Consider the following 115,343-nt stretch of genomic DNA (forward strand, 5'->3'; position numbering starts at 1 on the left):
AGCGGTCGGTCAACTCACCGGCGGTATCGCCCATGACTTCAACAATATGCTCACCGGCATCATCGGCAGCCTCGACCTGATGCAGCGCTATATTGCCGCCGGGCGCAGCGACGATATTGGCCGTTTTGCCGATGCTGCCGTGTCCTCCGCCCACCGTGCGGCCGCCCTCACCCATCGGCTGCTGGCGTTCTCGCGGCGCCAGTCGCTGGACCGTCGCCCCACCGACCCCAACCAACTGGTGGCGTCCCTGGAAGACCTGTTCCGACGCACCAAGGGCGCGCATATCGAGCTCAAGGTCCAACTGGGCAAGGACATCTGGCCGGTGAACACCGACGCCAGCCAATTAGAAAACGCCCTGCTCAACCTGGTGATCAACGCCCGCGACGCCATGCCCGACGGCGGTGAGTTGCTGATCGAAACCGCCAACAGCTACCTGGACGGCACCGACATCACCACCCTGGAACCGGTCAAGGCCGGCGACTATGTGATGCTCGGCGTGAGCGACAACGGCAGCGGCATGGCGCCGAAAATCCTAGCCAAGGCGTTCGACCCGTTCTTCACCACCAAGCCCATCGGCCAAGGCACGGGCCTTGGGTTGTCGATGATCTACGGCTTTGCCCAGCAGTCCGGCGGCCACGTCACCATCCAGAGCGAACCCGGCCAGGGCACCTGCGTGCGCCTGTACCTGCCGCGTTTGTATGGCACGGCGCTGGAAAGCAGCCTGCCCACCAGCCTGACCGAAGCCCCCGTGGCCCTGGCCGGTGAAGCGGTGGTAGTGGTCGAGGACGACCCGGCGGTGCGCATGCTGGTGGTCAATGTACTCGATGAACTGGGCTACACCGCGCACCAGGCGGCGGATGCGCGTGCGGCGCTGCCGTTGCTGGAGTCGGATTTGCGTGTGGACCTGTTGGTGACCGACGTCGGCCTGCCCGGCATGAACGGCCGGCAACTGGCGGAAATCGCCCGCCAGCATCGCCCCGGCCTGCGCGTGCTGTTCATGACCGGTTATGCCGAGAAAGCCGCCGAGCGCCAGGGGTTCCTGGAAGACGGCATGGACATGGTCGCCAAGCCTTTTTCCATTGACCTGTTGGCCAACAAAATCCGTAGCATGATCGGCGTCGAGGCCTGAGTTCAGGCATAATCGCGCGCCGTCGCACAGCTGGTAGAGCCCCATGAAAGCCCAAGCCCGTCATATCCTGGTGAAAACCAGCGAAGAAGCCGAACAACTCAAGCAGCGCATTGCCAAGGGCGAAGCCTTTGATGTGCTGGCCAAGAAGTACTCCACCTGCCCCTCGGGCAAGCGCGGCGGTGACCTGGGCGAAGTGCGGCCCGGGCAGATGGTGGGGGCCATTGATGCGGTGATCTTCAAGAAACCGGTGAAGGTGGTGCACGGGCCGATCAAGAGCAAGTTTGGCTATCACCTGGTGCAGGTTTTTTACCGGGATTGATGGGGCTGCCTCCGATCGTTCCCACGCTCTGCGTGGGAATGCCTCACTGGACGCTCTGCGTCCACTTCTGGGACGCGGAGCGTCCCGGGCTGCCTTCCCACGCAGAGCGTGGGAACGATCAGTGACGGGGGATTAGAGCCCCCGGCACCTGAATCACCCGGCTCGCCAACCGATGCCCCGCCATAGCGGCTTCTTGCGGCGAGCCACCCTTGAGCCGGCAGGCCAAATACGCCGCGCTGAACGAATCCCCCGCCGCCGTGGTGTCCACCACCTTCTCCACCTTCAATGCCGGCACCGCAAAGCGCTCGCCCGCGCAACGAATCAGACAGGCATCTGCTCCGCGCTTGAGCACCACTTCTGCAATCGACGGGTACGCCGTAAACACCTGCTCGCTAGCCTCATAGCCAAACAACGCGCGTTCGTCATCCTCGGTGAGCAAGGCAATGTCCACCTCGGCCAACACCCTGCGATACGCCTCACGGGCCGTTTGCACATCGGCCCACAGCCGCGGCCGGTAATTGTTATCGAACACCACCTTGGCGCCGCGCTGGCGGGCGTCGATCAGTGCCTGCAGTAAGCGCTCACGTCCGATATCTCCCAGCACCGCCAGGGTAATACCGCTCAAATACACCACGTCATAGCTCGGCAAGGCCGCCAGGACCGGCTCGGCGGCCGGCGTGGTGAAACAGTCGCGCACGGCCGCTTCGTTGCGCCAGTAGAGGAATTTACGTTCGCCCTGGGCGTCAGTCTGGATGCAGTACAAGCCCGGCAGGCGCCCAGGCATGCGCTGGACCATCCCCAGGCCAAGGCCTTCGGCGTGCCAATGCTCACACATGGCATCGCTGAAGCTGTCATCGCCCAGGGCGGTGACGTAGTCAACGCTGCCGATTTCGCCCAACTCACGGCGCAGGTACACCGCGGTGTTCAGGGTGTCACCGCCGAAGCCCTGGTGCAGGCTGCCATCGGCGCGGTGTTGCAGTTCGATCATGCATTCGCCGATGAGGGCGATGCGGGGGTGGGTGTTCATGGCAAAGTTCTCAGGTGTGCTGGAGGGCCCCATCGCGGGCAAGCCCGACTCCCACATTCGACTGCATTCCTTCAGTTAAAACGCGGTCATTGTGGGAGCTGGCTTGCCTGCGATAGCCGCGACGCGGTCTAGAAGCAGGTACGCAGAGACTCAACCACCTGCAACTGCTCATCCACCAGGCAGCCCACCTGCCACTTGTCAAAGGTCAGGCAAGGGTGGGACGTACCAAACGAAATAATGTCGCCAATGCGCAATTGCACCCCCGGCGCCACGGTCATGAACGCATGCTGGTCCATCACCGCCGTGACCTTGCACCCGCTCACATCATCACCTTGCGCCGGCACGATCCCGGCCTTGTAGCGCTTGAGCGGCACCGGCAAACCGGCGTCGTAGGCCACGTCGCGCTTGCCCAGGGCGATCACCGCAAAACCCGGCTCCGGCAGCGACTGCACGTGTGCCCAGACTTCCATTGCCGGGCGCAGGCCCTCGTTGAGGTCGCTGCGGCGTTCGAGTACGCAGCACTGCGCTTCTTTGTAGATGCCATGGTCGTGGGCCACGTAACTGCCAGGGCGTAACACGCTGAGGAAGCGGCCGGCGGCGTTCTGCGTTTCGAACGACTCGGCGATCAGGTCGTACCAGGCCGAGCCCGATGCGGTGATGATCGGCTTGGGCAGGTCGAACAGGCCGCTGTCTTGCAGCTCGACCGCCAGGCTCACCAGGCTGGCGGCGAAGGCGCGAATGCCACTGATGGCGTGCTCGCCGTGGATCACGCCTTCGTAACCCTCGATACCGGTGAGGGCTAACGCCGGCTGGGCCTGGATCGCCTTGGCCAGCTCACGCACCTCTTGCTCGCTGCGGCAGCCGCACCGGCCACCGACCACGCCGTACTCGATCATCACGTTGAGGCGCTGGCCACGGGCGGCGAAGAACAGGCCCAGGTCGGCGACGTTGTCCGGGTGATCGACCATGCAATGGAAGTCAAAATCCTTATCGGCCAGCAGGTCGGCGATCAAGGCCATGTTCGGCGCGCCCACCAACTGGTTGGCCATCAGCACACGACGCAAGCCGCTGGCGTAGGCGGCGCGGGTCTGCACGGCGGTAGCCAGGGTGATGCCCCAGGCCCCGGCCGCGATCTGGCGCTGGAACAACGCGGGCATCATGCTGGTCTTGCCGTGGGGCGCCAGCTCGGCGCCGCTGCTGCGGACAAAGTCCTGCATCCAGCGGATGTTATGTTCCAGGGCGTCACGGTGCAGCACCAGGGCCGGCAGGCTGACATCGCGAACCACATGGGCACCGACGGCGGCGGCACCTTTTTCAACGGCATTGAGGGCAGACATGGAAAACTCCTATTCGTTGATTCGCCGGGCCAGGCTGTTGGCGCTGTCGATCAGTACCCGGCGATAGTCGTGGTAGTTTTTGCTGGCATCGGCCCGGGGGGCGACGATGCACAGGGTCGCGATGCTGATGCCCTGGGCATCGCGCACCGGGGCGGCAAAGCAGTGGGTGAAGGTGTCGGCCACACTGTCGAAGGAGAAGAACCCCTCCAGGCTGGCCTGGCGGATCTGCGCCAGGAAAGTGTCCAGCGGCAAGCGCAGGCCATCCGGCAGGATGAAATCGTCGGGGTCGATCAGGTCGACGATCTGCTGATCGCTCAAATGCCCCAGCAACAAGCGTCCCGAGGCAGTCCACGGAATGGGCGCGTTTTCACCGATGTCCGAAGAAATACGGAAATGCCGCTGGCCCTCGCGCATCAGCGCCACCGTGTATTTGCGCCCGTTGAGCAGGCACATCTGCGCGGTTTCGTGGGTCTGGCTGACAATCTCCTGCAAGGCGTGGTCGGCCTCGCGGGTCAGGTCGAAGTGGCGCAAGTGTGCCTGGCCGAGGAAATACAGCTGGCGGCCCAGGTACACGTGGCCGTCCTTGCCCACGGTCTCCAGGATGCGCCGCTCCAGCAACGACGCCACCAGTTCGTAGACCGTGGATTTGGGGCTGCCAATGCCGCTGGCAATATCATTCGGGCGCAGGGGCTGGCCGATTTCCTTGAGAAAATCGAGGATATCGAACGCACGGTCCAGGCCTTTGGCGCGGCGTTTGATGGTGTCTTCGGTCATGGCAGTACTCGGTCCCGTTCCAGATGATCGTTCCCACGCTCTGCGTGGGAATGCATGCGGTGACGCTCTGCGTCACCAGAGCGGACAGTATTCCCACGCAGAGCGTGGGAATGATCAGTTAGGCCTTTTTCTTGTAGGCCACGCAATCGATCTCGACCTTGCAATCGACCATCATGTTGGCCTGCACACAGGCGCGCGCCGGGGCGTGTTCCGGGGTGAAGTATTCGCCGAACACCTTGTTGAAACTCCAGAAGTCCCGTGGGTCTTCCAGCCATACGCCCACCCGCACCACGTCCTTGAGCTCGTAGCCGGCTTCTTCGAGGATCGCCACCACGTTGCGCATCGTCTGGCGGGTTTGCTCGATGATGCCACCATTGATGATTTCACCATCCACCGCAGGCACCTGGCCCGACACGTACAGCCAGCCATCGGCTTCCACGGCGCGGGCGAACGGACGTGGCTGGCCGCCACCTGCGGTGCTGCCGGTGCCGTAACGAGTAATGCTCATAAAAGTTGCTCCTTGTTAAAAACGAATGTTCTTGAGAAATTCCGCCAGGCGCGGCGACTGCGGCCGTTCGAAGATGTCCTTCGCGCTGCCCTGCTCTTCAATGCGGCCCTGATTCATGAAGACGATCTGGTCCGAGACTTCATAGGCAAAGCGCATCTCGTGAGTGACCAGCAACATGGTCATGCCCTCCTCCGCCAGCCCCTTGATCACGCTGAGCACTTCGCCCACCAACTCGGGGTCGAGGGCCGAGGTGACTTCGTCGAACAACATCAGGCTGGGGTTCATGGCAATGGCGCGGGCAATGGCCACGCGCTGTTGCTGGCCGCCGGACAGTTGGCCGGGAAAGTGATTGCGGCGCTCCAGCAGGCCGACACGGTCCAACCATTTTTCTGCCAGGGCTACCGCTTCATCCTTGCCCATTTTCTTGACCTTGAGCAAGCCGAGGGTAACGTTGTGCAGCGCGGTCAGGTGCGGGAACAGGTTGAATTGCTGGAACGCCATGCCGGTCATTGCGCGGTGCTGGGCGATCACCCGCTCCGGGTGGCGTACGCGCTTGCCGCCGACATCGCTGTAGCCGATGGACTCGCCGTCCAGGGTGATCTGCCCGCCCTGGAACTCCTCCAGCAGATTCACGCAGCGCAGCAAAGTGGTCTTGCCCGAACCGCTGGAGCCGATCAACGTCACCACATTGCCGCGCTGCATGGACAGGTCGACACCCTTGAGCACTTCCACCTGGCCGTATTGTTTACGCAGGCCGCGAATGTCCAGCAGCGCTGGGTTGGTTTGAGCTTGGTTCATGGCAAGGCCACCCGCTTTTCAATGTAGCGCCCGAATAATTCGATGGCGTAGTTGATGACAAAGAACAGAAACCCGGCGAACAGGTAGAACTCCAGGGTCATGAAGGTGCGCGCGATCACCTGCTGGGTACTGAGCAGCAATTCCGCCACGCCGATCACCGACAGTAACGTGGAAGCCTTGACGATTTCCGTGGAGGAATTGACCCAGGTCGGCAAGATCTGCCGCAGTGCCTGGGGCAACAGCACGTAGCCCAGGGACTGATAAAACGTCAGGCCAATGGCCTTACCCGCTTCCAGTTGCCCACGGGGAATGGCTTGCAGCGCGCCGCGCACGATTTCCGATACATGGGAGCCACAGAACAAGGTCAGCCCGACCGCACCGGCCTGGAACGCACTGATTTGCCAGCCCAGGGCCGGCAGCATGTAGAAACACGCCAACACCAGCACAAACACCGGCGTGCCACGGATCAAATCGACGTACAGACGGAACGGCGCGCGCATCCAGAATTTGCCGTAGGTCAGGATCAACCCGGCGACGATGCCGATCAGGGTGCCAAAGATAATCGCCAGCGCCGAGACCGCCACACTGGCCTGGAAGCCAGCCCAAAGGGTCTCGCGGGCGATCCACAATTCATGCAGCCAACTGGGGGATTCGTACATGGGGACCCTTCCTCAGCGACGGATAGCCAAACGCTGTTCCAGGTAACGGAGCAGCATGGCAATCAGGTAACAGGCAGCCACGTAGAGCGCGGTCGTGACCAGCCAGGTTTCAATCACCCGGTAGCTTTCGACGTTGATCTTGCGGGCGTAATAGGTCAGCTCCGGCACCGCGATCGCAGCGGCCAGGGAGGTGTCCTTGAACAGCGAGATAAAGTTGTTCGACAGCGCCGGCAGCACGTTGCGCAGCATCACCGGCACGGTGATGTAAGCGCGGATCCGCCACTCGCCCAGGCCGATGGCCAGGCCGGCTTCACGCAAGCCCTTGGGAATATTCACCAGGCCTGCGCGGAACACTTCGGTGAGGTAGGCACCGGCATACAGCGACAGGGTGATGATGAACGAGGGGATCTTGTCCAGGCGAATACCCAGGGAGGGCAAGGCGAAGTAGATCAACAGGATCAACACCAGGATCGGGGTGTTGCGCACCACCGTCACGTACACCGAGGCAAAAATACGCAACGCACGGTGCCGGGAGAGCATGGCAAACGCCATCAACAGGCCGATCACGCAGCCGATGGCGATCGACAGCAACGCCAACTGCAGGCCCAGGCCGAGCCCCGCCAGCAAGGTGTCGAAATCACGCCAGACGGCGGCAAAGTTCAACTGATAGTTCATGGTCGGCAGTACCTGAGTGGGGCGCGCTCAAGCACGCCCCGGCTGTTCCGGATCATTTGAATTCCACGGGAAAACCGATTGCCGGTTCTGGCAGATCAACGCCGAACCACTGCTTGAAAGACGCTTTGTAGGTGGGGAACTCCACGCCGGTCATGGCTTCGTGCAGCGCGGTGTTGACGAAGTTCAGCCAGTCCTGGTCGCCGCGCTTGACCGCGCAGGCGTAGGTTTGCGGGCTCCAGGCGTAGGTGGGGCTGCGGTAACGGCCAGGGTTCTGCACCATCAGGTATTTGACCGAGGACTGGTCGGTAGCCGCGGCATCGGCACGGCCTGAGTTCACGGCCTGGTACATCAGGTCAACGCTGTCGTACTGGTCGACCTTGGCCTTGGGCAGCGCCTGATGCACCAGCTCTTGGGCATACACGTTCTGCAGCACGGCCACGGTGACGTCATCGCCCGCCGCCTGCAGGTCTTCGATTTCCTTGTACTTGCTGTTGTTGGGCAACAGCAGGCCGACGCCTTCGCGGTAGTACGGCAGGGTAAAGGCCACCTGCTGCGCACGGCTGGCGGTAACGGTGATGAACTGGCAGCTCATGTCGACCTTGTCGGTGAGCAGGTTGGGAATACGTGCGTCGGACGACTGCACCACAAACTCCACCTTGCTCGGGTCATTGAACAAGCCTTTGGCCACGATGCGGCCGATGTCGATATCAAATCCCTGCAACTTGCCATCCGCTCCCTGGAAGTGCCACGGCGCATTGGTACTGCCTGTACCTACGATCAAGTGCCCGCGCTTGAGCACATCATCAAGCTTGCTGTCCGCCGCCTGCACCACGCTGGCGAGGGACGCCGATGTGGCGACAAGAAAAACACACGCTTTGAATACGGAAGGTCGGTGATGCATGACAAGCACTCCAGGGATTGTGTATTCCGCTATACCGGAACTTGGTATGTAACAACGGAATAGACAGCAGAAAGTGTGCCACAGGTCTTGAAGGAAAAATATGCAGGGATGAAAGTCGTTAGAGATCAGCAAGATAACGATTGGAATGATTCCAGGGCGTGGCAGCGTCTTTGCAAAGACTTGCTACTCAATGCCCCACAACGCTGTTACTGCGCACTCTCATGGGTCGCAGCGGTACGGCAGACCTGTGAAGGTTGACAGTAGACGGTACAGACCTGCGGGCTTAGCGTTGGGAAAAACGACTGCGGCTTGAAGGGGGATCATCATGGGAGTTGCAACGAGCAGAATTTCCAGCGCCAAGGCGTTCGAACGGTTACTGAACACACCACGCCCGGTATTCATTCTGTTTGTTTCCGAACACTGCCCTGCCTGCGTGCAGGCAGGGCCCTTGTTCGAACTGCACGCCTGGAAGCATCCCAGAGTCGTGAGCCTGGTAGTCGATTGCGCGCACACGCCGAGGCACCCAGACGTAACAGGCACCCCGACGCTGTTGATCTACCTGAATGGCGCCCTGGTAGAAAAATTCAAAGGCTTCGGCCCTCTGGAAGAGCAAGCGCCGTTTGTGCAGGGCATCTTCAGTCGTTATGACCCGCGCCAGGGCGCAAATGCACCTGCGTCACTCGACGCTCCTCCACTTCAGCCACCGTCAAACGCCAGCCTTCATGCTCCAGGCTATCGCCCACCACCGGCAGGCGGTCAAGCAGGCTCATCACCAAACCCGCCAAGGTTTGATAATCCTCGGTCGCCACCGCCTTGAAGCCCGTGCGCTGACGCACCAGGTTAAGGTTCAAGGCACCATTGGCACGGAAACCTTCGCCGTCCTCGACAATGTCCGGCCCTTCGATTTCGCTGGCATCGGGCAATTCACCGGCGATGGACTCCAGAATGTCCGTCATACTCAACACGCCCATGAAGTCGCCGAATTCGTTGATCACGAAGGCGATGTGGGTGGACTCCTGGCGCATCTGCTCCAGGGCATTGAGGATCGAAAAACTCTCCAGCAGGTTGATCGCCCGACGCGCCAGGTGTTCCAGGTTCGGCTCGTTGCCGGCCAAGTACTCCTTGAGCAACTCCTTCTTGTGCACAAAGCCCAGGGGCTCATCCACCGCACCGTTACGGATCAACGGCAGGCGCGAGTAGGACGAGTGCATCAGTTTCAGACGGATCGTGTCGGCGTCGTCCGCCAGGTCGATGCAGTCAACCTTGGCCCTTGGCGTCATCAGGGTGCGAATCGGCCGCTCGGCCAGTTGCAGCACACCACTGATCATCACCCGTTCACGTCGGTCAAACAGCGGGCCCTGCGCAGCATCCGGCTCACCCAGCAGGTCAGCGACCTCTTCACCCACCTCCTCCACCGCCAGGCTGCGACCGCCCAACAAGCGCATCACCGCATGAGCGGTACGCTCACGCACCGGCAACACACCTTGGGCCGATTTCTTGCGACGGGCGCGGGCGATCTGGTTGAACACCTCGATCAGAATCGAGAAACCAATGGCCGCGTACAGGTAGCCCTTGGGAATATGGAAGCCCAGGCCTTCGGCGGTCAGGGCGAAACCGATCATCATCAAAAAGCCCAGGCACAGCATGATCACGGTCGGGTGCGCATTGACGAAACGGGTCAGCGGCTTGCTCGCCACGATCATCAGGCCGATGGACACGATCACGGCGATCATCATCACCGCCAGTTCGTCGACCATGCCCACGGCAGTGATCACCGCGTCGAGGGAGAACACCGCATCCAGCACCACGATCTGCGCGACGATCGGCCAGAACATTGCGTAAGCCACATTACCCTTGTGCTGCGCCACATGGCCCTCAAGGCGCTCATGCAACTCCATGGTGGCCTTGAACAGCAGGAATATACCGCCGAACAGCATAATCAGGTCACGGCCCGAGAAGCTCTTGTCGAACACCTCGAACAGCGGCTGGGTCAGGGTCACCAACCAGGAAATACTCGCCAACAGGCCCAGGCGCATCAACAGTGCCAGGGACAAGCCGATCAACCGCGCACGGTCACGCTGCTCCGGCGGCAACTTGTCTGCCAGGATCGCGATAAACACCAGGTTGTCGATACCCAGCACCAGTTCCAGCACAATCAAGGTCGCCAGGCCGAGCCAGGCCGTGGGATCCGCTAACCATTCCATTTATAGAATCTCTGTCTTTAAAATTTTTAGAACGCCAGGCACGGCAAAGTGCGGTCATACGACCGGGACAAGGTTAGTTGACGGAATACGGGGTGTTTGAGCGGAAACAGCGACAGCGGTGGTCTTGGGGAAAGACGACTGGGAGGCTCCGAGAGGGTGTTCATGCAAGTCCTGAAATGACAAAAGGACTTGAATCCTACATTCGAAATACAAATTTCCCACAGCGCAAAACTATTACAAAACCTGTAAACCACTTTCAGAAGCACAGCAACTTTTGTGGGAGCTGGCTTGCCTGCGATGCGGGCACCTCGGTGCATCAGGTAGACCGGGTCGATGCAATCGCAGGCAAGCCAGCTCCCACAGAAAGCCTGCCCGCCTGCCAGATAGACGACTCATCAGGATTTACGGGTGGCATCGTCCAGCGCCAGGATGGTGTGGGCATTGGTGACGGTGGTCGCCAGCGTATTGATCACCCCCGAGCGCAGCGCCCCCAAAGTCGCCGCCGCCTTGGTGTTTTCACTGGCAATCGCCACCACATCGGGGATGCGAAACAGCTCCTGCACCGTCAACCCGATCACCCGCCCCTGGATGGCGTTGACCGCCGGCTGGCCGTGAATGTCGATAAAGTCATAGCCCATCATGTCGCCCACGGTGCCAGACAGGCGCGCCTGGGCGATTTCCTGGGGCGAGAACCAGCCCATGCGCACCATGTTGCTGTTCTCGCTCATGTCGCCGATGCCGATCAGGGCAATATCGGCACGCCGGGCGCGGTCAAGGGTCGAACGCACCGTGTCGTTGTTGATCAGCACCCCACGCAGTTCCGGGTTGGCCACCAGCGCCGGAGCGTAGAGGCTTTCACTTTCGCCACCAAAGCGCAGGGCCAGCCGTCGGCAGATGTGGTCAGGGTTCATGTACTCGCCGGCCTTGAGCGAACCGCCGATGGCGCACACGAAGGTGCAGTTGCGGGTCACCGGCAGAAACACGTTGTCGGCCACCGCGCCGACGTTACGGCCCATGCCCACGGCAACGATCATCCCATCGCCCAGGGTCTTGTTGAGGTAGTTGGCCACTAGGCTCGCGACCGCCGAGCGCTGGGTGTCGGGGTCGCTGTGGTCGACGGCGATCAAGGCACGGTCGAGCTTGAAGCGCTCTACCAACGCCCGCTCCAGCTCGTTGTTCATCGCCGGGTGCTGCAACACGCGCACCTCGACAATCCCTTCATCGCGCGCACGCTTGAGCAGGCGGCTGACTTTGGCCCGCGACAGGTCAAAGCGCTTGGCGATGGCCTCCTGAGTGACGTTCTCAAGGTAATAGAGCATCGCCACTTCGGTCATCTGATCGATATCACTGGCCATGCGCTGGGTACTGTCACTCATGGGGACGGGCTTCCGTTTCGGCGTCAAAGGCGCATTCTCCCGACTCTTGCCCTGCGCCGTCCACTACTGATGCCCATCACGCTCGATCGCATTGATGCGCTCGACCTTGGCCCCGGACCGCGCCGCTTCGAACTCCGAGGCCAAAAACGCGCTGACGATACTTTTGGCCAACTCCGCCCCGATGACCCGCGCCCCGATGGAGAGGATTTGCGCATCGTTGCTCTTGCGCGCCCGCTCCGCCGAATAGGTGTCATGGGCCTGGGCCGCACGAATGCCCAGCACCTTGTTGGCCGAGATGGCCATGCCAATCCCGGTGCCGCACACCAGCACACCGAGGCGCTGTTGCCCGGCATTGATGGCCGTGGCCACGGCCAGGGCGATGTCCGGGTACAGCACCGGCGCCATGGAATGCGTACCGAAGTCGGTCACCGGGTACCCCAACCCCTCGATATGGCGCTTCAACAGCTCTTTGAGCTCAAAACCCGCTTCATCACATCCGATAGCCACCGGGAAAGGTGTGTTCATGGTGCCTGGCTCCACTGATCAAATGATCACTTAGTGAAATATCTCTCACGCATTTCGCAAGTTTTCACCCCTTACTGTCAAGCAAGATTTAACTGACTCGCCAGTCAAGGCCCCATATAAAGGCAATAACCCCATCGCAGATGAGAATCACACCTTTCAAGTGAAAGAGATTGACTGATCAGAATTTCATTTGATACACATATGATCACAGCGAAACATGACTGTGCGACCTAATAAGAATTCACAGCACGAGGACACGCCGATGGCCACGCCATTACTGCTCCAGGCTGAACACGTCGCCAAGGCTTATGCCGGGGTGCCTGCCCTGCGCGACGGGCGCCTTGCTCTGCGCGCCGGCAGCGTCCACGCCCTGTGCGGCGGCAACGGCGCCGGCAAGTCGACCTTCCTGAGCATCCTGATGGGCATCACCCAGCGTGACGCTGGCAGCATCCTGCTCAACGGCGCACCAGTGCAGTTCAATCGCCCAAGTGAAGCCTTGGCCGCGGGGATCGCGATGATCACCCAGGAGCTGGAACCCATCCCCTACATGACCGTCGCCGAAAACATCTGGCTGGGCCGCGAACCGCGCCGCGCCGGTTGCATCGTCGACAGCAAGGCCCTCACCCGCCGCACCCGCGAACTGCTCGAAACGCTGGAGTTTGACGTCGACGCCACCAGCCCCATGCACCGCCTGAGCGTGGCGCAGATGCAACTGGTGGAAATCGCCAAGGCGTTCAGCCATGACTGCCAGGTGATGATCATGGACGAGCCCACCTCGGCCATCGGCGAGCGCGAGGCCGAAACCCTGTTCAAGGCCATTCGCCGCCTTACCGCACGCGGTGCCGGCATCGTGTACGTGTCCCATCGACTGAGCGAACTGGCGCAGATCGCCGATGACTACAGCATCTTCCGTGATGGCGCCTTTGTGGAAAGCGGGCGCATGGCCGATATCGACCGCGACCACCTGGTGCGCGGCATTGTCGGCCAGGAACTGACGCGCATCGACCACAAGGTGGGCCGCGAATGTGCGGCCAGCACCTGCCTGCAGGTCGACAACCTGAGCCGCAACGGTGAATTCCACGACATCAGCCTGCACCTGCGCCGTGGCGAGATCCTCGGCATTTATGGGCTGATGGGTTCCGGGCGCAGTGAGTTCCTCAATTGCATCTACGGCCTGACCGTGGCGGATTCCGGCAGCGTTACCTTGCAAGGCAAGCCCATGCCCATCGGGCAGCCCAAGGCAACCATCGACGCCGGCATGTCGCTGGTCACCGAAGACCGCAAGGACAGCGGCCTGGTGCTGACCGGCAGCATCCTGTCCAACATTGCACTGTCGGCCTATAAGCGCTTGTCGAGTTGGTCGCTGATCAACGCACGCAAGGAAGCGCAACTGGCCGAAGACATGGTCAAGCGCCTGCAGATCAAGACCAGCTCCCTGGAGCTGCCGGTGGCGTCCATGAGCGGCGGCAACCAGCAAAAGGTGGTGCTCGCCAAATGCCTGTCCACCGAGCCGGTGTGCCTGCTCTGCGATGAACCCACCCGCGGCATCGACGAAGGTGCCAAACAGGAGATCTACCACCTGCTCGACCAGTTCGTGCGCGCCGGCGGTGCAGCCATCGTGGTGTCGTCGGAAGCCCCGGAGCTGCTGCATTTGAGTGATCGCATCGCCGTCTTCAAAGGCGGCCGGCTGGTCACCATCAGCACCGACACCGCCCTTTCCCAGGAAGCCTTGTTGAGTCTTGCCTCATGAATGCCAAAACCATTGTCGCCCCCGTTACCGCCGCGCCGCGCAACCGCCTGCGCCTGTCCCTCGATCGCTTCGGCCTGCCGCTGGTGTTTATCCTGCTGTGCGTGGTGATGGCGTTTTCCAGCGAATATTTCATGACCTGGCGCAACTGGATGGACATTCTGCGCCAGACCTCCATCAACGGCATTCTCGCCGTGGGCATGACCTACGTGATCCTGACCAAGGGCATCGACCTGTCGGTGGGGTCAATCCTGGCGTTCGCCGGCTTGTGCAGCGCCATGGTCGCCACCCAGGGTTACGGCCTGTTGGCGGCGGTCAGCGCGGGGATGTTTGCCGGCGCGATGCTTGGGGTGGTCAATGGTTTCATGATCGCCAACCTGTCGATCCCGCCGTTTGTGGCCACCCTCGGCATGCTCAGCATCGCCCGGGGCATGACCTTTATTCTCAACGACGGTAGCCCGATCACCGACCTGCCCGACACCTACCTGGCCCTGGGCATCGGCAAGGTCGGCCCGGTGGGCGTGCCGATCATCATCTTCGCCGTGGTCGCGCTGATTTTCTGGATGGTGCTGCGCTACACCACCTATGGCCGGTATGTGTACGCGGTGGGCGGCAATGAAAAAAGCGCGCGCACCTCAGGCATTGGCGTACGCAAGGTGATGTTTTCGGTGTACGTGGTCTCGGGCCTGCTCGCCGGGTTGGCCGGCGTGGTGCTGTCGGCACGCACCACCTCAGCCCTGCCCCAGGCCGGGGTTTCCTATGAGCTGGACGCGATTGCCGCGGTGGTGATCGGCGGCACCAGCTTGTCGGGCGGTACCGGCAGCATTGTCGGCACTTTGTTCGGCGCACTGTTGATCGGCGTGATCAACAACGGCCTGAACCTGCTCGGCGTGTCCTCCTATTACCAGCAGGTCGCCAAGGGCCTGATCATCGTGTTCGCAGTCCTGATCGACGTGTGGCGCAAGAAGAAACGCTGAAGAACGACCCATAACAATAACCGGAGTTCTACTTATGAAACTGGGTACCACCCTGGCCGCTGCGGCGGCCCTCTCCCTGCTCGCCAGCAGCATTGCCCTGGCCGCCGACGGCAAGCCCTACAAGATCGGCGCAGCCGTCTATGGCCTCAAGGGCCAGTTCATGCAGAACTGGGTCCGTGAGCTCAAAGAACACCCGGCCGTCAAGGATGGCACCGTGCAGTTGACCGTATTCGACGGCAACTACGACGCCCTGACCCAGAACAACCAGATCGAAAACATGGTGACCCAACGCTACGACGCGATTCTGTTCGTGCCGATTGATACCAAGGCCGGCGTCGGCACCGTCAAGGCTGCCATGAGCAACGACGTGGTGGTCATCGCCTCCAATACGAAAGTAGCCGATGCCAGCGTGCCGTATGTGGGTAACGACGACGTGGAAGGCGGCCGCCTGCAGGCCCAGGCCATGGTCGACAAGCTCAATGGCAAGGGCAACGTGGTGATCATCCAGGGCCCGATTGGCCAGTCGGCCCAGATCGACCGGGAAAAAGGCGAGCTGGAAGTGCTGGGCAAACACCCGGACATCAAGATCATCGAAAAGAAAACCGCCAACTGGGACCGCGCCCAGGCCATGACCCTCACCGAAGACTGGCTCAACGCCCACCCCAAGGGCATCAACGGCGTGATCGCCCAGAACGACGACATGGCCCTGGGCGCCGTGCAGGCGCTGAAGTCCCATGGCCTCACCTCCAAGGACGTGCCTGTCACCTCTATCGACGGCATGCCGGATGCGATCCAGGCGGCGAAAAAGGACGAAGTCACCACCTTCCTGCAGGACGCCCAGGCCCAGTCTCAAGGCGCGCTGGACGTGGCATTGCGCGCCCTCGCCGGCAAAGACTACAAGCCGCAATCGGTGATTTGGGAACGCTATGCCAAGGATGTGAAATGGGCCGACGGCACGGCCAAGAACTACATCCTGCCCTGGGTGCCGGTGACCAACGCCAATGCGGATGCGCTGTACAAGCAAGTCAGCGGCGGTAAGTAGCCAGTGGCTTTGATCGTTCCCACGCTCCGCGTGGGAACGCATCCCGTGACGCTCTGCGTCACTTAACATCGGAACGCAGAGCGTTCCACGCGGCATTCCCACGCAGAGCGTGGGAACGAGGAGTCATTCATGTCTGGTTTCTGGAACCAAGCCTTCGACCTCAGCGGTCGTTGCGCAGTGATCACCGGTGGCGCCGCCGGCATCGGCCTGGCCTGCGCCACCTTGCTGGCGGAGCGCGGTGCCCGGGTGGCGCTGCTGGACCGCGACCCGGCCGTGGTCGAAGTGGCCGCCGGCCTGGGTGCCGGGCACCTGGGCATTGCCGTCGACCTCGGCCAGATCGGCCAGATACAACCCACCATCGACCGCGTATTCGCCCACTTCCAACGCCTGGATTACCTGATCAACAGTGCCGGTGTGGTGCTGTTGGACAAAGCCATTGAGGTGACTGAAAGCGCCTGGGACACCACCCTGGACATCAACCTCAAGGCCAGTTTCTTTGTGGCCCAGGCCTGCGCCAGACATATGCTTGCCCAAGGCAGCGGCCGCATCGTCAACCTGGCGTCCCAGGCCGCCGTGATTGGCCTGGACCGTCACGTCGCCTACTGCGCCAGCAAAGCCGCGATCGTCGGCATGACCAAGGTGTTGGCCATGGAGTGGGCACCGCAGGTAAACGTCAACGCCATCTCCCCCACCATCGTCGAAACCGCCCTAGGCAAGAAAGCCTGGGCCGGCGATGTGGGTGAACGGGCCAAATTGCAGATCCCGGCAGGCCGCTTCGCCCGGCCGGAAGAAATCGCCGGGCTGGCGCTGTACCTGCTCAGCGATGCCGCGCAGATGATCACCGGTGCGAACATGGTGATCGACGGCGGCTACAGCATTCAGTAATTCATCGTTATGTCGTGAGGTTTTGTCATGTCCACCGTCACCGAACGCACACCTGAACAACTCGCCCCAAGCATCCCGAAAACCATGCAGGCCGTGGTCTGCCACGGCCCGGAAGATTACCGCCTGGAAACCGTCGACGTGCCCACCCCCGGCCCCGACGAGATCCTCACCAAGGTCGAGCTGTGCGGCATTTGCATGGGCGATATCAAGACCTATCGCGGCGCGCCGTCGTTCTGGGGCGATGCCGAGCAACCGCGCTACGTGAAGCCGCCGATGATCCCCGGGCATGAGTTCGTGTGCCGCGTGGTCGCCCTTGGCCCAGGCGCCGAGAAGCGCGGCGTGGCCGTGGGTGACCGGGTGATCTCCGAGCAGATCGTGCCGTGCTGGGGCTGCCGCTTCTGCAACCACGGCCAGTACTGGATGTGCCAGAAACACGACCTGTATGGCTTCCAGAACAATGTGCAGGGCGCCATGGCCCAGTACATGATATTCACCAAGGAAGGCATCATCCACAAAGTGCCGGAATCCATCGCCCCCGATGAAGCGATCCTGATCGAACCCCTGGCCTGCTCGCTGCACGCGGCGGAACGTGCCAACGTCGACCATGACGACATCGTGGTGGTTGCCGGTGCCGGCACCCTGGGCCTGGGCATCATCGGCGCAGTGCGGTTGCGCAACCCGAAAAAGCTCATCGTGCTGGACATGAAACCCGAACGCGCCGCCCTCGCCCTGCGGATGGGCGCCGACGAAGTGTGGAACCCGGCCGAGGTGGATGTGCTGGCCAAGATCCGCGAGATCACCGATGGCTACGGTTGCGACATTTATATCGAGGCGACCGGGCACCACAAAGCGGTGAACCAAGGCCTGGCGATGCTGCGCAAGCTGGGACGCTTTGTGGAGTTCAGCGTGTTCAATGACGAGGCCACGGTGGATTGGTCGATCATCGGCGACCGCAAGGAACTGGATATTCTCGGCTCGCACCTGGGCCCGTATATGTACCCCAGGGCCATCGACTTTATCGGCAACCGCAAGATCGACATGCGCGACGTGGTGACCCACAAGTTTGCGCTGGCGGATTTCAAGGAAGCGTTTGCAGTGATGGAGCGCGGCGATAAATCGCTCAAAGTTGTGCTCGAACCCTGATCTCAGTAACAGCACACAACCCTGTGGGAGCTGGCTTGCCTGCGATGACGGTGCATCAGATAAAAATGCGCCAACTGACACACCGCCATCGCAGGCAAGCCAGCTCCCACAGTAGATGGGTGTCGTCCTTTAGAACAAGAACACAGGAACCCGCGTTATGAATCGAGTCATCAACGATCCCGACCAAGTGGTCGAAGACATGCTGCGCGGCATCCTGGTCGCGCACCCCCAATTGCGCCAGTACGAGAGCAACCCACGGGTCATCGTCAAGGCCAGGCCATCCGCCCAGGGCCGCGTCGGCATTGTCACCGGCGGCGGCTCCGGGCATGAGCCGGCGTTCCTCGGTTATGTTGGCCCAGGCCTGGTGGATGCGGTGGCCGTCGGCGAGATTTTTTCTTCGCCCACCGCCAAAAGCTTTTTCGACGCCTTCCGCGCTGCCGACCATGGCGCAGGCGTTGCCTGCCTGTATGGCAACTATGCCGGCGACAACATGAACGTGAAGTTGGCGATGAAGATGGCCGCCAGCAAAGACATGCGCATCCGCACGGTGGTCGCCAACGACGACGTGGCGTCCGCGCCCAAGGCCGACATCGCCAAGCGTCGCGGCGTGGCCGGGGAGATCTTCATGTGGAAGATCGGCGGTGCCGCCGCTGCCCAGCATTACGACCTGGACGGCGTGATCCGGGTGGCACAGAAAACCGTCGACCACTGCCGCTCGATTGGTATCGGCCTTACGCCCTGCACCATCGCGGCGGTGGGCAAGCCGAACTTCCAGATTCCCGACGGCCAGATGGAATTGGGTATCGGCCATCATGGCGAACCGGGTATCGAAGTCATCCCGATTGAACCGGCCGCCGCCATGGCCGAGCGCATGCTGGCGCCGATCCTCGCCGACCGCGATTTCAGCCAGGACGACAGCGTGGTGGTGTTGGTCTCTGGCCTTGGCGCCACGCCGGTGATGGAGCTGTATATTTTCTACGCCGAGGTAGAAAAACAGCTCAAGGCCAAAGGCTTGAAGATTCACCGCTGCTACGTGGGCAACTACTTCACGTCCCTGGAAATGATGGGCGTGACCTTGACCCTGCTCGGCCTCGACGCCGAGCTGAAAACCCTGATCGACCAACCCTGCCGCTCCATCGGCATGACCCAGACGGAGTGAACCATGAGCCAGCATTTTTCCACCCATGACGGCAGCGCCATCGTCGCCGACCTGGTCAGCGTCATCGTGGCCAACCGTGAGTACCTCAGCGAAGTCGACGGCGCCATAGGCGATGGCGACCATGGCATCAACATGGCCAAGGGTTTTGCCCATTGCGGCCGCACGATCGAAGGCCGCCAACTGACCCTGGCCGAAGCCCTGGACGAACTGACCCTGAGCCTGATGGAAGGCATCGGCGGCTCCATGGGGCCGTTGTATGGCAGCCTGTTTATCGGCATGGCCGACGAAGTACGCGGCCGTGAAGACATCGACGCCGCCACCTTCGCCCACCTGCTGCGCGGCGGCTTGACCTCGTTGCAGGACATCACCGAAGCGGGCGTGGGCGACAAGTGCCTGATGGATACGTTGATCCCGGCGGTGGAGGCTTTTGAACGGGCGCATGCGTCAGGGGCGTCGTTTAACGATGCACTCGAAGCGATGAAAAGCGCTGCTTCTCAAGGGCGAGATTCGACCAAGGACCTGGTGGCAAAGATTGGCCGGGCCAGTCGTTTGGGTGAGCGTTCGCTTGGGGTGTTGGATGCGGGGGCGGTGTCGTGCTGTCTGATCCTTACGCAGTTGGCGGACTCTATCCAACCTCGCCTGACTGCCTGAGTGATCGTTCCCACGCTCCGCGTGGGAATGCAGCCCTGGACGCTCCGCGTCCCGCCGCACGTGAGGGTGACGCAGAGCGTCACTGGAGGCGTTCCCACGCGGAGCGTGGGAACGATCGTGGGGTTACCAGAACCGCTGCTGGGTCAAGCGGCTCCACCAGGTCAATAGCACCCGGTCCACCGAACCGCTGGCCGCCAGGCCAACGCGCTCTTGCAGGCTCTTACGCTCGGCATAGTGCAGGTGGAAAACTTCGGCGGTCTTGGCCTTGGTGGCCAGGTATTCATCGCTGGTTTGCAGCTCATCGACCAGCTGTTTATCGAGCGCAGCAACGCCCAGCCACACTTCACCGGTAGCCACCTCGTCAATCGCCAACTGTGGGCGGTAACGCGAAACGAAGTTCTTGAACAACTGGTGGGTAATGTCCAGGTCTTCCTGGAACTTCTCCCGGCCCTTCTCGGTGTTTTCGCCAAACACTGTGAGCGTGCGCTTGTACTCACCGGCGGTCAGCACTTCAAAGTCGATGTCGTGCTTTTTCAGCAGGCGATTGACGTTGGGCAACTGCGCCACCACGCCAATGGAACCGAGAATGGCGAAGGGAGCGCTGATGATCTTCTCGCCGATGCACGCCATCATGTAGCCGCCGCTGGCCGCCACTTTGTCGATGCACACAGTCAATGGCACGCCGGCCTGGCGGATACGCGCCAGTTGCGAAGAGGCCAGGCCGTAGCTGTGCACCATGCCGCCGCCGCTTTCCAGGCGCAGCACCACTTCATCCTTGGGCGTGGCCAGGCTCAGCAGCGCGGTGATTTCATGGCGCAGGCTTTCGGTGGCCGAGGCCTTGATGTCACCGTCGAAATCCAGCACGAAAACCCGTGGCTTGGCCTCGGGCTTCTTCTTGTCTTTCTTCTTTTCGGCTTTGCTTTCGGACTTGCGCAGGGCCTTGAGCTGGTCTTTGTCGAGCAGGCTCGACTCCAGGCGCTCGCGCAAGCCCTTGTAAAAATCATTCAGCTTGCTGACCTGCAATTGGCCGGCGGATTTACGACGACCTTTGCTGCGCAGTGCTGCAAAGCTGATCAGTACCACCAGAATAGCGACCACCAGGGTGACGGTCTTCGCCAGAAAGCTCGCGTATTCGGCCAGAAAATCCATATGTCTCCTTAAAAAAAGCACTGCGCCAGGCGCGGATGGCCCCAGCATACCGACGCCACCGCGAAGGAGCCAGTGATCAAACCGCCAGCAGGCGGGCTCCAACACGCTTTTAAAACAAGCGTATGTTTTTTCATTGACAGCTCGCAGGCATCCTCATAACCTCGCCAGACTTTCAACGTACCGGGAAAACGGACGTGGGCAGCATTTATCTGATTCGACATGGCCAGGCCTCCTTCGGTGCAGACGACTACGACGTCCTCTCGCCCGTTGGCGTGGAACAAGCGCAAGTGCTCGGTCGCCACCTGGCAGACCTGGGCATTGCCTTTGACCGCTGCATCGCCGGCGACCTGCGTCGCCAGCAGCACACCGCCAGCGCCACGTTCGATCAGTACCGCGCCCTGGGCTTGCCGGTGCCAGCATTGGAAACAGACAGCGCGTTCAACGAGTTCGACGGCGAAGCGATTATTCGCGGCCTGTTGCCCGACCTGCTCAGCACTGAACCGGATGCCGTGCACATCCTGCGCAATGGCCCGCAGAACCGCAGCGAGTTCCAGCGCATTTTCGCCCTGATCATCGAACGCTGGCTGGCCGGCACCTATGATCCGCCGGGGCTGGAAAGCTGGCTGGGGTTTGTCGAGCGGGTCCAGGGGGGCTTGCAGCGCATCCTTGAAGCCGCGAACCACACCGACAAAATCGCCGTATTCACCTCCGGCGGCACCATCACCGCCCTGCTCCACCTGATTACCCGAATGCCTGCCGCCCAGGCCTTTGAAATGAACTGGCAAATTGTTAACACCTCGCTCAACCAACTCAAGTTCCGTGGTCGCGAGGTGGCACTGGCTTCCTTCAACAGTCATGCCCACTTGCAACTGTTGAAGGCGCCGCAGCTCATCACTTTCCGATGACCTGCGGCCAACCGTGACCCCAAGGTCACTGGACTCTACCCTTAAGGATCGAAACCATGACTAACGTAGCTAAAGCAGTAGAAGCAATGAAAGCCAAATTCAACCCAAGCGCTGCCGTGGGCTTGGACCTGGTATTCGGTTTCCGTATCGACGACAGCAAGAATTTCTCGCTGGTGGTCAAGGATGAGACCTGCGAACTTAAAGAAGGCGAAAACCCTGACGCTCAGGTCACCCTGGTGATGGACAGCGAAACCCTGGAAGGCATCGTCGACGGTTCCACCGACGGCATGCAGGCCTTCATGGGCGGCAAGCTGCGCACCGAAGGCGACATGATGCTGGCGATGAAGCTGAGCGAGCTGTTCCCTTCCTGATTCACGGGTAACCTTGAATGCTGATCCCGCCTCACCAGGCGGGATTTTTTTGCCTGCATTCTCGCAGTGAATAAAGCCCTCTGTGGGAGCTGGCTCGCCTGCGATGGCATCCACTCCCTTTTCCGGACACACCGCGGCGCCTGTATCGCAGGCAAGCCAGCTCCCACAGAAAAGCAAATCCGCAGGGGTGCTCAGGGTTTTGGTTGCAACAGTAACGCCACCAATGCACTCCAGCCGGTCTGGTGTGAAGCCCCCAACCCTCGCCCTGTCTCCCCATGAAAATACTCATGGAACAACACCAGGTCACGACTGGCCGGGTCCTCCTGCAACTGCGCATACCCCGCCATCGACGGCCGCACCCCGTTTTCATCCCTGAGAAACAACCGCGTCAGCCGCTCGCTGAGACTGTCAGCCACTTCCTCCAGAGACGCCAGATACCCACTGCCCGTCGGGTACTCCACGGAAAAATGCTCCGCGTAATAGCGATGAAACTCGCGCAACGATTCAATCAACATGTAGTTCACCGGCATCCACAGCGGCCCGCGCCAATTGGAGTTGCCGCCGTACAAGCGTGAGTCGGATTCACCGGGTTGGTAACTGGCACACAGGGTGTCGCCATTCATCTTCAACGCCAGGGGCTGCTCAGCGAAGGCCTTGGACAGGGCGCGTACGCCAAAGGCCGACAAGAACTCCTGATCATCCAACATGCGCCGCAGCAAATCCTTGGTGCGTTCACCGCGCAACAGCGCCAGCAACAGGCGGTTGCCCTGCCCCGGCTCGGTCCAGCGCGAAACCAGCTTGGCCAGGTCCGGCCGATGATGCATAAAACCCAGCAGGCGCTCGCGCAAGCCTTCCAGGCCCTCATGCTCGCGCTGTTCCAGCACCAGCACCGCGAACAGCGGCATTAACCCGACGATGGAGCGCAGGCGCACCGGTTCGCTCTGGCCATCAGGGCGATGCAGCACGTCGTAGAAAAACTGGTCCTGCTCATCCCACAAGCCTTCGGCGCTGTCGTCGACGCGGTTGATGGCGCCGGCGATGTAGAGGAAATGCTCGAAAAACTTCACAGCAATGTCCACGTACACCGCATTGCGCTTGGCCAGTTCCAGGCCGATGCGCATCAGGTCCAGGGCATAGGCCGCCACCCAGGCGGTGCCGTCGGCCTGGTCCAACTGGTAACCCGGCGGCAACGTGGCCGAACGGTCGAACAAGGCAATATTGTCCAGGCCCAGAAAACCACCCTGGAACAGGTTGCGGCCCTCGGCGTCCTTGCGGTTGACCCACCAGGAGAAATTCAGCAGCAGCTTGTGAAAGATCCGCTCCAGAAAATCCATGTCACCCACGCCGGTCAGCGCCTTGTCTTGCTGATACACACGCCAGCTGGCCCAGGCATGCACGGGCGGGTTGGCGTCATCAAAGCGCCATTCGTAGGCCGGCAATTGGCCGTTGGGGTGCATGAAGCGGTCCTTTACCAGCAACAACAGCTGTTGCTTGGCGTAACCAGGGTCGATCAGCGCGATGGCCACCGCCTGGAAGCCTTGGTCCCAGGAGGCATACCAGGGGTATTCCCAGGTGTCGGGCATGGAGAGGATGTCGAAGTTGGACAGGTGCCGCCAATGGGTATTGCGGATGTGCAAGCGCTCGGGCGGTGGCGCCGGCTGGGCTGGGTCACCGTCGAGCCACTGGTTCACGTCAAAATAGTACAGCTGCTTGGACCACAGCAGGCCGGCCAGGGCCTGGCGTTTCACATTGCGCGCATCTTCATCAGCGATGCCTTGCTGCAAGACCGCGTAGAAGTCATCGGCCTCCTGGCAGCGCTGTTCGAACAGCTTGCGCGCATTGACATCCGGCGCGTCCACAGGCGCAAAGCGCAGGTAAAGGGTTTTGCTTTCCTGGCCCGCCAGTTCAAGGGTGAAATGCGCGGCCACTTTGGTGCCGGCGTCCCGGCGAACGGCCGATTCAACCCCGCTCACCACATAATCGTTGATCCCATCCTTGAACGGCCCCGGCGCCGGTTGCCCGTCCAGTTTGGGACGGTTGGTTTCGTTTTCACAGAACAGCCAACACATCCCCTCCTGGCCCCAGGCGCTGAGGTGTCGATCATCGAGTTCATGATGACGGGCCAGTACGCGCTTACCGTCCAGCGTCAAGCTGGGCTTGGGTGCATCGAGGGTCCAGCTCCAGTCATTGCGCGCCCAGAGTTGAGGCAGCACCTGCAGGCGTGTGGGTTGGTCCGAACGGTTATGCACGGTGACGCGCATGAAGATATCGTCGGGCTGATGCTTGGCATATTCGACGCTGATGTCGCAGTAATGGTTGTCTGCAAACACGCCGGTATCGAGGATTTCATACTCGGTATCCGTCAGCCCACGACGGGCGTTTTCGGCGATCAGGTCGGCGTACGGAAAGGCCGCATGAGGGTATTTGTAGAGCATGCGCATGTAGGCATGGCTCGGTACGCCATCAACGAAAAAGTACAGTTCCTTGACGTCTTCACCGTGGTTGCCTTCGGCGTTGTTGAGGCCGAACAGGCGCTCCTTGAGGATTGCATCGCGCTCGTTCCACAGCGCCAGGCCCAGGCACCAGCGTTGGGCCTTGTCACTGAAACCGGCCAAGCCGTCCTCGCCCCACCGATAGGCGCGGCTGCGTGCGTGCTCATGGGGGAAGTAGGCCCAGGCATCGCCGTCGGCGCTGTAGTCTTCGCGCACCGTGCCCCATTGGCGTTCACTCAAGTAAGGGCCCCACTCGCGCCACCGCTCGGCGTGTTGCGTTGCCAGGCGCTGGCCTTCAATGGTGCCCAGCAGGTTGGTTGCGGGTTTGGCCGTCATCGGGTCCTCCTTCACCTACACAGTGAGGCGCAGTGTAGAGCGCAATGACGCCCGCTTGCACATGAAGACTTAGACGCAGGGTCAACTCATTCATTTGCAGAATGAAGTCCAGAGGAATCTTCGTTTGCAAGCCAGCCGGCGGCTCAACAAAATCAGGCAAAGGCCACGTTCATCGCTCCAGTCATCAGGAATTTTTCTATGCACGCCACCGCCCATGTCAGCCCCGATGAGATCCGCAAGGGTTTTTCCAAGGCCATGTCCGACATGTATCGAGATGAAGTGCCCTTGTATGGTGCGCTGCTGGAATTGGTGGCCGAGACCAATGCCCGCGTGCTCGACAGCGAACCGGCCCTGGCGCACCAACTGCAACGGACCGGCGAAATCCAGCGCCTGGACATGGAACGCCACGGCGCCATCCGCCTGGGCACCGCTGCGGAACTGGCAACCATCAGCCGTTTGTTCGCGGTGATGGGCATGCAACCGGTGGGCTACTACGACCTCACCCCCGCCGGCGTGCCGGTTCACTCCACCGCCTTTCGCGCCGTGCATGAACACGCGCTGCAAACCAGCCCGTTTCGCGTGTTCACCTCATTGCTGCGCCTGGAACTGATCGAAAACCCCGACCTGCGCGCCTTCGCCGAAAACGCCCTGGCCAAGCGCTCGATCTTCACCGCCGAAGCCTTGGCGTTGATCGAACAAGCCGAAACCCAAGGCGGCTTGACTGCCAGCGACGCCGAGGCCTTTATCCACCAGGCCCTGGAGACGTTCCGCTGGCACCACACTGCCACGGTCACCGGCGCCCAGTACCAGCAACTCAGCAACCAGCACCGCCTGATCGCCGACGTCGTCGCGTTCAAGGGCCCACACATCAACCACCTCACCCCACGCACCCTGGACATCGACCAAGTGCAGGCCGCCATGCCCGGCAAAGGCATCACCCCCAAAGCCGTGATCGAAGGCCCGCCCCGACGCCAGTGCCCGATCCTGCTGCGCCAGACCAGCTTCAAGGCCCTGGACGAACCCATCGCCTTCACCGACGCCCACGGCAGCCACAGCGCGCGCTTCGGCGAAATCGAACAACGCGGCGTCGCGCTCACGCCTAAAGGCCGAGCCCTGTACGACCAACTGCTGAACGCCGCCCGCGACGAGCTCGGCACCTTCCCCAATGAAACCAACGCCGAACGTTATGTGCAATTGATGGAGCAGCACTTTCAAGCCTTCCCCGATAACTACCCGCACATGCGCGAACAGGGCTTGGCGTATTTTCGCTACTTCGTCACCGACAAGGGCTTGGAGGCACGCGGCCAGACCGACCAGCCGCGCACATTGGCGGCGCTGGTCAACGCCGGTCACGTGGCGGTGGAACCGCTGGTGTACGAGGATTTTCTGCCGGTCAGTGCGGCGGGGATCTTCCAGTCAAACCTGGGGGATGGGGCGCAGAGTCACTACGCGGGCAACTCCAACCGAGCGGCTTTTGAGCAAGCGCTGGGGCGCAGGACGATTGATGAGTTGCAGTTGTATGAGCAGACGCAGCAGCGCTCTATGGATATATGTGTTGAAACGCTGTTGAGATGACTGGATGCCAGGCGCCACAGCCTTGATGGTAACCACGATGCGAAGCGAGTCGCTCTTGATCTGCTTTTGATCTTAGGCGCCCCGTTAAACCACGCTGGCCGAACGCAGGCTTGAATTCGTGGGTAACCCGGCAGGACGCCGGGTTAGCCGCCCCGCGCCATGGATGGCGCGTGGCGGCGGCCCACGGATTCAAGCCTGTGTTCGGGCACACCGAGCCTAAGCGAGGTGCCGAGTGGTGGGGCAAGAGCGTTTTGCTTACTTTTGCGCTTTTCAAAAGTGAGCCGCCGTCAGGGCGGAACCCTAGGTGGCCGTTACCGCAGCAATGGATATGTACACAATTCAACGGTGTTGACTGATAGGCCGCCTTCGCGAGCAAGCCCGCTCCCACAGTTTGATTGTGGGGTGCCCGGTGGATAGGCGTTGGCTGGAAGGCCGCCATCGCAGGCAAGCCAGCTCCCACATTTGGATTGTGGGGTGTCAGGTACATAGGCGTTGGCTGGGAGGCCGTCTTCGCAGGCAAGCCAGCTCCCACAGGCAGCATTTTCATGCCGACCGATTCGGCCCTGTATTGCAAAATTCTGAGGATGCCCACCCGGCTCAACAACGCAATCCTTGCGCCGCAACAAGCCCCAGAGCCGAGTGGACGGGGCGCATCATAGGGAGTGAAACGGCATTTGTCCTCCAGAGAATTCTGAACAAATATGCACATTCCAAATATGTTGCGAGGGATTGCTTAACCCAGCCGCCCCACAATTTCGTCTTTGACCAATAGCCGTTTCTTCTTCAGCTTTTCCACATCCTCATCGCTGGCACTGGCTTTTTCCGCTTTTAGCACCTCAGCGTCGGCGTCGTCGTATTGAGTGAGCAGCGCATCCAACCGTTTGTCCTGCGCCCTGCGTTCGTGAACAACTTCCTTGCTCAACCCCAAGTCCTGATACAGGTCGTGTTTCACTGGCATGGCGTACCTCCACAGATTGATCGATGGTCTACGCCCTTGAAGCTAGCCCATTCCCACCGGTCTTGTCATGTTCGGGGTCAATACATTCCCGTTCGTCGCAGCGCACACGATGGGATCAAACCTTTGCCCCACCCTGCCCTCAACTGTAGATCGCCACCCCAGGGAGAACGGTTTTATGAATCACGTTGCCACTGCTGCCGACACCCAATGCATCAACACCCTGCGCACCTTGGCCATGGATGCCGTGCAGAAGGCCAACTCGGGGCATCCGGGCACGCCCATGGGCCTGGCGCCGGTGGGTTATACGTTGTGGAGTCGCTTCCTGCGTTATCACCCCAAGCATCCCGACTGGCCCAACCGTGACCGTTTTGTGCTGTCGGTGGGGCATGCCTCGATGTTGCTGTATTCGCTGTTGCACCTGGCCGGTGTGGTGGAGATCGATGCCCATGGCCAGCGCTCCGGCCAACTGGCCGTCAGCCTGGACGATATCAAGCAGTTCCGGCAGATCGGCTCCAAGACCCCAGGCCATCCCGAGTACCGCATGACCACCGGCGTGGAAACCACCACTGGCCCGTTGGGCCAGGGCTGCGCCAACAGCGTGGGCATGGCCATGGCCGAGCGCTGGCTGGCTGAGCGCTTCAACCGCGACGGCCAGGTGCTGTTTGACTACGACGTCTACACCCTGTGCGGTGACGGCGACATGATGGAAGGCATCAGCAGCGAAGCCGCGTCCCTGGCCGGGCATTTGAAGCTCGATAACCTGTGCTGGATCTACGACAACAACACCATCAGCATCGAGGGCCACACCGAGCTGGCGTTCAGTGAAGACGTGATCCAACGCTTCCAGGCTTATGGCTGGCACACCGTACACGTCACCGATGCCAATGACTTGCAGGCCTTGAGCGTGGCGCTGGAAACCTTCAAGGCCAATACCGGCGCTCCCACCCTGATCGTGGTGGACAGCGTGATCGGCTACGGCTCCCCGCACAAACACAACACCGCGGCTGCCCATGGCGAGCCACTGGGCGAGGACGAGATTCGCCTGACCAAGGCCGCCTATGGCTGGCCGCAGGATTCAAGTTTTCTGGTGCCCGAGGAGGCCCGCACAGTGTTGCGCGATGCCCTTTACGAACGCGCCGAGCCGCTGTACGCCGAGTGGAACCAGAGCCTGGCGGCCCTCGACCCACAACGGGCCGATGAACTGCAACGCATGCGCGCCGGGGAAATGCCCGAGCAATGGCAAGCACACCTGCCCAGCTTTGCCGCCGATGCCAAAGGCGTTGCCAGCCGTGCTTCGGGCGGCGAGGTATTGAATGCCTTCGCCCAACAGATCCCCTGGCTGCTGGGCGGTTCGGCAGACCTGTCGCCCTCGACCAAGACCAACCTCACTTTCGACGGTGCCGGGCGTTTCAGCGCGGATGACTACAGCGGGCGCAACCTGCACTTCGGTATCCGCGAACACGCCATGGGCGCAATCGCCAACGGCATGGCGCTTTCCTACCTGCGGCCGTACACCTCGACCTTCCTGGTGTTCAGCGACTACATGAAACCGCCGATCCGCCTGGCGGCGATCATGGAGTTGCCGGTGATCTTCGTGTTTACCCATGACTCCATCGGCGTCGGCGAAGATGGGCCGACACACCAACCTATCGAACACCTCACCCAATTGCGCGCCACCCCGGGGCTGTTGACCCTGCGCCCAGGCGATGCCAATGAAACCCTGGAACTGTGGAAGGTGGCACTGGCACAAACCCATCGGCCCAGCTGTATGGTGTTATCGCGCCAGGCACTGCCGACCCTCGACCGCAGCCACTATGCCGCCGCCTCAGGTGCGGCCAAAGGTGCCTATGTGTTGGCCGGTGCAGATCAACCTAAGGTCATCCTGATTGCCACCGGCAGCGAAGTCAGCTTGGCGGTGGCCGCGTATGAGCAGCTCAAAGACCAAGGCATCGGCGCTCGCGTGGTGTCGATGCCCAGTTGGGAGCTATTTGAAGACCAGGATCAAGCCTACCGCGACAGCGTCCTGCCACCGGCGGTGAAGGCCCGTGTAGTGGTGGAGCAGGCAGGGCCCTTGGGATGGGACCGCTACGTCGGGCAGACCGGCGCCAAAGTGGTGATGAACAGCTTCGGCGCCTCGGCCCCGTTGGCCAAGTTGCAGGAGAAGTTCGGGTTTACCGTGGAGAATGTGGTGAAGCTGGCCAAAGAGCAGATCCAGCACAACAAACATATGTAAGGGGAACACCATAATCCCCCTGTAGGAGCGAGCTTGCTCGCGAAGAACTCAAAGGCGCCGCGTTCATTCAGGCAACGCGCGTTATCGTTGACGTTTTTCGCGAGCAAGCTCGCTCCTACAGGCTAGATAAGGTGCGGTACGGCTGTGTTTGCTCTTGGCAACCTGGTGGGGCGTGCCGCACGCCACCACCTTTCCGCCCAAGTCCCCTGCCCCCGGGCCGATATCAATCACCCAATCACTTTGGGCCACCACGCGCATTTCGTGCTCCACCACAACCACCGTATGCCCTGCCTCCACCAAGTGATTCAACTGGCTGAGCAAACGATCGACGTCCTTGGGGTGCAAGCCGGTGGTGGGTTCGTCCAAGACATACAAGGTGGCGCCCCGGGCGTTACGTTGCAGCTCGGTAGCAAGCTTGATGCGTTGGGCTTCACCGCCGGACAGCTCGGTAGCCGGCTGCCCCAGGCGCAGATAACCCAGGCCGATATCGCGCAGCACGACTAACGAACGCAGGATGCCCGGCTGCTCGGCAAACACCTGCACCGCCTGCTCCACCGTCAGCCCCAGCACCTGGGCGATGTTCAAGCCTTGCCATTTGATTGCCAGGGTTTCAGGGTTGTAGCGCGCGCCGTGGCAGGTGGGGCATGGCGCGTACACACTGGGCATGAACAGCAATTCAACGCTGACAAAACCTTCACCCTCACAGTTTGGGCAACGGCCCTTGGCGACGTTGAAGGAAAATTGCCCAGCGTCGTAGCCGCGCTTCTTGGCCGCTGGCGTGGCGGCGAACAGCTTGCGCACGTTGTCGAACAGCCCGGTGTAGGTCGCGAGGTTGGAACGCGGCGTGCGGCCGATGGGCTTCTGGTCCACCTGCACCAGGCGCTGGATGTGTTCCAGCCCGGCGCTGATGCGCCCGCCACTGGCTTGCGGTGCGGCATCCTCCAGGCTCGGTTCGTCGTCGCTTTCCAGCACGCGCCCCAGGCCCGTGCCCACCAGCTCCAGCAACGCCTGGCTGACCAGGCTGGATTTGCCCGAGCCGGAAACCCCCGTCACCGCGGTGAAACAGCCCAGCGGGAAATCCACGTCCAAATTGTTCAGGTTGTTTCGCGTCACGCCCTCCAGCTTCAGCCACCCGGCCGGCTCGCGGCTTGGCGCATTGGTCGGGCCAGGTTGGGCAAACAGGTATTCGCGGGTCTGCGAGGCCTCGACATCCGCCAACCCTGCGGGTGGCCCGCTGTACAGCACTTGCCCGCCATGCTCGCCGGCAGCCGGGCCCACGTCGATCAGCCAGTCGGCGCGGCGCATGGTTTCCAGGTCATGTTCCACCACAAACAGCGAATTGCCTGCGGCTTTCAAGCGATCAAGCGCAGTGAACAATGCTTCGCCATCCGCCGGGTGCAGACCCGCCGACGGCTCATCGAGCACATAAATAACGCCGAACAACTGCGAGCCCAATTGGGTGGCCAGGCGCAGACGCTGCAACTCCCCGGACGACAAGGTCGGCGTGCTGCGCTCCAGGGACAGATAACCCAGGCCCAGCTCGATCAAGGTGTTGACCCGTTCGAGCAGGTCCTGGGCGATGCGTTGGGCCGCCAGGCGTTTTTCCACCGACAACTTCATGGTGTCTTGCCCCGCTGCCACCGGCCGCAGCAACTCGGCCAATTGCGCCAGGGACAGTTGCGACAACTCGCCGATATCCACCCCGGCAAACTTCACCGACAGCGCCGCCTGGGTCAGGCGCTTGCCCTCGCACAACGGGCAGGCACTGCCTTGCATGAACTGCGACACGCGCTTTTTCATCAGCGCGCTTTGGGTGTGGGCGAAGGTATGCAGGATATAGCGCCGGGCGCTGCTGAAGGTGCCTTGGTAACTGGGCTCCAACTTGCGTTTCAATGCTTCGCGGGTCTGTTGCGGGGTGAAGCCGGCGTACACCGGCACGGTGGGGGTTTCTTCGGTGAACAGGATCCAGTCGCGCTGCTTTTTCGGCAAGTCGCGCCATGGGATGTCCACGTCATAGCCCAGGGTCACGAGGATGTCGCGCAGGTTCTGGCCCTGCCAAGCCAACGGCCAGGACGCCACTGCACGCTGGCGGATGGTCAACGACGGATCGGGCACCATCAGCGCCTCGGTCACTTCATACACACGGCCCAGGCCATGGCATTGCGGGCACGCACCTTGAGGAAGGTTCGGCGAGAAATCCTCGGCGTACAACATGGCCTGCCCTTTCGGATAACGGCCCGCGCGGGAATAGAGCATGCGGATCAGGCTCGACAAGGTGGTGACACTGCCCACCGACGAGCGCGCACTCGGTGTACCGCGTTGCTGTTGCAGGGCCACAGCAGGCGGCAAGCCTTCGATGCTGTCTACATCCGGCACGCCCACCTGGTCGATCAAGCGCCGCGCATAGGGCGCCACCGATTCGAAATAGCGGCGCTGGGCCTCGGCATACACGGTGGAAAACGCCAGGGACGATTTGCCGGAGCCAGACACGCCGGTAAACACCACCAGGGCGTCCCGGGGAATGTCGACATCGACGTTACGCAAGTTATGTTCACGGGCGCCACGCACCCTGACGAAGCCCGTTTGCTGGGCGGTGAGCGGTGGGATGTTGCGCTGTGATGTCATGGGCAACCTTGTCTTGCGCTTAGCACCCTGCGCACGCGTTGGGTCAGGGCATCGGGGCTGTAGGGTTTGCTCAGCAGGTGGATATCGGCGCTGAGCAGATGATTGGAAGACAGAATGTCGCGGGTGTGGCCGGAGGTAAACAGCACCGGCACCGGCGGGTTCTGCGCGCGGGCCCAGGTGGCCAGGTCGGTGCTCTTGACCCGGCCGGGCATCACCACGTCGGTAAAGATCAGGTCCGGCGACACGCCGCGCTGCAACACCTGCATCGCGCGGTCACCATCCTCGGCGGTCAGTACGGTATAGCCCGACTGCTGCAGCAACTCGACCACCGTCAGGCGCACGCCTTCATTATCCTCGACCACCAGAATGGTTTCCTGGCCGCTGGCTTGCAGGTCCACATCGCTGTAGTCCTCAAGGCATTCGGGCTCCAGGCAGTGGGGGAAATACATTTGCACCACCGAGCCTTTGCCCTCCTCGCTCCACATGTCCACATGCCCGCCGCTCTGGCGCACAAAACCGAACACCATGCTCAGCCCAAGGCCAGTGCCGTGGCCTTCGCGCTTGGTGGTGAAGAAGGGTTCGAATGCGCGCTTGAGGGTTGCCTCGGACATGCCCACGCCGGTGTCGGCCACTGCCAGGCGCACGTATTCGCCGGGCTTGATGCTTTTACCGACGCAATCGTCCGGGTTGAGGATGACGTTTTCCCCGGTGATACGGATCACGCCCTCGCCCTGCATGGCATCCCGGGCATTGATCGCCAGGTTGAGCAGCGCATTTTCCAGCTGGTTGCGGTCGACATTGATGCACCAGGAATCCTGGGGCAGTTGCACGTCGATATGAATGGTTTCCCCCAGCGCCCGTTGCAACAGCTCGCCCAGGCCGGCGTAGATGCGCTGCGGGTTGTACACCGCCGGCGACAAGGGCTGGCGACGGGCAAAGGCCAGCAGTTGCGAGGACAGCTTGGCCCCACGTTCCACGGCGGCGATGGCCGCGGTGACGCGACGTTGCACCTGGGGGTTGTCCGGTTCATGCCGGGCAAGCAAATGCAGGTTGCCAGCGATCACTTGCAGCAGGTTATTGAAGTCATGGGCCACGCCACCGGTCAGGCCGCCAATCGCTTCCAGTTTCTGTGACTGGCGCAACTGGTCTTCGGCGGCAGACCGCGCCTGCACTTCAGCGGCCACGCGCTGCTCCAGATTATGGGTGAGCTCCTGGCGCACCCGCTCGGATTTCACCAGCTCGGTGGTTTCCACCACAATCGCCAGCACCCCGGCCGGCTGTTGGTTGTCCCCGGCCACGGGGCTGTAATAGAGGTCCAGCCACGCGCTTTCCGGTTGGCCGTGACGCGATAACACCAGCTCCTTGTTATTGAACGACAAGGTGCCGCCCGCCAGGCACGTATCCACCACATGCCGATTGAACTCGGCCACTTCCGGCCAGCCCAGTTCCACCGGTGTGCCCAACAGGTAGGGATGGCGCCCGCCGGCAAATACCGAATAGCTGTCGTTGTAGATCATGTACCCCGCCCGCCCCCACAGCATCACCATCGGCACGGGTGAGGCCAGCATCATTTGCACGGTGCACGCCAGGCTCGTGGACCACTGATCCAAGGGGCCAAGGTCGGTGCTGGACCAGTCAAATGTGCGAATCCGCTGGGCCATTTCGCCGGCCCAGCCTTCACAGCCGTGGGGGTTGGATAAAAATTGCATGATTGGGCTCTGTGCGGGGACAAGACAGTCGCAAGTTTTGGAGCGCGCCGGCGATGGATGGTTTCATCTTGAATACACAGGAATGCAGAAACTACTGAACTCAATGAAAATCCCGGCTGCGCACCACAATCCCCTCCAGCAGCGGCGTCAAATCGGTGAGGCGCCCGGCGATCAAATGCCGCACCTCGCCCACCGCCTCCCAACGGCCGTCCACCTTGAGCAAACGCGAGCCCACCAGCGCCTGGCGCTGACGCTCGGCCAGGTCGCGCCAGACCACCACATTGAGGTTGCCGAACTCATCTTCCAGGGTGACAAAGGTCACGCCGCTCGCCGTGCCTGGGCGCTGGCGGCCGGTGACCAGCCCGGCGATGCTCACGTTGCGCCCATGTTCCACCATCAGCAACTCCTGGGAACTGCGGCAGCGGCGCCGGCGTAACTCGGCGCGCAACAACGCCAGGGGATGGGGCCCCAGGGTAGTACCGAGACTAGTGTAATCGGCGTGCAAATCTTCGCCTACCGTGGGCTCGGGCAATGCCACCGGCGTTTCATCGGGGCTCGGCAGGCCGGCAAACAAGCCCAGTTGCTGATGCACACCGGCCACGTCCCAGCGCGCCTGATGGCGGTTGCCGGCCAGGGCGCGCAAGGCCCCGGCATCCGCCAGCAGCGCCTGGGCACGCGTATCCAGCCCGGCGCGCGCGTCCAGGTCGGCGATGTCGCTGAACTGTCGACGCTGACGCACCGCTTCGATACGCCGCCCATCCTCCTCGCGAAACCCCGAGATCATGCGCAGGCCCAGGCGAATCGCCGGTTGCTGGCCGTCGATGGGTTCCAGGCTGCAGTCCCAGTCACTGGCCTGCACATCCACGGGGCGGATCTGCAAACGATGGCGCCGCGCGTCCTGCAGGATCTGGTCCGGGCTGTAGAAGCCCATGGGCCAACTATTGATCAGGGCGCAGGCGAAGGCCGCCGGTTCATGGCATTTGAGCCAGCAACTGGCATAGGTCAGCAAGGCGAAACTGGCGGCGTGGGACTCAGGGAAACCATAGCTGCCAAAGCCCTTGATCTGCTCGAAAATCTGCGCGGCAAAGGCTTCGGTGTAGCCGTTTTTGAGCATGCCGGTGCGCAGGCGTTGCTGATGGGGCTCCAGGCCGCCATGGCGTTTCCAGGCGGCCATGGAGCGACGCAACTGGTCGGCCTCGCCGGGGCTGTAGTCGGCGGCGACCATGGCGATTTGCATCACCTGTTCCTGGAACAGCGGGATGCCCAAGGTGCGTTCCAGCACAGCTTTCAATTGCGGCGACGGATAGGTCGTGGGCTCTTCATTGTTCCGCCGCCGCAAATACGGATGCACCATGCCGCCCTGGATCGGCCCGGGGCGCACAATGGCAACCTCGATCACCAGGTCATAAAACGTCTGCGGCTTGAGCCTGGGCAACATCGACATCTGCGCCCGCGACTCGATCTGGAACACACCGATGGTGTCGGCCTTGCTGATCATGGCGTAGGTGGCCGGGTCTTCCTTGGGGATCGTGGCCAGGCTCAAGTCCCGGTCGCGGTGCCGGCGCAGCAAATCGAAACAGCGGCGGATCGCACTGAGCATGCCCAGGGCGAGGATGTCCACCTTGAGCAAACCGACGGCGTCGAGGTCGTCCTTGTCCCACTGGATAATGGTGCGCTCGGCCATGGCCGCATTTTCCACCGGCACCAGGGTGTCCAGCGGGTATTCGCTGATCACAAAGCCGCCAGGGTGCTGGGACAGGTGCCGGGGAAAACCGATCAGTTGCTGGGTGAGCGTCAAGACCCGGCGCAGCAGTGGGCTGTCCGGGTCGAAGCCGCTTTCACGCAGGCGCTCCAACGGTGGCGCTTCATCGCTCCAGCGCCCGCAGCAATCGGCCAAGGCGTTGATCTGGTCTGCCGGCAGCCCGAGGGCCTTGGCCACATCGCGTACTGCGCCCGTGGCGTGGTAACTGCTGACCACCGCCGTCAAGGCTGCACGGGTGCGGCCATAGCGCTGGAACACGTATTGCAGCACCTCTTCGCGGCGTTCGTGCTCAAAATCCACGTCGATATCCGGCGGCTCGTTGCGCTCTTTGGACAGGAAACGCTCGAACAGCAGGTTGGTCAGGCTCGGGTTGATTTCGGTGATGCCCAGGGCAAAACACACCGCCGAGTTAGCCGCCGAGCCACGGCCCTGGCACAGGATCGAACGGCTGCGGGCGAAGCGCACAATGTCATGCACGGTAAGGAAATAGCTTTCGTAACCCAGCTCGCTGATCAGCTGCAGTTCACGCTGGATTTGCTGCAAGGTCTTGTCGTCGATGCCTTCGGGCCAGCGCTGGGCGATGCCCTCTTCGGTGAGGGTGCGCAGCCAGGATTGGGCGTCATGGCCTGCGGGTACGAGCTCGCGTGGATAGTGATAGCGCAACTGGCCGAGGTCGAAGGTACAGCGCCGCGCGATGGCGAGGGTTTCGTCCAGCAAGGCCTGGGGGTACAGCGCCGCCAGGGCATCCAGGCTGCGCAGGTGGCGTTCGCCATTGGGGTGCAGGCGTGTGCCGGCTTCGGCCACCGGCACATGGTGGCGGATGGCGGTCATGGTGTCTTGCAGGGCACGGCGGCCTCGCGCATGCATATGCACATCGCCGCAGGCCACGGCAGGGATTTGCAGGCTGTGAGCCAGTTGCAAGCGCTGTTGCAGATGGCGCGCATCGTCCTGGCCACAATGCAGATGCACCGCCAGCCACAGGCGTTGGTCGAAGGTGCGGCGCAGCCAGTCGAGGCTGGCCTGGGTGTCGCTGTCTTGTGCCACCCATAACGCCAGCAGGCCGGGCAGCGGTTGCTCGAAATCTTCCTGTAGCAGGCGATAGCTGCCCTTTTCAGCCCGCCGCCGGGCCAGGGTGATCAGCCGGCACAGGTGCTGGTAACCGCTCAGGTTCTCTACCAACAGCACCAGTTTCGGGCCGTTTTCGATGTGCATTTCGCTGCCGATAATCAGCGGCAAGTCCACGGCTTTGGCGGCTTGCCAAGCGCGCACAATGCCCGACAGCGTGCATTCATCGGTAATCGCCAGGGCGCTGTAGCCTTGGCCCTTGGCGCGCTCGAAGAGCTCCAGCGCACTGGAGGCGCCGCGCTGGAAGCTGAAATTGGACAGGCAGTGCAGCTCGGCATAATTCATACGCCACCCTCCCCTGTAGGAGCGAGCTTGCTCGCGAAAAACGTCAAGGCACCGCGTTCCTTCAGGAACCCAGCGTCATCGTTGACGACCTTCGCGAGCAAGCTCGCTCCTACAGTAGGTGGCGGACCGAGGGGGCTCATGCAAACCACCCTTGCAACCACAGCCCATCGCCTTGCCCCACCGTGCGATAGGCCCAACCCTGCTGGCCGGCGCGGGTCTGGATCAGGTAATAGTCGCGGCGCACATCGGCGCCATCCCACCAGCCGGATTCGATGCGCTCCGGGCCCATCAGGATCTGTACGCCGTGTTCGGCCAGCAAGGTCGGTTGCGGCAATAACCAGCCTGGGCGCCGGACCTTGTTCAAGCTCGGGCACGGATGGCTGTCGGTCGCGGCCTGCCAGGCGCATTCGGGACGGTGGTCGGCCTGAAATCGCAGGCCCTGCACCGCCTCATCCCCTAGGCGCGCGCGCAGGCGTTCGCGCAATTGCTCCCACGGCAGGGTTTGTTGCGGGCGGTCGTCGAACAGGTCCTGGCGTTGCGGCACAAACACCGGCAAGTCCTCGGCCACCAGGCGCACACCCCGCACCGGCGCGGTGACCTGTACCTGCTCCAGGCGCCCACGGGCCAGTTCGAACAACATCGAAGGCTCGCGCTCGGCGCTGAGCAGGCCCACCTTGATCACGCTGTCGTGTGCCTGGGCATGTTCCAGATGCAGGTCAAAGCGCTGCACGCCACTGTCGCGGCCGCACAGAAAGGCCGACAGGTCGCCGGTCAAGCGTCGCAAGGGGAACAGCAGCGCCTGGTGGGATTGCACATCGAAATTCAACTCGATGCGTGCATCGAACTGGTCCGGCGGCTGATAAAAATCCAGGGCCAATGGCCGCTGCCCGCTGAGGGCGTCGAGGTGCTTGAGCAGGCTGGCGTCAAAACGTCGCGCCAGGGTATGCCGGGGCAAGGCCTGCACTTGGGCCAGGCTGCGCAGGCCCATGCGCGACAAGGCGGTGGCGGCCTGGGGTTCAAGGCCTGCGCGGTCGATAGGCAGCGATGCCAGGGCCTGCATCAAGGCGCTGTCATCGGCCACGGCCAGGCCGTCGTAGCCGTTTGCCAATACCCGCGCCGCTGCCGGGTTGGGCGCAGCGACGATGCGATGACGAAAGCCAAGCTCGGTCAGCTCTTTGCGCAAACGCGCCTCGAGTTGCGGCCAGGGCCCGAACAGGCCCAGACTCGATTCAATCTCGAACAACAAGGCCCGTGGGTAATACAGGCTGACCTGGGAACTGAAACGATAGGCCCAGGCGGCCAGAAACTGCTGCAGGCGCTCGATCTCCAACGGGTCGTATTCGACACAGGCAAACTGCTTGGCCAGGGCATGGGCCGCCGTCAACGATTGCCCGGGGCGCAGGCCCAAGGCGCGGGCGGCGGCGTTGACGGTTTGCAACACGCGCCGCTGCGGCGTGCCGGCCAGCAGCGCCAGCGGCTGCTCGGGTTCGGGGTGCACACGCTGTGCCCCGTCCAGCGCCAATTGCGGGAAGACAATACACACCCAACGCATGGCAACCTCAATGCCCCGCCAGGGCAATCGGCGCCGGATGGGCCAGCCCGCCACGGCACTTGAGCACCCGCACTTGCGCGGGCCTGGCCTCGACCGCCAGGCGCAGGGCGGCGGGCGAGGCATTGATCGCCTCGCTCAAGGAGCGCCAGGCAAACGCCAGGGTCTGCCCGGTTTCCGCCGCCACCTGCAAACGCCGCAAGGCACGATCATCGGCCTTGCGCGGCCAGCACAACACCGCACCGCAACTGCCCGAACGCAGGCATTGCTCCACCGCCCACAGTGCGTCGCGCTCCTCGGCCTGGATAATGGACAACTGACGCACATCCACCCCAGCGTTCTGCCACGCATGGGGATAGGGGGTATAGGGCGGCGCCACCAGCACAATGCGCTCGCCCAGGGCCGACAAGCGCGCCAGTGTGGGCAGCACCAGTTGCAGCTCGCCCACCCCGTCCTGGGCCATCAGGATTTCACTCAAGGCCGATTCCGGCCAGCCGCCACTGGGCAGCACCGCATCCAGCGCCGCCAGCCCCGTGGGATGCACGCTGGCCGGTGGCGCGGCGGGCCGGCCCTTCCAGACTCGCCCGCCATTGAACAGCGAGTCCAGGGCAACCACGGCGCCCATCAGCCTTGCCTCACCAGGCCGCAGAACACGCCTTCGATGGCCAGGTCCTGCTCGGGCCCGACCACGATGGGTTGATACGCCGGGTTGCGCGGCAACAGGCGAACCCTGTCGCCGTGGCGCTCAAAACGCTTGATAGTGACGTCACCGTCCAGGCGCGCCACCACAATCTGCCCGTTCAAGGCTTCGGCACTGCGGCGCACACCCACCAGGTCGCCATCGAGAATGCCATCTTCAATCATCGAATCGCCCTGCACCCGCAGCAGGTAATCGGGGGTTTTGGCGAAGGTGGCGGGGTCCAGTTGCAAGCGGCTGTGCACCTCGGCATCGGCGCCAATCGGCCGACCGGCCGCCACACGGCCGAGCACCGGTACATCCAGCCACTCGGGACGCGCCGGTTGGTTGAGCAAGCGAATGCCACGGGCCTGGTTGGGGTTGACCTCGATAAAGCCGGCTTCGGTCAGCGCCACCACATGCTTGCGGGCGACGCTGCGCGAGGCGAAACCGAACGCCTCGGCGATCTCGGCGAGGCTGGGAGGCTGGCCTTGTTGCGCGATGCGCTCGCGGATGAAGGTCAGGATGGCGGTGCGGCGGGGAGTCAGGTTTGTCATGGAGTACATTTGTACTCCTGTGGGAAATTTCTGACAATAACCGTCAGTCTGCTCGTTGCCACATACCTGTGCGGGCTTGCTCGCGAAGGCGGTGTATCAGTCATTGCGTTTTCAACTGAACCACCGCTTTCGCAGGCAAGCCAGCTCCCACATTGGTCATGTATTGCCCGTAGAATCAGCGCCTGGCACCGATCCCCTGTGGGAGCGGGCTTGCCCGCGATAGCGGCGTGTCAGTCACTGGTTTTTTAATCTGAACCACCGCTATCGCAGGCAAGCCACACACTGGTTATGTGTATTGCCCACAGAATCATCGCCTGGCTCAGATCCCTGTGGGAGCGGGCTTGCTCGCGAAGGCGGCGTATCTGCTAGCACATGTGAAAACTGACCCACCGCTTTCGCGAGCAAGCCCGCTCCCACATGAAGGCATAGGTATCTACATAACTCTGTAAGCTCAACGGTAACCACGATGCGAAGCGAGCCGCTCTTGATCTGCTTTTGATCTTAGGCGCCCCGTTAAACCACGCTGGCCGGAATTCGACAGGGATTTGGGGGGTAAACCGGCAGGGATGCCGGTTTAGCCGCCCCGCGCCATGGATGGCGCGTGGCGGCGGCCCCCCAAATCACTGGCGGATTACGGGCACACCGAGCCTAGGCGAGGTGCCGAGTGGTGGGGCAAGAGCGCTTTGCTTACTTTCGCGCTTTTCGAAAGTGAGCCGCCGTCAGGGCGGAACCCTAAGCGGCCGTTACCTAAATAACGGATATGTACCCGGTCCAACTGTGTTGACTGCCAGGCCGCCATCGCAGGCAAGCCAGCTCCCACAGTTTGATTGCGGGGTGTCAGGTAGATCTGGGTCGGCTGCCAGGCCGTCGCGGGAGCAAGCTCCCTCGCCACAGATTTAGTTTAGCGTCGTAGATACCTATGCACATGAAGGCATACCTCACCACCCCTCTTTCAACATCCGCAACTCCAGATGCTGCAACAACATAATCGTCTTGCCATCCACAATCTCCCCACTCTGCACCATCGCCAGCGCCTGCTCAAAGCTCAGCTCCAGCACCTCGATATCCTCGCCCTCTTCTTCCAGGCCACCGCCTGCCCCCACTCGGTCACCTGGCTGATATTCGCCGATAAAAAAGTGAATCCGCTCGGTCACCGATCCCGGGCTCATGAACGCCGCGTAGATTTTTTCCACATGCCCCACGCGATAGCCGGTCTCTTCCTCGGCCTCCAGGCGGATGCGCTCTTCGGCGCTGGCGTTGTCGAGCAAACCGGCTGCCGCTTCAATCAGGTAGCCGGGGTAATCGTTGACGAACGTAGGCATGCGGAACTGGCGAATCAGCAACACCGTGCGTTGTTCGCGGTTATACAACAGGATGGTCGCCCCGTTGCCCCGGTCATATACCTCGCGGGTCTGGGCTTGCCAACTGCCGTCGCGACGGCGCAGGTCGAAGCTGTATTTCTTCAGCAGGTACCAGTTGTCCGAGAGGGTTTCTTCGGCGGTGATGCGCACGGGGCTATCGTTCATGGTCGAGCCTTGGTAGGTGGAAACAGATTCAGGTGGTGGCCTGGGTGGGCGGCTGTTTGATATGTGACCACGCGGCGGCCACTTCTTCAGCGTTGCCTGCTTTGATCCGGGCAAGATTGCGTGGGTAATCCACGCCAGGATTTTCGCTGAAACGCGTGGCAGTGAATTGGCCATTGCTGGCGCGCAGGATATAGCCGGTATCGGTGCACTGCCGGGAAGCCAGGAACAACACGCCCGGTGTCACCCAATCCGGCTTGAGTTCGTCCGGTTCTTCGGTCACGCCCCACATGCGCGTCTTGGCTACCGGCGAGATTGCGTTGACGAGCACTCCGGCCTCAGCGCCTTCGTGACTCAAGGCGTTCATGATCCCCACTTGCGCCATCTTGCCGGCGCTGTAGGCCACCAGCCCGGTCTGTTCGTATTGCGCATACATGGCGCGGTCGGAGGTGGTAAGGATGATGCGCGGCGCAGAAGAGCGCAGCAGATGTGGCCAGGCATGTTTGCACAACCACAACGGTGCGTAGAGGTTGATGTCCATGGCCCGCTGCAGGAACGTGGCGTCGAGTTCTGCGATGGGCTGGTAGCCCACCCAGCCGGCGTTGTGAATCAAAATATCGAGTTGGCCGAACGTTTCGAGGGTATAGGTGATCAGTTGGCGACACCCCTCGTCCGTGGACAAGTCACCGCCGTGGCCCGCTACCGTCAACCCTTCTGCGCGCAACGCCTCGGCGGCCTGTTGCACCACCGACACATCGGTGCCGGCGCCCACGTTGTCGGCGCCAATATCACTGATGACAACACGGGCCCCAGCCTGCGCCAGTGCTCGTGCATAACTGAGTCCCAAGCCACGCGCACCTCCGGTGACGATTGCGGTTTTACCTGTGAAATCCATATGTTTTTCCTCCTGTTCAGCCCCTCACCCTAACAACCCGCACGAGGATTGTTCAATGCTGTAACACTTTCATCGGCCACGATCGTCGCATTAATGCCTGCCCGCCCAGGCCATCTGGTAAAACCCGTGCTTCACCTTTGTTCTGGAACCTTCATGTCTTCTGCTTCTATACCTCGCCGGGGCCTGCGCTGGTTTGTCTGGCTGTGCATGGCCGTGTTGATTGTCGGCCTGCCAGTCGGCTGCGCCGTGCTGCAACACAAAGAGCGCGAACTGGTGTTTCGCATCGAGCCGGGAACCGCCGGCTGGTACACCGGCCTGCCCAAGGCGGTGCAGGAATTTGAACTCAAGCCCGCCAGTTTCAAAGCAGGGCAGAACATTCATGGCTGGTGGTACCCGGCAGCCAACAAAGACGCGCCGGCCATCCTCTATTTGCACGGGGTACGCTGGAACCTCACGGGCCAATTGTTTCGCATTGAGCAATTGCATGCCCTGGGCTTTTCGGTCCTGGCCATCGACTATCGCGGCTTTGGCCAAAGCCAGGGCGACCTGCCCTCGGAAGCCACGGTGTACGAGGACGCGCGCATTGCCTGGGAGCGTTTCGAGACCCTGCAACCAGACCCCAGCAAGCGCCTGATCTACGGGCACTCCCTGGGTGGCGCGGTCGCCATCGACCTCGCTGCCGAACTGGGCAAGCAGGTGCCGCTGCCGGTGCGCGGGCTGGTAATTGAATCCACCTTCACCTCCCTGGCGGATGTCGCCACGGCCGTTGCCAACACCTCATTGCCGGTGCGCTGGTTGCTGTCGCAGAAGTTCGACTCCATCGACAAGATTGCCGACATCCACATGCCGCTGTTGGTGGTCCACGGCCTCGACGACCGCTACGTACCACCGCGCTTCAGCCAGCAGTTGTTCGAAGCCGCCCAGCAACCCAAGCACCTGTTGCTGGTGCCAGGCGCCAGCCACAACAACAGCATGAACCTCGCCGGGCGCAGTTATGGCCAGGCGCTGGAAAACCTGATGCGCACCAAGATGCCCGCCCAGGTGGTGAGACACTCCACAGGCCGTGATAACGCCTCATAAATACGCTTTTCGGCACTGGGTTCGCGCTTGGCTGTCAAGCGCAAACCCTGGCCATATTGGCCCGAAATGCAAGTTGATCAAATAATGATCTTCGCTGAAATCGCCAACGCTGCCGGGCCTTCGCAAAGTTATCCACAGAGATACCCACGGTTTTCGTGGACAACTCTTTTTATATTTTTACGTTTTTTTTGCTCAAGCCGTGCTTCCAGGAAAGGTACCGGGCAACAGGATTTCGCGATTCACCTCGCGTATATCCTTATAGCCACAGAGCGCCATCGACACGTCCAGTTCGCGGGCGATGATATCGAGCGCCTTGGTCACCCCCGCCTCACCCATCGCCCCCAACCCATACAAATGCGGGCGGCCGATCATGGTGCCCTTGGCGCCCAGTGCCATGGCCTTGAGCACGTCCTGGCCGGAACGAATCCCCCCATCGAGCCACACTTCAATGCGGTTGCCCACGGCTTCGACAATCGCCGGCAATTGGCTGATGCTCGACGGCGCGCCATCAAGCTGGCGGCCACCGTGGTTGCTCACCACCAACGCATCGGCACCGCAATCGGCCGCCAAGCGTGCATCCTCCACATCGAGAATGCCCTTGATGATCAGCTTGCCGCCCCAACACTTTTTGATCCACGCCACATCGTCCCAACTCAGGCGCGGGTCAAACTGCTGGGCGGTCCACGACGACAGCGAACTCATGTCGGCCACGCCCTTCACATGCCCGACGATATTGCCAAAGCCGCGCCGCTGGGTACCCAACATGCCCATCACCCAGCGCGGCTTGGTCATCATGTTGAGAATGTTCGGCAGGGTCAGCTTGGGTGGCGCGGACAGGCCGTTGATCAAGTCTTTGTGGCGCTGCCCCAGAATCTGCAAATCCAGGGTCAGCACCAATGCATCCACCCCGGCAGCCTTGGCACGCTCGATCAACTGCTCGATAAAACTGCGGTCGCGCATTACATACAGCTGGAACCAGAACGGCTGGCCGACATGCTCGGCGATGTCTTCCAGCGAACAGATACTCATGGTCGACAAGGTGTAGCGCAGCCCGAACGCGGCAGCGGCACGGGCAGTGAGGATTTCGCCATCGGCATGCTGCATGCCCGCCAGGCCAGTCGGCGCCAGCGCCACGGGCATGGCCATGTCCTGGCCGATCATGCTGGCACGGATCGAACGCTCGTCGATATTGCGCGCCACCCGTTGACGGAACTTGATACGTGCAAAATCCGTTTCGTTGGCGCGGTAGGTGCTCTCAGTCCAGGAACCGGAATCGGCGTAGTCGTAGAACATGCGGGGCACACGTTTTTGCGCCAGCTTGCGTAAGTCTTCGATGGTTGTGATCAACGGCATCGGGTCACCTCTCCCTGAACTGAACACAGAGATTAACCGGCAGGAGCGTGGGCAACCAGCCGTTGCGTTTAGAGAGGCTGGCGATTAATCTCGCACAAACCCGCAATAAAGCGCACAAACATGCACAACACCCATCACGCCATCGACCTGCCTTCCCTGCGCAAGCAGAAGATTCTGTTATTGCTGGAACGCGACGGCAAGGTCACCGCCTCCGAGTTGGTCGAGCATTTCGCCGTGTCCCAGGACACCATCCGCCGCGACCTCGGCGAACTCGCCGCCGCCGGCCTGTTGCAACGCGTACACGGCGGCGCCCTGCCCCGGCCCAAGGATACCGGCAAGGATTTCTTTACCCGTGTCGGCGAGACCGACGAGGTCAAGCGCCACCTCGCACGCGTAGCGGCGGACCGGGTTGAAGACGGCCAGATCGTGCTGTTCGATTCCGGCTCCACCACCTTGCAGATCGCGCAGTGCTTGCCCCATGCACTGCACCTGACCGTGGTCACCCCCTCACCGATGATCGCCATCGCCCTGGCCGACCATCCGCACGTGAAGATCATCCTGGCCGGCGGCCCACTCAACCCAGCCACCCTCTCCACCGGCGGCCATGAAGCGGTGCGCCTGATCCAGAGCGTCAAGGCCGACCTGTTGTTCACCGGGGTTTGCGCACTGCACCCGCAAGTGGGCATTACCTCGCTGCATTTTGGTGAAGTGGCCGTCAAGCAAGCCTTGCTCGACAGCGCGTCCCACGTCATTGCCGTGACCACCTCAGACAAGCTCGGCGCAGTGGAACCCTTTGTGGTTGCGCCGTGCAGCCGTATTCATACGCTGATTACCGAGTGGGACGCGCCGGATGTGCAGGCGTATGAACAGCTGGGGCTGCAAGTGCAGCGAGTGGACGTGCAGTGATGCAACCCTGTGTAGGAGCGAGCTTGCTCGCGAAAAACTCACAGGCACCGCGCTCATTCAGGAAGCCCGCGTTATCGTTGACGTTTTTCGCGAGCAAGCTCGCTCCTACAAAAAGGGCAAGCCAGCCATCTGGGAACGGTAACCACGATGCGAAGCGAGCCGCTCTTGATCTTGATCTGCTTTTGATCTCAGGCGCCCCGTCAAACCACGCTGGCCGGAATTCGCCAGGGATTTGGGGGGTAAACCGGCAGGGATGCCGGTTTAGCCGCCCCGCGCCATGGATGGCGCGTGGCGGCGGCCCCCCAAATCACTGGCGGATTACGGGCACACCGAGCCAAAGCGAGGTGCCGAGTGGTGGGGCGAGGACCTTTTGGTTACTTTTGGGTCCTTCCAAAAGTGACCCGCCGTTGAACTGCCCCCCGAAAGTTGGACAGGGGACGCTATTGATTTAATGCCTGAGTCCGAAATTGTACCGGGCTCAAGCCATTTAGTCTGAGGCTTATGCGGTCTTGGTTGTAGTAGGCGATGTAATCCTCTATGCCTGATGCCAACTGCTCCACACTCTCAAATGACTCCAAATAGAAAAACTCGCTCTTGAGCGTGCCGAAAAAACTCTCCATGGCGGCATTGTCCAAGCAATTACCCTTGCGCGACATGCTCTGCTCGATGCTCTTTTCGGCCAGCATGTGTCGGTAGATAGGCTGCCTGTACTGCCAACCCTGGTCGGAGTGCAGTATCGGTTTGTCACCTTGATTCAGTCGCCCGAAGGCTTTTTCCAGCATCGTCGAAACCATCCTGAATTCGGGACGTCGGTTGATCTGGTAAGCCAGGATCTCGCCGTTGTACAAATCCATGAGAGGCGAGAGAAACAGCTTTTGCCCCTTCACCTTGAACTCCGTCACGTCGGTTGCCCATTTCTCGTTAGGGGCTTCTGCCTTGAATTCGCGCTTTAGTAGATCAGGCGCAACAAGCCCTTCAGCACCTCGGTAAGAGCGATATTTCTTCACTTTGACCAGCGACTTGAGGCCTATCACCTGCATCAGTCGATACACCTTTTTGTGATTGATCAACTCACCACTGTTTCCAAGGGTCGCGGCGATGCGGCGGTAGCCGTAACGCCCCTTATGCCCGTGATAGACGCTGCGGATGCGATCTTTAAGGCCGGCATGCTTGTCGGTTAGCAGTGTTTTGCTTTGGTAATAGAAGGTGCTGCGTGCCAGTGCCGCAGCACGTAGCAACAGAGCAAGTGGATGCTCATGCCTCAATCCTTGGACGGCCTGCGTTTTTTTGGCTGCGCAGTACGGGGATCCGCTTGGATTAAGGCATCGAGCTTTTTTAGATAGGCATTCTCCGCGCGCAGATAAGCCAGTTCTGCGAGCATTTGTGCAGGGGTCAGTTCTGCGTCCGCAGGAAGAGCAGGACTTGCTTTGGGTTGCCTGGAAGGTTTGCGGGGCATACTGGACTCTTTAAGACGCTGCGGTTGTAGTGCTTCTACACCGCCTTCATCGTACAGCTTTCGCCACTGCCTGATACTACTTGGACCACGGATATCAAACCGTATACAGGCCTGTTGGTCCGACAGTCCATCTTGTTTGATGCACTGCAAAACCTTTAATTTAAACTCGGCATCGTAATGGCTGTACTTGGCGATCAAGCCAGAGGCGCCGTGCTTTTCAAAACCCTTGACCCAGCGTCGCAGGAGCGATGGACTCAAGTCATGCTTAAGGGCCACCTCATGGATGCTACTGGCAGACAGGCACTCTTCAATCAATGATTGCTTGAGCGCTAGGTTGTATTTCGTCATGGAACACTCTCCCGAGGGGGCAGGTGTCCAACATTCGGGGGTCAGTTCACGTCAGGGCGGAACCCTAAGCGGCCGTTACCGCAGCAATGGATATGTACACAATCCAACCGTGTTGACTGGCAAGCCGTCTTCGCGAGCAAGCCCGCTCCCACAGTTGGATGGTGGGGTGTCAGGTAGAGAAGTGTCGGCTGGCAGGCCGTCATCGCAGGCAAGCCAGCTCCCACAGTTTGATTGCGGGGTGTCAGGTGGTTAGGCGTCGGCTGGCAGGACGTCAGGCAGCACTGCGAATCTTGTGCAAAGCATCCGCCACCCATTGACCAAACGCATCCACCGGCCCTTGCAGGTTGCCGAGAAAATGCGGATAGATCAGCCACAAATCCATCACCGGCTTGAAATCCTTGAGAGGCATCGCCGCCAAGTGCTCGCGATGAGCACTGCGTTCCAGCAACGGACGTGGCACCAGGCCAAGGCCGAGGCCATCAGCCACCAGCCCCAGTTGCAGTTCAGTGCCAAAGGTTTCCAGGTTCACCCGCAGCGCCAGGCCCTGGTCAGACAAGGTGCGCTGCAACCCCGCACGGAACCCGCAGCCGTCCGGGTTGAGAATCCAACCGCTCTGGTACACGTCCGCCAGCTTGCACGGTTTCTTCGGCAACTGCGCCTTGGCACAGACCACCACCAACTCCATCTTGCCGATGGACTCACCCACCAGGTTGTCCGGGAAGATCTTGCCCGCAGGGAACAACGCCACCGCCGCATCCAGTTCGCCGCGTTCGATCTTGCCGACCAATTGGCTGCCCCAGCCGGTGGCAACCTGGGCGCGCAGGTCGGCGTATTCGCTGCGCAGGTGCTTGAGCGCGTCCAGCAGCACCACATCGCCGATGGTCTGCGGTACACCCAAGCGCAGCACGCCGGTGGGCGGAGCATCGGTGGCCACCAGTTCGCGCAGGGCATCCATCTCGCGCAGGATCAACCGGCATTGTTCATAAACGCGAGTACCGATCAGCGTTGGCTTGAGCGGCTTGGTGTTGCGGTCGAACAGCTCCACCCCCAGGGCCTGCTCGAAGTTCTGCACGCGGCGGGTGATGGCTGGCTGGGTCAGCTGCAACGACGCGGCGGCATGGCTGATGGACTGGCAACGAATCACTTCGACAAAGGCATCGATATCGTCAATTTTCATTTGGGCCGCACATACAGATCAGTCATTAAGATGTGCGTGAAGCATAGTGGCCGCACACAGGTCTGGATAGCCCACCCAATGATCAATAACGTCTAACACTATTCAAACCGGTTCTAAATTACCTTCGGCTATAAGCTAATCATTAAAAAATAGCATATTAAAAATAAACATTATGCTTAGATAAAAGCACACCAACAGCCCGATGGAATGGTCATGACCCAGGCCCGACACCCCGAGAGACTCAGAGCCTTCATAGGCGCCCTGGCGGAATTGATCGACGGCAACCCGCGTGAAGGCGACCTGCTGCACCGTGGCGGCAAGCTGCTGGCGCAATTGGTCAGCCACGATGATTGGCTGCCCGACGAGTTCGCCCAGCCCGACCCCGAGCGCTACCAGCAATTCTTGCTGCATGCCGATTCGCGCCAGCGCTTCAGCGTGGTCAGCTTTGTGTGGGGGCCGGGGCAACGCACGCCGATTCATGACCACCGGGTGTGGGGGCTGATCGGCATGTTGCGCGGGGCGGAGTTTTCCCAGGGGTTTGCCCGGGCGCCGGGCGGCAGCCTGGTAGCGCAAGGCGAACCCGAGCAACTGCTGCCCGGCCAGGTCGAGGCGGTGTCGCCCAAGGTCGGCGATATCCATCAGGTCAGCAATGCCCACGACGACCAGGTGTCCATCAGCATCCACGTATACGGCGCCAATATCGGCGCGGTGCGCCGGGCGGTGTATCAACCCGACGGCAGCGAAAAACTGTTTATCTCCGGTTATTCCAACGCCTATCTCCCGAACATCTGGGACCTGTCCAAAGAAAAGAGCCCTGCCCTATGACCACCCTATCGACCCGCAGCTTTGCGCAGATTCGCCAGGCCCTGTTGGCACGCGAAGAAGTCGCCCTGATTGACGTGCGTGAGGAAGCCCCCTTTGCCGAGGCCCATCCGCTGTTCGCCGCGAATATCCCCTTGTCCAAGCTGGAACTGGAGGTGTACGCGCGCATTCCACGCCGCGATACCCAAGTCACCCTGTACGACAACGGCGAAGGGCTGGCCCAGCGCGCCGCCGAACGCCTGGTTGCACTGGGCTACACCCAGGTCAGCCTGCTGGAGGGTGGGCTGGACGGTTGGCGCCGGGCCGGTGGCGAGCTGTTTATCGACGTCAACGTACCGAGCAAGGCGTTTGGCGAACTGGTGGAGAACCAGCGTCATACGCCGTCCCTGGCCGCCGAAGAGGTCCAGGCCTTGCTCGACAGCCAGGCCGATGTGGTGGTGCTCGATGCGCGGCGTTTCGACGAGTACCAGACCATGAGCATCCCCACGGGCATCAGCGTGCCGGGGGCCGAGTTGGTGTTGCGCGCCCGTGAACTGGCGCCCGATCCGACCACGCGCATTATCGTCAATTGCGCCGGGCGCACCCGCAGCATTATCGGCACCCAGTCGTTGATCAACGCCGGCCTCCCCAACCCGGTGGCAGCCCTGCGCAACGGCACCATCGGCTGGACCTTGGCCGGGCAGACCCTCGCCCATGGGCAGACGCGCCAGTTTGCACCGACCTCGGAAAACCATCGCCATCTGGCCGCCCAAGAGGCCCGTGGTGTTGCCGACAAAGCCTCGGTAAAACGTGCAACCCTCAATGATCTGCAGCGCTGGCAACAGGACGCGACACGCACCACTTACCTGTTCGATGTGCGCACCGTAGAAGAATTCGAAGCCGGCCACCTGCCGGGCGCCCGCGCCACCCCGGGCGGGCAACTGGTGCAGGAAACCGACCACGTCGCCAGTGTGCGCGGTGCGCGCCTGGTACTGGTGGACGACGACGGCGTGCGCGCCAATATGTCCGCGTCATGGCTGGCCCAGTTGGGCTGGCAGGTGTACGTATTGGATGACCTGCAAGCGGAGCACTTCAGCGAGCGCGGCGCATGGGTCGCGCCAGTACCGCCGCCGCCCCAGGCCGAACTGATCAGCCCCCACACCCTTGCCGACTGGCTCGGCCATGGCGACACCCTGGTGCTGGATTTCACCGCCAGCGCCAACTACGTGAAACGTCATATCCCCGGCGCCTGGTGGGTGCTGCGCGCGCAACTGCCCGAGGCCCTGGCCAAGGTACCGAACGCCCAACGCTATGTATTGACCTGCGGCAGCAGCCAACTGGCGCGCCTGGCGGTGCCGGAAGTCGAGGCGCTCACCGGCAAGCCAGTCTTTTTGCTGCAGGACGGCACGGCTGGCTGGATCAATGCCAACTGCCCCTTGAATCAGGCGAAAGCCACTTGGCGTCCCCGCGTATCGACCGCTACCGCCGCCCTTACGAAGGCACCGACAACCCACGGGAAGCCATGCAGGCTTATCTGGATTGGGAGTTCGGCCTCGTGGAACAACTGGCCCGCGACGGCACCCATGGTTTCTACGTGATCTGATTCACCGCAGCACCGTTTCGCTCAACCGACCCCTTCTCCAGGCGGAGGTACTTTCCTTTACCTAACGCCTGGAGTTTTGCCCATGCTGTACGCCATTCCATTCAAACGCCTGTTGCTGGGCACTGCCCTGGCCCTCGGCCTACTTTCCACGGTCCAGGCTGGCGACCTGCAACCGCTGCGCGTAGCCAACCAGAAATCCACGATCAAGGCGCTGCTGGAAGCCTCGGGCGAAAGCCAGAACGTGCCCTACGAGATCAAATGGTCGGAATTCCCCTCGGCCTCGCCCCTGGGCGAAGCGCTGAATGCCGGCGCCGTGGATGTCGGCGCCCTGGGCGATGCCCCTTATGTGTTCGCCCTCGGCGCCGGTGCCTCGATCAAGGTGATCAGCATCATCCATGCCGAAGGCCGTAACACCACCGCGCTGCTGGTGCCCAAGGATTCGCCGATCAAGACCGCGGCCGACCTCAAGGGCAAGAAGATCGTCACCGGGCGCGGCTCCATCGGGCATTACCTGGCGATCAAGGCCCTTAACAACGCCGGGCTGACCACCCAGGATGTGCAGTTCATCTTCCTGCTGCCCGCCGAGTCCCGGCTGGTACTCGACAACGGCACCGCCGATGCCTGGGCGACATGGGACCCTTACACCACCGTGGTCACCTCACAAAGCAATGCTCGCGTGCTGGTCAGCGGCAAGCACCTGCTGAGCAATCATCTGTACTTCGCCGCTACCGGCCAGGCCATTGCCGACAAGCGTGTGCAACTGGACGACTTTGTCGCCCGCATTGATCGCGCCTACGCCTGGGCCAATACCCATCCCGAGCAATACGCCGCTGCCCAGGCCAAGATCACTGGCCTGCCGTTGGCCGTGCATATCGAAGTCGCCAAAGACACCCACCTGTCCCCCGTCACGATTGACGACAGCGTGATCCACGGCCTGCAAGCCACCGCCGACACCTATGTCAAAGAAGGCCTGCTGAGCAAACACATCGACGTCTCCCAGGGCTTCGATTCCAGCTTCAACGCCAAGCGTATCCCCCTCGAACAAGCCTCGCGCTAAGGAGCAGAACATGAGCAAGCCACGTCAATTGAAACTCGGTGCCATGGTGCACGGCGTCGGCCACGGTTGGGGCGAATGGCGCCACCCGCAGGCACAACCCGACGCCAGCACCAATTTCGGCTTCTACAAACAGCAGACCGCACTGGCCGAAGCCGCGCGGTTCGACTTCGTGTTCATCGCCGACAGCCTGCATATCCACCCCAAATCCAGCCCCCATTACCTCAACCGCTTCGAGCCGCTGACGATCCTCTCGGCCCTGGCCGCACTGACCACTCACATCGGCCTGGTCGCCACCGTGACCGTCAGCTACACCGAGCCTTACCAGGTGGCACGCCAGTTCGCTTCGCTGGACCATATCAGCGGCGGCCGCGCCGGCTGGAACGTGGTCACCTCGTGGCTGAGCGGCACCGCCGATAACTTCGGCAAGGCCGAGCACCCGCCCCACGCCGTGCGTTATCGCATCGCCAAGGAACACCTGAATGTGGTCAAGGGCCTGTGGGATTCCTGGGAGGACGACGCCTTTGCCTATAACAAGCACAGCGGCGAATTCTTCACCCCGGGCAAGTTGCATGCGCTTAACCACAAGGGCGAATTCTTCTCGGTCAAAGGCCCGCTGAACATCGCGCGCTCGCGCCAGGGCCAACCGGCGATTTTCCAGGCGGGCACTTCGGAGGATGGGCGTAACTTTGCCGCTGAAAACGCTGATGCGATTTTCGTGCATGTGGAAACTATCGACGAGGGCAAGGCCTACAGCGCCGATTTGAAACGCCGCGCCAAGCGCTTTGGCCGCGACCCGGACAGCCTGTCGATTTTGCCGGGTATTCGCCCGATTGTCGGGCGTGATGCCGCCGAAGTGGAAAGCCGCTACCAGCAAGCCGTGGCGCTGGTCACCGTGGAAGACGCCATCGTCGCCCTCGGCCGGCCGTTCAACGACCATGATTTCAGCCAATACCCGCTGGATGCGCCCTTCCCCGAACTGGGCGACCTGGGCGCCAACAGCCAGAAAGGTGGCTCCGAGCGTATCAAGCAACTGGCCCGCGACGAAGGCCTGACGCTGCGCGAGGTGGCCCTGCGCTTCTCGCGGCCCCAGCGCGACTTTGTCGGCACCCCGGAACAGGTCGCGGACGCGATCCAGACCTGGTTCGAGAGCGGCGCCAGCGATGGTTTCATCATCAACTCGGTGCTGCCGGATGGCTTGCAGTATTTCACTGAGCTGGTGGTGCCGGTGCTTCAACAGCGGGGGTTGTTCCGTACCGAGTACAGCGGCCACACCCTACGGGACAATCTCGGCCTGGAAGTGCCAGCGAACCGCTACCGCGTGATCGAAGCCACCGAACAAGCCCTGGCCTGAAGGCTCCCCCCTGTAGGAGCGAGCTTGCTCGCTCCTACAGGTGTTCAGGGCTTGCCACCCTGCCACACTTTTGACCGAGTACAGACTTATGACTCAACCGTCTCTCAAGGCTGTGGAAGCCGTCGATTTCGACGCCCTGCTTGACCACCTCAGCGCCGAGCTGGCCAACACCGCGCCCCTGTATGACGAAAGCGGCGCCTTCCCCCACGCCAATTTCAGGCTGTTGCACCAACACCACCTCATCGCCCTGACCGTGCCGAAAAAACTCGGCGGCGGTGGCGCCAGCCTGGCCCAGGCGCGCAAGGTCATCAGCGCCATCGCCAAGGGCGAACCGTCCACGGCATTGATCCTGGTGATGCAATACCTGCAACACGCCCGCCTGCAAGACAACCAGAGTTGGCCCGCACACCTGCGCGTGCAGGTCGCGCAAGAGGCGGTGCAAAACGGCGCGCTGATCAATGCCCTGCGTGTCGAACCCGACCTGGGCACCCCGGCCCGTGGCGGTTTGCCGGCCACCACCGCGGTGCGCACCGCCGAGGGCTGGCGTATCAGTGGGCGCAAGCTCTACTCCACCGGCAGCCATGGCCTGAGCTGGTTCAGCGTGTGGGCGCGCAGCGACGACACCGACCCGCTGGTAGGCGCCTGGCTGGTGCCCAAGGCCAGCCCCGGGGTCAGCATCATCGACACCTGGGACCACTTGGGTATGCGCGCCACCTGCAGCCATGAGGTGGTGCTCGACAACGTTCTGGTGCCCCTGGACCATGCGGTCAGCGTCAGCCCCTGGAGCGCCCCGCAAGCGGAGCTGGATGGCGAAGGCTTCCTGTGGATGTCGGTGTTGCTGTCGTCGGTGTACGACGCCGTGGCTCAGGCGGCGCGGGACTGGCTGGTGAGCTGGCTGGAGGAGCGCAAGCCGTCAAATCTCGGCGCGGCATTGTCCACCCTGCCGCGTTTTCAGGAGACCGTCGGCCATATCGACACGTTGCTGTTTGCCAACCGCAGCCTGCTCGACACTGCCGCCGCGGGCCAAACGCCAACGGCCAATGCCGCACAGGTGAAGTACCTGGTGACCGGCAATGCAATCCGTGCGGTCGAGCTGGCCATCGAAGCCTCGGGCAACCCTGGCCTGTCACGCCATAGCCCACTGCAACGGCATTACCGCGATGTGCTGTGCAGCCGCGTCCACACTCCGCAAAATGACGCCGTGCTGCAAGGCGTCGGCAAAGCGGTGTTCAACCAGCGCCAAAAGGAACGCACATGAGCCAGGTGATTATTGCCAGCCAACTGGACGAAGACTTCAACCAGGTGATCCGGGAGCGCCTTGCCCCACTGCACCCCGAAGCCCAGGTAATCGGCGTGCCGGTCGGTGTGCCCAGTGACTTGCCGCCCCACGCCAATATCCTGCTGCTGCGCCCGATCAATGTGCGTGGCTACACCGCCCCCGACACCCCGCCACCGGGCTGGCCCTACGGCGCACAGTGGGTGCACCTGGTGTCGTCGGGTATCGACTTCTACCCCCAGTGGCTCTTCAACGGCCCACCCGTGACCACTTCCCGCGGCAGCGCCGCCGATAACCTGGCCGAGTTCGCCCTGGCGGCGATCTTTGCCGCGTCCAAGCATTTGCCGGATATCTGGGTAAAGGATGCCCAATGGCAGTTCACCGCGCTGCGCCCGCTCAAAGGCACCACGCTGGGCCTTTTGGGCTTTGGCGCGATTGGCGCAAGCCTGGCGCAAAAGGCCCTGGCACTGGGGCTCAAGGTCGTGGCGCTACGTCAAAGCACAACGCCGTTCGGCCTCGATGGCGTGGAAGCGGCCAACGACATCCACGACCTGTTTGCCCGCGCCGATCACCTGGTGGTGGCGGCCCCCCTGACCGAAGCGACGCGGCATATCATCGACCGTAATGTACTGGCCAGCGCCAAGCCGGGGCTGCACCTGATCAACATTGCCCGCGGTGGCCTGCTCGATCAGCAAGCGCTGTTGCACGCGTTGGATAACGGCCAGATCGGCCTGGCTTCCCTCGACGTCACCGAGCCAGAGCCACTGCCCGACGGGCACCCGCTGTACAGCCATCCGAGGGTACGGCTGTCGCCGCATACTTCGGCTATTTCGACCAACAGCAAGGAAGAAATTGCGGACACGTTCCTGGCAAATCTGGAACGGTATGTGGCGGGCCTTGAGTTAAGTAACCTAGCGAATGCTTGACGGCTTGCCCGCGAAGGCGGTGTGTCAGTCACTGAATATTCAACTGAACCACCGCTTTCGCAGGCAAGCCAGCTCCCACATTGACCATGCATTGCCCACAGAATCAGCGCCTGGCACAGATCCCCTGTGGGAGCGGGCTTGCCCGCGATGGCGGCGTGTCAGTCACTGAATCTCTAACTGAACCACCGCTTTCGCAGGCAAGCCAGCTCCCACATTGGTTATGTATTGCCCACAAAATCTGCGCCTGGCACAGATCCCCTGTGGGAGCGGGCTTGCTCGCGAAGGCGGTGTGTCCGTCACTGAGTCTTCAACTGAACCACCGCCAGGAGAAACTCATTTGATGCGGTAGTGGAAGGTATTGCGCACCGCCGGTACGGCAACAGCCTTGCCATCGACGATTCTCGGCTGGTAGCGAAAAGTATTGGCCGCCGCCAATGAGGGCCGAATGAACAACGGGTGGCAGCCGTCCAGCACCTTGGGGTTTTCCACGTGGCCCTGGGTATTGACGGTGTACTCCACTGAACAGTCGCCTTCGATGTTCTTGTCCAAGGCGCGTTCGGGGTAGTCCGGCGCGGCCTTGCTCAAGGGCTGGTACTGGCGGCTGTCGAATGCTGTGGCAGGCGAAGGCACGGCGGCTTGGGCTTTTTCCGCAGCGGCACGCGCCTGGCTCAGGCGTTGCTGTTCCAACTCACGATTGCGCTGCTCGGTTGCCATGCGCTGTTGTTCTTGCTCGAGTTTCTTCTCTTCCACCCGCTTGCGTGCCAGGGCGGCTTTCTCGAGCTTTTGCGCATGGACCTGCGGATCAACTGCCAGTTTGGTCGGTACCGGGATAACAACAGGTTCTGGCAGCGCGGCAGCGACGGGTTCGGGTGTCGGCGTTGGCGTCGGCGCTGGTAAAACCACCAACTGCGTGTGCATCACCCGTGGCGCATCCACCCTTGGTCGCTCCGTTGACCAGCCCAGCATCAACGCCACGGCCACCGCACCATGCAGCGCCACGGCCAGACTCGCTGCCAGACTTTTGCGCCAGAAACCATCGCCGTTGGGCGCCAAGGCCAGTGCCGGACTGCGCATGCTCATCGCCGTCATTGTGGGGCCTCGGTGACGAGCCCAAGGTTGCTGACACCGCCCTTCTGCAGCACCGCCATGGCCGCCACCACACGGCCGTAACCGGCAGTGTCGTCAGCACGGATATACACCTGGGTATCGCTGCGCGCCGCCACCACCTGCATGACCTTGGCGCTCATTTCTTCCAGGGTCACCGCACTGTCGGTCTGCTGGCGGGTATCCAGTTCGTCACCCAGGTTCCAGTAGTAGCCACCGTCGGCCTTCACCGATAACGTCAGGATCTGCTGGCGCGTATCGGTGGCCAGCGCCTCGGCGGCGACCTTGGGCAGTTCGATCTTCACACCCTGGGTGAGCATGGGCGCGGTGACCATGAAGATCACCAGCAGCACCAGCATCACGTCGATGTAGGGCACCACGTTCATCTCGGCCTTGGGCCCGTGCTTGCGTTGCGGCCTGGTCAACATCGCTTTGCTCCTTGTTCAGGCGGCCACGGCCAGATTGTTCGAGGTACCGCGCAGCGTGCGGTGCAGGTGCACTTGCAGCTCATTGCCAAAAGCGTAGTAGCGCGTGAGCAAGGTCTGGCTGCGTGCCGCGAAACGGTTATAGGCGATCACTGCCGGAATCGCCGCAAACAGGCCAATGGCCGTGGCAATCAAGGCTTCGGCAATGCCCGGTGCCACGGTCGATAGCGTGGCCTGCTGCACCTGGGACAAGCCAAGGAACGAATTCATGATGCCCCACACGGTCCCGAACAGGCCGATATAGGGGCTGACCGACCCCACCGTCGCCAGAAACTGCAGGCCCTTTTCCAGCTCCAGTTCCTGCTCGGTGATCGCTACCTGCAAGGCGCGCTCCACACCCTCAAGCACGGCCGGATCGTGGTGGTGCAGGTGCTGGTATTCCTGCATGCCGGCAATAAAAATCGGCGCCACACCGCCCTCGCCTGCCTGCACGGTTTCGCGATACAAGGGCTGCAGGTCCGACGCCACGCGAAAGCGCGCCAGGAAGCCGTTAAGCTGCCGTTCCAGGCCACGCAGCACACCGCTGCGCTGAATGATCAGGTACCAGCTGAGCAAGGATGCCAACAGCAAAGTGATCATCACGGCCTTGACCAACAGGCTGGCGTCGCTGATCAAGCTCCAGATCGTCATATGTTCCATCGTCGCGTGCATGGTGAAGCTCCTATTCGATTAAAAACGGATGACTGCGTGATGACAGCTCAAGGTAATTTCAACGCGCGGCTCACCTCGGCCCAGGGCACGAACTTGAAGTTCTGGGCTTGCTCGGGCATGCGCTTGCGCCCGTCCTGCACCACCAGCATGCCCTGGCTCCAGGGCCCGCCGAGGTTGACGGCAGTGACCTCCAGGCCATCGGTTTCCGAGGCGCCATCAATGCCGGCGGCCGCATTGAGGCCAACGCGCAAGGCGCCGCGTACAGCGAATGGTGGCTCGGCGTCCAGCACCAGGTAGCTGTCATTGCCTTGGCTGGAGACCACCAGGTAATCCCGTGCGGGGCTTTGATACAACGCCAGGCCTTCGACGTCCGCATGCAGTTGCGCGCCGACTTTGATCACCGAAGTGAGCGTGGCCGGTTGCTCGGCACGGGCATCCATCGCCCACACGCCGACATCTTCCTCACCGATGAACAAGCGTTGGCGCTGGTCATCGGCCACACAGCCCTCGGGTTGGCTGTCGACTTTGAACTGGCGCACCAACTCGCCCTGCACACGGCCAGCCGGGGCACTCAGGCGGTATTGCAGGAAGGTGCCATCCTTGTCATTGGCAAACGCGTAAAGCTCGCCGCTGGCGGGCTGGTACAGGCAAATGCCATAGATCTCCTTGAGTGGCGTGGGAACCTCACCGGCTTCACGCAGCTCGCCGCTCTGACGGTCGATGCTGAACAGGCTCAGGCTGTTGCGGTCGCGGTTACTCGCCACGGCCAGGTCGACGGTTTGCGTACCCAGTTTGAAGCCTGGGCGTAGGTCGACATTGTTCAGGCGCCCCACTGCCAGCTCCTGCAGCAACTTGCCGTCGAGATCGTAGGCCAGCAGGCCCTGTTTCTTGTTGGTCCCCAGCACACGACTTTTGGCCGGCGTTTCAGGGTGAATCCAGATGGCCGGGTCATCCGCCGCGTCGCCTTGGCGACCCACGGGTTCGGTCTGGCGCAGTGCGGCGACTTGCGCAAGTGTCGGCGCAACCGGCACCGGCGTGGCTTGCCAGTCGAGGCGGCCCTGATAGAGCTGGCCGCTGTCGTCGTCCCGCACCAACACCTCCCGGCCCTGTATCACCAGTTGCTCCGGTTCTTTGAGGCCCGGCAAGGCCAGGCTGGATTGCCCAACCCAACGCTCCCCGACTTGCTGGAACAGCTGCAACTGCGCGGTTTTCGGGTCCAGCGCGAGCATCCCGCCCGGCACCAGCGCCATGGCGCCTGCTTCCCGCGCGGGGTCGTCGAACAGCGTCACGGGCGTGCGCTTAACCTCGGCTTCCGGGTGCGCCGGGTAGGCCCACCAGCCGACGTTTTGCTCGTTCACCACCAATCGCTCGGCTGCATCATCCACTTGGCAGTACTGCGCCGATGGCGGCAGTGGCAGGCTGCGAACACGCTGCGCCTGGGCCAGCAGGGTCGAACCATTGCCCACCAGCCACTGCTCGCCCTTGCCCTCTTCACCGACCAGGAACACAAACAGGTTGGCCGCCGAATCGTGATAGAGGCACAGGCTATTGACCGCAAAGTCGCGGGTCGGCAGGTACAGCGGCGCACCCCAGGTTTTTCCGGCGCCATCCAGACCGATCAGCAAGGCCTGCTGGCGGTCGTTATCGAGGCTTGCGATCAGCGATTGAGTGCCGGCAGCGCGGGTGTCCAGACTGCTGAAACGGCCCTTGAACCGGGCCAGTTCGGTGCCTTTATCGTCGAGCAACAACAGGCCATCGCGGGCGCTGGCGGCCACGCGCTGGGTGCCGCCGGGCAGGAAGGCCACGGCTTGGGCATTCAGGCTGGGTGCCCAAGGGGTCAACGGCAACTCGGTGGCGAACGCATTGCCGCTGGTTATCAACGCAACCAGCAGGCACAGCTTGGAAATTCTCATGAACAGACAATCCTTCGAAAACAATGGAGATCCCGTTTGGGACGGTTTGCCCTGATGCCCTGTAGGAGCGAGCTTGCTCGCGAAAAACGCACAGGCGCCACGTTCATTCAGGCGACCCGCGTTATCGTTGAGTTTTTTCGCGAGCGAGCTCGCTCCTACAGGGGGGCAATGGTTAGAAATGGGTGAAGGTCAGGCCCAGCTTGTAGGTGGGGCCGTACTCTTCGTACTGGCCGTTGTAGCTGCGGTGGCCGGTGTAGACGAAGTACGACTCGTCGGTGAGGTTCTGTGCCTCGAAGCTGACCTGCAGGTTCTTGGTCAGTGAGTAGCGCGCGCTGAAATCGACGAAGGTTTGCGCGTCGACGTGCAGGTCATGGGCCTTGTCGTTGATCGACGCCAACTCGTACAAGTAGGCCGATTTGTAATTGGCCGACAGGCGCAGGCTGAGCTTGTCGTCTTCCCAACCGAGCATCAGGTTGCCGACCGTGTCGGACTGGTTGGGCAGGCTGATGTTGCGCTTGCGATTGCGCCCGCTGGCGCTGTCGAAACCCTCGATGTCCGCGCTGGAACGGCTGAAGGTGCTGTTGGCGCCGATCATCAGGCCGTTCCACGGCGCCGGCAGCCAGTCGAACTTCTGTGAATAGGCCAGTTCCAGGCCATAGAGTTTGGCGCTGTCGCCGTTGGCAAAGGTGTGCGCCTCGGCGAAGTTGGCCCAGGCACCGGTACCGGCCACGTCGGTGTTGTAGACGAAGTTCTGGAGGTCTTTGTAGAACACGAAGGCCGAGACGGTACCGGCACGGCCCATGAAATGCTCGATGCCCAGGTCCAGATTGCTTGATTCCAGCGGCTTGAGGTCTGGGTTGCCGAAGGTGGCTTCGTCATCGTCGATCACAAAACCAGGGGCCAATTGGCCAAAGGTCGGACGCACCACGGATTTGGTCCAGGCGGCGCGTACCTGGGTGTTCTTGTCAATCTGGTAGCGCGCATGCAGGCCCGGTAGCCAATGGTGATAACGGCGCTTGGTCTCGGTGGCGCTGAACTGGCCGTCCGTGGCGCCGGTGCCCTTGGCTTCGAACTCAGTACCCTCGTAACGCATGCCGGCGATGAAGCGCCAGTCGTCAATATCGACGGTGTTCATCAGGTAGCCGGCGTTGATGTCTTCGCGAATAGTGAAGTCGTTGACCGTGGATTCGGTGGAGTCATAGAAGTCATCGCGATTGAGGCCACCGATCAACTGGCGGATATTGCCCGCGCTGATGCCTGGGCCAAAGCGGCCGAGACGGTAGTCGACGTTGCCCTTCTGAAACTGCGTGAGGTTGAGTTGTTCATCGCTCAAGCCCTGTTCATCCAGGTCCTTGTAGACCCAGGCTTCCAGGTCATTGTCCTTGTGGCGCCGGCTGACCTTGCCGCCGAACTTGAACTGGGATGCGTAACCGCTAAGGTCATAGTCGCGGGCCAGGTCCAGGCGCAGGTTTTTCTCGGTGTCCTGGGTGTGCTGTTTTTCCCAGTCAACTTTGTCGAGGCTGAAATTGGCAGGGTCGTAGAAACCGCTACCAACGATCGGGCGCGGCTTGGCCTTGTCGTAGAAGCCGCTGTCAGCAAAGTCACCGCCGTCGAAGGTCGCACCGGCAATATGCCCCGGGCTATCTTCGCTGGAACGGCTGTACCCGGCCTGGCCGCTCAAGGTCCACAGGCCGAGCATGCGTTCACCGCCCACTACGTAGGACTGGATTTCCTGGGTTTCCTCGCGGTTCTTGAGCTTGCGCTTGCCCTCGGCTTCGCCCAATTCGCCAGGCGCTTGCGGGTCAGCGAACTCGAGGCTGGCGGCGTTGCGGGTTTCGGTGTCTTTGTAGCGACTGTAGAGCGTGCGCAGGTAGTAGCTGCTCACGTCATCGGGCTTGTAATCGAAGTTAAGGCCACCCCCGGCGCGTTCACGGCTGATGTCGTAGTCACGCTGCTCGAATTCGTTGAGCCGGGCGCCGTTGGTAAAGTCCCAGGCGCCGCCGGTTTCGACGTTGTCCGAGCCGAAATCACGCTTCTGCCAACTGAGCGCCGCGGCCACGCCAAAATTGTCGATACCGTCGCCGAGGCTGAACCGGTTACTGGCGGCGCCGGAGAATTTCGGGCTGGTCTGGTGAGTGTTCTTGTCGTAGCTGGCCTCGGTGCTGCCGGTGTAGAACAGCCCCTTGTGATCGAACGCCGACAGGCTCTTCACATCAACGGTGCCGCCGAGGGAGTTGGCGTCCATGTCCGGTGTGAGCGTCTTGATCACGGACAACGACTGCACCAGTTCCGAAGGCAGAACATCGAGGGCCACGGCACGGCGCTCGCTCTCGGGGGATGGCACCAGCGTGCCGTTGATGGTCACGCTGTTGAGATCCGGGCCCAGGCCGCGCACGCTCACAAAGCGCCCCTCGCCCTGGTCACGCTCAACACTGATGCCCGGCAAGCGCTGCACCGCCTCGGCAACGTTCTCATCCGGCAACTGCGCGACGCCGTCAGCATGCACCACGCTCTTGATGCTATCGGAAGAGCGCTGCTCCTTGAGGGCGCTGTCGATCGCAGCTGCTTGCCCGACCACATCGACATGCTCGGTAGTGGCCGCTTCAGCGGCATTGACCCGCTCGCAGGCTATCGCCAGGGCCAAGGCGGTAAGCGTAAAGCTGACGAGCCCGGTGCGCTTGTACATGAAACCCTCCCCAAGAATCCGTTGGCGCCAGGCAAGAGGCCCGGCAACTGGGAGGGCACGCTAGGGATGGGGCGTGACGGTTCTGTGACAGGGTTGCGGGCAACGCCTGCAAAAGCGTGGTTTACAGGCTTCTCAAGGGAGCAAATGAGCTGAAATGACCTCGGTCAGAGGTGGGAGCTGGCTTGCCTGCGAAGGCGGTCGACAGTAACCACGATGCGAAGCGAGCCTCTCTTGATCTGCTTTTGATCTGCTTTTGATCTTGATCTCAGGCGCCCCATCAAACCACGCTGGCCGGAATTCGACAGGGATTTGGGGGGTAAACCGGCAGGGATGCCGGTTTAGCCGCCCCGCGCCATGGATGGCGCGTGGCGGCGGCCCCCCAAATCACTGGCGGATTACGGGCACACCGAGCCTAAGCGAGGTGCCGAGTGGTGGGGCGAGGACCTTTTGGTTACTTTTGGGTCCTTCCAAAAGTGACCCGCCGTCAGGGCGGAACCCTAAGCGGCCGTTACCGCAGCAATGGATATGTACACAATCCAACCGTGTTGACTGGCAAGCCGCCTTCGCGAGCAAGCCCGCTCCCACAGTTGGATGGTGGGGTGTCAGGTGGATAGGTGTCGGCTGGGAGGCCGCTATCGCAGGCAAGCCAGCTCCCACATGGGGTCCATGTTCAGCATGAAAAATGCACCGAGGGCATGAGCTGATTCGACCCTCCCACCCCGTCATCCAACCGTCACATCCATCTGCTGTGCTGGCGCCCATCGCTTATTTGCCCAAGGACCCGTGGCCATGCTTTCCGTACTCAAACCCCACCGCTGGAAACTCGCGTTGCTACTGATCGCCGCCAACCTCGGACTGATCCTGCACCTGGCCTGCGGCGAGCTCAAAAGCATCAGCGAATGGGTATGGCTGGATATCATCGGCGAAGGCGGTTCGGCGCTGCTCGCGCTGATCTGGCTGGGCCTGGTGTTGAAAAGCCGCCCCGCCGGACGAGTCACCCAATACCTGGCACTGGGGCTGTCGTGCATCTTTTTTTCCTGGTGGATCGACAGCCTCGACGAATTCATCCGCCTGCCTGACAGCATCTCCTGGGATCACTGGCTGGAGTCAGGGCCAATGCCGGTGGGCATGATCCTGCTGACAATTGGCATCTACCACTGGCACCACGAACAACTGGCGATCAGCGCACAGATGGAAAAACGCGAGCGGTTGTTTCGCGAGCATCGGCTGTTCGACAAACTCACGCCCCTGGCCGGAGCCGACTACCTCAAGCGCCAACTCGCCGACAGCCTGCGCGACAGCCAAGAGCAGCAACAACCGCTGTCGCTGCTGGCCCTGGACCTGGACAACTTCGCCGCCATCAACCAGGCCTACGGGCATGCCGAGGGTGATGCGGTGCTACAGGCGGTCAGCCACGTGCTGTTGCTCAACCTGCGCCGCCAGGACCTGTTGTGCCGCCTGGCGGGTGATCGTTTTGTGGTGCTGCTGCCCAACACCGGCGAGCGCCAGGCCCAGGGCCTGGCGCTGGAGTTGCAACACGCGGTGCAGAGCCTCGCCCACAAGACCCGGCAACAGGGCGAACGCCTGCAACTGGCGGCGACCACGGCGGTGGTGATGGCCTTGCAAGAGTCACCCCACGAGTTGCTCAAGCGGCTGAATATAGGCCTGGCCCGGGCCAAGCAGCCCCTTGCGAAAAGTGCCTGAAATGGCCGTGAAAACCAGCTGGTATGAAAACGACAGCCGCTTCATCCCCGGTCATTATCAACCCGCCACGCTGATCGACCTGGGCTTGTCCCGGGACATCGACAGCCATCGCCTGCTGCGCGGCACCGGCCTGTTCCACGAAGACATCCTGGCCGGTACCGCGCGGTTGAGCCCGCAGCAGTTCCTGGGTTTGATCGGCAACAGCCGCAAATTACTGGGCGCCGATGACAGCAGTTTCCTGTTTGGCCAACGCCTGCTACCCGGCTACTACGGCGCCGCCAGTCATGCGCTGGGGCATGCACAGAACCTTCATCAGGCGCTGGAGATTCTGATCCAGCAACAGGTGCTGCTCAGCCCGCTGGTCACGCTGCAACTGGAGCTGGATGAGCATCACGCTTACCTGTATTGGTTGGACAGTTGCGGCGCTGGCGAACACTGGCGCTTTCTGCTGGAAGCCAGCATGACTTCACTGGTTGCCATGAGCCAATGGCTCAGCGGCCAGCGCTTGCCGTGGGTCTGCAGTTTCAGCCATGCCGAACCCCGGTACGTCGAGCAATACTGGGTGCATCTGGGCGAACACACGCGCTTCGAACGCCCGCTGGACATGATGTGCCTCCCCCGTGAATACCTCACCCACAACTGGCCGGGCGCTTCAGCCACCGCGGGCCAGGTCGCGCGCCAGCAAGCCCTTGAACAAATCGAGCAACTGGGCTTTGCCACAAGCTTTCTGGACTGCCTCTACGGCTACCTGCGCGAACACGTGCGCCAGCCACCGAGCCTGGAACAGGCCGCGCACACCTTCGCCATGAGCCCGGCCACGCTAAAGCGCAAGTTGCAACGGCACGACACGGGTTATCAGCAACAGGTCGACCGGGTGCGCAAGCACGTGGCGTTGCACCTGTACCAGGCCAAGGGCTTGAGTAACGAGGAAGTGGCGGCGTACCTGAACTTCAACGATGCGGCGAATTTTCGGCGCTCGTTCAAGCGGTGGACGGGCAGCACGCCCAACCTGATCCGCCAACTGTTCAGCAGCCGCTAGCCAGGCGTTCGCGCAGGAACTCCACCAGCGCTTGCACCGGGCGTGAGCTCTGGCGGTGCTGCGGGTACACCGCCGACAGGGTCAAGGCCTCAGGCGCGAAGTCTTCCAATACCTTGACCAAACGACCGTCCTTCAAGGCCTCGCTGACAATGAACGTCGGTAGATAGGTAACGCCTAAACCGGCAATCGCGGTATCGCGCAGCAGGTCACCGTTATTGACGCGCATGCGCCCACTGACGCTCAAGGCTTGCAACTTGCCCTTGAAGCGCCATTGCACCTGGCGGCCGTGGCCGTAGGGCAGGCAGTCGTGCGTGGTTAAATCCTCGGGTTTCAAAGGCGTGCCGCGCAGCGCCAGGTAGTCGGGGCTGGCACAATACACCCGCTCGATAGCAGCGATCCGCCGGGCGATCAGGGTGGAATCTTCCAGGGTGCCGATGCGCAGTACCAGGTCGTAGCCTTCGCCGATCAAGTCTACCGGCCTGTCGCTCAGGTCGACTTCAACGCAGACCTGTGGATGCTGGCGCAAAAACAACGGCAGCAGGCAACCCAGGTGCGCCATGGCGAACGACAAGGGCGCGCTGAGGCGAATGGTGCCGCGCGGTTCGCTGTTCTGGCCGGCGATGCCCTGCTCCACCTGCTCCACCTCTCCGAGCAGGCGCAAGGCCGACTCGTAATAGCTCTGGCCCAGCGGGGTGACGTCCAGGCGCCGTGTAGAGCGGTTGAGCAAGCGCACGCCCAGGCGCTCTTCCAGTTGGATCAGGCGGCGGCTGACAAATTGCTTGGACAAGCCCAATTGCTCGGCGGCGGCGGTAAAACTGCCGGATTCCATGACCTGGCAGAACAGGCGCATGTCTTCGAAGGGGTTCATTGTCGCTTCTCAGGGGACGATGGGCTGTTTTATAGCCTGTCAGTGGTCACACCACAAACCAAAATGTGAACCCAATCAAATGTGGGAGCTGGCTTGCCTGCGATGGCGGTGCATCAGCCAGCAATGCTGTTGACTGATACACCGCCATCGCAGGCAAGCCAGCTCCCACAGGGTTTTGCAGTGTTTTACAGGCCCGGTTACTTGGCAGCGAACGCCGAGTAGCTGTTCATCAGGTTGCGGTAGTTGGGAATGCGCGGCGAGAGCAGGTTGGCCAGGCCTTCCATGTCGTTGCGCCAGTCCACTTGCAGCTCGCAGGCCACGGAGAACCAGTTGACCAGTTGCGCACCGGCGGCGGTCATGCGTGCCCAGGCGGCTTGTTGCACGGTTTCGTTGAAGGTACCGGAAGCATCCGTGACCACGAAGACCTCAAAGCCTTCGTCAAGGGCACACAGGGTCGGGAATGCCACGCACACATCGGTCACTACACCGGCAATGATGATCTGCTTGCGGCCGGTCGCCTTGACGGCCTTGACGAAGTCTTCGTTGTCCCATGCGTTGATCTGGCCAGGGCGCGGGATGTATGGCGCATCGGGGAACAGTTCTTTGAGCTCAGGCACCAGTGGGCCGTTGGGGCCGCTTTCAAAGCTGGTGGTCAGGATGGTCGGCAGGTTGAAGAACTTCGCCACGTCGGCCAGGGCCAGCACGTTGTTCTTGAACTCGTTGGGGGAGAAATCCTGCACCAGGGAGATCAGGCCGGTCTGGTGATCAACCAACAGCACAACAGCATCGTCTTTGTTCAAGCGCTTGTAAGTCATGGGTAACTCCTTTGGGGATGGGGGTGTTCTTCAAAAGGCAAAGCAGGAGCAGCCGAACGCACCCCAGAAACCCTGGAAGTCGCTGACCGGCACGCTGGAAAGGCGCGCTTTTTCATGGCTGTGGGCATGCACGCCACAGGGGCCGCTGCACTGGTGAACCTGGGCCTGCATCGGCGACGTCGGGCGCCAGTGCCCTGGCACCTTGACCACCGGCGACCAGTCCGGCAGCACCGGTACCCGTGGCGGTGCGAAATCTTCGAAGTCGCCAGCGCCGTACACGACCTTGCCGCCGACCACTGTCAGCACCGACTCGATCCACTTGATGGCTTCTTCTTCGACACTGAAAAAGTCCGCCGACAACGCGGCAACATCCGCCAATTGGCCGACCTTGATCTGGCCTTTCTTGCCCTGCTCGGACGAGAACCAGGCGCTGCCGTGGGTGAACAACTCCAACGCGGTAAGGCGCGGCAAGCCCTCGGCGTGCAGCTCCAGGCCTCCGACAGTGCGGCCGCTGACCATCCAGTACAGCGAGGTCCAGGGGTTATAGCTCGACACGCGGGTGGCGTCGGTGCCCGCCCCTACCGGCACGCCTTCGGCCAGCATGCGCTTGATCGGCGGCGTGGCTTCGGCAGCCTTGGCGCCGTAGCGCTCGACAAAGTATTCGCCCTGGAACGCCATGCGATCCTGGATCGCAATACCGCCACCGAGGGCACGCACACGTTCGATGTTTTTCGGGGTGATGGTTTCGGCGTGGTCGAAGAACCACGGCAAGCCATTGAACGGGATGTCGCGGTTGACCTTTTCAAACACGTCGAGCATGCGCGAGATGGACTCGTCGTAAGTGGCGTGCAGGCGGAACGGCCAGCGCTGTTCCACCAGGTGGCGCACCACCGGTTCCAACTCCTGCTCCATGGTCAGCGGCAGGTCCGGGCGGGGTTCGAGGAAGTCTTCGAAGTCCGCCGCCGAGAACACCAGCATCTCGCCGGCCCCGTTATGGCGCAGGTAGTCATCGCCCTGATGCAGGGTGACGCTGCCGGTCCAGTTCTTGAAGTCGCTGAGTTCTTCCTTGGGCTTCTGGGTGAACAGGTTGTAGGCGATGCGCACCGTCAACTGTTGGTCCTTGGCCAGTTGCTCGATCACCGCGTAGTCATCGGGGTAGTTCTGGAAACCGCCGCCGGCATCGATGGCACTGGTCAGGCCCAGGCGATTGAGTTCACGCATGAATTGGCGGGTGGAGTTGACCTGGTATTCCAGGGGCAGTTTCGGGCCCTTGGCCAAGGTCGAATACAAAATCATCGCGTTGGGCCGCGCCACCAGCATGCCGGTGGGGTTGCCGTTGCTGTCGCGCACGATCTCACCGCCCGGCGGGTTTGGCGTGTCCTTGGTGTAGCCCGCCACCCGCAGTGCGGCGCGGTTGAGCAAGGCGCGGTCGTAAAGGTGCAGCACGAACACCGGGGTGTCCGGGGCGGCCTGGTTGAGTTCTTCCAGGGTGGGCATGCGCTTTTCAGCGAACTGGAATTCGTTCCAGCCGCCCACCACGCGCACCCATTGCGGCGTGGGCGTGCGGTCGGCCTGGTCTTTGAGCATGCGCAAGGCATCGGCCAGGGACGGCACGCCTTCCCAGCGCAGTTCAAGGTTGTAGTTCAACCCGCCACGAATCAGGTGCAAGTGCGAGTCGTTGAGGCCGGGAATCACGGTGCGGCCCTTGAGGTCGATGACCTGGGTGCCGCTGCCGCGCAGGGCCATGGCTTCGCCGTCGGTCCCCACGGCGACAAAGCGCCCTTGGTGGATGGCCACGGCGGTGGCGCGTGGGTTTTCCCGGTCCACGGTGTGGAACTGGCCATTGAACAGAATCAGATCGGCGTTCATAGGGTTTCCTTTACAGAGGCTTCAAGCCAGGGAGCGAACAGGCGGGTGGCCGCCGGCATCAGCAGGTACACCACCAGCAACACGATGGTCAGGGTGACCAGGAAGGTGGAGACCACGTAATTGGACAGAAACGGGTGCAACCGCAGGATCGGCCCCCAGATAAACGGCAGCAGCAAGGTTTGCGGCAGGATCACAAACAGGCTGACCATCGCCTGCTTCCAGCGCGGCGGCTTGGCACCGCCCTCGGCCTGGGGCGTGAACCAGAATTCATTGGCCGCGCCGATTTCGGTCTGGTCGCCGTCCGCGAGCATAGGCGCGGCTTCGTCGATCAGGGCCTGGCGTTGCGGGGAGCCGAGCCACAGCTCAAGGGCGTTGGTCGAGCTATAGCGCAGTACGCAAGTGAACAGCGCCATGCCGTTTTGCTGGCTGCGCACCACGTCAACACCCAGGTGCCCAGGGCGTTCGCCCGCGATGCGCACGATGCGGCGCAGCCAGGCTTCGTACTCGACTTCAAAGCCGGGTTTGACCCGGTGCTTGACGACCAGGGTGACGACTTCGTCGGGGCTGGTGTTGACGGTTGAATCCATGGCTGAGTGCTTCCCCGGGGTATTGAACGATGGGGAGAGTCTGGCCCGTTGAGCGGTGGGGAGAATTGGATGTATGTGCTGTTTGGCTTTTTGTAGGAGCGAGGGGACGCCTAGTTCTTGCTCGCGAAGAACGTCAACGATAACGCGGGGTTAATGGTTCAACGTGGCGCCCTCAGGTTTTTCGCGAGCAAGCTCGCTCCTACAATTGTAGGCAAAGCTAGGTTGCCCGGGCCATGTGTTCCGCAATCCTGCCCCTCAGCCATCGCTCCGCCGGGTCGTTGTCATGCACCCCGCTCCACACCATTGACAGCTCCGCCGCATCAATCGCAAACGGCGGGTCCTCGGCGCGCAGGCGTGTGCCTTCGGTCAACGCGCACGCGGCGTAATCGGGCACGGTCGCGATAATCTGCGTGCCCGCCAGCAACGCCCGTAACCCGCTGAACTGCGGCACCGCCAGCACCACCCGGCGCGAGCGGCCGATGCGGGCCAGGTCCAGGTCGATATTGCCGCTCAGGTCGCCGGAGAACGACACCATCGCATGGGGCCTGGCGCAGTAGTCATCCAGGGTCAGCGGCGCCTCGCAGTCATCCCCGCGCAGGACCTTGCAGGGGATATCCCGCAGTTTCTTGCGCTTGGCATTGGCCGGCAGATCGGTGGTGTAGCTGACCCCCACGGAGATTTCACCGCTGGCCAGCAGCGAGGGCATCAACAGGTAATTGGCGCGGCGCACCACCACGATGATGCCCGGCGCTTCTTCGCGCAGGCGGCTGAGTAACGACGGAAACAGCCCGAACTCCGCATCATCGGACAGGCCGATACGGAACACCGCGCAGCTGGTGGAAGGGTCGAAATCCTTGGCACGGCTGACGGCGCCCGAGATGGTGTCCATGGCCGGTTGCAGCTCCTTGAGTATCGCCAGTGCACGCGCGGTGGGTTCCATGGCACGGCCATTGCGCAGCAGCAACGGGTCGTCGAACAAATCGCGCAAACGGCCCAACGCGGCGCTCACTGCCGGTTGGCCGATAAACAGCTTTTCGGCGACTCGGGTCAGGTTTTTCTCGAACATCAAGGCTTCGAAAATCACCAGCAGGTTCATATCGACGCGGCGCAGATCGTTGCGGTTCATGGGCGCTATCCAAACGTTTTCCAGAGGGCCAGGGAAGCATGCACTGCACGCCAGGGATTGCATAGCTGTGCTGTCTTTTCCAGCACCGCACCTGGCGAAATTAACAACGATTAACTCGTCAGCCAGGCGGCCCGGCAACAAGATGAAGCGCGTCTACACTGCACCCATCCACCGGGAACGTTCCCATCGACTGCGGATATTTGTCATGGCCCGACTCGAGCAATATGCCCCCCGGTTGCCCGCCACCGGTGGCCTGTGCCCCCGGCGTGAGCGCATCGCCAAGCAACTGATCCTTGCCAACCTCGGCGAAAGCCTGGCAATCGCCGACCTGGCCCAGGCCTGCGCCTTGTCGCGCAGCCACTTTTCCCGCGCCTTCAAGTGCACCACGGGGCTGTCGCCCCAGGAATGGATTCGCCAGCAGCGCATCCAGCGCGCCAAGGAGTTGATTACCGGCTCGTCCCTGAGCCTCACGCAGATCAGCCTGGAATGTGGCTTTTGCGACCAGGCGCACTTTTGCCATATGTTCACCCGCAGCGAAGGCGTCAACCCGATGACCTGGCGAAACCACCACTCGCGCAGCAAACCTGATGTGATCGCTGCCTAGTGGTCTGCACGTACCTGGAATATGCTGGCCGCTCTCTTCCTCCAGAACCTGGGCAGCCATGAATGACTTGAGCGACCAGGCCGTGCATTTCGGCCCCTACCGCATCCAGCCGCGCCAGCGCCTGGTGCTGGAGGCCGGTCGCCCGCTGCGCCTGGGGCGGCGGGCGGTGGACATTCTGCTGATCCTGCTGGAGCACGCCGGCAATGTGGTGAGCAAGCAGGAGCTGATCGCACGGGTCTGGCCCAAAAGTGTGGTCGAAGACGGCAACCTGCGGGTGCACATGGCGGCGTTGCGCAAGGCACTGGGTGACGGCCAGGCCGGGCAGCGCTATATCGTCACGGTCGCCCAGCGCGGCTACAGTTTTGTTGCGCCACTGAGCATCGAACCCATGACGCTGCCCACCGACGGTGCGCCCCAACGCCCCAGCCATAACCTGCCGTTGCGGCGCACGCGCATGATCGGCCGCCAAGCCCTGATCGACGCCCTGGTACAACAACTGCCGCAGCAACGCTTTATCACCCTGACCGGCGCCGGCGGCATCGGCAAGACCACCGTGGCCTTGCGCGTCGCCGAATTGCTGATCGGGCATTACCGCGACGGTATTCACCTGCTGGACCTGGCGCCGCTCAGTGCGGCGCCGATGATCCTGCCCAACCTGGCCGCCCTGCTCGGCCTGACACCGGGCGAAAATACGGCCCTGGCCAGCCTCGCCCGCAGCCTGCAGGCACGCCAGATGCTGCTGGTGATCGACAACTGCGAGCACCTGCTCGACGACATCGCCCTGATCACTGAAACCCTGCTGCGCCATGCACCGCACCTGCACATCCTCACCACCAGCCGTGAAGCCCTGCGCGCCGAAGGCGAGTATGTACAGCGCCTTGAACCGCTGGCCTGCCCGCCCGCCACCGGCAACCGCGCCCAGGCCCTGGGTTACCCGGCCATGCAATTGCTGATCGAGCGCGCCATATCTCACCAGGAGAGCTTTGCCCTCAGCGACGCTGAACTGCCCCTGGCGATTGATATCTGCCAGCGCCTGGACGGCATTCCCTTGGCGATCGAACTGGTGGCCGCGCAAATCGAACGGTTTGGTTTGCCGGGCCTGCTGGTGCAGATGGAACACAACTTTCGCCTGCTGACCCGTGGGCGACGCACTGCCCTGCCCCGCCAGCAGACCCTGCGCGCCACGCTCGACTGGAGCTTTGACCTGCTCACCGAGTGCGAACAAATCTGCCTGCGCCGCCTGGCGGTCTTTCGTGGCGGCTTCAGCCTGGTCAGCGCAGCGGCAGTGATCGCCGGTGAGCAGGTAGCCCCCGCCGAAGTGCTGGGCTCCATCACGCAACTGGTAGCCAAGTCGTTGTTGAATGTGGAGGCCAGCGATGACGAGATGGTCTATCGCCTGCTGGACATCACCCGCACCTATGCCCTGGAAAAGCTCAGCCAGGCCTGCGAGCTGCATGCCACGCGAGAGCGCCACGCTGCACGCTGCCTGGCGCTGATGGAACAAGCCCAGGCCGATTGGGACCTGATCGCCACACAGCCGTGGATCGACCGTTACGCACCGCTGCGCGAAGACGTGCGCGCCGCCCTCGACTGGGGCTTTGCTGACGGCGGTGCGCAGCTGCTGGCTATCCGCCTGACGGTCAGCGCGATGCCGCTGTGGCAAGAGTTATCGTTGCTGCGTGAGCACGGCGGCTATGTGGACCAGGCGCTGGCGCTGATTGGCCAGGTCACCGCACCCTGCACGCAATTGACCCTGCAACTGCAATTGGCCCTGGGCAGCCTCTCCTACCACGCCATGGGCGCCGCACCTCGGACCATTGCGGCATTCGAGGGTGCCGCACGCCTGGCCGAGACAACCCAGGACCTTGGCGGCCAGTTGCGTGCGGTCTCCGGGCTGATGGCGGTGAACCTGTGCGCCGGACGCTACGGCCCAGCGCAGGCGCTGAGTGTGCAGTTCGAACGCCTCGACCCACGCACCGAGCCGTTGCTGGGCCTTAGCGCCCAGCGGCTGCGTGCGCTGGGCCAGCATTACACCGGCAACCAGCCGCTCGCCCGGCACCACGCCGAGCAGGTGCTGCAGCGCATGTCCCAAAGCGGTCACGTCAACCGCTTTGCCCTCGGGGTTGGCGTGCAATACGACCAGAGCGTCGCCTCCCTGACCGTGCTGGCGCGAATCCTGTGGTTGCAAGGCTTTGCCGATCGCGCCTGGCGCACCGCCAGTCAGGCGCTGGAGTTGGCGCTACAGATCAACCACGGCACCTCGATCTGCTACACCCTGGCCCTGGCCGGGGTGGTGATCGCTCGCTACAACGGCGCCGAAGACGATGCCCAAGCCCTGCAACGTCTGCTGCTGGAGCAGTCGCACCAGCATTCGGTGCAGTTGTTCCAGACCTGGGCCGGGCATTACGCCGGTATTCTTGGCCACCCGGATTGGCAAGGCCTGGGCCTGATCCAAGACACCTTGATCACCTTCGGTGCCCATGCAGTCGATGCGCCAATGCTGGAACGCGCGCGCAGTGGTGCGGCGGGCTGGTGCGCCCCGGAGATTCTGCGGGTGTACGCCTTGCAGCTAGAGGATGAGCACGCCGCCGAAGCCCTGCTGCTGGAAGCCCTGGGCCTGGCGCACCAGCAAGGCGCCCTGGCCTGGGAGCTGCGCTGCGGCGAATCCCTGGCGCAATTGTGGCAACAGCAGGGGCGCATTCAGCTCGCCAGGGACTTGCTCGGTTCAATCCATGCACGCTTCAGCGAAGGCTTCGCTACCCAGGATCTACTGCGCGTGCGCTGCCTGCTCGACGAGTTGCAGGACAAACGGCCGGCCTGAGAACGCGCCCAGGCAAGGCGCGTAGCCTTGCTGCAAACGCTCGACCTGGCGCGGGTCGCGCAGTTGCCCCAGGGCGTAGCTGCGCACGCAGTTGAGCAGGCGATAGCGCGGCGGGCCCAGGCCGGGCTCGACGCTCAGCAACGAGACGTTGACCAGGCGTGCCAGCAGGTAAGACAGGTCGGCATGTTCAAGCTCGGTACCGGCCACCATGTCACTCAGGCCAGGTAAGGTGACCGCCATCTTGAACAGGCTCAATTGCAGAAACAGCCAGCACTCCGGCAGGCTCAGGCGCTCGTAGCTCCAATCCAGGGCCGCGGTGAGTGAGCGATGGCGCTCCACCGCCGTGCGCCGCCCGCGGGCCAGCACTTGCAAGCCCGTGCGTACTTGCATCTGCACACCGCCGATGCCCAACGCATCCACCTGGACGGCCGCCAATTCCAGGGCCAACGGCAGGCCGTCCAGGCGCCGGCACAGGTCGCGCAGCGGCGCCAAATCCTGGGGCCGCAAATTAAACCCCTGCTGATTGGCACGCGCGCGCGCCACGAACAGTTGCACCGCAGGACAGGCCATCGCCTGTTCGACATTGGCCGACGGCGACGGCACCGCCAGCCGAGGCACGCGCACCACCCACTCGCCAGGGGCCAACAAGGCTTCGCGGCTGGTGATCAGCACACTGATGCCAGGCGCCGTCTCGCGCAGCGCACGCAGCAGCTGTCGACACGCGCCCAGCAGCAGGTCGGCGCCGTCGAGTATCAGCAGCAACTGGCGCGAGGCCAGGCGCCGGCCCAGTTCGTTGAAACTGTCGGGCGTGGAATGCAATTGCAGTACCCTGGCGAGGCTGCCGAGCAGTTCGCTCGGCGCTTGCACAACGGCCATGTCGAGCCACCATACGCCTTCGCGATAACGCGGCAATGCCCGCTCGGCCAGGGCCAGGGCCAGTGTGCTCTTGCCAATGCCGGCCACGCCGGTGAGGGTCGACAAGCGCTGCGCGGCCAAACGCCGCGCCAGCACGCCCACCAGTTCATCGCGCCCACACACCGGGCTCAGACGCGCAGCCAGGTTGTGCTGAGGCAGCAGCGTCGGCAGCGCGTCCTGCGCAGGCGCAGCGAAGCAGTAACCGCGCTGGGGGTGATTGAGGATCCAGCGTTGGCCGTCCAGGGCGCGACGCAGCGCGGCAATGTGCACGCGCAGGTTGCTGTCTTCGACGACGCTGTTGGGCCACACCCGCTCGATCAAGGTCGCCTTGCTGAAAAAGTGCCCAGGCGCTTCGAGGAGTACCGCGAGAATATCCAAGGCTCGCCCGCCCAGCGGTACCGGCCAGCCCGCCTTACTGACCAGGCGCTGCTGCCGATGAAAGGTGTAGGGGCCAAAGCTCACCGCCGTAGCATTTTGCATGTCCGTCACAGCGCTGAAACACCCGTGCTTGAGTGCCTGCGCATCCTTTTTCCATGGGCTCGACGCTATCTTGCCAGTTGGCGATGACAGGACAATGCTGGCACGGGGAGCGATACGGACAATCGGGTGCCTGAGACGGACATGCTGTCGTTAACTGAACTGTTGTCGGTATTGGGTAGGGTTCAGCCCGAGTTTTTCGCTGAACAGAAAGCGCATATGCCGCACGCTGCCAAAGCCTGCGTGGAAGGCCACGGTCTTGAGCGGCAGGTCGGTGGTTTCCAGCAAGTGTCGGGCCCGGTCGATGCGCGCGCCTTGCAGGAATGCCATGGGCGTCATCTGCACGTCTTTGGCGAACAGCCGCGCAAAGTGGCGCGCGCTCATGCCTGCCAGCTCGGCCATGGACTCGATGGTAAAGGGTTGATCCAGATGCGCCAGCACGTGGTTCTGCACGCGGGTGATCGGGGTCTCTTGCGGCGCCACGGCAGCAGTCATCGGGCTGAACTGGGCCTGGCCGCCCTGGCGTTTCATCACCACCAGCAGCACCTTGGCCACATCCACCGCCACTTGCTTGCCATGGTCCTGGGCCACGACCGACAGGGCCAGGTCGATACCTGCAGTGACGCCACCAGAGGTGATCAGGCGCCCATCCTGCAAATAGATGCGATCGGTCTCGACGATGGCGTTGGGAAACGCCTTGATCAACCGCTCGGTGTAGTGCCAATGGGTGGTCACGCGGTGCCCGTCCAGCAAGCCTGCGTGGCCGAGCACGAAAGCGCCGGTGCAGATCGAGCCAAAACGCCGGGCCCGTGGCGCCGCGACTCTCAGCCAGGGCAACAGCGCGGGGTGGCATTCGTTATAGGCGCCGGGGCCGCCGGGCACCAGCAGCAGGTCATAGGCCGCCTGGGCCTGTTCCAACAGCAGATCGGTCTGCACGCTCACGCCGTTGGACGCCCGCAACGGGCCGGGCTCGGTGCCGATGGTCAGGATCTGGTAGTGATCGGCCGCCGGTAGATAGCGGTTGGCAATCGAAAACACTTCCAGCGGCCCAGCCATGTCGAGCAGCAGGAAGTCCGGGAACAGCGCCATGGCCACGGTTTTCATAAGCGGGAAATGTCCATCGAGAAGAAGTGCGGCGGGCATTATGGCACGACTTTAACTGTCAACCTGAGAGCGACAGTTATTCTATTTTCATCTTCTTAATCAATCATTCGTTAACCATTAACCTTCTTCTCAACGCAAGCGCCCTGCATCTCGCAGCCCGCGCTCACTTGAGGACTGGACCATGCTGACCCTTCGCAAAGCTTCCGAACGCGGCGCCGCCAATCACGGTTGGTTGAAGTCGTTCCACACCTTCTCTTTTGCCAACTACTGGAACCCCAAGGAGCAGGGTTTTTCCGACCTGCTGGTGATCAACGATGACCGCGTCGCCGCAGGCAAAGGCTTCGGCCAGCACCCGCACCGCGACATGGAGATCTTCTCCTACGTGCTCGAAGGTGCGCTGGAACACAAGGACACCCTGGGCACCGGCTCAGTGATCCGCCCCGGCGATGTGCAACTGATGAGCGCCGGCAGCGGCGTGGCCCACAGCGAGTTCAACCATAGCCAGCGTCATGGCGTGCACTTCCTGCAAATCTGGATCGTGCCCAACGAAGCCGGCGCCAAACCGCGCTATCAGCAAGAGCATTTCACTGAAGCGCAAAAACGTGGCCGCTTGCAGTTGATCATCTCGCCGGAGGGCGCCAACGGTTCGCTGAAAGTGCGCCAGGACGCACGGGTGTACGCCGGCCTGTTCGACGCTGACGAAAGTGCCCGCCTGGAACTGGCGCCGGATCGCTACGCCTACGTCCATGTGGCGCGCGGCAGCGTGGAACTCAACGGCCAGCGCTTGCAGGAAGGCGACGGTGTACGCGTACGGGACGAACGCCAGATCCGCCTGAGCCATGGCGAAGACGCCGAAGTGCTGGTGTTTGACCTGCGCCCCAACGAACTGCCGCAAATGCCATGACGGCCGCAGTGATGGTCCCGCCAGCGGGACCATCGTTGGCATCGATAGTCACCATCAGCGCAATGAAGTTCTCTTAAAAAATGCAACGCGTAACATCAAACCCATGCCAAACGGCACCCAACTAAAACACTCGGAGCACACCATCATGAAACGCCAACTCTTGCTCAGCCTCGCTTTCTCGGTACTCGCTGCAAACGCTTTTGCCCACCCGGTTGTCGCTGAAGGCGGCGCGGATCGCCTGATAGAAACCCGCGTTGCCGAAGGTGGCGCGGATCGCCTGCAAGAACGCGGTTTGGCTGAAGGCGGTGCTGATCGCTTGCAAGAACGCGGCCTGGCTGAAGGCGGTGCGGATCGCCTGCAAGAACGTGGCCTGGCTGAAGGTGGTGCGGATCGCTTGCAAGAACGTGGCCTGGCTGAAGGCGGTGCGGATCGCCTGCAAGAACGTAGCCTGGCTGAAGGCGGTGCTGATCGCTTGCAAGAACGTGGTCTCGCTGAAGGCGGTGCCGAGCGCTTGCTGAGCACCCACGTATAACCCCGCACTGTTGGCGGGACACCCCAAACCGGCCTGATCAGCCGGTTTTTTTTCGTCTTCAATTTCTACATCACACTACCCCCCGTAACCACGATGCGAAGCGAGCCGCTCTTGATCTTGATCTGCCTTTGATCTCAAGCGCCCCGTCAAACCACGCTGGCCGGAATTCGACAGTGATTTGGGGGGTAAACCGGCAGGGATGCCGGTTTAGCCGCCCCGCGCCATGGATGGCGCGTGGCGGCGGCCCCCCAAATCACTGGCGGATTACGGGCACACCGAGCCCCAGCGAGGTGCCGAGTGGTGGGGCAAGAGCCCTTTGGTTACTTTGGGGCTTTTCCAAAGTGACCCGCCGTCAGGCGGAACCCTAAGTCGCCGTTACCGCAGCAATGGATATGTACACAATCCAACTGTGCTGACTGCCAGGCCGCCTTCGCGAGCAAGCCCGCTCCCACAGTTTGATCGCGGGGCATCAGGTAGATAGGCGTCGGCTGGGAGGCCGCCATCGCAGGCAAGCCAGCTCCCACATTTAGATTGTGGGGTGTCAGGTAGGCAAGTGTCGGCTGGCAGGCCGTCATCGCAGGCAAGCCAGCTCCCACAGTTGGATCACGGAGCAGTCAGAAACTTCTTGCGATACGCCGCCGGCAGCATCCCCACCCGCTGCTGAAACAACCGCCTAAACGAATTACTGTCCTCATAACCCACCGCATACGTAATGCTATCGAGCGTCATCCGCGTCGACTCAAGCATCTGCTTGGCGCGCTCCAGACGCAGACTCTGCAGATAACCAATCGGCGTACACCCCGTGGCCTCCTTGAAGCGCCGCTTGAAATTACGCACCCCAAAGCCAAAGCGCTGGGCAACCTCGTCGATCACCAATGACTGCGCAAAGTGCTGCTCCAACCAATGCTGCACACGCAGGATCTGCGCATCACCGTGGCTCTTGGGCAGCGACCACATCGCGTAGGCCGACTGCTCAGTGCGCCCAGCATCGATCAGCAAATACTTGCCGCAGGTATGAGCCAGCTCCGGCGAACCGAAACGGCGGACCAGGTGCAGCATTAAATCCATCGCCGCCGTAGCGCCGCCGCAGGTGATCAGGCGATTGTCTTCGCAGAGGATCTGCCCCTCATCCAGGCTGACCTGGGCATATCGACGCCGGAAGAACCCGGCAAATGCCCAGTGAGTCGTCGCACGCAAGCCGTGCAATAACCCCGTTTCGGCCAGCATGAAGGCCGCCGTGCACATCGAAGCCAATACAGCGCCCTGTCCATGCTGCTCACGTAACCAGGGGCCGTAGGCGGCGAACGTCGGCAGGGCTTCCTTGAGGGTAAAGAGAAACCCGGGAATCAGCACCAGGTCGGTGTGCGCGATCTGCGCCAGTGAACCGTGCACCTGCAGGCATTGCCCACCCCATACCGTTACCGGCTGGCCGTCCATAGACGCGAGCATCACCTCAAACGGCGGGCTGTCAGCGAACAGATTGGCCGCACTGAGCATTTCCATGGCCAGGGTGGCACTGGCAGCGGAACACTGATCCGCCAGGAGCAAGGTGACGTGCATATAAAAACTCCGGCTTGCACTTTTCGCATGTAATAAGTCATTTACGCATCTACCTTAGCCGATTCCGCCCCCGTACAGTGCGGCCATTGATCAACTGTCTGGCGTCTTTATGAATCTCTGGTTTCGATTACTGCACATGCTGTTGCGCCGCCCCTGGCGCAAACCGGTTCACGGCCTGGCCACCACGGTGGTGCGCATGCGGGTCTGGCCGCTGGATCTGGACCTGAACCGGCATGTCACCAATGGCCGGTATTTCACCCTGGCCGATGTGGCACGCATGGATTTTGTGCTGCGCACGGGCGCCTTTCGCGTGGCGCTGCGTCACAAGGCCATGCCGATAGTCGGCGATACCTGGGGCAAGTTCCGTCGGGAATTGAAGCTGTTCGAGGCATTCGACGTGCACACCCGCATTCTCGGCTGGGACCACAAGTGGAACCTGATGGAGCACCGCTTCGTCAGCAATGGGCGGGTGGTCGGCGTGGTGGTGATGCGCGGGCTGTTTCGCTCCGCCAAGGGCACCCTGCCCCCGGCCGAATTTATCCGCGAGCTGGGCTTGGACGACACTTCACCGCCGATGCCGCAATGGTTGAACGACTGGGCACGCAGTTGCGATGAAATGAGTGCGCAATTGCGCGAGGAAGAGCAGGTTTAAGAACCCCTGCTAAGCCTCGCGCTTGACCTTCAAATGCCGCGCATACCATGGCCGCTGCGGTACACGTTTGAACAAGCCCTTGAGCAGCTCTTCATCGGCACCGAAGGTAATGCGCAGGGCCAGCTTCATGATCTCCGGATCCATTTCCATCGAACGCCCCTGTTGCAGCCCCGGCGTGGTGCTGCAGCCGTGGGTGTCCGGGCCCAGCCACGGGTCGCCTATTTCGACCCAGCGGCCTGGCGCGAACCAGGCCACGCCGTTGACTTCCAGTCGGCTCACCTCACCTGGGTTGAAGCGCTCGTGGGCACGAAACCAGTCTTCGATGCGGTCATCGATCCAGCCGTGGAAATGCCAGAACACCGGGTTTACATGGGATGAAAACGGGTCGCCCAGAAAGTCGTTCTCCGGCGCATACCAACGTGCGGCAAAGTCTGCGGGGTCCCGGGCGAAGGGGACCGGGGCGCCGTTGGACGGGTCGCGGGGCACCGAGGCCCAGCGCATATGCAGCCAATCGTGCAGGCCCAGTTCCATTTCCGAGCCCAGTTGGCCCAGGCTCAACTTGGCCAGGTAGCGCGGATCGCGGTACTGGGATTCCCACACCTGAAAGTTGCTGTGGTAGGTCTCGGCCGCCTTGATATCGCTGACCCACTGGGTGTAGTCGGCGTCATCCGGCGCCGACCAACAGGGCGGCAGCGCGAAACCGTCGTGGTTGTCGAAGTAGCGCACAAAGCCCAGGCGATCGCGCTCCAACGGCGGTTGCGGCTCGGGGAATTGCGGCCAGGACGGCAAGTCCTGCATGGAGCGTGCGGTGCCGAGCATGTGGCGGTGCATGAAAAAGAAGTCGATGCCCGAACCATTGCGGTCTTTGCGCTTGCCGCGGGCGTCGCGTTCGTGGCCACGGGGCCCGGGCTGCCAGCCGATGCCGCGCAGGGCCTCGCGTTTTTCTTCGGAGAGCTTGTGCCATTGGTCGCGGGTGGCGTGCCAGAGCTGGTGAAACAGGCGGTGCTCGGGAGAAATCAGCCAGGCCAGCAAGGTCGGGTTGAGGCCGATGCGCTGGCGGGCTTCGGGGAACAGTTGTTTGTGGGCGATAAAACGGTTGTCGCGTTCGGTCAGCGCCAGGGGCCGCTCAAGGTCGAGGATGTGCCCGCTGAGGGTGGCGCTGCCGGCATTGCCGAAATCGGCCCAGACTTCATCCAGGGTCATCTTGAATTCATAGGCCGGCGCGCCGCCGTCGGAATCACGGTCGATCAAGCGCCAATAGAGCACGGCGCCCTCGCCCGTCAGTAGGTCGCCCAAGACGCGGTAACGCGGCTCGCCGTCGGCGCGCAATTGCTCGGCGGTGTCCAGGTAACCGCGCAGGCCACGGCCACGGGGGGCGATGTCGAGCAGCAACTCCAGGCCTTGCAGCGGCAGGCCCGCAAGGCCGGCATCGCGGCCTTCCAGGCGCACGCTCCAAACGCCCCGCAGGGTGTTCGCCAGGTGCTGGCCCTGGGTGTCAGCGAGGTCGACCGTGGCTTCGCCGGGGGTGATGGGAAACGCTTCTTCCCGTGTCAACTCGCGATGGGCATAAAAGGCCGCGGGCACGGCTGCACCGGTCAGCGCCAGGCCTGCGATGAACCCACGTCGAGAGATTGTCATTGGCTACCTTAGGAAACGGCTTGATCAGAGCTAGAACGTTTGCAGCCCGATGAAATTTACCGCCCTGCCCCCGCCACCTAAATTTCCCCCGCCATCGCTCGTTCCTCCCTGATAGCAAAGGCCTCAACTGACTGAGATGGCAATGACAAAATCACGTTCGAAAAAGGCGCTGTATATCGGCCTGCCGCTGGCCCTGGCTATCGGCGCCGGGGCGGGCTTGCTGGTCTGGGATCAATGGTTCAAGGGCAACGCCGGCTACCCGCTGGAGGTGATCAAGCAGGCCAATGAAATGCAGGATCGCCTGTTGTCATTCGACAGCCACATCACCCTGCCCCTGGATTTCGGCACGGCGGGCAACGAGGCCGACAAGGATGGCAGCGGCCAGTTCGACCTGGCCAAGGCCGCCCGCGGCCGATTGTCGGGTGCTGCACTGACGATCTTCGGCTGGCCGGAAATCTGGAACGGCGCCAACGCCCCGCACAAGCCCACCGACGGTTTTGTCGAAGAGGCCCGCCACGAGCAGGAGGTGCGCTACAAGATCATCTCCGGCATGGTGCGTGACTTTCCCAACCAGGTGGGCATCGCCTACACCCCGGACGATATGCGGCGCCTGCACGGCGAAGGCAAGTTCGCGATCTTTATCAGCATGCTCAACGCCTACCCCCTGGGCAACGACCTGAACCAGTTGGACCTGTGGGCCGCACGCGGCATGCGCATGTTCGGCTTCAGCTACATCGGCAATAACGCCTGGTCCGACTCGTCGCGCCCGCTGCCGTTTTTCAATGACTCCCCTGATGCCCTCGAGGGCCTGTCGCCGATCGGCCAGCAAGCGGTGCATCGCCTCAATGACCTGGGGGTGATCATCGACGTGTCGCAGATGTCGACCAAGGCCCTGGAACAGGTCGCGCAGTTGAGCCGCACGCCGATGGTGGCGTCCCACTCGGCGCCACGGGCATCGGTGGACATCCCGCGCAACCTCAGTGACAAGGAACTGCAACTGATCAAGAACAGCGGCGGCGTGGTGCAAGTGGTGGGCTTCCCCGCCTACCTGCGCCCCTTGAGCCAGCCGACCCAGGACAAGCTCAACGTCCTGCGCGCACGCTTCGACCTGCCGCCACTGCCCAACCTGGCCATGGCCTTGATGCCCGGCGATGCAATCATTGCCGCCTGGCCCGAGCAACGCTTCGGCCAGTACGCCAGCGCGCTGTACGGCATTCTCGAGGAAGAACCCAAGGCCACCCTCAAGGACCTGGGCGACGCCATCGACTACACCGTGCGCAAGATCGGCATCGATCATGTCGGCATTGCCTCGGATTTCAATGACGGTGGCGGCTTGAAGGGCTGGGAGAACGTCGGCGAGGTGCGCAACGTCACTGCCGAACTGATCCAGCGCGGCTACTCCGAGGCCGATATCGCCAAGCTGTGGGGAGGCAACTTCCTGCGGGTGTGGGAGCAGGTCCAAAAAGCCGCCAAACCCTTGGCCAACCGCTAACTACTCACGAAGTAAGTCCATGACCGACCGCCGTACATTTCTCAAGCAGGCCGGCGTCTTTGCCGCAAGCCTGCCGCTGGGCACCGCGTTGCTGCCTCAGGCAGTGGCCGCCGTTACGAACGACCCATGGACGGGATTGAAACAGCTGTTCAACCAGGACCCGAGCTACCTGCATTTTTCCAACTTCCTGGTGGCCTCGCACCCAAGGCCCGTGCGCGAGGCCATCGAGCGCTACCGCCAACAGATCGACCGCAACCCTGGCCTGGCCATGGACTGGGACTTGCAGGAAACCTGGAAGCGTGAGGGCCAGGTGCGCGAGTGGGCCGGCCGTTACCTGAACGCCAAACCGGCGCAGATCGCCCTCACCGGCAGCACATCTGAAGGGCTGGCGATGATCTATGGCGGGATCAAGGTGCGCGCCGACCAGGAAATCCTCACCACGGTGCATGAGCACTACGCCACCGCGTTCAGCCTGGATTTCAGGGTGCGCAAGGAGCGGACCCAGGTACGTAAAATACGCCTGTTCAACAACGCCCATCAGGTCTCGGCCGACGAGGTGCTGGGCAATATCCAGCGCAACATTCGCCCTAATACGCGCGTGCTGGGCATGACCTGGGTACAGTCCGGCAGCGGCGTGAAATTGCCCATCGGTGAGATCGGCAAGCTGGTGGACGAACACAACCGCACCCGTGACGAGCAGGATCGCCTGCTCTATATCGTCGATGGCGTGCACGGCTTCGGCGTGGAAGACCTCGACTTCCCCGATATGCACTGCGACTTCTTCATCGCTGGCACCCACAAGTGGATGTTCGGCCCGCGCGGCACCGGCCTGGTGTGCGCCCGCGAGACCGAAAACAAATACGTCACACCGATGATTCCGACCTTCTCCGAAGACAAAGATTTCGCCACGACCATGACGCCCGGTGGCTACCACGCCTTCGAACATCGCTGGGCCGCCGATGAAGCCTTCAAGTTGCACCTGCAACTGGGCAAGGCACCGGTGCAGGCACGTATCCATGCCCTCAACACTGAACTCAAGGACCAACTGCTGGCCCACCCGCAGATCGAACTGGTCACGCCGCGCAGCCCCGAGCTGTCAGCGGGATTCACGTTCTTTCGGGTCAAGGATCAGGACAGCGATGCCGTCGCGGCCTACCTGATGAAAAACCGCGTGGTGGTGGACGCGGTGGACCGTGACGTCGGCCCGGTGATTCGCACCTCACCGGGCCTGCTTAACAACTCCGATGAGATCCAGCGCTTCATGGCCCTGCTGAGCCAGCGGTTATGACCCTTTTTCCCTTTGAACGAGATGCCTCCATGATTCCATCCCAACTCAAACCCCTCACCGCACTGGCACTCACCGCCCTGTGCGGCGCCCTGCTGCCCGGCCTGGCCCAGGCCGCCGCCCCACAACCGGGCAAGGTGTTCAAAGACTGCAAGGATTGCCCGGAAATGGTAGTGCTGCCCGCCGGCACCTTCACCATGGGCACGCCCGAAGACGAAGTGGGCCGCGAGCCCGACGAAGGCCCGATGCATGAGGTGACCTTCGCCAAACCGTTCGCCATGAGCCGCTTCCATATCACCGCCGGCGAATGGGACAGCTACGTGCGCCAGACCGGGGTGAAGATCGCCAATGGCGACGACCGCCCCGGCCGTGAATGCATCGCCAGCAAGCCGCGCTACCCCCAGGGGCCACGTCAGCCGGCGGTGTGCATGGACATGGACGACATCAAGCAGTACGTGAGCTGGTTGTCGAAGAAGACCGGGCACACCTACCAGATGGTCAGCGAAGCCCAGCGTGAATACGCCGCCCGCGCCGGCACCAGCGGCCCGTTCCCCTTCCCGTTCGACGAAGGCAAGGGCTACAGCATCGCCCAACACGCCAACACCTACGGCCCGGCGGACGGCTACAGCTATTCGTCGCCCGTGGGCAGCTACCCACCGAATGCGTTTGGCATGTATGACATGCACGGCAATGTGTATGAGCGGGTGGCTGATTGCGAGCACCCCAACTACGTCGGCGCGCCGACGGATGGCAGTGCCTGGGTGGAGCCCAACTGCGAGGCCTACCAGATTCGCGGCAATGACTGGGGCGAGGCGCCGGTGTTCTCACGCTCGGGCAATCGCAACAACATCTACCCGCAAACGCGCGGGGATTGGATTGGCTTTCGGGTAGTCCGCGAACTCTAACCCATTGTAGGAGCGAGCTCGCTCGCGAAAAACTCATAGACGCCGCGTTTATTCAGGAAGCGCGCGTCATCGTTGACGTTTTTCGCGAGCAAGCTCGCTCCTACAGGGTTCAGCCTTGTTTGGCCAACAGCGCCAAGCCTTCATGCAGCGCCGGGAACAGGCTGTTGTTGAAGTTGTTCCAGCGCAGCTCAAGGATGGTGTCCTCAGGCGAAATCTCGGTCTTGAGCACGTCGTGGAACACCTCTCCCGAATCGATGCCGTTATCCACGTAGTGGAATGACGCACCCGTCCAATACAACGGCTCGCACGCCTGCGTCGCCTTGGTCGCCCAGTCGGTAATCGCCTGCCCACGTGCGCCGTACAGGGCATTCCAGGTGGCATACGCCCCACGGCGTTCGTAAGGCGATTCGAGGCGGGTGATGCCCGGATGAATGTTCATGATGCGCCGCGCAAACGGCGCGCCCGGGCGCACCAGCTCGTCGAGGATCACCAGCAAACCATCCAGCACCACGATGTCAGCCTTCAACTCCACCAGGGTGTCATGCAGCCGACGCTCGAAATCCTGCTTGCCGGCGACATGTTCGGCGCTGCCCCGTGGCAGGCGACGATAGGTCGACGGCACGCTCAGCAGCAGGTCATTGACCAACGTACCCTGCACACGCAAATCCGCCGGGTACAACCACTGACGCCCCGGCTGGTAAGCAAAGCCATAGTCCGCCACCAACTGCTGGTCACGCGGGTTTTGCTCATCATCGTCATACACCACGCCCACCAGGTTGTAAGCCTCGCCCAGCGGCGTGTCGTTGAGCGAGCCCACCAGAAACTCCAACACCGATTTCATATAGCGCTCGTGGTCTTTATAGGCCACCGGCTGCCCCGCCTTGTCGGCGGCGGCGTTTCTCAGGGACCAGACATACACCAGGTTCTTTTTCGACATGTGTTTCGCTCTCGCTCAAAGGGCCACGCACGGCATTGATGCACGTGCGCCTACAGAACAAGAACGAACCAGGCCCCGGGCAATTTATCGCCCACGGCCACCGTCCGGCACGCCGCGCTAAATAGTCACGCTACAGCTTCGTTTGTCATGGGTAAGGGTCTGTGTGCCCAGCCCCCTCTTTTTCACTTTCCGGGAAGTATTTATGACCGACCCCAAGCGCGGCGCCTTCAAAGGTTTGCTCGCATTGCTCAGGCCTTTTCGCACTATCGTGACGGTCTCCGTCGCCCTTGGCATGGCGGGTGGCCTGGCCATTACCTTGCTGCTGGCGACGATTAACACTGCGCTGCATTCGTCTACCGGCATGACGCAAGGTGTGATTTTGACCTTCGCTGCGCTGTGTGCGCTTGCCCTGGTCAGCTCGATCGTCTCAGATATCGGCACCAACTACGTCGGCCAACGCATCATCGCCGCACTGCGCAAGGAGCTGGGAGAAAAGGTGCTGTCAGCACCTATCGAACAAATCGAACGCTACCGCACCCACAAACTGATTCCGGTGCTGACTCACGACGTCGACACCATCAGTGATTTCTCCTTTTCTTTCACCCCGCTGGCCATCGCCAGTACGGTGACTTTGGGCTGCCTGGGATACCTGGCGTACCTGTCGGTGCCGATGTTCCTGATGATGATCGTGGCGATTTTAATCGGCACGTCCGTGCAGTACGTCGCACGCTCTGCTGGGATCAAGGGTTTTGAAGCAGCTCGTGACCAGGAAGATGAGCTGCAACGCTACTACACCGCAATCGCTTCTGGCGCGAAGGAGTTGCGCATTCACAGGCCTCGCCGCTACCGGATGAATACCCATCGCATCCAGGCTACCGCTGATCGCATCAGCGATATCCAGGTTCGCTCGGTGAACATCTTCATTGTGGCCAAGACCTTCGGCTCCATGCTGTTCTTTGTGGTCATCGGCTTGGCGCTGGCGTTCCAGGCGTATAACCCAAACCCCGACCCGGCTGTGATTACCGGCTTTGTGCTGGTACTGCTGTATATGAAGGGACCGCTTGAACACGTGGTCACCGCCTTACCGATCGTCAGCCGCGCGCAGATCGCGTTCTCGCGCATCGCTGAATTGTCCGACCGCTTTTCGTCGCCCGAACCGCATTTGCTGCTCGAAGACAGCGAAGCACCAAAACCGGTGGTCCACAGCCTGGAACTGCGCGACGTAAGCTATAGCCCCCCAGCCGTGGAAGGCAGCGAGCCGTTCCACCTGGGACCTGTCAACCTGAGCATCAAGCAAGGCGATATCGTGTTTATCGTCGGCGAGAACGGCTGCGGTAAAACGACGCTAATCAAGCTGCTACTGGGGCTTTATCAACCGCAGTCGGGCGAGATCCACCTTAACGGCGAGGCAGTGATCGCCCCTACCCGCGACGATTACCGCCAGTTGTTTACAACCGTGTTCGCCGACTATTACTTGTTTGATGACCTGGTTCAGGGCGGCGGGCAGCAATCGATGGACAGTGCGGCCCAATACCTGGAACGCCTGGAGATTGCGCACAAAGTGACCATCAAGGACGGCTCATTCAGCACCACCGACCTCTCCACAGGGCAACGCAAACGTCTCGCCTTGGTCAATGCCTGGCTGGAAGAGCGTCCGGTACTGGTGTTCGATGAGTGGGCTGCAGACCAGGATCCGGCTTTCCGGCGAATCTTCTACACAGAGCTGTTGCCGGATCTCAAGCGCTTGGGCAAGACCATCATCGTCATCAGCCACGACGATCGCTATTTCGATATCGCCGACCAACTGGTGCGTCTACGCGCGGGCAAGGTGGTGCCTGAAATGGAGCCCGCTTGAATTTTTTTTCCGGTTTAGTGAAGGAGGAACGTCCCATTAAAGTTAATGAGAACCAACCTCAATAAATACCTATAATCTGCTAACCAAAAATAGAGAAGTGAACGCATCCATGTCAGTACGACTCGGTCTCAGCCCCCTGAGCAAAGCGCTGTCCATGCGACGGGCGATGAGCTTTAACTTGAAACCCTGTACGCTTGCCCTTGCGATCTCCCTGCCCATCGCCGGTTACGTACAAGCCCAAGAGATCGACGTCAACATTCCAGCCCAGCCACTGGGAGCGGCGCTGCAGGAGTTTGGCCGCCAGACCAATCTGCAGGTGCTCTACAGCCCGACGGATGTGCAAGGCAAAAGCAGCAATAGGGTAAAGGGCAAGCTGGCACCGACCCGGGCTATCGCCGCCCTGCTCCAGAACACCGGCATCAGTTATGGGCTGCAGGGCACTACCATCACCATTACGGCCAGTGCCAGTGAATCTTCCACGCTGGAATTGGGTGCAACCCAGGTTAGCGCCAACCAGTTGGGTACGGTGACTGAAGACTCAGGCTCCTATACGCCGGGCACCATCGCCACCGCTACGCGAATGGTACTGACCCCACGAGAAACACCTCAGTCGATCAGTGTTATCACACGCCAGCACATGGATGATTTTGCGCTGACCTCTATCGATGATGTGATGCGTCATACGCCAGGCGTCACTGTATCGAGGCTCGACAGCGAGCGGACCCAATACTTCGCACGTGGGTTTTCGATCGAAAACTTTCAATATGACGGCATCCCAACCCTGCGTAACGCGGCTTATTCGTCTGGCCAGACCCTGACGGACATGGCGATCTACGACCGTGTTGAAGTACTCAAGGGTGCCAATGGCTTGTTGTCCGGCGCCGGGGCCCCCGGGGCAACGCTCAACCTGATCCGTAAAAAGCCAACCAAGGACTTCAAGGCCAGCCTCGAATTGGGGGCGGGCAGCTGGGATAACTACCGTTCCCAGGTCGACGTCAGTGGGCCACTCACACAAAGCGGCAATATCCGCGGCCGTGCGGTGGCTGCTTATCAGGACAAGCACTCGTTCCTGGACCACTATGAACGCAAAACCAACGTGTATTTCGGCACGATTGAAGCCGATCTCAGTGAAGATACCCTGCTGACTGTCGGATTCGATTATCAGAACAGCGACCCATCCGGCGCAGGATGGGCAGGCAGCCGTCCGTTGTTTGACCGTAGCGGTAACCGCATCGACGTAAAGCGTTCGTTTAACAGCGCTGCCAAGTGGAGCAGTTGGGAGCAGTTCACCCAAAGCGCGTTCGCCACGCTGGAACACCAATTTGCCAATGACTGGGTGGTCAAGGGCCAATACACCCATCAATTCAGTGGTTACGACGCACAGATGGGGTCGATCCAGACAGGCCCATTCGTAGCGACCGGCCTGTCGACGCTTTATGCGAACAAATTCACCGGTGATACCCGCGCCGATTCCGGCGATATTTACGCCAGCGGCCCGTTCAGCTTGGGTGGTCGGGAACACGAACTCGTGGTGGGCGCCTCTGCGTCGAACTCCCACTGGAAGGGCAAAAACTACGCCAACCCGATTCACGCCAATGGACGAATCGTCGACTTCTGGAACTTCGACGGTGATTTCCCCAAACCCGACTGGGGCGCAGTGACCCAGAGGTTCGATGAAACCACCCGACAAACTGCTGGCTACGCGACTGCACGCTTGAACCTTACCGATGATTTTAAAGTGATCCTCGGCAGTCGCGTGGCCAATTATTGGCTGACAGGCACCAGCGACAGTACGGAAACCGGCAAACTGATTCCCTATGTCGGCGCCACTTACGACCTCAACGACAACTTTACCGCCTACGCCAACTACACCGAAATCTTCTACCCACAGACGGCGCGCGACCGGGACAACAAGGTACTGGAACCCGATGAAGGCAAGAACTACGAACTCGGTGTGAAAGGCGAGTTCTTCGACGGTGGGCTGAACACCAGCCTGGCCTATTTCGAAGTGCATGAATCCAACCGCGCGGAATCTGACACCGAATACAACGCCAACCCGACCAACCCAGCGATCAACGATGCCTCCAGGGGCATCAAAGCCAAGACCAAAGGTTTCGAAGCCGAGCTGTCCGGTGAGCTTGCACCTGGCTGGCAAGCCCAGGCGGGCTATACCCACAAGGTCATCCGCGACGAGCACGGTGATAAAGCGTCAACCCTGGAACCCCAGGACCAGATCAGCTTCTTTACCACCTACAAGCTCAGCGGCCCACTGGACCGCTTGACCATCGGCGGCGGCGCTCGCTGGCAGGGTAAAACCTGGCAATCGGTCTACAACAGCGCGAAATCTCGATCCGAAGACGTTCGCCAGGAAGCCTACTGGGTGGTCGACGCCATGGCCAAATACCAGTTCACCGACAAAGTCTCCACGACACTGAACGTCAACAACCTGTTCGACAAGCATTACCTCACCAACATTGGCTTCTTCAACACCGGCTATTACGGCGATCCGCGCAATGTCATGCTGACCACTCGCGTGGACTTCTGACTCCGGCGCTGCCGTTCGAGCCACCCAACCCCCGCTAATCGGCGTAATGCCGTTCAGTTAAGGCTTTTTGTAGGAGCGAGCTTGCTCGCGAAAAACTCACAGGCGCCGCGTTCAATCAGGAAACACGCGTTATCGTTGAGGTTCTTCGCGAGCAAGCTCGCTCCTACAGAGGGCGATATACGCTTAAGTGAACAGCATTACGCCAATCCCGCCAAACCTGGTCACTATCTGAGACTGCAAGAGAAACACCGGTACGAGACCGGTGTCCCAAGCCCAAACGCCAGGCCTCACTTGCGTATGACGCGCTTTACCGCGGATACAAACGAAGCGATGAACTCAGGGTTGTGGACGATCTTGTCATGGGTCGTATCGATCACCACCGAAGCCTCAACCCCATGGCCAATGCCTGCTTCAAGCGCCGTGCCAATAATGTGGCGATCCACTTCGGACTTGCTTTGAGCGGCCCACCAACAGCTCACTGGCGCGGCAATGCTCACGTAGTCGGCCTCTTTCAATCGCTCATCCAGCGCAAGTTTCAAAGCCCATGAAACATCCAGCTCCCCACCCTGCTGCAACTCACTGCGCAGGCTGGTGAACGTCTCGCCCAGGAACGCATCGGCCCACTCACAGAACATCGCCCACTGTTGAGCAGCTGTGGCGCCGCCGTGCTCGACATCCCGCCAGGCATGGGCAATGGCCTGTGCAGCATCAGGGAACATCACCGCCAGCAATGCCACACGCCGGTCCACTAACGTATCGCTGATTGCCGCTGGCTCGGCAATGGGACTCAAGGATTTTTCCCTTTCCCAGAACGCCGTGACACGCAAGGGTGGAGGCGCATCGATACACCCCACAAACGCGACTTCGGCGCCCTGTTCTTCTAGGACCGCCGCCACCTGCAACGCCAGATTGCCTCCCAGCGACCAACCTCCGAGGTAATACGGCCCCTGCGGCTGAGCCACCTGAAGCTGCCGGGCATATTCGTCGACCATCGCATCCCAGGTCGGCACTTCGCTCAACGGATCAACCAATGCACGGCAAATGACGCCGCGTACCGGCATCTCCAGGCGCAGCGCCATGCCAATGGCTTTATAGCAGTGTGCCGAACCGAAGCTTGGATGAAACAGGAACAATGACGGGCCACCCTGATGGCCGTTCAGATCAACAATCAGCGAATGATGAACCCCATCCGGTGCATCGCTTGCCAGAGCCCTGACGGTGGGGCGTGTCATCAGTTGGTTGACCGTGAGCACCAACCCGCAGTGAGCAGCCAGGCGTTCTTTCACCACCAGAAGCAGCAACGAGTGCCCACCCAGCTCGAAGAAGTTATCGTCAAGGCCCACACGCTCAACACCCAGCACTTGCTGCCAAACCTGCGCCACCTGTTGTTCCAGCGCTGTGAGCGGCGGCGCATAGTCGCGGTGCTCTGTACCCGCTTCAGGACGCGGCAGCGCCTTGCGCTCCAGTTTGCCGTTGGGGCTGAGCGGCATTTTCTCCAACAACACCCATTGGGCGGGCACCATAAAGGCCGGCAGGTGGATTGATAAATAGCCGCCAAGGGCTTCACGCCACTGAGGCACAGTCTCGTCAAGTACCACATACCCAACCAGTTGAGTGCCATCGAGCGCCACGACTGCCGCTTCACGCACCAGTTGATGTTCAAGCAGGCGTGCCTCTATCTCACCCAGCTCGATGCGCAGGCCACGCAGCTTGACTTGATGGTCGATACGCCCGGCGTATTCGATCACCCCATCAGGGCGGTAGCGCGCCAGGTCGCCGGTACGATACATCCGCTGCCCCACCCCGAAAGGGTTCGCGACAAAACGCTCGGCCGTCAACGCAGGCCGACGGTGATATCCGCGCGCCAGCCCTTTCCCCGCCAGGTATAACTCGCCGAGCACGCCGACGGGGACAGGCTCCAGGTTAGCGTCCAGTACATGGCAACCCAGGTTTGCGATGGGTTTGCCAATGGGCACGGCATCTTTGCCCTCATCGACACAGGTCCAGTGGGTGACGTCGATGGCCGCTTCCGTGGGGCCATAGAGGTTGTACAACCGGGTCTTGGGCAGCTTCGCAAATACCTGGGACTGCGCGTCGACGGGAAGTGCCTCACCGCTGCAAATGATGCGCTGTACACTGGTGCAACGCCCCACTTGGCCGTCCTGCAAGAAGGCTTGCAGCATCGACGGCACGAAGTGCAACGTCGTGACACGTTCGCGCACGATCAGGTCGACCAACTTTCTCGGATCGCGATGATCGTCGGGCAGCGCCACCACCAATCGGGCGCCGCTGAGCAAAGGCCAGAAAAACTCCCACACCGACACATCAAAGCTGAACGGTGTCTTCTGCAGCACGGTATCGCTGGCGTCCAATGCATAGGCTTGTTGCATCCAAAACAAGCGATTGGCCAGGGCTGAATGACTATTTCCCGCGCCTTTAGGCTTGCCGGTCGAACCCGAGGTGTAGATCACATAGGCAAGGTTTTCACCGCCGACCGCCACGTCGGGGTTCACCTGGCTGTATGCACTCAGCCAGGCGTCATCAAGATCCAGGTCAATACGCACCACATTGTCGGCCGTCGGCAGATTCACGTGCGACTGGCTCAACAGCAGCTCTACCCCACTGTCCTCAAGCATGTAGGCCTGACGCTCCTGGGGATAGCGCGGGTCCACAGGCACATAGGCGCCCCCGGCCTTGAGGATGGCTATCAAGGCCACGACCATCTCAACGGAGCGCTCCATCGCCACGCCCACCAGACTATCGGGGCCGACACCGTAAGCGATCAAGGCATGGGCCAGGCGGTTTGCGCGATGATTCAAGGCCGCATAGGTCAATTGTTCTGTGCCAAACACCAGGGCAGGCCGGTCCGGAGTACGTTCGGCGTGCTCTTCAAAGCAATGATGCACCTGCTCGAGAGGGTAATCAGTGGCGGTGGCATTCCAGGCATCGACCATCTGCCAACGCTCTTGGGCATCCAGCAGTGCCAGCGAATTGATCGAAGCGTGCGGCGCCGCAATCATTTCATTCAATAGGCGCTGCCAGTGATGCGCCATGCGTTCGATGGTTGTGGCCTCGAACAGGTCGGTCGCATAGCCAAATGAAGCCTGGATACTCGAACCCTCCTCGCAGACATTCAAGCTGAGGTCGAACTGCGCCGTGCGGCTTTCCCACTCCAACCCTTCCAGTATGAGACTGGATGCCTGTGCCTCGCTGTCGCTGCCGGCCCCTCGGTTCTGATGATTGAACATCACTTGGAACAACGGGTTGTAACTCAAGCTACGCTCAGGACGCAGTGCTTCAACCAACTGTTCAAAGGGTAAGTCCTGATGCGCCTGGGCCTCGAGTACCCGCTGACGAGCCTGGCGCAACAGCGTCAGAACAGTGGTGTGCTCGTCGATATCGGCTTTCAACACCTGGGTATTGACGAAGAACCCGATCAGACGCTGCGTCTCCACCCGGTTACGGTTCGCTGTCGGTACACCTACACGGATATCCCGCTGCCCGCTGTAGCGATACAACAGCGCCTGGAAGGACGCGAGCAGCAACATGAAACTGGTCGCCCCCTCGCGCTGGGCCAGAGTTCTGACACCCGCAGCCAGTGCGTCATCCAGTACCAGCTCCAGGGACGCGCCGCGATAGCTCTGTACAGCAGGACGCGGGCGATCCAACGGCAACTCCAGTACGGGTTGCTCACCACCGAGCAGCTTGAACCAGTATTCCAGTTGCCGCTCCTTCTCCCCTGCTTCCATCCAACTGCGCTGCCAGAGGGCGTAATCTGCGTACTGGATCGGCAAGGCGGGCAAGTCAATCCCATGTCCGTGGCTAAGAGCGGTATACGCCTGCACCACTTCTTCCACCATGACTTGCATCGAACCGCCGTCGGAGATGATGTGGTGCTGCACCAGCACCAACACGTGCTCCTCCTCGGCCAGGCGCAGCAACGTGATGCGTAACAGCGGGCCTTGTTCCAGATCGAAGGGCCGCGCAATCTCTTGTTCAATCCGCGCTTTGAGGTGGCCTTCATCGACCTCCTCAGGTGCCAGGACGATCGAAAGTCCTGGCAGCACCGCCTGCTGCGTGACCTCACCGACCCGACGAAACCGCGTGCGCAAACTTTCGTGTCGCGCGATCAGGTATTCAAAACTCTTCTGTAGCGCGGCGATATCCAGGCGTCCCTTGAGTCGCAAGGCACTGGGAATATGATAAGCGGCACTGTGCGGGTCCAACTGCCAGAGGAACCACTGACGCTCCTGGGCGTACGAGAGCGGCAATGCAGCAGCTTCAAGCCGCACTTGCGGAATAGGCAGGTTCGCCGGTGAAACACCCTCCTGCAACATCCTCTGCAGATAAACCTTGCGCTGCTCCAGCCCCAGGCCGATAAAGCGCTTCATGATTTTCTGAGCCATCTGGCTATCCATTACACCTCCTCCATTTCGTCGAGGAGCGAATCCAGGAACGACAGTTTTTCTGTACTGACACTGGTGCCCTGCCCCTGCAGGTGGTCTGCCAGCAGTTTGAACTGAGCATGCTGGAACAGCTCATGCACGCTGATCTTCACCCCCAATTCCAACTGAATGCGTGACATCACATTGATCACCAATAGCGAGTGCCCGCCCAGCTCAAAGAAATTGTCGTTGAGCCCTACCTGTTCGACGTCCAGCACGTCTTGCCAGATCCCTGCCAACTGTTTCTCAAGATCGCTTTGAGGTGCTACATACTCGCTCTGCGATACTTGGTTACCAGGCTCGGGCAACGCTTTACGGTCCAGCTTTCCACTGGGGCTCAACGGCATGCTGGGTAGGCGCACGAAGTATTTGGGCACCATGTAGTCCGGCAGTTGTGCCTGCAGGGCGTCGCGCAGTGTCTGGTTGTGCTCGGGTTCGTCAGAGGCCGACGGCTGGGCAACGTAGTAGCCAACCAATTGGCCGCCGCCGCTGCCCGAGCGCAGAATCACTTCGGCGTGCGCCACTTGTGCCTGACGCAGCAGCAAGGCGCGCACTTCCTCCAGCTCCACACGGAAGCCGCGAATCTTGATCTGCTGATCCAGGCGTCCCAGGTACTCCAAGGCGCCATCATCCCCCCAGCGCACTCGGTCGCCTGTGCGGTACAAGCGCCCTCCCGCACTGCCGAATGGGTCGGCAATAAAACGCTCGGCCGAAAGCCCCGCACGCCCGAGATAACCGCGAGCCAAGCCTTCTCCGCCAACGCACAATTCTCCGGCAACGCCGGCAGGCACCGGGTTCAGGTCACCGTCCAAGACCCGACAAACCACATTGCCCAAGGGCCGGCCGATCGGCGAACGCGCGCCGTCCTCCAAAGAGCATGCCCACCACGTTGCATTGATCGTCGTTTCAGTCGGGCCGTAACGATTGTGCAGCTCAACGGCCGGAAGGGTCCGCAGGATTTGATTGCGCAGTTCAGCACTCAGCGCTTCGCCACCAGAGAACATTCGGCGCACATGCACGCACTGCGCAACACCCGGCGTGTCCATGAACAGCTGCAGCAACGAGGGGACGAAGTGCAACGTGGTTACGCCGAATGCCTGGATCAACTCCATCAGGCGCACCGGGTCCCGGTGTTCGCCCGGTGCCGCTATCACCAGCCGGCTGCCGCTGATCAATGGCCAGAAACACTCCCATACCGATACGTCAAAACTCATCGGGGCCTTTTGCAGCAACACATCGTCGGCCTGCAAATGGTAGGTTTCCTGCATCCACGCCAGACGTTGTGCCAATGCGTCATGTGTCACCCCCACCCCTTTAGGGTTGCCAGTGGTGCCTGAGGTGTAAATCACATACATCAGGTTCTGGCCGCTCACTGCAACCTGCGGATCGGCATCGCCGCCGGCACTCAACCAAGCTTGATCACCGTCCAGGCTCAGGCACTGCACGCCTTCAGCCGGCGGTAGGTCCAGGTCCGACTGAGTCAGCAGCCATTTAACGCCACTGTCCTTGAGCATGTAGGCGAGGCGTTCTTGCGGATAGTCCACGTCAAGCGGCACGTACGCGCCGCCAGCTTTGAGAATCGCCAGCAAACCCGCCAGCATGTCGAAAGAGCGCTCCAGGGCGATACCCACCAGCGAGTCAGGACCCACACCTTGTTTTATCAATCCGTGCGCGAGGCGGTTGGCGCGCCGGTTCAACGCATCGTAGGTCAATTGCTGGTCGTCAAAGATCGCTGCGATTGCCTTTGGCGTACGGCGTACTTGCTGCTCGAATTGGTGCTGGACAAGACTGTAAGAGCCGCTATTGACCACTCCATTGCCTTGCGCCATCAGCGCCCGGTGCTCCGGCGCTGTCAATAGCGTCAATTGCGCCAGCGCCTCCTGCGGCCTGGCAACCATTGTCATGATCAGATGCAGCAAATGCTGATGCAGGCGTTCAACCGTAGTCGCCGCGACTTGGCCAAGGTCATAGGTGTAGTGCAGGCTAAGCGTTTCACCGGAACCGACGGCAATCGACAAGGGGTAATGCGTCTGCTCGCGACTCTTCACCTCGCCGAACCGAACCCCCAGCGGGGCCCCCTGCTCCAGGACCTCTGATACGGGATAGTTCTCAAACACCAGAATGGTGTCGAACAACGCCTCACCGCCCAATCCGGCCAGGCGCTGTAGCTCGAACAACGGCGTGTGCTCGTGCTCGCGCAATGCAAGATTCTGTCGCTGGACTTGCTGCATCCATTGCGCCGCGGTCATGTCTGGCCGAGGTGTTGCCACAACCGGCAGTGTATTGATGAATAAACCGACCTGCTGCTCCACGCCGCGCAGGTCCGCGGGACGTCCCGAGACGGTGGCACCGAAGGCCACGGTGTCCTGCCCGGTGTAGCGTTGCAACAATAATAGCCAGGCCGATTGCACCAAGGTGTTGAGCGTAATCTTCTGCCCCTGGGCAAATGCTTTTAGCTTGGTCATTTGCGCCACTTGCAGCTCATGCGCGTACTCCCCAAGGCACGATGCAGTCTGCTCCTTGTTGCGCGGCAGTGCCTGGAACAACCGTGTCGGTTCGTCCAGATTGGCCAGTTGCGTCTTCCAGAAGGCTTCGCGCAGGGTTTTATCCTGGGACTGCACCCACTCGATGAAGTCGCGGTAGCGCGTGAGCTGAGCTTGCGGAGTCACGCCTGCGTAACGCTCCAGTACTTCGCCGAGCAGCTGGGAACTGCTCCAGCCATCCATCAAAATATGGTGGCTGGTGTAGATCAACTGACAACGCTGCGGCCCGGTGTGGGCCAGTGCGATACGCACCAGCGGCGGATGCTCCAGGTTGAAACCTTGTACGCGTTGCGCGTCGGCCAGACGGTCCAGCATCTGCTGCTGCCCGGCGCCCTCAGGACATTCGGTTTCAATAAACGGCAACTGCACGTGGCGATGCACGACTTGCAACGGATGCTCCAGGCCGCCCTGCCAGATAAAGCCAGTACGCAGGATGTCATGGTTATCCAACGCAGCCTGCCAGGCATCGCGAAAGCGCGGAACATCCAAGCCATCTATGTCCACGCGCATCTGGTTAACGTAATCACCCGCCTGCGGTTCATACAACGCGTGAAACAACATGCCTTGCTGCATGGGCGACAACGGATAGACGTCTTCGGCGCCCGCCAATTCGAACTGCTCCAGTTGCGCTTGAGTGAGCGCGGCCAGCGGGAAGTCGGACGGCGTCGCCCCCTGATGGGATGACAGGCAGCAATGCTCGATCAGTTGCTTGAGTTCTTGTGCGTACGCGTCAGCCAACCGCTGCACAGTGGCTTCACTGAACATTTCACGGCTAAAGCTCCAACTCAGGTTCAGCTCACCGCCGTAGACCTGGCCGTTAATCTCCAGCCAGTTACCCAACTGGGCCTGTTCGCTTTGTTCAGGCCCAGCCTCCTCGCCCGTCGGAGTAAAAAAGGCCCCCGTGGCATCCTCTTCGAAGGTCCCGTCGAACTGGCCCAAGTAGTTGAACGTAATGCGCGGCTGTGCCAGCCCGCTCAACACCTGCCGAGCATGATTATCACCCAGGTAGCGTAGCGCGCCGAAGCCGATGCCTTTGTCCGGCACCGCGCGTAACTGCTCCTTGATCCCCTTGATCGAATCCGCAAGGTTCGCCGCAGGCGTCAACGCCAATGGGTACATACTGGTGAACCAGCCGACAGTGCGGGTCAGGTCCATATCGTCGAACAGATCTTCACGGCCATGGCCTTCCAATTTGACCAGTAGCGAATCACTGCCTGTCCAGCGGGTAATCACGCGGGACAAGGCGGTCAACAGCAAATCGTTGACCTGTGTGCGATACGCCGCTGGCGCCTCTTGCAAGAGGCGACGGGTAAAGGACTGATCCAGGTGGGTGGTCACAGAAATTGCCAGCGCGTTATTCAGGCCACCCTGCGGGTTGTCGCATGGCAAACCGGCATCGGTGCCCTGCAATTGTGTTTGCCAGAATCGCAGCTCTTCCTGCAATGCCGGGCTCTGTGCATGGGCCTGCAAGCATTTTGCCCAGGCCTGGGTTGAACTGGTCTTGGCCGGCAATACAATTGCCTGCCCGCTTTGACGCTGGGTATAGGCGGTCTGCAGGTCCTCCAGCAGAATGCGCCACGAAACGCCGTCCACCACCAGGTGATGGATCACCAGCAATAGTCGTTGGGACGCATCCGGCAACTCAACCAGCACCGCACGCATCAACGGTCCTTGCGCCAAGTCCAGACTGCGTTGTGCCTCCCGGCCTAGAGACTCAAGCGCCCCAACAGTTTCCAAGTGCCTGTGCCAGAGCAGATCGCCGTATGAGGCTACATCGCGATACTCAGCCTTCCAATGGCCCGATAACTGACTGAAGCTCAGGCGCAATGCGTCGTGATGCTCGATCAACGCCAACAACGCAGCGTTCAAGGTCGCTTCATCCAACCGTGTACCGGGGCGTAGCACCACGGACTGATTCCAGTGGTGACGTTCGGCAATATCTTCCTGAAAAAAGTACTGATGAATCGGCAACAGCAGTGCTTCACCCGTGGCCAAGCCTTGCTCGATGATGAGCCCCTGCCCACCTGTCTGAGCGACGGCCGCCAGGCTCTGTACCGTTTGATGCTGGAACAGATCCTTGGGGGTGAAGCGAATACCGATCTGTCGGGCACGGCTGACCACCTGGATCGAGATGATCGAGTCGCCGCCCAACTCGAAGAAGTTGTCATTCAACCCCACACGCGGCAGGCGCAGTACATCGGCCCAGAGGCTGGCAATCTGCTGTTCCAACCCATTCTGTGGCGCCACATACACCTGCTGCAATTGGCTGGCATCCGGCTGTGGCAAGCCCTTGCGGTCGAGCTTGCCGTTGGGCGTCAGCGGCATTTGTGCCAGAAACATGAAATGCGCCGGCACCATGTAGTCCGGTAAGCGAGCCTTCAGTACACGACGCAAGGCATCACGGAACTCAACCTCGTTAGCTTGAGTGGCGGCAGGCACCACGTAGGCCACCAGTTGCTTTCCATTCGGCCCCTCTTGGGCGACCACTACGGTTTCGCCCACGCTGTCCTGTTCACGCAGACGCGCTTCGATCTCACCCAACTCAATACGGAAACCCCGGATCTTCACTTGGTGGTCCACACGCCCCAGGTAATCCACCACGCCATCCGCACGCCCACGCGTCAGGTCGCCGCTGCGATACACGCGACTGCCCGGCTTGCCGAACGGGTCCGGTACGAAACGCTCGGCAGTCAGTGCCGGACGCTCCAGGTAACCCCGGGCCACGCCCTCGCCGCCCAAGTACAGCTCGCCGGCCACGCCGATGGGTTGCAGGTTCAGTTGCGCATCCAGCACGTAGCCACTGCGGTTGCCCAGCAAGGTGCCGATGGGCGCATAGACAGCGCCGCAGGGGTCGCCTTTGCGTGCCTTCCACAGCAGCGGCGTAACCACGGTTTCGGTAGGCCCGTAGCCGTTGAACAGGTATTTGGGTTTCAGCGCGCGCCACGCCAGGTCATAGCTGGCTTGAGCAACGGCATCACCACCGAAGCAATACACCCGCACCGCCGGCGGGTTGCCGTCGCGCTCGGCGTGTTCGGCCAACTGTTGCAGGTACACCGGCGGGAACACCGCCATGGTCACGTTGTGGCGATGCATCTGCTCGTAGGTGTATTCCGGCAGCCATAGGCTGTCATCACGGATCAACACGCTGGCGCCGTTGATCAGCGGGTGCATCCAGCCTTCGTGGGAGCCGTCGAAGGCGAACGACATGAAGTGCAGTTCGCAATCGCTTGGTGAGGTTTCATAACGCTCGCCAGTGGCGATGATATGCGCCACCAACGGCCCGTGGGACACCGCCACGCCCTTGGGCAAACCGGTGGAACCGGAGGTGTAGATAACGTAGGCGAGGTTGTCGCCGTCCAGCGCCACATCCGGCGCTGTATCGCTGTAACCGGCCCATTCTTCCGTGCGATCAATCGCCAGGGTATCCAGGCCCTCGGGGACCGGCAGCTGCTGCAACGCACGGCTGTGGGTCAGCAGCAATTGCGCACGACTGTCTTGCATCATGTACAGCAGGCGATCACGTGGGTATTCGATATCCAGCGGCACATACACGCCACCGGCTTTCATCACCGCCAGGAACGCCACCATGCTCTCGGCACTGCGCGGCATGGCGATGGCCACCCGCACTTCCGGGCCAACGCCACGGGCAACCAGGGCATGGGCCAGGCGGTTGGCCTGGCGATCCAGCTCGCCATAAGTCAGGGTTTGCGCGTCGAATTTCACGGCGATTGCTGCCGGATTCTCACGGGCACGGTCGGCCACCAGCTCGTGCACCAGGCGCTGGGCCGAAAAGCCTGAGTCGGTACGATTGCAAAGCTGCAGAATGTGCTGTTGCTCGTCGGCACCGAGCAGGTTCAACTGGCCAATCGTCTGCTGCTGATCGGTAACCAACGCCCGCAACAGGTTTTGCCAATGACGAGCCATGCGTTCGATGGTGGCAGCGTCAAACAGATCGGTGCTGTAACCCAGGGAGGCCCAAAGCCCGTCACGGCTGTCATGAGCATCCAAGTCCAGATCAAAGTGAGCCGTGCGGCTTTCCCAAGTGAGGTTTTCGAAACGCAGTTGCGTGAATGTCGGCGCATCGACGGTGGGTCCGTCGGCCTGGTAATTGAACATCACCTGAAACAGCGGGTTGAGGCTCAGGCTGCGCTCCGGTTGCAACGCCTCCACCAGTTGCTCGAACGGCAGGTCCTGATGAGCCTGGGCTTCCAAGGCGCGCAGACGTACCTGAGCCAGTAACTCGCGCACGGTGGTGTGCCCGTCAATGTCAGCCTTGAGCACTTGGGTATTGACGAAAAAGCCGATCAGACGCTCGGTCTCAACCCGGTTTCGATTGGCAATCGGCACACCGACGCGGATGTCTTGCTGGCCGCTGTAACGATGCAAGAGGGCTTGGAAGGAAGCCAGCAGCAGCATGAACATCGTCACGCCTTCAGCCTGGGCCACCCCTTTAAGGTCTGCAGCGAGCGTGGCCGGCAGCAACACCTCCAAACGTGCACCGCGATGGCTTTGCTGGGCCGGACGCTGATGATCGAACGGCAACTCAAGGACCGGCTGTTCACCGCCCAACAAGTCACGCCAATAGCTCAGTTGCCGCTGCTGTTCCCCGGCCTCCATCCAGTCGCGCTGCCATAGGGCGTAGTCGACGTACTGGATCGGCAGTTGCGGCAGTTGCAGGTCCCGGCCTTGGCTGTAAGCGGCGTACAACTGCATCAACTCCTCGACCATGACTTGCATCGACCAGCCATCGGAAACGATATGGTGTTGCACCAACACCAGTACATGTTCCTGCGCAGACAGGCGCAGCAAGGTCACGCGCAACATCGGCCCCTGCTGTAAATTGAACAGCCGTGCGATCTCCGCTTCGACCCGCATTTGCACATCGGCCTCTTCCACCTCGGCCAACACGATAGAGACAGGGGCGCACGCTTGAATGACCTGCACTGCCCCCTCGTCCGTCTGCTGCACATGTGTGCGCAAGCTTTCGTGGCGTGCCACCAGGGCATCAAAACTGCGCTGCAAGGCAGCAATATCGAGTTGGCCGTGCAGGCGCAATGCGCTGGGGATATGGTAAGCCGCGCTGTCAGGGTCCAGTTGCCACAGGAACCATTGGCGCTCCTGGGCATATGACAATCGCAACGGCTGATCACGATTGGCCACTCGCATCGGCGGCGCCGACGGCGCTGCGTGCGCCTTGTCAGCCACCACGCTGGCCACAAAGCCTTGCAGACGCGGCTGCTCGAACAGGCTGCGCAGCGGCACATCACGCCCAAACAACTGACGCAACTGCGAGATGACTTGCATCGCCAGCAACGAATGCCCACCCATTTCAAAGAAATGGTCCGTCAACCCCACTCGCTCGACGCCCAGAATCTTGGCCCACACGGCCGCCACTTGCTGTTCCAGCGCAGTCACCGGTGCGACCCATGCCTGCTGTAACTGGCTGGCATCCGGTTTGGGCAGGGCTTGGCGGTCGAGCTTGCCGTTGGGGTTGAGCGGCATGTGTTCCAGGAACATCAGATGCGCTGGCACCATATAATCAGGCAGTTGCTCGCGTAGCACGCGTTTAAGTGCGTCGGCGTCTTGGGGGTCGGCCACCAAATAGGCAACCAGCTGGTTACCGGCCGCCAGAACCAGGACTTCACGCACGCCCTTCTGGGCCTGCAATAGCGCTTCGATCTCTCCAAGCTCGATGCGAAAACCGCGAACTTTTACTTGGTGGTCTACCCGGCCTACATACTCGATAACACCGTCAGCGCGGCAACGCGCCAGGTCGCCGGTGCGATACAGACGAGCGCCGCCGCCACCCAATGGGTTAGGCACAAAGCGTTCGGCGGTCAGCGACGGGCGGTTCAGGTAAGCACGGGCCAGGCCGCATTGGCTGGCGATATACAACTCACCCACTGCACCCAGTGGCGCCAGGTTCAGGTCGCGGTCCAACACATACAACCCACGGCCCGGTAGCGAGCGGCCAATCGGACTGGCTGTGCCGCCAACGATGTCTTCACCCGTCGTACAGTCCAGTACGCTTGAGACCACGGTAGCCTCGGTCGGGCCGTAGGTGTTGAGCAGCCGTACATGCCCCAGACCGGCTTTCAACCATTGAGCCGGGCCTTCCAGCGGCATCGCTTCGCCACCAATATGGACCTGACGCAGCGCGCCATACGAACGTGGCCCCGCCGCCAGGCAGTCAAGCAGGAACAAGTTCCAATAGGCTGTCGGTAAGTCCGCCAGGGTAATGCCCTGAGCGATGATTTCTGCATATAGCCGTGCACTGTCCCACAATTGGGCACCACGCAAGACGACGGTGGCCCCATGGGTCAATGCCGGGTAAAGCTGCTCGACGAAGCCATCGAAGTTCAGGGTCGAGAATTGCAGCACGCGATCATCAGGCACCAGACGGGAATAATCGGCGGCGATGCTGGAAAACTCAGTCAGCGCCGCATGATTGATCGCCACGCCCTTGGGTTTGCCGGTGGAGCCGGATGTGTAAATCACATAGGCGAGGTTCAGTGGGTCCACTGTCACCTGCGGGTCATTTTGCGCACAGCGTTGCAACGCCTCTTCGGCGCGATCTATGTCCAACCGTGCAACATCACCAGGCAACGCCAGCTGCTGCGTGGAGTGGCTCAGCACCAAACGTACATCACTGTCTTGCAGCATGTGCAAAAGGCGCTCGCGTGGGTATTGCGGATCGAGTGGCACATACGCACCACCGGCCTTGAGGACCGCCAACAGGCTAATGATCATGGCTAACGAGCGCTCTACCGCGACCCCAACCATCACCTCGGGGCCGACGCCCTTGCCGATGAGGTAGTGGGCCAACTGGTTGGCCTGGCGATTCAACTGGGCGTAGGTAAGCGACTGATCGTCAAGGCAGAGCGCGACGGCCTCCGGCCGCTGCTGCGCCTGCACTTCAAACAAGCTATGAACACAGCTTGCAACTTCTGACGCGGCGGCGCTGTTGTTCCAGTCGCCCAACAGTTGCCGCTGCTCTTGACTGGCCAGCATCCCCAACTGGTCGATACGCTGCTGCCCAGCATTGGCGAGCGTATGCAGGAGCGTTTGCCAATGCAGCGCCATGCGTTCCACGGTGGCCGGTTCAAACAGGTCGGTGGCGTAAGTCCATGAGGCGCAGAGTCCTTGATCGACTTCCTCGGTGTCCAGGCTGAGGTCGAACTGCGTACTCTGCTCTTGGAACGACAGCGCCTGCACGGCCAGGCCCGGCAATAGATGCCCGCCAGTGGATGCGCGCCCCTGGACCTGGTGATTGAACATCACTTGGAATAAGGGGTTATGGCTCAGGCTGCGCTCAGGTTGCAACGCCTCCACCAGTTGTTCGAACGGCAGGTCCTGGTGGTTCTGAGCCTCCAGCGAACGCTGTTTGACCTGGGCCAGCAACTGACTGAACGTCATCTGCCCATCCATATCAGCCTTGATCACCTGGGTATTGACGAAGAAGCCGATCAGGCCCTCAGTCTCGCCACGGTTTCGGTTGGCGTTAGGCACACCCACACGGATATCGGATTGACCGCTGTAGCGATACAACAAGGTTTGGAACGAAGCCAGCAACAGCATGAACAGGGTTACGCCCTCGCGTTGCGCCAAGGCCTTGAGGCTGGCGGCCAATGCAGGCTCCAGCACAACATCATGGCGTGCGCCCCGGTAACTCTGCCGGGCTGGCCGCGGATGATCCAAAGGCAACTCCAGCACCGGTTGCGCGCCACCCAACTGTTGGCACCAATAAGCAAGCTGACGCGCTTTCTCTCCGGCTTCCATCCAGCTGCGCTGCCACAGGGCATAGTCGGCATACTGGATCGACAACGGCGCCAACTGACACTCAAGGCCTTGGCTGAACGCAGCGTAGAACTGCATCAGTTCTTGCACCATGATCCCCATTGACCAGCCATCCGAGACAATGTGGTGCTGCACCAGCACCAGCACATGTTCGCGTTCGCTCAGGTGCAACAAGCTCAGCCGCAATAACGGACCGTGCCGCAAATCGAATGGCCGCATAATTTCTGCCTGCACATTGGCCTGCAACTGCGCTTCGTTCACAGCGCGCTCAGCCATCTCTATGTGCGCATGTTCCAGTACCACTTGGGAGCGGCTTTCGCCGTCCAGATTCAAGCGCGTACGCAAGCTTTCGTGGCGCGCCAGCAAGCTGTCGAAACTGCGCTGCAACGCCTGCTTGTCCAAACTGCCGCTGAGGCGCAATACGCCAGGAATATGGTAAGCAGTGCTTTCTGGGTCCAGTTGCCAGAGAAACCACTGGCGCTCCTGGGCATAGGACAGCGGCGTAGCCTGGCCGGCCTCGCGCACCGAGGCAATCGGCAGCTGAGCGAAACTCATGCCCCGGGTTTGCAGGCGCTGATAAAACTGCTGGCGCTGCTCCAGAGGCAAGCGAAGAAAGCGCGACACCAGGTCGATATTTGGGTTGGAAAGCATGGTTCAAATCGCCTCTAGTTCGCTCAAAAAGTCACGAAGATCATCAAAGTCTTCCGCGGTGCCGGCGCGGAAAGTGGCAGCAGCCTGGACATAGGCGCGCAAGGAATCGGTCTGGAACACTTCCACCAGCGGCACTTCCAAGCCCAGCTCGGCCTGGACGCGGGACGTGATCTGGATAGCCAACAAAGAGTGGCCGCCGATTTCGAAGAAGTTGTCGTTCAGGCCCACTTGCGGCAGGTGCAGGATGTCGGCCCAGATCGCGGCAATCTGCTGTTCAAGCTCGGTTTGCGGCGCCACGTAGTGTTGTTGCAGTTGGCTTGCGTCCGGCTCGGGCAGGCTACGGCGGTCGAGCTTGCCGTTGGGCGTGAGTGGCATCTGCGCCAGGAACACGAAGTACGCTGGCACCATGTAATCCGGCAGGCGTGTTTTCAGAGCGCGGCGCAGGGCGTCGCGCCATACGGCTTCGTCACCCACCGACTCTACCGGTACGACATAAGCCACCAATTGCTTACCGGTCGGGCCGTCCTGAGCCACCACCACGGTTTCACCGACATTGTCCTGTTCACGCAGACGCGCCTCGATTTCCCCCAGTTCGATACGGAAGCCCCGGACCTTCACCTGATGGTCAACACGCCCCAGGTAATCCACCACGCCATCCGCACGCCCACGCGTCAGGTCGCCGCTGCGATACACGCGGCTGCCGGGCTTGCCAAACGGGTCCGGTACGAAACGCTCGGCAGTCAGTGCCGGACGCTCCAGGTAACCCCGGGCCACGCCCTCGCCGCCCAAGTACAGCTCGCCGGCCACGCCGATGGGTTGCAGGTTCAGTTGCGCATCCAGCACGTAGCCACTGCGGTTGCCCAGCAAGGTGCCGATGGGCGCATAGACAGCGCCGCAGGGGTCGCCTTTGCGTGCCTTCCACAGCAGCGGCGTAACCACGGTTTCGGTAGGCCCGTAGCCGTTGAACAGGTATTTGGGTTTCAGCGCGCGCCACGCCAGGTCATAGCTGGCTTGAGCAACGGCATCACCACCGAAGCAATACACCCGCACCGCCGGCGGGTTGCCGTCGCGCTCGGCGTGTTCGGCCAACTGTTGCAGGTACACCGGCGGGAACACCGCCATGGTCACGTTGTGGCGATGCATCTGCTCGTAGGTGTATTCCGGCAGCCATAGGCTGTCATCACGGATCAACACGCTGGCGCCGTTGATCAGCGGGTGCATCCAGCCTTCGTGGGAGCCGTCGAAGGCGAACGACATGAAGTGCAGTTCGCAATCGCTTGGTGAGGTTTCATAACGCTCGCCAGTGGCGATGATATGCGCCACCAACGGCCCGTGGGACACCGCCACGCCCTTGGGCAAACCGGTGGAACCGGAGGTGTAGATAACGTAGGCGAGGTTGTCGCCGTCCAGCGCCACATCCGGCGCTGTATCGCTGTAACCGGCCCATTCTTCCGTGCGATCAATCGCCAGGGTATCCAGGCCCTCGGGGACCGGCAGCTGCTGCAACGCACGGCTGTGGGTCAGCAGCAATTGCGCACGACTGTCTTGCATCATGTACAGCAGGCGATCACGTGGGTATTCGATATCCAGCGGCACATACACGCCACCGGCTTTCATCACCGCCAGGAACGCCACCATGCTCTCGGCACTGCGCGGCATGGCGATGGCCACCCGCACTTCCGGGCCAACGCCACGGGCAACCAGGGCATGGGCCAGGCGGTTGGCCTGGCAATCCAGCTCGCCATAAGTCAGGGTTTGCGCGTCGAATTTCACGGCGATTGCTGCCGGATTCTCACGGGCACGGTCGGCCACCAGCTCGTGCACCAGGCGCTGGGCCGAAAAGCCTGAGTCGGTACGATTGCAAAGCTGCAGAATGTGCTGTTGCTCGTCGGCACCGAGCAGGTTCAACTGGCCAATTGTCTGCTGCTGATCAGCAATCATGGCCTGCAACAGGTTTTGCCAGTGCCGCGCCATGCGTTCCATGGTGGCGGCATCAAACAAGTCTGTGGCGTAGCTCAGGGAAGCATTCAACTGGTCCTCGGACTCCTCAATATCCAGGGTCAGGTCGAATTGCGCTAGCGCTTCATCCCAGCTCACCGGGCTCATGTGCAACTTCGCCAAGCGCTGCAAATGGCGGCCGGACAGGCTGATATGGTGGTTGAACGCCACCTGGAACAATGGGCTCAGGCTGAGGCTGCGTTCAGGTTGCAGGGCCTGCACCAGTTGCTCGAACGGCAGATCCTGATGGGCCTGGGCCTCCAGCGCGCGCTGCTTGACCTGTGCGAGCACTTGGCGGACGGTGGCATGCCCGTCGATATCAGCCTTGAGTACTTGGGTGTTGACGAAAAAGCCAAGCAGGCGTTCGGTCTCGACACGGTTGCGATTGGCGATCGGCACGCCGACACGGATGTCCTGCTGGCCGCTGTAGCGATGCAGCAACACTTGATAGGACGCCAGCAACAGCATGAACAGCGTGACGCCTTCGCACCGGGCCAGGTGCTTGAGGCTATCGACCAACGGCGTCGGCAGCGCGATATTCAAACGTGCACCGCGATGGGTAGGCACGGCTGGACGCTGGTGATCAAACGGCAACTCCAATACTGGCTGCTCACCGCCGAGCAGATCGCGCCAGTAATCGAGTTGACGAGCCTTTTCCCCAGCCTCCATCCAGTTGCGTTGCCACATTGCGTAGTCGGCATATTGGAAAGGCAGCGGCGGCAGGTCCAACGCCTGACCTTGGCTGAACGCGGCGTAGAGTTGCACCAGTTCGTCGACCATTATTTGCATCGACCAGCCGTCAGAGATGACGTGATGTTGCACCAGCACCAGCACGTGTTCCTCTGGAGCCAAACGCAACAGGCTGATGCGCATCAGCGGGCCCTGGCGCAGATCGAATGGCTGGGTGATCAACGCTTCGACCATCGCCTTCAACCCTGCCTGATCGGCGTCCATTGAGGCTATCGGAATGCGTGCCTGCGGGCTGATGATTTGTACCGTGCCCTCGGCGGCCTGATGCAGATGAGTACGCAGGCTTTCATGACGCATCACCAGCGTATCGAAGGCGCGCTGCAAGGCGGCCTTGTCCAGCTGGCCGATGAGGCGCAGAGTGCTCGGCACATGATAGGCGGCGCTTGCGGGGTCCAGTTGCCACAGGAACCACTGACGCTCCTGGGCATAGGACAATAGCAAGGGCTGGTCACGCGATACCGCCGTCATCTTGGGTGCCGAGTCACTCTCGTGGCCCAGCGCAGTAACGAAATCCGCCAGCAACGGCTGCTCGAACAACGTCTTGAGCGCCACCTCGATACCCAAGCCATGACGCACACGGGACACCACCTGCGTCGCCAACAGCGAGTGTCCGCCCATTTCGAAGAAGTGATCACTGAGACCAACCCGCTCGCAACCCAGTACCTGCGCCCAGATCGCAGCGACTTGCTTTTCCACGACACTCACCGGTGCAATCCAGTGGGCCAGTGGCTGGCTGACATCGTGCTTGGGCAGTGCAGCGCGGTCCAGTTTGCCGTTGGGGCTCAGGGGCAACCGATCGAGCAATACCAGATGCGCGGGCACCATGTAGTCCGGCAATTCCTTGCGAAGGCGAGTCTTTAGCTGTTCACGCAAGGCGCCCCACGCGGGTTCGGACAGCGTCTGTTTCGCCACAATGTAGCCCACCAACTGGTTATCAGCGGCGATCACCAAGGCTTCGCGCACAGTGGCCTGGGCCAGTAGCCGCGCTTCAATTTCGCCTAATTCAATACGGAAACCACGCACTTTCACCTGGTGGTCGATGCGCCCCACGTACTCGATCATGCCATCGGCGCGGTAGCGTGCCAGGTCGCCGGTGCGGTACAGGCGCCCCGCCCCGCCGGTGCAGAATGGATCGGGGATGAAACGGTGCGCTGTCAGGTCGGGGCGATTGAAATAGCCGCGCGCGAGCAAGGGTCCACCGATCACCAGTTCGCCCGCGACCCCCACCGGCACCGGATTGAGGTTGGCATCCAGCAGGTAGATGGCGCGCCCATCAAGCACCCGCCCGATAGGCATCATCGACGGCAAGGCTTCACGCCCCTCCACGTAGGTTGCGCAATCAAGCGCGGTGACGGTCACCGTCGCCTCAGTCGGACCATAAGTGTTGAGCAGCCGCACAGACTGCAAGCCTGCTTCGCGCCAAGCATTCAGCCCTTCCGGCGGCATCGCTTCGCCACCGATGTGCAATTGGCGCAAGCGCCCGTAATCGCGCGGGCCCCGCTCGGCAAAATCGCGCACCAGTTGCAACCAGTAGGCGGTGGTCAGGTCGACCACGGAAATGTCGTGGTCAAGCAGCTGCTGGTAGAAGGTGTCGCTGTCCCACAGCTCGCCGCCACGTACCACTACAGCTGCGCCACAGCACAAGGCCGGGTACAACTGCTCGACGAAACCGTCGAAATTGAAGGTGCCAAATTGCAGCACACGATCATGAGGCGCCACTGCAAACAACTCACTGAACACTTCCACATGCCGTGCCAGGGAAGCATGGTCGATACCCACACCTTTGGGCCGGCCGGTAGAGCCGGAGGTGAACATGACATAGGCCAGGTTGCCGGGCTGGGCACGCGGCGACGGATTTTGCGCGCTGTAGTCAGCAAGCCAGCCGGGCGCGTCGATCAGGCACACCAGGGCCAGGTTGTCGGTGATCGGTAACCCTTCGACCAGTGGCTGCTGGGTCAGCAGCAATTTCAGGCCGCTGTCCTCGATCATGCATTGCAGGCGATCGGCCGGGTATTTCGGATCCAGTGGCACATAGGCGCCGCCGGCCTTGAGCACCCCCAGCAGGCCCACAATCATTTCCAGGGAACGGTCCACCGCGACACCCACTAAGCTGTCAGCTGCGACGCCCAAATCGATCAGCCGATGAGCGAGACGATTGCTGCGCATGTTGAGCTCGGCGTACGTCATGCGTCGCTGATCAAGGATCAGCGCGACGTTATCCGGGTAAAGCTGCGCCTGTTGCTCGAAGCGCTGTAACACGCTGGCCTGTGCCGGTTGAGCGACGTGACGCGGATTCCAGTCATGGACCACACGCAGATGTTCATGGGCAAGCAGCAAAGGTATAGCGCCGAGGGCTTGCTGAGGGGAGTCGACAAACTGCTGCAACAGACCTTGCAGGTACGCCGCGATGTGTTGCACCGCATCGGTGGCAAAATCCGCGCACAGGTACTCCACGTGCAGGTTCAAGCGCTGGCCGCCATGTACGGTAAGAGTCAGTGGGTAGTTGGTACGTTCCTGATGGCTGACGCCGCTGAAGCGTAGCCCGCCCTCGGACGACTGCTGCAGACTCTTGGCCACCGGAAAATTTTCGAACACAACCAAGGTATCGAACAGCGCCTCACCGGCCGAACCCGCCCAGCGCTGGATATCAAACAGCGGTGTGTGCTCATGCTCGCGCATTTGCAGGTTAAGCGCCTGTATCGTGCTCACCCAGTCGATGACACTCTGCGCCGGATTGGCCGCCGCGATCAATGGCAAGGTGTTGATGAACAGGCCGACCTGCTGCTCGACGCCCACCGACTGCGCCGGACGCCCCGATACCGTCACCCCGCAGGCCACGTTGGCCTGGCCGGTATAGCGTTGCAGCAACAATAACCACGCTGATTGCACGAGCGTGTTGAGCGTTACTTGATGAGTTCGCGCGAAGGCGACCATGCGTCGGGTCTGTTCCTCATCCAGTTCGCAGTGAACTTCCCCATATTCACCGGCACTCTGCACTGCGGTCCTGGTCACGCTGCGCGCAAGGTGCGTCGGTTCGTCCAGCTGCTCCAAGCGTTGACGCCAGAACCTCTCCCCCGCCATCGGGTCCTGTTGCTGCAACCAGGCAATGTGCTGGGAAAACGCCGCGCCAACCGGCGGCAAGGTCTGGCCCTTGCAGGCTTGCAGTACCTCGTTGAGCACCAGCGCGTTACTCCAGCCGTCCATCAAGATGTGGTGGCTTGTGTAAATCAGGTGCCAACGATCTTCGGCGCTACGAACCAGTGCCACCCGCAATAATGGCGGCCGGGCCAGTTCGAAGCCTTGGCGGTGATGTTCGGTGGCCAGGCTATCCAATGCTGCGCCAAGGTCTTCACGCCCGCGCCAGTCGTATTCGGTAAACGGCAGGCTGACCTGACGATACACCACTTGCAGGGCCTGCCCCTGGTCGTCCTGCCACACAAATGCAGTGCGCAACATGTCATGCCGCGCAAGTACCTGCGCCCACGCGCTCTGGAACTGCGCCACATCGATACCCTGCACATCGGCGCGCAGTTGACCGACGTAGATATCACCCTCGCCCTGCCGATAGAGGCTATGGAACAACATGCCCTGCTGCATCGGCGAGAGCGGATACAGGTCTTGCACCTGGCGTGCCGGCAGCGCCAGCTCGTCCAATTGCTGCTGGGTCAGCCGGGTCAGCGCTACATCGGCCGGAGTGAGAGCGCCTTGTTGCGGGTCGATGCAATGCGCAATCAATGCCAGCAGCTCTTGCCGATAATCATCCGCCAGCCGCTGAACAGTCGCCGCCTCGAACATCTCTCGACTGAACCCCCATTGCAGCGACAGCTCACCGCCATAGACCTGCCCTTCCACCGTCAACCAGTTGGCCAGCGGTGCCTCTGGATCCTGGGCCTGGCCACTGCCCTGGCTGGCCGGCACGAACAGTGCCGATTCGTTGAACTGGCGGTCGAACTGGCCCAGGTAGTTGAACGTGATGCGCGGCGCGGCCAGGGTCGACAACGCTTCGCGGGTGTCAGGCGTGCCGAGGTAACGTAACAGGCCGTAGCCAATGCCTTTGTTCGGTACGGCGCGCAGTTGCTCCTTCACCGACTTGATCGCCGCCGACAGTTCGCCTTCGGCGTGCAGGCGCACTGGGTACAAGCTGGTGAACCAGCCGACGGTGCGGCTCAGGTCGATATCGTCGAACAGGTCTTCACGGCCGTGACCTTCCAGCTGGATTAGCGCAGCCGGTTGCTCGCTCCAACGGCTGATCACCCGTGCCAGGGCGGTCAGCAACAGGTCATTGACCTGGGTGCGATAGGCCGCTGGTGCGTCTTGCAGCAAGCGGCGGGTTTGCTCGGCATCGAGGCGCGTTTCCAGCTTGGCGCCCAGGCGGTTTTGCAGGCCGCCTTCGGGGTGATCACACGGCAGTTCCGCGTCGATGCACTGAGCTTGCCAGTACGGCAGTTGCTCATCGAGGGTCTGCGCGTGGCTGTGTAACTGTTGCGCCCAGTGCTGATAGGCACTGGTTTTCGCCGGCAGCGCCTGTTCGCGGTAGGCCTGTTGCAGGTCTTCAAGCAGGATGCGCCAGGACACGCCATCCACCACCAGGTGGTGAATCACCAGCAGCACACGCTGGCCGCCATCGGCCATGCTCATCAACACGGCGCGCAACAGTGGGCCTTGGGCAAGGTCAAGGCTGCGCTGGGCTTCATCACACAGCGCCGCCAACTCGGCGTCGGTGCTGGCCTGGCATTGCCACAACAGCGGTTCGCTGACGTAGGCGGCATGGCTCTGCTGCCAGCCGTCAGCCTGCTGCACAAAACGCAGGCGCAAGGCGTCGTGATGCTGGATCAACCGCGCCAGCGCTGCTTCCAACCGTACAGGCTCAAGCACCTCGCCGGTCACCAGCAACAAGGATTGATTCCAGTGATGCCGCGCCGGGATCGGCTGGTCGAAAAAGCTGTGTTGGACGGGCGTCAGCATGACCTCGCCGCTGACCGGGCCCTGGTCGATCAGGCTGACCTGCTCGAAGCGCGCCACCAGCGCCAGGCTGCGGATGCTCTGGTACTGGAACAAGTCACGCGGACTCAGGCGAATGCCGGCCTGACGGGCGCGGCTGACCACCTGGATGGAGATGATCGAATCGCCGCCCAGTTCGAAGAAGTTATCGTCCTGGCCGACCTGCTCAACGCCCAGCACGTCGCTCCAGATGGCGGCCAGGGCTGTTTGCAGGTCGCCTTGTGGCGCCACAAACGCCTGTTGCAATGCCGCGTCCGGCACTGGCAACGCGTTGCGGTCGAGCTTGCCGTTGGCGGTCACCGGCAGCTTGGGCAGCGCAATGAAATGCGTCGGCACCATGTATTCCGGCAAGCTGCTAAGCAACCAGGCCTTGAGGTCCGTTGGCGCCTCGCCTGCGTGCACCAGATAGGCGACCAACTGCTTGCCGCCATGTACCAGCACCACGGCTTCGCGCACGTGTGGATGCTGCATCAGGCGTGCTTCGATTTCGCCCAGCTCGATACGCAAGCCACGCAACTTGACCTGATGATCGAGACGGCCAAGGTATTCGATCACCCCATCGGCACGTTGGCGCACGCGGTCACCGGTGCGATACAGGCGTTCGCCCGTCACGAACGGGCTAGACACAAAACGTTCGGCGGTCAACGCCGGGCGTCGCTGGTAACTGCGCGCCAGACCAACGCCGCCCAGGTAGAGTTCGCCGCTGACGCCAGCCGGCACCGGGTTGAGTTGCGCGTCCAGCACGTAGGTGCCGAGGTTGGCGATCGGGCGGCCGATGGGCACGCTGTCGGCGCCTTCGTCGATGCAGGTCCAGTGCGTGACGTCGATGGCCGCCTCGGTCGGGCCATAGAGGTTGTACAGCGCCGCAGTCGGCAACTTGGCGAACACTTGCTGTTGCGCATCCAGGGGCAAGGCTTCGCCGCTGCAGACGATACGCGTGAGGCTTGCGCACGCCTGTACGCCCGGTTCATGGATAAACGCCTGCAGCATCGAGGGTACAAAGTGCAAGGTGGTGATGGCGTGCCGGCCAATGGTGTCAATCAGGCGCGCCGGTTCACGGTGCTCCCCAGGCGCCGCGACCACCAGGCGTGCGCCGGTCATCAGCGGCCAGAAGAACTCCCACACCGACACGTCGAAGCTGAACGGGGTTTTCTGCAAGACCGCGTCATTGGCACCCAGGCCATACGCCT

Annotated in this window: 75 protein-coding genes and 2 pseudogenes (2 of these 77 running past the window's edge); 34 read left to right on the forward strand and 43 right to left on the reverse strand. The window is 61.6% G+C overall.

The window, feature by feature from the left end; genetic code table 11:
• Window positions 1-1,129 carry the final stretch of a PAS domain-containing hybrid sensor histidine kinase/response regulator gene (locus tag V8689_RS15895; RefSeq protein WP_056788130.1) on the forward strand. The gene continues 1,409 nt to the left of window position 1, outside the view, so the window shows 1,129 of its 2,538 coding nt (coding positions 1,410-2,538); the start codon falls outside the window, past its left edge; it ends in the stop codon at window positions 1,127-1,129.
• Window positions 1,130-1,172: 43 nt separating this feature from the next.
• Window positions 1,173-1,448, forward strand: coding sequence for a peptidylprolyl isomerase (locus V8689_RS15900; protein WP_003174397.1), 276 nt, complete (start codon window positions 1,173-1,175; stop codon window positions 1,446-1,448).
• Window positions 1,449-1,566: 118 nt separating this feature from the next.
• Here the strand turns inward: V8689_RS15900 and V8689_RS15905 are convergent, their stop codons facing one another.
• The 8 genes from V8689_RS15905 to V8689_RS15940 all read right to left on the reverse strand — a co-directional run bounded on the left by V8689_RS15905 (window position 1,567) and on the right by V8689_RS15940 (window position 8,127).
• Window positions 1,567-2,475 (reverse strand): sugar kinase, encoded by a 909-nt coding sequence (locus tag V8689_RS15905; RefSeq protein WP_056788206.1) that lies wholly within the window; start codon window positions 2,473-2,475, stop codon window positions 1,567-1,569.
• Between the two features lie 128 nt (window positions 2,476-2,603).
• The gene (locus V8689_RS15910) at window positions 2,604-3,812 is read right to left on the reverse strand and encodes an amino acid deaminase (RefSeq protein ID WP_056788126.1); all 1,209 of its coding nucleotides are present in this window, start codon (window positions 3,810-3,812) and stop codon (window positions 2,604-2,606) included.
• 9 nt (window positions 3,813-3,821) lie between these two features.
• On the reverse strand, window positions 3,822-4,586 hold the full coding sequence (locus V8689_RS15915; protein ID WP_032896883.1) for an IclR family transcriptional regulator: 765 nt from the start codon (window positions 4,584-4,586) through the stop codon (window positions 3,822-3,824).
• 118 nt (window positions 4,587-4,704) lie between these two features.
• Window positions 4,705-5,094 (reverse strand): RidA family protein, encoded by a 390-nt coding sequence (locus tag V8689_RS15920; RefSeq protein WP_003191822.1) that lies wholly within the window; start codon window positions 5,092-5,094, stop codon window positions 4,705-4,707.
• Between the two features lie 15 nt (window positions 5,095-5,109).
• On the reverse strand, window positions 5,110-5,892 hold the full coding sequence (locus tag V8689_RS15925) for an amino acid ABC transporter ATP-binding protein (protein ID WP_056788123.1): 783 nt from the start codon (window positions 5,890-5,892) through the stop codon (window positions 5,110-5,112).
• Window positions 5,889-6,551, reverse strand: coding sequence for an amino acid ABC transporter permease (locus V8689_RS15930; RefSeq protein ID WP_003191826.1), 663 nt, complete (start codon window positions 6,549-6,551; stop codon window positions 5,889-5,891). The genes V8689_RS15925 and V8689_RS15930 overlap by 4 nt, the downstream gene beginning before the upstream one ends.
• Window positions 6,552-6,563: 12 nt before the next feature.
• Window positions 6,564-7,226: an amino acid ABC transporter permease gene (locus V8689_RS15935; protein WP_003191828.1), complete on the reverse strand. Its 663-nt coding sequence runs from the start codon at window positions 7,224-7,226 to the stop codon at window positions 6,564-6,566.
• A 52-nt stretch (window positions 7,227-7,278) separates the two neighbouring features.
• Window positions 7,279-8,127 (reverse strand): transporter substrate-binding domain-containing protein, encoded by an 849-nt coding sequence (locus V8689_RS15940; RefSeq protein ID WP_056788120.1) that lies wholly within the window; start codon window positions 8,125-8,127, stop codon window positions 7,279-7,281.
• A 325-nt stretch (window positions 8,128-8,452) separates the two neighbouring features.
• Here V8689_RS15940 and V8689_RS15945 point away from each other — a divergent pair.
• A pseudogene (locus V8689_RS15945) lies at window positions 8,453-8,674 on the forward strand (thioredoxin family protein); the annotation flags it as partial.
• Between the two features lie 88 nt (window positions 8,675-8,762).
• Here the strand turns inward: V8689_RS15945 and V8689_RS15950 are convergent.
• The 3 genes from V8689_RS15950 to rpiB all read right to left on the reverse strand — a co-directional run bounded on the left by V8689_RS15950 (window position 8,763) and on the right by rpiB (window position 12,232).
• Window positions 8,763-10,331 carry a TerC family protein gene (locus tag V8689_RS15950; protein WP_056788116.1) on the reverse strand — a complete coding sequence of 523 codons (1,569 nt, stop codon included), beginning with the start codon at window positions 10,329-10,331 and terminating at the stop codon, window positions 8,763-8,765.
• 395 nt (window positions 10,332-10,726) lie between these two features.
• Window positions 10,727-11,707: a sugar-binding transcriptional regulator gene (locus V8689_RS15955; RefSeq protein ID WP_005788844.1), complete on the reverse strand. Its 981-nt coding sequence runs from the start codon at window positions 11,705-11,707 to the stop codon at window positions 10,727-10,729.
• Between the two features lie 63 nt (window positions 11,708-11,770).
• Window positions 11,771-12,232: a ribose 5-phosphate isomerase B gene (gene rpiB / locus V8689_RS15960; protein ID WP_044274312.1), complete on the reverse strand. Its 462-nt coding sequence runs from the start codon at window positions 12,230-12,232 to the stop codon at window positions 11,771-11,773.
• Window positions 12,233-12,494: 262 nt separating this feature from the next.
• Here rpiB and V8689_RS15965 point away from each other — a divergent pair, with 262 nt between their 5' ends.
• The 7 genes from V8689_RS15965 to dhaL all read left to right on the forward strand — a co-directional run bounded on the left by V8689_RS15965 (window position 12,495) and on the right by dhaL (window position 19,836).
• The gene (locus V8689_RS15965; protein WP_056788113.1) at window positions 12,495-13,982 is read left to right on the forward strand and encodes a sugar ABC transporter ATP-binding protein; all 1,488 of its coding nucleotides are present in this window, start codon (window positions 12,495-12,497) and stop codon (window positions 13,980-13,982) included.
• Window positions 13,979-14,956: an ABC transporter permease gene (locus tag V8689_RS15970; RefSeq protein ID WP_003191840.1), complete on the forward strand. Its 978-nt coding sequence runs from the start codon at window positions 13,979-13,981 to the stop codon at window positions 14,954-14,956. The genes V8689_RS15965 and V8689_RS15970 overlap by 4 nt, the downstream gene beginning before the upstream one ends.
• A 34-nt stretch (window positions 14,957-14,990) precedes the next feature.
• The gene (locus tag V8689_RS15975; protein ID WP_056788110.1) at window positions 14,991-15,998 is read left to right on the forward strand and encodes a substrate-binding domain-containing protein; all 1,008 of its coding nucleotides are present in this window, start codon (window positions 14,991-14,993) and stop codon (window positions 15,996-15,998) included.
• Between the two features lie 129 nt (window positions 15,999-16,127).
• Window positions 16,128-16,883, forward strand: coding sequence for an SDR family oxidoreductase (locus tag V8689_RS15980; protein ID WP_056788107.1), 756 nt, complete (start codon window positions 16,128-16,130; stop codon window positions 16,881-16,883).
• A 27-nt stretch (window positions 16,884-16,910) separates the two neighbouring features.
• The gene (locus tag V8689_RS15985; RefSeq protein ID WP_032876099.1) at window positions 16,911-18,026 is read left to right on the forward strand and encodes an MDR/zinc-dependent alcohol dehydrogenase-like family protein; all 1,116 of its coding nucleotides are present in this window, start codon (window positions 16,911-16,913) and stop codon (window positions 18,024-18,026) included.
• A gap of 157 nt (window positions 18,027-18,183) precedes the next feature.
• Window positions 18,184-19,185 carry a dihydroxyacetone kinase subunit DhaK gene (locus V8689_RS15990; protein WP_060765861.1) on the forward strand — a complete coding sequence of 334 codons (1,002 nt, stop codon included), beginning with the start codon at window positions 18,184-18,186 and terminating at the stop codon, window positions 19,183-19,185.
• A gap of 3 nt (window positions 19,186-19,188) precedes the next feature.
• Window positions 19,189-19,836, forward strand: coding sequence for a dihydroxyacetone kinase subunit DhaL (dhaL, locus tag V8689_RS15995; RefSeq protein ID WP_056788102.1), 648 nt, complete (start codon window positions 19,189-19,191; stop codon window positions 19,834-19,836).
• 123 nt (window positions 19,837-19,959) lie between these two features.
• On the opposite strand, the gene sohB is transcribed toward dhaL, so the two are convergent.
• Window positions 19,960-20,985, reverse strand: a complete 1,026-nt coding sequence (sohB, locus tag V8689_RS16000) for a protease SohB (protein ID WP_032896860.1) — start codon at window positions 20,983-20,985, stop codon at window positions 19,960-19,962.
• A 194-nt stretch (window positions 20,986-21,179) separates the two neighbouring features.
• On the opposite strand from sohB, the gene V8689_RS16005 reads away from it, so the two are divergent.
• Both V8689_RS16005 and V8689_RS16010 read left to right on the forward strand, forming a co-directional pair.
• Entirely contained in the window at window positions 21,180-21,890 is a 711-nt protein-coding gene (locus tag V8689_RS16005) for a histidine phosphatase family protein (RefSeq protein WP_056788099.1), read from the forward strand.
• A gap of 56 nt (window positions 21,891-21,946) precedes the next feature.
• Window positions 21,947-22,261: an SCP2 sterol-binding domain-containing protein gene (locus V8689_RS16010; RefSeq protein ID WP_056788097.1), complete on the forward strand. Its 315-nt coding sequence runs from the start codon at window positions 21,947-21,949 to the stop codon at window positions 22,259-22,261.
• A gap of 191 nt (window positions 22,262-22,452) precedes the next feature.
• On the opposite strand, the gene V8689_RS16015 is transcribed toward V8689_RS16010, so the two are convergent.
• Window positions 22,453-25,089: an MGH1-like glycoside hydrolase domain-containing protein gene (locus tag V8689_RS16015; RefSeq protein WP_056788094.1), complete on the reverse strand. Its 2,637-nt coding sequence runs from the start codon at window positions 25,087-25,089 to the stop codon at window positions 22,453-22,455.
• 198 nt (window positions 25,090-25,287) lie between these two features.
• On the opposite strand from V8689_RS16015, the gene hglS reads away from it, so the two are divergent.
• Window positions 25,288-26,664, forward strand: coding sequence for a 2-oxoadipate dioxygenase/decarboxylase HglS (gene hglS, locus V8689_RS16020; protein WP_056788091.1), 1,377 nt, complete (start codon window positions 25,288-25,290; stop codon window positions 26,662-26,664).
• A gap of 733 nt (window positions 26,665-27,397) precedes the next feature.
• On the opposite strand, the gene V8689_RS16025 is transcribed toward hglS, so the two are convergent.
• On the reverse strand, window positions 27,398-27,622 hold the full coding sequence (locus tag V8689_RS16025; protein ID WP_014718181.1) for a DUF465 domain-containing protein: 225 nt from the start codon (window positions 27,620-27,622) through the stop codon (window positions 27,398-27,400).
• A 175-nt stretch (window positions 27,623-27,797) separates the two neighbouring features.
• Here V8689_RS16025 and tkt point away from each other — a divergent pair, with 175 nt between their 5' ends.
• Window positions 27,798-29,855 (forward strand): transketolase, encoded by a 2,058-nt coding sequence (gene tkt, locus V8689_RS16030; protein ID WP_056788089.1) that lies wholly within the window; start codon window positions 27,798-27,800, stop codon window positions 29,853-29,855.
• A gap of 81 nt (window positions 29,856-29,936) precedes the next feature.
• On the opposite strand, the gene uvrA is transcribed toward tkt, so the two are convergent.
• The 8 genes from uvrA to V8689_RS16070 form a co-directional block, all read right to left on the reverse strand.
• Window positions 29,937-32,480, reverse strand: a complete 2,544-nt coding sequence (gene uvrA / locus V8689_RS16035; protein WP_056788085.1) for an excinuclease ABC subunit UvrA — start codon at window positions 32,478-32,480, stop codon at window positions 29,937-29,939.
• Window positions 32,477-34,189 carry an ATP-binding protein gene (locus tag V8689_RS16040; protein ID WP_056788083.1) on the reverse strand — a complete coding sequence of 571 codons (1,713 nt, stop codon included), beginning with the start codon at window positions 34,187-34,189 and terminating at the stop codon, window positions 32,477-32,479. The genes uvrA and V8689_RS16040 overlap by 4 nt, the downstream gene beginning before the upstream one ends.
• A gap of 100 nt (window positions 34,190-34,289) precedes the next feature.
• Window positions 34,290-37,361, reverse strand: a complete 3,072-nt coding sequence (locus V8689_RS16045) for an error-prone DNA polymerase (protein WP_056788081.1) — start codon at window positions 37,359-37,361, stop codon at window positions 34,290-34,292.
• Window positions 37,362-37,497: 136 nt separating this feature from the next.
• Window positions 37,498-38,913 (reverse strand): Y-family DNA polymerase, encoded by a 1,416-nt coding sequence (locus V8689_RS16050; protein ID WP_056788078.1) that lies wholly within the window; start codon window positions 38,911-38,913, stop codon window positions 37,498-37,500.
• A gap of 7 nt (window positions 38,914-38,920) precedes the next feature.
• Window positions 38,921-39,535, reverse strand: a complete 615-nt coding sequence (gene imuA / locus V8689_RS16055; RefSeq protein ID WP_056788075.1) for a translesion DNA synthesis-associated protein ImuA — start codon at window positions 39,533-39,535, stop codon at window positions 38,921-38,923.
• Entirely contained in the window at window positions 39,535-40,152 is a 618-nt protein-coding gene (lexA, locus tag V8689_RS16060; protein ID WP_019817581.1) for a transcriptional repressor LexA, read from the reverse strand. Before lexA ends, imuA begins: the two co-directional genes overlap by 1 nt.
• A gap of 929 nt (window positions 40,153-41,081) precedes the next feature.
• Window positions 41,082-41,669 (reverse strand): NUDIX domain-containing protein, encoded by a 588-nt coding sequence (locus tag V8689_RS16065; protein ID WP_056790564.1) that lies wholly within the window; start codon window positions 41,667-41,669, stop codon window positions 41,082-41,084.
• 28 nt (window positions 41,670-41,697) lie between these two features.
• Window positions 41,698-42,561 (reverse strand): SDR family NAD(P)-dependent oxidoreductase, encoded by an 864-nt coding sequence (locus V8689_RS16070; protein WP_056790561.1) that lies wholly within the window; start codon window positions 42,559-42,561, stop codon window positions 41,698-41,700.
• Window positions 42,562-42,714: 153 nt separating this feature from the next.
• Between V8689_RS16070 and V8689_RS16075 the strand changes: the two genes are divergently transcribed.
• Window positions 42,715-43,641: an alpha/beta hydrolase gene (locus tag V8689_RS16075; protein ID WP_056790558.1), complete on the forward strand. Its 927-nt coding sequence runs from the start codon at window positions 42,715-42,717 to the stop codon at window positions 43,639-43,641.
• Between the two features lie 192 nt (window positions 43,642-43,833).
• Here the strand turns inward: V8689_RS16075 and V8689_RS16080 are convergent, their stop codons facing one another.
• A complete protein-coding gene (locus V8689_RS16080; RefSeq protein WP_044270774.1) occupies window positions 43,834-44,994 on the reverse strand; it encodes an alpha-hydroxy acid oxidase in 1,161 nt (386 codons plus the stop codon).
• Window positions 44,995-45,114: 120 nt separating this feature from the next.
• Between V8689_RS16080 and V8689_RS16085 the strand changes: the two genes are divergently transcribed.
• Window positions 45,115-45,900: a DeoR/GlpR family DNA-binding transcription regulator gene (locus tag V8689_RS16085; protein WP_056790555.1), complete on the forward strand. Its 786-nt coding sequence runs from the start codon at window positions 45,115-45,117 to the stop codon at window positions 45,898-45,900.
• A gap of 440 nt (window positions 45,901-46,340) precedes the next feature.
• Here V8689_RS16085 and V8689_RS16090 read toward each other — a convergent pair.
• A protein-coding gene (locus V8689_RS16090; RefSeq protein ID WP_155717239.1) for an IS3 family transposase occupies window positions 46,341-47,704 on the reverse strand; the annotation gives its coding sequence in 2 pieces (ribosomal slippage) (window positions 46,341-47,239 and window positions 47,239-47,704; 1,365 coding nt in all).
• Between the two features lie 271 nt (window positions 47,705-47,975).
• Window positions 47,976-48,881 carry a LysR family transcriptional regulator gene (locus tag V8689_RS16095; protein WP_032896831.1) on the reverse strand — a complete coding sequence of 302 codons (906 nt, stop codon included), beginning with the start codon at window positions 48,879-48,881 and terminating at the stop codon, window positions 47,976-47,978.
• Window positions 48,882-49,094: 213 nt separating this feature from the next.
• Here V8689_RS16095 and V8689_RS16100 point away from each other — a divergent pair, with 213 nt between their 5' ends.
• From V8689_RS16100 to V8689_RS16125, 6 genes and pseudogenes are all read left to right on the forward strand, one after another.
• Window positions 49,095-49,706 carry a cysteine dioxygenase gene (locus V8689_RS16100; RefSeq protein WP_056783902.1) on the forward strand — a complete coding sequence of 204 codons (612 nt, stop codon included), beginning with the start codon at window positions 49,095-49,097 and terminating at the stop codon, window positions 49,704-49,706.
• A pseudogene (locus V8689_RS16105) lies at window positions 49,703-51,285 on the forward strand (rhodanese-related sulfurtransferase). The gene V8689_RS16100 and the pseudogene V8689_RS16105 overlap by 4 nt, the downstream one beginning before the upstream one ends.
• 82 nt (window positions 51,286-51,367) lie before the next feature.
• Window positions 51,368-52,342 (forward strand): ABC transporter substrate-binding protein, encoded by a 975-nt coding sequence (locus V8689_RS16110; protein WP_056783896.1) that lies wholly within the window; start codon window positions 51,368-51,370, stop codon window positions 52,340-52,342.
• A 10-nt stretch (window positions 52,343-52,352) separates the two neighbouring features.
• Complete coding sequence (locus V8689_RS16115; protein WP_056783894.1) at window positions 52,353-53,693, forward strand: LLM class flavin-dependent oxidoreductase; 1,341 nt, start codon at window positions 52,353-52,355, stop codon at window positions 53,691-53,693.
• A gap of 88 nt (window positions 53,694-53,781) precedes the next feature.
• The gene (locus tag V8689_RS16120) at window positions 53,782-54,951 is read left to right on the forward strand and encodes an acyl-CoA dehydrogenase family protein (RefSeq protein ID WP_056783891.1); all 1,170 of its coding nucleotides are present in this window, start codon (window positions 53,782-53,784) and stop codon (window positions 54,949-54,951) included.
• Window positions 54,948-55,895, forward strand: coding sequence for a D-isomer specific 2-hydroxyacid dehydrogenase family protein (locus tag V8689_RS16125; protein WP_060766387.1), 948 nt, complete (start codon window positions 54,948-54,950; stop codon window positions 55,893-55,895). The genes V8689_RS16120 and V8689_RS16125 overlap by 4 nt, the downstream gene beginning before the upstream one ends.
• Before the next feature lie 333 nt (window positions 55,896-56,228).
• Here the strand turns inward: V8689_RS16125 and V8689_RS16130 are convergent, their stop codons facing one another.
• From V8689_RS16130 to V8689_RS16150, 5 genes are all read right to left on the reverse strand, one after another.
• Window positions 56,229-56,984: an energy transducer TonB gene (locus V8689_RS16130; RefSeq protein ID WP_056783884.1), complete on the reverse strand. Its 756-nt coding sequence runs from the start codon at window positions 56,982-56,984 to the stop codon at window positions 56,229-56,231.
• Window positions 56,981-57,427: a protein TolR gene (tolR, locus tag V8689_RS16135; protein ID WP_056783883.1), complete on the reverse strand. Its 447-nt coding sequence runs from the start codon at window positions 57,425-57,427 to the stop codon at window positions 56,981-56,983. The genes V8689_RS16130 and tolR overlap by 4 nt, the downstream gene beginning before the upstream one ends.
• A gap of 15 nt (window positions 57,428-57,442) precedes the next feature.
• The gene (gene tolQ, locus V8689_RS16140) at window positions 57,443-58,135 is read right to left on the reverse strand and encodes a protein TolQ (protein ID WP_032896820.1); all 693 of its coding nucleotides are present in this window, start codon (window positions 58,133-58,135) and stop codon (window positions 57,443-57,445) included.
• Between the two features lie 47 nt (window positions 58,136-58,182).
• Entirely contained in the window at window positions 58,183-60,048 is a 1,866-nt protein-coding gene (locus V8689_RS16145) for a phytase (RefSeq protein WP_056783880.1), read from the reverse strand.
• 172 nt (window positions 60,049-60,220) lie between these two features.
• Complete coding sequence (locus tag V8689_RS16150; protein WP_056783878.1) at window positions 60,221-62,734, reverse strand: TonB-dependent receptor; 2,514 nt, start codon at window positions 62,732-62,734, stop codon at window positions 60,221-60,223.
• Between the two features lie 789 nt (window positions 62,735-63,523).
• On the opposite strand from V8689_RS16150, the gene V8689_RS16155 reads away from it, so the two are divergent.
• Both V8689_RS16155 and V8689_RS16160 read left to right on the forward strand, forming a co-directional pair.
• Window positions 63,524-64,438, forward strand: coding sequence for a GGDEF domain-containing protein (locus V8689_RS16155; RefSeq protein ID WP_056783874.1), 915 nt, complete (start codon window positions 63,524-63,526; stop codon window positions 64,436-64,438).
• 1 nt (window position 64,439) lies between these two features.
• The gene (locus V8689_RS16160; protein ID WP_056783871.1) at window positions 64,440-65,477 is read left to right on the forward strand and encodes an AraC family transcriptional regulator; all 1,038 of its coding nucleotides are present in this window, start codon (window positions 64,440-64,442) and stop codon (window positions 65,475-65,477) included.
• Here V8689_RS16160 and V8689_RS16165 read toward each other — a convergent pair.
• From V8689_RS16165 to V8689_RS16185, 5 genes are all read right to left on the reverse strand, one after another.
• Window positions 65,464-66,345, reverse strand: a complete 882-nt coding sequence (locus tag V8689_RS16165) for a LysR family transcriptional regulator (RefSeq protein WP_056783867.1) — start codon at window positions 66,343-66,345, stop codon at window positions 65,464-65,466. The two genes, V8689_RS16160 and V8689_RS16165, sit on opposite strands and share 14 nt — an antisense overlap.
• A gap of 197 nt (window positions 66,346-66,542) precedes the next feature.
• Complete coding sequence (ycaC, locus tag V8689_RS16170) at window positions 66,543-67,160, reverse strand: isochorismate family cysteine hydrolase YcaC (protein WP_003191905.1); 618 nt, start codon at window positions 67,158-67,160, stop codon at window positions 66,543-66,545.
• Between the two features lie 30 nt (window positions 67,161-67,190).
• Window positions 67,191-69,029 (reverse strand): amidohydrolase, encoded by a 1,839-nt coding sequence (locus V8689_RS16175; protein ID WP_034134486.1) that lies wholly within the window; start codon window positions 69,027-69,029, stop codon window positions 67,191-67,193.
• Entirely contained in the window at window positions 69,026-69,616 is a 591-nt protein-coding gene (locus tag V8689_RS16180; RefSeq protein WP_056783863.1) for an antibiotic biosynthesis monooxygenase, read from the reverse strand. Before V8689_RS16180 ends, V8689_RS16175 begins: the two co-directional genes overlap by 4 nt.
• 217 nt (window positions 69,617-69,833) lie before the next feature.
• Window positions 69,834-70,742, reverse strand: coding sequence for a LysR family transcriptional regulator (locus V8689_RS16185; protein WP_056783860.1), 909 nt, complete (start codon window positions 70,740-70,742; stop codon window positions 69,834-69,836).
• Between the two features lie 205 nt (window positions 70,743-70,947).
• Between V8689_RS16185 and V8689_RS16190 the strand changes: the two genes are divergently transcribed.
• Entirely contained in the window at window positions 70,948-71,346 is a 399-nt protein-coding gene (locus V8689_RS16190; RefSeq protein ID WP_003191911.1) for a helix-turn-helix domain-containing protein, read from the forward strand.
• A gap of 58 nt (window positions 71,347-71,404) precedes the next feature.
• A complete protein-coding gene (locus V8689_RS16195; protein ID WP_056783856.1) occupies window positions 71,405-74,167 on the forward strand; it encodes an ATP-binding protein in 2,763 nt (920 codons plus the stop codon).
• On the opposite strand, the gene V8689_RS16200 is transcribed toward V8689_RS16195, so the two are convergent.
• Together V8689_RS16200 and V8689_RS16205 are read right to left on the reverse strand one after the other, a co-directional pair.
• On the reverse strand, window positions 74,114-75,562 hold the full coding sequence (locus tag V8689_RS16200; protein WP_056783854.1) for a winged helix-turn-helix domain-containing protein: 1,449 nt from the start codon (window positions 75,560-75,562) through the stop codon (window positions 74,114-74,116). The genes V8689_RS16195 and V8689_RS16200 overlap by 54 nt on opposite strands.
• A 150-nt stretch (window positions 75,563-75,712) precedes the next feature.
• The gene (locus V8689_RS16205; RefSeq protein WP_003191916.1) at window positions 75,713-76,663 is read right to left on the reverse strand and encodes a GlxA family transcriptional regulator; all 951 of its coding nucleotides are present in this window, start codon (window positions 76,661-76,663) and stop codon (window positions 75,713-75,715) included.
• A gap of 181 nt (window positions 76,664-76,844) precedes the next feature.
• Here V8689_RS16205 and V8689_RS16210 point away from each other — a divergent pair, with 181 nt between their 5' ends.
• Window positions 76,845-77,567, forward strand: a complete 723-nt coding sequence (locus tag V8689_RS16210; protein WP_056783851.1) for a pirin family protein — start codon at window positions 76,845-76,847, stop codon at window positions 77,565-77,567.
• A 145-nt stretch (window positions 77,568-77,712) separates the two neighbouring features.
• Entirely contained in the window at window positions 77,713-78,099 is a 387-nt protein-coding gene (locus V8689_RS16215; RefSeq protein ID WP_081089504.1) for a hypothetical protein, read from the forward strand.
• 603 nt (window positions 78,100-78,702) lie between these two features.
• On the opposite strand, the gene V8689_RS16220 is transcribed toward V8689_RS16215, so the two are convergent.
• The gene (locus V8689_RS16220) at window positions 78,703-79,659 is read right to left on the reverse strand and encodes a GlxA family transcriptional regulator (RefSeq protein ID WP_056783846.1); all 957 of its coding nucleotides are present in this window, start codon (window positions 79,657-79,659) and stop codon (window positions 78,703-78,705) included.
• Window positions 79,660-79,768: 109 nt separating this feature from the next.
• Between V8689_RS16220 and V8689_RS16225 the strand changes: the two genes are divergently transcribed.
• The gene (locus V8689_RS16225; protein ID WP_056783844.1) at window positions 79,769-80,311 is read left to right on the forward strand and encodes a thioesterase family protein; all 543 of its coding nucleotides are present in this window, start codon (window positions 79,769-79,771) and stop codon (window positions 80,309-80,311) included.
• 9 nt (window positions 80,312-80,320) lie between these two features.
• Here V8689_RS16225 and pvdP read toward each other — a convergent pair whose 3' ends face one another.
• The gene (gene pvdP, locus V8689_RS16230; protein WP_056783841.1) at window positions 80,321-81,949 is read right to left on the reverse strand and encodes a pyoverdine maturation tyrosinase PvdP; all 1,629 of its coding nucleotides are present in this window, start codon (window positions 81,947-81,949) and stop codon (window positions 80,321-80,323) included.
• 142 nt (window positions 81,950-82,091) lie between these two features.
• On the opposite strand from pvdP, the gene pvdM reads away from it, so the two are divergent.
• The 3 genes from pvdM to pvdO are packed head-to-tail and all read left to right on the forward strand — an operon-like array spanning window position 82,092 to window position 85,631.
• Window positions 82,092-83,441 (forward strand): pyoverdine-tailoring dipeptidase-like protein PvdM, encoded by a 1,350-nt coding sequence (gene pvdM, locus V8689_RS16235; RefSeq protein WP_056783838.1) that lies wholly within the window; start codon window positions 82,092-82,094, stop codon window positions 83,439-83,441.
• 19 nt (window positions 83,442-83,460) lie between these two features.
• Window positions 83,461-84,729 (forward strand): pyoverdine-tailoring periplasmic protein PvdN, encoded by a 1,269-nt coding sequence (gene pvdN / locus V8689_RS16240; protein ID WP_056783837.1) that lies wholly within the window; start codon window positions 83,461-83,463, stop codon window positions 84,727-84,729.
• A gap of 29 nt (window positions 84,730-84,758) precedes the next feature.
• The gene (pvdO, locus tag V8689_RS16245; RefSeq protein ID WP_056783834.1) at window positions 84,759-85,631 is read left to right on the forward strand and encodes a dihydropyoverdine dehydrogenase; all 873 of its coding nucleotides are present in this window, start codon (window positions 84,759-84,761) and stop codon (window positions 85,629-85,631) included.
• Between the two features lie 109 nt (window positions 85,632-85,740).
• On the opposite strand, the gene V8689_RS16250 is transcribed toward pvdO, so the two are convergent.
• Window positions 85,741-86,568 carry a N(5)-hydroxyornithine transformylase PvdF gene (locus V8689_RS16250; RefSeq protein ID WP_056783831.1) on the reverse strand — a complete coding sequence of 276 codons (828 nt, stop codon included), beginning with the start codon at window positions 86,566-86,568 and terminating at the stop codon, window positions 85,741-85,743.
• 202 nt (window positions 86,569-86,770) lie between these two features.
• On the opposite strand from V8689_RS16250, the gene V8689_RS16255 reads away from it, so the two are divergent.
• Window positions 86,771-88,423, forward strand: a complete 1,653-nt coding sequence (locus tag V8689_RS16255; RefSeq protein ID WP_056783828.1) for a cyclic peptide export ABC transporter — start codon at window positions 86,771-86,773, stop codon at window positions 88,421-88,423.
• A gap of 154 nt (window positions 88,424-88,577) precedes the next feature.
• Window positions 88,578-90,968, forward strand: a complete 2,391-nt coding sequence (locus V8689_RS16260; RefSeq protein WP_056783826.1) for a TonB-dependent siderophore receptor — start codon at window positions 88,578-88,580, stop codon at window positions 90,966-90,968.
• A gap of 287 nt (window positions 90,969-91,255) precedes the next feature.
• Here the strand turns inward: V8689_RS16260 and V8689_RS16265 are convergent, their stop codons facing one another.
• The 3 genes in view from V8689_RS16265 to V8689_RS16275 are tightly spaced (at most 3 nt apart) and all read right to left on the reverse strand, a layout consistent with a single transcriptional unit that may run on beyond the window.
• Window positions 91,256-95,386 carry an amino acid adenylation domain-containing protein gene (locus tag V8689_RS16265; RefSeq protein WP_056783822.1) on the reverse strand — a complete coding sequence of 1,377 codons (4,131 nt, stop codon included), beginning with the start codon at window positions 95,384-95,386 and terminating at the stop codon, window positions 91,256-91,258.
• The gene (locus V8689_RS16270) at window positions 95,386-106,404 is read right to left on the reverse strand and encodes a non-ribosomal peptide synthase/polyketide synthase (protein WP_434520572.1); all 11,019 of its coding nucleotides are present in this window, start codon (window positions 106,402-106,404) and stop codon (window positions 95,386-95,388) included. The genes V8689_RS16265 and V8689_RS16270 overlap by 1 nt, the downstream gene beginning before the upstream one ends.
• A 3-nt stretch (window positions 106,405-106,407) precedes the next feature.
• On the reverse strand, window positions 106,408-115,343 hold the 3' portion of the coding sequence (locus V8689_RS16275) for a non-ribosomal peptide synthetase (RefSeq protein WP_314691744.1). Its footprint extends 2,062 nt past the window's final position; only the last 8,936 of its 10,998 coding nucleotides appear in the window; the start codon falls outside the window, past its right edge; its stop codon occupies window positions 106,408-106,410.

Origin of the sequence: Pseudomonas sp. AK181, from assembly GCF_051122975.1 — a bacterium.
Lineage (GTDB): Bacteria > Pseudomonadota > Gammaproteobacteria > Pseudomonadales > Pseudomonadaceae > Aquipseudomonas > Aquipseudomonas lactis.

What these genes read in the sequence shown, in the direction of transcription:
- V8689_RS15900 (WP_003174397.1), top strand. Translation starts at nt 1,173, where the DNA reads ATGAAAGCCCAAGCCCGTCATATCCTGGTGAAAACCAGCGAAGAAGCC.
- V8689_RS15905 (WP_056788206.1), bottom strand. Translation starts at nt 2,475, where the DNA reads ATGAACACCCACCCCCGCATCGCCCTCATCGGCGAATGCATGATCGAA.
- V8689_RS15910 (WP_056788126.1), bottom strand. Translation starts at nt 3,812, where the DNA reads ATGTCTGCCCTCAATGCCGTTGAAAAAGGTGCCGCCGCCGTCGGTGCC.
- V8689_RS15915 (WP_032896883.1), bottom strand. Translation starts at nt 4,586, where the DNA reads ATGACCGAAGACACCATCAAACGCCGCGCCAAAGGCCTGGACCGTGCG.
- V8689_RS15920 (WP_003191822.1), bottom strand. Translation starts at nt 5,094, where the DNA reads ATGAGCATTACTCGTTACGGCACCGGCAGCACCGCAGGTGGCGGCCAG.
- V8689_RS15925 (WP_056788123.1), bottom strand. Translation starts at nt 5,892, where the DNA reads ATGAACCAAGCTCAAACCAACCCAGCGCTGCTGGACATTCGCGGCCTG.
- V8689_RS15930 (WP_003191826.1), bottom strand. Translation starts at nt 6,551, where the DNA reads ATGTACGAATCCCCCAGTTGGCTGCATGAATTGTGGATCGCCCGCGAG.
- V8689_RS15935 (WP_003191828.1), bottom strand. Translation starts at nt 7,226, where the DNA reads ATGAACTATCAGTTGAACTTTGCCGCCGTCTGGCGTGATTTCGACACC.
- V8689_RS15940 (WP_056788120.1), bottom strand. Translation starts at nt 8,127, where the DNA reads ATGCATCACCGACCTTCCGTATTCAAAGCGTGTGTTTTTCTTGTCGCC.
- V8689_RS15950 (WP_056788116.1), bottom strand. Translation starts at nt 10,331, where the DNA reads ATGGAATGGTTAGCGGATCCCACGGCCTGGCTCGGCCTGGCGACCTTG.
- V8689_RS15955 (WP_005788844.1), bottom strand. Translation starts at nt 11,707, where the DNA reads ATGAGTGACAGTACCCAGCGCATGGCCAGTGATATCGATCAGATGACC.
- rpiB (WP_044274312.1), bottom strand. Translation starts at nt 12,232, where the DNA reads ATGAACACACCTTTCCCGGTGGCTATCGGATGTGATGAAGCGGGTTTT.
- V8689_RS15965 (WP_056788113.1), top strand. Translation starts at nt 12,495, where the DNA reads ATGGCCACGCCATTACTGCTCCAGGCTGAACACGTCGCCAAGGCTTAT.
- V8689_RS15970 (WP_003191840.1), top strand. Translation starts at nt 13,979, where the DNA reads ATGAATGCCAAAACCATTGTCGCCCCCGTTACCGCCGCGCCGCGCAAC.
- V8689_RS15975 (WP_056788110.1), top strand. Translation starts at nt 14,991, where the DNA reads ATGAAACTGGGTACCACCCTGGCCGCTGCGGCGGCCCTCTCCCTGCTC.
- V8689_RS15980 (WP_056788107.1), top strand. Translation starts at nt 16,128, where the DNA reads ATGTCTGGTTTCTGGAACCAAGCCTTCGACCTCAGCGGTCGTTGCGCA.
- V8689_RS15985 (WP_032876099.1), top strand. Translation starts at nt 16,911, where the DNA reads ATGTCCACCGTCACCGAACGCACACCTGAACAACTCGCCCCAAGCATC.
- V8689_RS15990 (WP_060765861.1), top strand. Translation starts at nt 18,184, where the DNA reads ATGAATCGAGTCATCAACGATCCCGACCAAGTGGTCGAAGACATGCTG.
- dhaL (WP_056788102.1), top strand. Translation starts at nt 19,189, where the DNA reads ATGAGCCAGCATTTTTCCACCCATGACGGCAGCGCCATCGTCGCCGAC.
- sohB (WP_032896860.1), bottom strand. Translation starts at nt 20,985, where the DNA reads ATGGATTTTCTGGCCGAATACGCGAGCTTTCTGGCGAAGACCGTCACC.
- V8689_RS16010 (WP_056788097.1), top strand. Translation starts at nt 21,947, where the DNA reads ATGACTAACGTAGCTAAAGCAGTAGAAGCAATGAAAGCCAAATTCAAC.
- V8689_RS16015 (WP_056788094.1), bottom strand. Translation starts at nt 25,089, where the DNA reads ATGACGGCCAAACCCGCAACCAACCTGCTGGGCACCATTGAAGGCCAG.
- hglS (WP_056788091.1), top strand. Translation starts at nt 25,288, where the DNA reads ATGCACGCCACCGCCCATGTCAGCCCCGATGAGATCCGCAAGGGTTTT.
- V8689_RS16025 (WP_014718181.1), bottom strand. Translation starts at nt 27,622, where the DNA reads ATGCCAGTGAAACACGACCTGTATCAGGACTTGGGGTTGAGCAAGGAA.
- tkt (WP_056788089.1), top strand. Translation starts at nt 27,798, where the DNA reads ATGAATCACGTTGCCACTGCTGCCGACACCCAATGCATCAACACCCTG.
- uvrA (WP_056788085.1), bottom strand. Translation starts at nt 32,480, where the DNA reads ATGACATCACAGCGCAACATCCCACCGCTCACCGCCCAGCAAACGGGC.
- V8689_RS16040 (WP_056788083.1), bottom strand. Translation starts at nt 34,189, where the DNA reads ATGCAATTTTTATCCAACCCCCACGGCTGTGAAGGCTGGGCCGGCGAA.
- V8689_RS16045 (WP_056788081.1), bottom strand. Translation starts at nt 37,361, where the DNA reads ATGAATTATGCCGAGCTGCACTGCCTGTCCAATTTCAGCTTCCAGCGC.
- V8689_RS16050 (WP_056788078.1), bottom strand. Translation starts at nt 38,913, where the DNA reads ATGCGTTGGGTGTGTATTGTCTTCCCGCAATTGGCGCTGGACGGGGCA.
- imuA (WP_056788075.1), bottom strand. Translation starts at nt 39,535, where the DNA reads ATGGGCGCCGTGGTTGCCCTGGACTCGCTGTTCAATGGCGGGCGAGTC.
- lexA (WP_019817581.1), bottom strand. Translation starts at nt 40,152, where the DNA reads ATGTACTCCATGACAAACCTGACTCCCCGCCGCACCGCCATCCTGACC.
- V8689_RS16065 (WP_056790564.1), bottom strand. Translation starts at nt 41,669, where the DNA reads ATGAACGATAGCCCCGTGCGCATCACCGCCGAAGAAACCCTCTCGGAC.
- V8689_RS16070 (WP_056790561.1), bottom strand. Translation starts at nt 42,561, where the DNA reads ATGGATTTCACAGGTAAAACCGCAATCGTCACCGGAGGTGCGCGTGGC.
- V8689_RS16075 (WP_056790558.1), top strand. Translation starts at nt 42,715, where the DNA reads ATGTCTTCTGCTTCTATACCTCGCCGGGGCCTGCGCTGGTTTGTCTGG.
- V8689_RS16080 (WP_044270774.1), bottom strand. Translation starts at nt 44,994, where the DNA reads ATGCCGTTGATCACAACCATCGAAGACTTACGCAAGCTGGCGCAAAAA.
- V8689_RS16085 (WP_056790555.1), top strand. Translation starts at nt 45,115, where the DNA reads ATGCACAACACCCATCACGCCATCGACCTGCCTTCCCTGCGCAAGCAG.
- V8689_RS16095 (WP_032896831.1), bottom strand. Translation starts at nt 48,881, where the DNA reads ATGAAAATTGACGATATCGATGCCTTTGTCGAAGTGATTCGTTGCCAG.
- V8689_RS16100 (WP_056783902.1), top strand. Translation starts at nt 49,095, where the DNA reads ATGACCCAGGCCCGACACCCCGAGAGACTCAGAGCCTTCATAGGCGCC.
- V8689_RS16110 (WP_056783896.1), top strand. Translation starts at nt 51,368, where the DNA reads ATGCTGTACGCCATTCCATTCAAACGCCTGTTGCTGGGCACTGCCCTG.
- V8689_RS16115 (WP_056783894.1), top strand. Translation starts at nt 52,353, where the DNA reads ATGAGCAAGCCACGTCAATTGAAACTCGGTGCCATGGTGCACGGCGTC.
- V8689_RS16120 (WP_056783891.1), top strand. Translation starts at nt 53,782, where the DNA reads ATGACTCAACCGTCTCTCAAGGCTGTGGAAGCCGTCGATTTCGACGCC.
- V8689_RS16125 (WP_060766387.1), top strand. Translation starts at nt 54,948, where the DNA reads ATGAGCCAGGTGATTATTGCCAGCCAACTGGACGAAGACTTCAACCAG.
- V8689_RS16130 (WP_056783884.1), bottom strand. Translation starts at nt 56,984, where the DNA reads ATGACGGCGATGAGCATGCGCAGTCCGGCACTGGCCTTGGCGCCCAAC.
- tolR (WP_056783883.1), bottom strand. Translation starts at nt 57,427, where the DNA reads ATGTTGACCAGGCCGCAACGCAAGCACGGGCCCAAGGCCGAGATGAAC.
- tolQ (WP_032896820.1), bottom strand. Translation starts at nt 58,135, where the DNA reads ATGCACGCGACGATGGAACATATGACGATCTGGAGCTTGATCAGCGAC.
- V8689_RS16145 (WP_056783880.1), bottom strand. Translation starts at nt 60,048, where the DNA reads ATGAGAATTTCCAAGCTGTGCCTGCTGGTTGCGTTGATAACCAGCGGC.
- V8689_RS16150 (WP_056783878.1), bottom strand. Translation starts at nt 62,734, where the DNA reads ATGTACAAGCGCACCGGGCTCGTCAGCTTTACGCTTACCGCCTTGGCC.
- V8689_RS16155 (WP_056783874.1), top strand. Translation starts at nt 63,524, where the DNA reads ATGCTTTCCGTACTCAAACCCCACCGCTGGAAACTCGCGTTGCTACTG.
- V8689_RS16160 (WP_056783871.1), top strand. Translation starts at nt 64,440, where the DNA reads ATGGCCGTGAAAACCAGCTGGTATGAAAACGACAGCCGCTTCATCCCC.
- V8689_RS16165 (WP_056783867.1), bottom strand. Translation starts at nt 66,345, where the DNA reads ATGAACCCCTTCGAAGACATGCGCCTGTTCTGCCAGGTCATGGAATCC.
- ycaC (WP_003191905.1), bottom strand. Translation starts at nt 67,160, where the DNA reads ATGACTTACAAGCGCTTGAACAAAGACGATGCTGTTGTGCTGTTGGTT.
- V8689_RS16175 (WP_034134486.1), bottom strand. Translation starts at nt 69,029, where the DNA reads ATGAACGCCGATCTGATTCTGTTCAATGGCCAGTTCCACACCGTGGAC.
- V8689_RS16180 (WP_056783863.1), bottom strand. Translation starts at nt 69,616, where the DNA reads ATGGATTCAACCGTCAACACCAGCCCCGACGAAGTCGTCACCCTGGTC.
- V8689_RS16185 (WP_056783860.1), bottom strand. Translation starts at nt 70,742, where the DNA reads ATGAACCGCAACGATCTGCGCCGCGTCGATATGAACCTGCTGGTGATT.
- V8689_RS16190 (WP_003191911.1), top strand. Translation starts at nt 70,948, where the DNA reads ATGGCCCGACTCGAGCAATATGCCCCCCGGTTGCCCGCCACCGGTGGC.
- V8689_RS16195 (WP_056783856.1), top strand. Translation starts at nt 71,405, where the DNA reads ATGAATGACTTGAGCGACCAGGCCGTGCATTTCGGCCCCTACCGCATC.
- V8689_RS16200 (WP_056783854.1), bottom strand. Translation starts at nt 75,562, where the DNA reads ATGCAAAATGCTACGGCGGTGAGCTTTGGCCCCTACACCTTTCATCGG.
- V8689_RS16205 (WP_003191916.1), bottom strand. Translation starts at nt 76,663, where the DNA reads ATGAAAACCGTGGCCATGGCGCTGTTCCCGGACTTCCTGCTGCTCGAC.
- V8689_RS16210 (WP_056783851.1), top strand. Translation starts at nt 76,845, where the DNA reads ATGCTGACCCTTCGCAAAGCTTCCGAACGCGGCGCCGCCAATCACGGT.
- V8689_RS16215 (WP_081089504.1), top strand. Translation starts at nt 77,713, where the DNA reads ATGAAACGCCAACTCTTGCTCAGCCTCGCTTTCTCGGTACTCGCTGCA.
- V8689_RS16220 (WP_056783846.1), bottom strand. Translation starts at nt 79,659, where the DNA reads ATGCACGTCACCTTGCTCCTGGCGGATCAGTGTTCCGCTGCCAGTGCC.
- V8689_RS16225 (WP_056783844.1), top strand. Translation starts at nt 79,769, where the DNA reads ATGAATCTCTGGTTTCGATTACTGCACATGCTGTTGCGCCGCCCCTGG.
- pvdP (WP_056783841.1), bottom strand. Translation starts at nt 81,949, where the DNA reads ATGACAATCTCTCGACGTGGGTTCATCGCAGGCCTGGCGCTGACCGGT.
- pvdM (WP_056783838.1), top strand. Translation starts at nt 82,092, where the DNA reads ATGACAAAATCACGTTCGAAAAAGGCGCTGTATATCGGCCTGCCGCTG.
- pvdN (WP_056783837.1), top strand. Translation starts at nt 83,461, where the DNA reads ATGACCGACCGCCGTACATTTCTCAAGCAGGCCGGCGTCTTTGCCGCA.
- pvdO (WP_056783834.1), top strand. Translation starts at nt 84,759, where the DNA reads ATGATTCCATCCCAACTCAAACCCCTCACCGCACTGGCACTCACCGCC.
- V8689_RS16250 (WP_056783831.1), bottom strand. Translation starts at nt 86,568, where the DNA reads ATGTCGAAAAAGAACCTGGTGTATGTCTGGTCCCTGAGAAACGCCGCC.
- V8689_RS16255 (WP_056783828.1), top strand. Translation starts at nt 86,771, where the DNA reads ATGACCGACCCCAAGCGCGGCGCCTTCAAAGGTTTGCTCGCATTGCTC.
- V8689_RS16260 (WP_056783826.1), top strand. Translation starts at nt 88,578, where the DNA reads ATGCGACGGGCGATGAGCTTTAACTTGAAACCCTGTACGCTTGCCCTT.
- V8689_RS16265 (WP_056783822.1), bottom strand. Translation starts at nt 95,386, where the DNA reads ATGGATAGCCAGATGGCTCAGAAAATCATGAAGCGCTTTATCGGCCTG.
- V8689_RS16270 (WP_434520572.1), bottom strand. Translation starts at nt 106,404, where the DNA reads ATGCTTTCCAACCCAAATATCGACCTGGTGTCGCGCTTTCTTCGCTTG.